Here is a 91,867-nt window from a genome sequence, read left to right as displayed (position 1 = left end):
GTTAAGTTGATTGAACCGCCGTGTACCGAACGGTACGCACGGTGGTGTGAGAGGTCGGAATTTCTCATTTATGAGAAATTCCTCCTACTCGATTGCTAATCTTAAGAATTTTCGTCAGTAAAAATGTAAATGAAAGAAGATGAGTATATAAAATCAGGGACAAAAGCTCGTAATCTACTGCGGAATTGCTTTTCTACATAAACAGCTGAGAGGGTCTTTGTGCTCGTCGGTACTTGCGCCACGTTTTTTGTGGCGTTAGTACCGCTACGAAGCACAAGAAGCGAAAGCGTCCCCGAAATGTTTATGTAAAAAGCAATTCTTCACAGCATAACCTGCTTTTGTCCCTGATTTTCTTATATTTTCTTAACTTGTCTTTCTGACTTTTTCTTCGACTTTTTTCTGAGCGGTGGAGAGCATCAGCTTGATACGATTGAGCTGATTTACTTCTGAAGCGCCGGGATCGTAGTCTATCGCAACAATGTTGCAGCCGGGATAGAGGTGTCGCATCTGCTTGATTACACCCTTACCGACAACGTGGTTTGGAAGACATCCGAAAGGCTGTGTACATACAATGTTGCTTGCGCCATTCTTGATAAGTTCAACCATCTCACCTGTAAGGAACCATCCCTCACCTGTCTGATTTCCGATATCTACGATAGGTTTAGCGTACTCGACAGTCTCATAGATGTCTGTAGGCGGATCGAAGTGAACACTCTTTTCAAATGCCTTAGAAGCGCTGCTTCGAAGCTTCTCTAATCCCCATATTCCAAATCTGCAGAAGAGTGCGGTCTTCTTGGAAGTTCCGATGTTTTCTGCCTTGTAGATCTGGTTGTAGAAGCAGTAGAGCATGAAGTCCATAAGATCCGGAACAACGGCTTCTGCGCCTTCATCCTCAAGGAGTTTAACAAGGTGGTTATTTGCTGCGGGAGCAAACTTAACCAGAATTTCTCCGACAATACCTACGCGAGGTTTAACTTCGTCTGTGATCTCGATTCTGTCAAAGTCTTCAACGATAGCTTTACACATCTTTTCAAATTTGAAAAGGCTTGGATGCTTTGATGTCACGAATTTCTTGCACTTTTCAAGCCATTTCTCGTGGCATGCGTTTACAGAACCCGGAATTCTCTCATAAGGTCTCATTCTGTAGACACATCTCATGAATATATCACCGAAAATAACCGCATAAGCAGCCTTGATAAACATCTTGGCATCTAAATGGAACCCCGGATTTGCTTCAAGCTTACTTAAGTTAAGAGAAACAACAGGAATCTGTTCCATTCCGGCTTTCTTAAGAGCACGTCTGATAAAGCTTACATAGTTTGTAGCTCTGCATCCGCCACCTGTCTGTGACATCATGACTGCAACTTTGTTGAGGTCATATTTGCCTGATAAGAGTTCATCCATTATCTGACCAACAACCCAGAGTGAAGGGTAGCAGGCATCGTTATTTACATATTTAAGTCCGACTTCGACTGCGTGCCTGTTATCGTTTTGCATTACGACAAAATTGTAACCGCAGGATGCGAAGGCGGGTTCAAGGATGTCAAAGTGGATGGGAGACATCTGAGGAACGAGAATTGTATAATTCTTTCTCATGTTCTCATCAAAGATCACCCTGTTGTATGCACTTGACCTGATTGTTCTTTCTTTATTATGTTGCTTACGAACTCTGATAGCGGCAAGAAGAGATCTTACTCTGATCCTTGCGCTTCCGAGGTTATTTACTTCGTCGATCTTAAGGCATGTATAGATCTTGTCTGAGCCTGCGAGAATGTCATTTACCTGGTCCGTTGTAACGGCGTCAAGTCCGCACCCGAAGGAGTTTAGCTGAATAAGATCAATGTCATCCCTTGTCTTTACAAAGCTTGCAGCGGCGTAAAGTCTTGAGTGGTACATCCACTGGTCGGAAACGATAAGAGGTCTCTCGGGTTTTCCAAGGTGCGAAACACTGTCTTCCGTAAGAACCGCAACACCGTAAGAGCAGATCATATCAGGGATTCCGTGATTGATCTCCGGATCCACGTGGTAAGGTCTTCCGGCAAGAACGATACCATGCTTGTTGTTTTCCTCCATCCACTTAAGGGTTTCTTCACCTTTTTTGCGGATGTCGTTTCTTGCATTTTCCATTTCATCCCAGCCAAGTTTAGCGGCTTTGATGATCTCACCTGCAGGAATCTCAGAAAACTCTTTTACAAGAGCATCTGTAGCAATCTCAAGGCTTGTGAATGCCATGAAAGGATTTCTTATCTTAACTTCGCCGTTTGTAATTGCCTCAACGTTGTTCTTTATGTTCTCGGAATATGAAGTGACAATAGGGCAGTTATAGTGGTTGGTTGCACCCTCAACCTCTTTTCTCTCATAGAAAAGACCGGGATAGAAGATAAAGTCAACCTTCTGCTTAATAAGCCACTCGATATGTCCGTGCGAGAGCTTTGCAGGATAGCATTCCGATTCACTCGGGATTGATTCGATTCCGAGCTCGTAAATCCGGTGAGTCGATCTTGGTGAAAGAACAACTCTGTAACCGAGATTTGTAAAGAACGTAAACCAGAAAGGATAGTTCTCGTAGAAATTAAGGACTCTCGGAATACCTACGGTTCCTCTTGTTGCCTTGTCGGCGGTAAGAGGCTCGTATCTGAAAATTCTCTTATATTTATAGTCAAAAAGATTAGGGATATTGTCGGCATTTTTCACCTTGCCGATTCCGCGCTCACATCTGTTTCCTGAGATGTGCTGGCGACCGCCTGTAAACTTGTTGATAGTAAGTCGGCAGTGGTTGGTGCATCCCTGACATGTTGTCATGCTCGTTGTGTACTCGAGTTTGTTGATCTGATCGATCGTGAGCATGGTTGTCTTGTAATCATCTGTTTCAAAAAATCTGTCTCTTGCGATAAGAGCAGCACCGAAAGCGCCCATAATCCCGGCAATGTCGGGACGGATTGCTTCTGCGCCTGAAATAATCTCAAATGCGCGAAGAACCGCATCATTGTAGAAAGTTCCACCCTGAACAACGATGTGTGAGCCAAGATCCTTGGCATCAGATACCTTGATAACCTTAAACAAGGCGTTCTTAATAACAGAGTATGCAAGACCTGAAGAAATATCGGCAACATCGGCGCCTTCCTTCTGAGCCTGCTTAACTCTTGAATTCATAAATACAGTACATCTTGTTCCGAGATCTACGGGAGACTTCGCAAACAAAGCAACCTTAGCAAAGTCCTGAACGCTGTAAGACAGAGATTTTGCAAAAGTTTCAATGAAAGAGCCGCATCCTGATGAGCAAGCTTCGTTGAGCTGTACAGAATCAACGGACTGGTTCTTTATATGAATACACTTCATGTCCTGACCGCCGATATCAAGGATACAGTCAACCTTGGGATCAAAGAAAGCAGCGGCGTTGTAGTGAGCGATTGTCTCAACTTCGCCATCATCAAGAAGAAGCGCAGATTTAAGAAGCGCCTCGCCGTAACCTGTTGAACATGCTCTTGAGATCTTAACGCCTTCGGGCATGAGCTTATATATTTCCTGAATGGAAGAAATCGCTGTTTTAAGCGGACTTCCGTTATTGCTTGAATAGAAAGAATAAAGAAGATCGCCGTCTTCACTTATAAGTGCGCATTTTGTTGTAGTAGAGCCCGCGTCGATTCCAAGAAATGCATTTCCTTTGTAATCATCGAGCTTTCTTGTCTTTACTTTGTACTGATCCTGACGTGCTCTGAATTTTTTGTATTCATCTTCATTCTCAAAAAGAGGGTCAAGACGTGATACTTCAGCATCCATGACAATCTTGTGAGACAGTTTTTTTACCATCTCATCCATCTCATAGCAGACTTTCTCATCAGCGTTAAGGGCAGAGCCGATTGCTGCAAAAAGATGAGAGTTGTCTGTCTCTATAGTATGTTCCTCATCGAGATTAAGAGTCCTGATAAATGCAGCCTTGAGCTGGTCAAGGAAGTGCAGAGGACCGCCGAGGAAAGCAACGTGTCCACGAATAGGCTTTCCACATGCAAGACCTGAGATTGTCTGGTTGACAACGGCCTGGAAAATAGAAGCTGCAAGGTCTTCCTTGGTTGCACCTTCATTGATTAATGGCTGAATGTCGGACTTAGCGAAAACGCCGCATCTGGCCGCAATTGTATACAGTGAATTGTAATTTTTGGCATACTTATTAAGCCCTGAGGCATCTGTCTGTAAAAGCGACGCCATCTGGTCGATAAAAGAACCTGTACCACCGGCACAGATTCCATTCATACGCTGTTCTACATTTCCGTCTTCGAAATAAATAATCTTCGCATCTTCACCGCCGAGCTCAATCGCTACGTCAGTCTTGGGAGCGAGAGTCTTGAGCGAAGTTGATACTGCAATAACTTCCTGAACAAAAGGTACATCAAGGTGTTTGGCAAGTGTAAGTCCGCCCGAACCTGTGATAACGGGGTGAAGCAGGACATTACCCGACTTCTTACTTGCTTCTACAAGAAGTTCAGCCAAAGTTTCCTGAATGTTTGCAAAGTGCCTTTTATAGTCGGAAAAGATTATATTTCTTTCTTTATCCAAGAGAGCCACCTTGACTGTGGTGGATCCGATGTCAATACCTAAAGTATAGTCTTTAGAAATCATTGTTAACCTCTTCTTATTAATATGCATAATTATATTGATTATAATGCACGAGTGATTAAAAATCAATTTACTGAATACGATATACGCTGCCAAACTCTGTTTAAGATAAAACACTTTATGGTATACTTAAGCATCAGTTTTGGAGATGTTATATGGAAACAGAAATAGATAAGATATTAAAGAAAGAACAAATAAAACAAAGAAAAGAGCAGGAAAAAAATCTCGAAAAAGAAAAAGATCGTGCAAGAGAGTGGTGGGAAGATGTGACCAAACTTTTCTACGAACTTTCAATAGATTCAAATAATAAAAATTATAAAGTATCGCTCGGAACGGTGATAGTAACGGAGGAAATCAAGACACAGGCTATTGAGAAATATGAATCGGATAAAAAGAAAAAGACAATAATGTACTTCATATATCTCGTAGCATGTATGATCTTTTTGTTGCTTCTGACATTATCAGTTTACTTTGGAAGTGTCGCAGGAATATTCTGGGCGCCGCTTTCAATGATCGCAGTTTTTTTTATTATAAAAGCATTTGAAAACAAGCATAAACTGGGGCTTAGAAAATATTTCGACGATAAAGATTCAAATAAGGAAAAACTATATAAGGCAATAGCTCTTTTGGCCAAGGCAAAAGGGTGTACAAAGGATGACCTAAACATCTATTTTCTTGGCGGATTTTTTAAGAAAAGGCACAGTATTTTGAGCCTTCATCACGAACAGATAATCGGAATAATATTTGCGGCGATGCTCATTCCAAGCGTAGCGCAGCTTGTCGATTCAAAGTTTGAGCAGATGATGATTGCGTTTTTTTCGCTCCCCGGACTTTATGATAAGGGAATGATACTTGCAAATAATGTGCCGCTTCTTGGGATTTCATTGTACGGAGTTGTGTTCTGGTTTACGACGCTTACGATATGCGTTCTGATCCAGATTCCGGCAAATATTCTTATTAATGAAATAACTAAGATGCGCACGACTGACCAACTTTTTTATTTCTTTAAAGACTGCATTTTTGAAGACAGACTGAAAAAAGCAAACAAACTTGAAAATGAACAATAAATATAACCTATAATATAAGTAAGCGGCTTGTTTACAATAAATTCTCACAATGATAAAATCAAAAAATATCAAATAAAAAAACAGAGGCTTAGTGAATGAACAAATTTTTGAATGATCTTGAGAGAAAAATCGGTAAATACGCGATCGTAAATCTTACAAAGTACATTGTTATGCTGTATGCCGTGGGTTATGTGCTGCAGCTTGCGCCGCAGAGCGTGAATATAACACGTTTTCTTACGCTCGATCCGTATCTGATCTTGCATGGGCAGATCTGGAGACTTGTTTCATGGGTTCTGATACCGCCCGGAAGCTTCAGTCTTCTTATTATCATAACTTTGATGTTCTATTATTTTGTCGGAACCGGAATGGAGAGGACACTTGGGACATTCAGATATAATGTGTTTATTTTTGGCGGAATGATCCTTATGATCCTCGCTTCTTTTGCGACAATGCTTGTGTATCACGTATTTTTCGGCATTACAGGTGATGCGCTCGGAATGGTGATGTTCAGGGCGTCCGGTTCGTTTAGCACATATTTTATCCAGATGATGGTATTTCTTGCTTTTTCTGTTATGTACCCGGATATTCAGGTGCTTTTGATGTTCCTCATTCCGATCAAGGTGAGATGGATTGCGATCGCATACGGGCTTATCCTTGCATATCAGTGCATCGGAGCGCTTATAAATAAGGATTTTGCGACATTTTTTGCGATAGCTTCCCAGTTTATCAACTTGCTACTCTTTTATATGAGTACAGGTAATCTCAACCAGTTCAGACCGGGTGAGATCAAGAGAAAAAGAGAATTTAAATCAAGCGTTAAGATGCAGCCTAAGGGAATAACAAGGCATAAATGCGCGGTTTGCGGAAGAACGGAACTTGACGATCCCAATCTCGAATTCAGATTCTGCTCAAAATGTAACGGAAACTACGAGTATTGTCAGGATCATTTGTTTAATCATGTACATGTAAAGTGAGGCTTAAATGGGAAATATAGACAACAAGGAAAAAGAATTTGCAGAGACACTTAAACTCGTCACAAGAACAGCGAGAGAGAACAGAAATATCATTTCCAAGGAAGAGGTAAAAGAGGCATTTGCAGACCTTGACCTTTCTTCCGAGCAGTTCGAGATGGTATTTGAATATTTAAGAAATCACAAGATCGGCGTAGATGAGCCGGCTCCCGAGACCGAAGAGTATTTTACCGAGGAGGAAAAGAACTATCTCGATGATTATATCAGCAGCTTAGAGCAACTTCCAAAATTCTCCGATGGGGAAAAAGAAGCTATCAAGATCGGCGCGCTTGCAGGCGAGAGCGATGCCAAGCTTAAACTTATTGATATGTATCTTCCTCTCGTAGTCGACGTTGCCAAGATGTATGCCGATCAGGGCGTATATATTGAGGATCTTATCGGTGAAGGAAACTATGCGCTTACAAGAGGCGTAAATATGCTCGATGCCGTCGGTGAACCTCAGGAAATTGAAAGTTTTTTGTACAAGCTCATGCTTGATGCGATGGAGAACATCATCGAACAGGACCTCGAAGAAGCCGCAGGCGGCCAGAAGGTAGTGAAACTCGTTCAGGAAGTTGCGGATAAGGCAAAAGAGCTTGCTGACGACCTCAGAAGAAAAGTAACCGTTAAGGAACTTATGGACGAGACCGGATGGGATGAGGATAAGATCAGAACAGCCATCAAGTTCAGCGGTGATAATATCGAAGATCTCGACAGCGGAGAGAAAAAAGAGTCATGAATAACATTGTAAACGATGATGATTTTAAATACTGCATGCAAGATCTTGAGAGGAACTATTTTGGTGCAAGATACAGCTATGATGAGCTTCTTAAGAACGAGATGGTTCCGTTTAAATTCAAAACAATCATCACGAAATATATAAAAGATGATGTGGATCTTGATGTAACTTTGGAAAGTCACTTTTATCACATGACCAAAGAGACTTATGACTACAGAGTCTATAAGCAGCTCCGAAGCAGAATAAGAGTTTCGCAGTACAAGGATATGAATAAACCGGAAAAAGGATTTAAGGAGAAGGTTTATACGATTGAGAGCCTTGTGAAGATTCCCGCGGATGAGAAAGAGAAGATGGGGATTATTGTGAGAGAGCTTATTTTGTCGAAATTGGCGCTTTTTGGTTTTAGCGTATAAAAAACTGATTTATAAAAAGTTTATATTACTTTCTGAACACGGAATCTCAATTCCTTCAGTAGTATGAGACTAATAAACTGTTTTAATTATACGGACAGCTCCGGATGTATGAGGGGGCTGTTCTTTTTATATTAAAAATCTACAACAAAAAACCACCCATCAGGGTGGTTTAATTTTTGATCTTATTAAGCTCTTTCAACCTTGTTAGATCTAAGGCAGCTAGCGCATACGTGGATTCTCTTTGTGCCGCCGTTAACTTTAACAGCAACGCGGTGAACATTTGAATTCCAAACTCTGTTAGATCTTCTATGAGAATGGCTTACATTGTTACCGAAATGAACGCCTTTGCCACAAATATCACATTTAGCCATTTTGACACCTCCTTATAAGCCATGTTCGTTCAATAGCATATTATTGCAAATATCCGCAACATTGATATATTAGCAGAAGAAAAACAGAATTGCAAGCAAAATATACGAAAAAATATGTCGCTAAAAATTATATGGTTTATTTTTCGATAAATTGCTATTATAATACATGTGTATGCTAAAACGGAGCTCTATGAGAATTAAAGAGCTTCGGGTATTAAGGAGGGTAAATATGAAGGCTTCTTCTATGAATACTCACATGGGTAGTATATCTATTGACAACGAAGTAATCGCTCAGTACGCAGGAGCTGTAGCAATGGAGTGCTTCGGTATTGTTGGGATGGCAAATGTTAATGTAAAAGACGGACTTGTGAGTCTTCTTAAGATTGATTCGATGACAAGAGGAATCAACGTTTCTCTTGATGCAAATAACAAACTGATACTTGACTTCCATGTAATTGTTGCTTATGGAGTTAGCATTTCAGCTGTTTCAGACAATTTGATCGACAATGTAAAATATAAAGTAGAGGAATTTACGGGGCTTGAAATCGAGAAGATCAACATCTACATCGAAGGTGTCCGCGTGATTGATTAAGCCAAGAGATCAAGTTCTAGGAGGAATTTTGTTTTGAGTAATAATATAATTGACGCTAAACTGCTGGCTAAGATGTTTTTAAGCGGCGCCAAGAATCTGGAAGCGAAAAAAGAATGGATAAATGAACTCAATGTTTTCCCCGTTCCGGACGGTGATACAGGTACCAACATGACAATGACAATCATGTCTGCGGCAAAAGAAGTATCAAATCTGGGCGACAACGCTTCAATGGAAGCAATTTGTAAAGCTATTTCTTCAGGTTCTTTGAGAGGAGCAAGAGGAAACTCTGGTGTTATCCTTTCACAGCTCCTTAGAGGATTTACCAAAGTTGTTAAGCAGCATGATGAAGTTGACGTTGCAATTCTTGCAGAAGCTTTTGACAAGGCTGTTGAGACTGCATATAAGGCAGTTATGAAGCCGAAGGAAGGAACAATACTTACGGTTGCCAAGGGTGCCGGAGAGAAGGCTCACGAACTCGCTGTAGAAGGCACAACAGATATAACTTATTTTTGCGATGAAGTTATTAAATATGCCGAGGAAGTTCTTGCAAAGACTCCTGAGATGCTTCCTGTTCTCAAACAGGCCGGCGTTGTAGATTCAGGCGGACAGGGACTTGTTCAGGTGCTCAAGGGAGCATTTGACGGATTCCTTGGAAAAGAGATAGATCTTTCTATCACTGAAGAGCAGGTTACCCCCGGTGCAAGGGCAAAAGAATCTGCTCAGGAAGAGGTTGATATCAAATTCGGTTACTGTACCGAGTTTATAGTTCTTTTGAACAAGCCTCTTAATGTAAAACAGGAAATTGACTTCAAGGGATTCCTTGAGTCTATCGGTGACAGTATCGTTCTTGTTGCCGATGATGAGATCTGCAAAGTTCACGTTCATTCAAACGATCCCGGACTTGCGATCCAGAGAGCTCTCATGTACGGTCAGCTTTCCAATATGAAGATCGACAACATGAGAATGGAACACAGAGAGAAGCTCTTCCATGAAAACAAAGACGGTTCATGGGCAGAGATCGAGACAGAGATAAACGGAGCAGCTGAGCTCACTCCTACATATGAACCTAATGATGAGAATATTCCTCTTGCAGGAAAAGTAGATTCATCGGCTGTTTCTGAGAATAAGTCTGACGCTAAGGCTGAGACTGTGACAGAGACAAAAGAAAATGCTAAGGTTGATACTGCGGCTGCAAAAGAGCCTAAGACAAAGGCTGAAGCGCCTGCTCCTAAAGAAGAGCCCAAGATGCCTCGTAAGGATGTAGGATTTGTTACTGTATGCGCAGGTGCAGGTCTTGCCGAGATCTTCAGAGGTCTTGGCGTTGACTACGTTATCGAGGGCGGACAGACAATGAACCCCAGTACCGCAGATATTCTTGATGCGGTTGAGAAGGTTAATGCAGATACAGTAATCGTTCTTCCCAACAATAAGAACATTATCCTTGCTGCAAATCAGGCTGCAATCATGTCTGAGGATGATGATTCGGATAAGAAGATAATTGTTGTTCCTTCAAAGACTGTACCTCAGGGTGTTACTGCGATCATAAACTATGTTCCTGACATTCCGATTGATGACAATGTAGCTGCAATGACAGAAGCTATCACAACAGTTAAGACCGGTGAAGTTACTTACGCCGTAAGAGATACTGTTATTGATGATGTTCAGATCAAACAGGGTGACTTCATGGGAATCGGCGATTCCGGAATTCTTTCTGTTGGTACTGACATGTCCGATGTTACTTTTGACATGCTCAACAAGATGATGAATGACGATCTCGAGCTTATCAGTATTTATTATGGTGATGAGATCAAAGAAAGTGATGCTCAGGATCTTAAGGATAGGATTACCTTGAAATATCCTCAGTGCGACGTTGAGCTTCAAAACGGTGGACAGCCTATTTATTACTACGTTATTTCAGCTGAGTAATTATTGTATATACCGGCCGGGCAATAAAGCCCGGCTTTTTCATTATATTTACTTTACATAAGACATAATTTTTATCTAAAACGAGGACCGGTATGGGAGAAAGAGAACTTACAGAATCTGTTGAAAATCTAAAAGGAATCGGAGAAAAGACGGCGAAACTCTTTAATAAGTGCGGTGTCTTCACGTGCAGAGACCTTATATACTATTTTCCCAGAACTTATGATGAGTTCAAAGCTCCCATTCGCGCATCAGAACTTGTGGAAGGTGAAGTCTGCGCCGTTTCTCTTACAATTATCGGAAGCATTATGAAAAGAAGGATAAGAAATCTTTCTATCATTTCTTTTGAAGGCGGAGATCAGACAGGCAGAGTTAAGATGACTTATTTTAATGCGCCTTACCTTGCAAGCTCCCTAAAATCCGGAACGACACATATTTTCAGAGGAGTAGTCAGGAAAAAAGGTAACTTCTTTACCATAGACCAGCCTAAGATGTATAAACCTGAAGAATATGCGGCTCTATGCGGCAAACTTATGCCAAGATATCCTCTTGTAAAGAGTCTTAGCAACAATACCGTGACAAAGGCTGTTCAGAAGGCGTTTAATAACGCGGGCAGATTCGAAGAATTTGTTCCTGAAGATATCATCAAAAGACTTGGACTTATGAGCTTTTTTGATGCCATCTACGGTATCCACTTTCCAAAAGACAAAGCTTCTTTGGAGCAGGCAAGAAGAAGGCTTGCTTATAACGAATTTTTCATATTTGTATTAAAACTTCGCCTTTTAAAAAAGCTTCAAGAAGAAAACAAAAATACATTTCCCATGATGGAAGTTGCAGAGGCAAAGCGTTTTTTGGAAAAACTTCCGTATAAACTTACAAATGCGCAGCTTAATGCGTATAACGATATCATAAACGACATCTCCGGTCCGTATGTCATGAACAGGCTTATTCAGGGAGATGTGGGATCGGGAAAGACCGTGGTTGCTTTTCTTACTCTTTTAACTGCTGCCGCAAACGGCTATCAAGGAGCAATAATGGCGCCTACGGAGGTACTTGCGGCCCAGCATTTTGAGAGTTTCAAGGAAATGATCGAGAAATACGGACTTACAAGCCTTAAACCGGTTCTTTTGACCGGAGCTCTTTCTGCAAAAGATAAGAGAGAAGCGCAGAGGATGATAAAAGAAGGCGAAGTAAACTGCATCATCGGAACAAATGCGCTTATACAGGATAAAGTCGAGTACAAGAACCTTGCTCTTGTCGTAACCGATGAGCAGCACAGATTCGGCGTTCGCCAAAGAGAAGCTCTTGCAGGCAAGGGAGAAAACGTCCATGTTCTGGCAATGAGTGCGACACCTATACCGAGGACACTTGCCATTATTTTGTATGGAGACCTTCATATTTCCATAATCGATGAGCTTCCGGGCGGCCGAATTCCGATCAAAAACTGCGTTGTAGGAACTGATTACAGAAATACCGCGTATAAATTTATCTGCGACCAGGTAAAAGCGGGACATCAGGCGTATGTGATATGTCCAATGGTCGAAGAAGGCGAGCTTGACGGCGTTGAGAATGTTACGGACTATACGGATAAGCTTAAATCCATGCTTCCGACAGACATTTCCATTGCTATGATTCACGGTAAGATGAAACCTTCGATGAAGGATGATATAATGGAAGCCTTCGCGCGTAAGGATATAGATGTTCTTGTTTCAACGACGGTAATCGAGGTCGGAATCAATGTTCCGAACGCGACGGTTATGATGATAGAAAATGCCGAGAGATTTGGGCTTTCGCAGCTTCATCAGCTCAGAGGACGCGTGGGAAGAGGGAATGCGCAGTCATATTGCATCTTTTTGAACACATCAAAGTCTGATGATGCCAAAAATCGCCTTGATATAATGAACAAGTCAAATGACGGATTTAAGATTGCGGAGGAAGATTTAAGGCAGAGAGGCCCCGGAGAATTGTTCGGACTAAGGCAGAGCGGAGAACTTAATTTCAGGATCGGAGATATTTATCATGACAGCGACCTTTTGAAGGAGGCGTCGATGGACGCGGACAGAATTTTAGCCGAAGATCCGAATCTTGACGATATACAATATAGTGTACTTAGAAGTACGTTAAGTACTAAATCGGCAAATTTTGTTGACTTTACTACTTTATAAAAGTAATATTATTTTAGTTGATTAGGTTGAAAATAGGAGGAATATCGGCTTTTTACCGATGAATATTTATGGCAAAAATAGCGATATTAACAGACAGTAACAGCGGAATAACGCAGGCACAGGCAAAGGAACTTGGCATTCATGTAGTTCCCATGCCTTTTATGATTGACGAAGAAGAGTTCTTTGAAGATATAAATCTTACACAGGAGCAGTTCTATGAGAAGCTTGGCGACAATGCCAACGTTTCTACAAGTCAGCCTACTCCTGATTCTCTTATGAAAATTTGGGACGAGCTTTTGAAATATCATGAAAGCATCGTTTATATTCCCATGAGTTCGGGACTTTCGGGCTCTTGTCAGAGTGCATACATGTTTGCCCAGGAAGAGTATGAGGGCAAGGTATTCGTGGTTGATAACCAGAGAATATCCGTAACACAGAGACAGTCTGCAATTGACGCAAGAGATATGGCTGAAAAAGGCTACTCTGCGGAAGAAATTGTTCAGAAGCTCATGGATACCAAGTTCGAGTCGAGTATCTATATTATGCTCGATACGCTTTATTATCTCAAAAAAGGCGGAAGGATCACACCTGCTGCCGCAGCACTCGGAACACTCCTCAGACTTAAACCCGTCCTTCAGATTCAGGGCGAGAAACTTGATGCTTTTGCCAAAGCAAGAACAAGCAGTCAGGGCAAGAGTATAATGATAAATGCGATAAAGAACGATATCGAGACGCGTTTTGGCGGCGCGGAAGCCAAGGACTACTGGATAGCTGCTGCCTATACAAAGGATATCGACACAGCAAACGAGTGGAAGAAAGAGCTCGAAAAAGAGTTTCCCGGAATGAATATTCACATGGATCCGCTTTCTCTTTCCGTCGCTTGCCACATCGGTCCCGGCGCGCTCGCTGTAACGGTAACGAGAAAATTACATTTTTAAGTACGCGAAACAAAAATATTATTAAAAAATGATTTATACTGTAGTTTTATACAGGCAGATATATATTATATTTTGCGATTTTGTGCCACGGAAATGAGACCATGGGGCTCATTGGAGTGTTTGGCACAATCAGAGCAAAATATAATATATATCTGCCGTCAAAACCACAGCATAAAGATGAAAAGGGGTTTATAATTTATGGCTTCGTATGATTCATATGATGCTTCCAGTATTACTGTCCTTGAAGGTCTTGAGGCGGTAAGAAAACGTCCCGGAATGTACATCGGAAGCGTAACCACAAGAGGCCTTAATCACCTTGTGTATGAGATCGTGGACAATGCGGTAGATGAGCATTTGGCCGGATTTTGTACTTTGATAAAGGTGACTTTGGAAGCGGACGGTTCCGCAACGGTTTCCGATAACGGAAGAGGTATTCCCGTCGGTATGCACGCAAAGGGAGTGACTGCTGAACGTATCGTTCTGACAACACTTCACGCCGGCGGTAAATTTGATAATAATTCATATAAGACAAGCGGTGGACTTCATGGTGTAGGTTCATCGGTTGTTAATGCGCTTTCTTCAAGAATGAGCGTTAAAGTCTTTAAAGATGGCTATATCTATCAGGATACCTATGAGAGAGGTATTCCCACAACACAGCTTAAGAACGGCCTTTTGGAGCCGATCGGCACAACAAAGGAAACGGGAACAACGATCAATTTCCTTCCCGACAATACCATCTTTGAAAAGACAAGATTCAAGGAAGACGATATCAAATCAAGGCTTCACGAGACGTCTTATCTCAATCCTTCACTGACAATAATATTCGAGGATAAAAGACCCGGTGTCGAGGAATATACACAGTTCCATGAGCCGGACGGTATTACAGGCTTTATTCGCGATATGAATAAGTCAAAAGAGGCTGTTCACGATGTTATCGCATTCAGAGGCGAGAGCGAGGGCGTGGAAGTTGAGGTTGCTTTCCAGTATGTAAATGAGTTCCATGAGGACGTACTCGGATTTTGTAACAATATCTATAATGCCGAGGGTGGTACGCACCTTACCGGCTTTAAGACTATGTTTACCAACATAATCAATCAGTACGCCCGTGAACTTAATATATTAAAAGAAAAAGACGTAAACTTTACGGGAACAGATGTTAGAAACGGTATGACTGCCGTTGTTTCCATAAAGCATCCCGATCCGAGATTTGAAGGCCAGACAAAGACTAAGCTTGATAATCAGGATGCGGCAAAGATCGTTTCCAAGATAACAGGCGATGAGATGACAAGATTTTTTGACCGAAATCTTGAGACGCTTAAGTCTATCATCGGCTGCGCGGAAAAGGCTGCAAAGATCAGGAAGACGGAAGAAAAAGCCAAGACAAACATGCTTACAAAGCAGAAGTATTCCTTTGATTCAAACGGAAAACTTGCAAACTGCATAAGTAAGGATGCGTCTAAGTGCGAGATCTTCATCGTAGAGGGAGATTCCGCGGGCGGCAGTGCGAAGATGGCAAGAGACAGAAATTATCAGGCCATCCTTCCTATCAGAGGTAAGATTCTTAACGTTGAGAAAGCAAGTATCGACAAGGTTCTTGCAAATGCTGAGATAAAGACAATGATCAATGCTTTCGGATGCGGATTTTCCGAAGGATACGGCAATGATTTTGATATAAATAAGCTTAAGTATGACAAGATCATAATCATGGCTGATGCCGATGTAGACGGTGAGCATATTGCAACACTGCTTCTTACTCTTTTCTACAGATTCATGCCCGAGCTTATATATCAGGGACATGTCTATATTGCTATGCCTCCGCTTTATAAGGCTATGCCTGCAAGAGGCAAGGAAGAGTATCTCTATGATGACAATGCTCTTGTAAAATACAGAAATACACACAAAGGAAACTTCACTCTTCAGAGGTACAAGGGTCTTGGTGAGATGGATCCCGAGCAGCTTTGGGAAACAACCCTCGATCCCGAGAGAAGACTTCTTAAAGCGGTCGAGATTGAGGATGCCAAGATGGCTTCTCAGATGACCGAGCTTTTGATGGGAGTGGATGTTCCTCCGAGACGTGAATTTATTCATCAGCACGCAACAGATGCTGAGTTAGATATTTAAAGGGGAAAATATGGAAGACAGAATTATAAGGACCGAGTATTCGGATATAATGCAAAAGTCGTTCATAGACTATGCCATGAGCGTAATCGTTGCTCGTGCGCTTCCTGATATAAGAGACGGATTAAAACCTGTTCAGAGAAGAACTTTATACGATATGTATGAACTCGGTATCAGATATGACAGACCGTACAGAAAAAGTGCGAGAATTGTCGGCGATACCATGGGTAAATATCACCCTCACGGCGATAGCTCAATTTACGACTGTCTCGTCGTTATGACTCAGGATTTTAAAAAGATTGTTCCTCTTGTTGACGGTCACGGTAACTTTGGAAATATTGAAGGCGACGGCGCAGCTGCAATGCGTTACACCGAGGCAAGACTTTCAAAGCTTACTCAGGAGAATTTCCTTGAAGATCTCGACAAGAACGTGGTTGATTTTGTTCCAAACTTTGATGAGACCGAGAGAGAACCTTCGGTTCTTCCCGTTAAGATACCGAACTTTCTTATAAACGGTTCGGAAGGTATCGCGGTAGGTATGGCAACAAGCACGCCTCCGCACAATCTTGCTGAAGTAATAGACGCCGAGATTGCATATATACAGAATGATTCTCTTACGACAAAAGAGCTCATGAAGTATATTAAGGGGCCTGATTTCCCGACAGGCGGCGTTGTTATCAACAAGGACGAGCTTCTTAATATCTACGAGACAGGTACCGGTAAGATCAGGTTAAGAGGTAAGGTCGAAACTGAAAAGGGCAAGAACGGACATATCAATCTTGTCATCACAGAGATTCCTTACACTATGATCGGTATGGGAATCGGTAAGTTCATGGCTGATGTTGCCGAGCTTGCCGAAAAGAAGATTACCAACGACATCATCGATATCTCAAACCAGTCTTCAAAAGAAGGTGTGAGAATCGTTATTGAACTTAAGAAAGATACAGATGTCGAGAACTTCACAAATCTTCTTTACAAGAAGACTAAGCTCGAAGATACATTCGGCGTTAATATGCTTGCTATCGATAACGGACGTCCCGAGACAATGTCTCTTAAGGATATCATGAGGGCGTGCGCAGACTTCCAGTTTGAGATAGCAACAAGAAAGTATACAACCCTTCTTAAGAAGGAACAGGAGAAAAAAGAGATTCAGGAAGGTCTTATCAAGGCTTGCAATGTGATCGATCTTGTAATCGAGGTTCTCCGTGGTTCAAAAGACAGGGCTATGGCTAAGAACTGCCTTGTAAACGGCGTTACCGAAGGCATTAACTTTAAATCAAGAGAATCAAAAGCAATGGCTGCGCAGCTTCTTTTTACCGAAAGACAGGCTGATGCCATTCTTGAGATGCGTTTATACAAGCTCATAGGACTTGAGCTCGAGGCTCTTATCAAGGAACACGAGCAAACGGTCGCAAACATATACAGATACGAGGATATTCTTGAAAGTCACGAGTCAATGTCCATGGTTATCCAGGATGAACTTGGAAAGATCAAGAAAGAGTATCAGGCAAAGAGAAAAACTGTTATCGATAACAGGGAAAATGCCGTATATGAAGAAAAGCCCGTTGAGGAGATCGATGTTGCATTTATCATGGACAGATTCGGATATGCAAAGACAATCGATGCTTCAACATATGAGAGAAACAAAGAGACTATCGAAGCCGAGTTCAAGTATTCGTTTGTGATGAAGAACACGGGAAAAGTATGTCTTTTCACAAGTGCAGGTAACCTGCATACCATAAAGGCTATGGACCTTCCTCAGGGAAAAATGAGGGATAAGGGCGTTCCGATCGATAATGTGAGCAATTACAACGCTTCCGAAGAAAGTGTCGTTCTTGTCGCAAGCCAGTCTGAGCTTAATCTCTACAGACTTATCTTTACCACAAAGTCATCTATGATGAAGACGGTAAACGGCGGCGAATTCGATGTTTCCAAGAGAACCGTTGCAGCGACAAAACTTACGGACGGCGATGAACTTGTAAGTGTAGAAGTGCTTAAAGAGCAAAAGACTGTTATACTTAGAACAGAGGATGGTTATTTCTTAAGATTCCCGGTTGATACGATTCCCGAGAAAAAGAAGACGGCTGTCGGCGTTCGCGGAATGAGACTTGGAAAAAATGATTTTGTAAGAGACGTTTATTATCTGAATGACCTTGAAGAAATGACTGTTGAGCACAACAGTAAAAAGCTGGAGCTTGCCCATCTTAAGATAACAAGCAGAGATACTAAGGGAACAAAGGTAAGGATATGAGAGTAATTGCGGGAACTGCAAGAAGGCTGAGGCTCGTTACCCCTGAAGGAAACGATACCAGACCGACTCAGGACAGGATAAAAGAAACACTTTTTAATATGATCCAGAACGAAGTACCGGGCGCTGTATTTCTCGATCTTTTTGCGGGAAGCGGCGGAATTGGTATCGAAGCGCTTTCAAGAGGCGCGTCCAAAGCGTATTTTATCGAAAACGCCGCGGCGGCTTATAAGTGCATTTTGCAGAATTTAAAGACGACGCATTTTGAAGAAGATGCCACAGTCCTTAAGCAGGACGTTGTTATCGGGCTTAGGAATATTCACGAGGAAGAAGTTGATATTATTTTCCTCGATCCTCCTTATCATGAAGGGCTCTACGAGAGAACGCTTGCCCAGCTTGGAACGATGAAATATGTGACCGAACATACAATGATAATTGTTGAGAGTTCGGCTGATATGGATTTTTCATTCGCTGAAGATTACGGTTTTGAAGTCAGACGCGAAAAAGAATATAAAACAAATAAGCATGTCTTTTTGTATAGAAAGGAAGCGCTATGAAAACAGCGGTTTATCCGGGCAGTTTCGATCCCATAACATACGGACATTTGGACATTATAAAACGTGCGGCTTCAATGTTTGACAAAGTTATTGTTGCCGTAATGTGTAATTCAGCGAAAACTCCATTGTTCACACTGGATGAACGTGTTAAAATGATTAAAGAATCCGTAATCGGAATTGATAATGTAGTTGTCGAATCATTCAGCGGACTTTTGATCGATTATTGCAAAAAAGAAGACATTCATATTGTTATAAGAGGATTAAGAGCGATAACCGATTTCGAATATGAACTCCAGATCGCGCAGACCAATAAGGAACTGTCGCACGATGAGGTCGATACGGTTTTCCTCACAACTAATATCAAATACTCATATCTTAGCAGCTCTGTGGTAAAAGAGGTCGCAAGTTATAAAGGTGATATATCACCTTGTGTTTCAGATTTTGTCGCAAAAGCTCTATACCAAAAGTTTGAAAAACAGAAAGATCAGGGGGATGTATAAATGACCAGCAAAATCGAGCAGTTAATTGATGAGATAGAGACTTATATCGATAATTGTAAGCCTCAGCCTTTGTCACAGACAAAGATTATTGTCAATAAAGAGGAGATTGACGAGCTCTTACGTGAACTTCGCTCAAAAACTCCCGAAGAGATAAAGAAATATCAGAAAATCATCAGCAACAAAGAAGCCATCTTAAACGATGCGCGCAGAAAAGCCGAAGATATCGTAAATCAGGCTACAATAAAAACAAATGAACTTATAAATGAGCATGAGATTATGCAGCAAGCTTATGCTCAGGCCAATGAAGTCGTTTCACAGGCCGCTGTTCAGGCAAAAGAAATCCTGGACAACGCTATGACTGAAGCTAACAGCATGAAATCGGCAGCTGTACAGTATACAGACCAGCTCCTTGCAGGAGTTGAGGACATCATCACTCAGTCAATCGATGTCACAAGTAAGAGCACCGATGATATTGTTGAGACTATAAAGCAGAACAGCATCAATATGGTAAAAGAGATCTCACAGAGTACAGACAGTGTGTTGTCAGCTCTTACCCAGTACGGTGAGGTTATCAAATCCAACAGGGCCGATCTCAGACCGCCTGAGGCTGTTCCGGCAAGCACAGTTCCTGCAGAAGGAGCTGCCACCGAAGAGCAACAGGTTCAGGGTATAACGGAACAGGAAGCCATTAACCTTGATATGCTAAACGGATAAACGGAATATCTAAGCTGCCGCTTATTTGCGACAGCTTTTTACATTTTTTTGGCAGGAACCACAGTTAGTTTTAGAAAGAAAGAGGAGAGTAGTATGAGAAGATGTATCGCAACAATTGCTACAGCTGTTTTATTGTCGGTTAGCGGCATATTGCCGGCAACCACAGTTACTTCAAACGCAGCTGACAAGCCGGTAGTTATCGTTATCGATCCCGGTCACGGCGCGGACAACCGTGGTGCGGAGTATAACGGTCTTATTGAAAAAAATATCAACCTTACGGTTGCTAATTCAATGAAGGCAGAACTTGAGAAGTACGACAATGTAACTGTATATTTGACAAGAAGTGCGGATCAGGGGCTTTCACTTGAGGACAGAGCTGCTTTTGCACAGAGCGTAAATGCTGATTTCTTGTTCAGTCTTCATTTCAATGCATCCAAGGATCATAATTTCTACGGATGTGAAGTTTGGACATCGGCATTCGGTAATCAGTACCAGAAGGGACAGGATTTTGGTAAAATCGAGCTTGCAGAGCTCGGAAGCCTCGGAGTATATCAGAAGGGCGTAAAGACCAAAATCGGTTCTAAGGGCGTAGATTACTATGGCGTTATCAGAGCATGTACGGCAAGAAATATTCCCGGTGTAATCATCGAGCACGCTTACATCGATCACGGTTATGATGTTCAGAAGGTTAAGTCACCTAACTTCTATGCTCAGCTCGGTGTAAAGGATGCAACGGCTGTTGCAAAGTATTTCAAGCTTAAGTCTTCAAAGACAGGTGCTGATTTCTCAGGATTTAAGTATGATCCCACACCCGCACCCGCAGGCCCTGTTCGTCAGGATGAGACAGGTCCCGATGTTTGTGAGATAAAGGTTCTTGCATCCAGCAAGAAGGACGGAAACGTTCTTGTTCAGATGACTACAAAGGATAACCAAAGTCCTGTTGCTTATTTTGCATACAGTTATGACGGTGGTAAGACTTTCAGTCCTTTCCAGATGTGGGACAGATCTAAGGAGACACAGTCCTATAATGTAAAGGTTCCCGCAGGTTATGAGAATCCCGTTATCGTATGCCGTTCATACAATATCTATGAACTTGGCAAGGAAAGTAACGCTGTTCCTGTAAAGGATTATTGATCTTGAGACTCGATAAATATCTGGGTGACCACAATTTAGGAACCCGTAAACAGATAAAAGAATATTTGAAAAACGGTCGTTGTACGGTTAACGGCGTTGTTGTCGTTAAACCTGATGTACACATTGATGAAAATTCCGATGAGATTGCTTTCGATGGGAAAGTGCTTTCTTATGCACGTTTTCACTACTTCATGCTGTATAAACCGGCAGGAGTAGTGTCTGCGACAAATGATAAGAGAAACACAACGGTACTTGACCTTCTGAAGGAAGAAAATATAAGGGATCTAAGTCCCTGCGGAAGACTCGATATTGACACCGAAGGGCTTCTTTTGATAACAGATGACGGCGTTTTGATACATAAGCTGTTATCTCCCAAAAAGCACGTAGATAAGGTCTATGAAGTTCATATTGACCATGAGCTTTCTGAGAATGATATCAAAAGACTTTCTGACGGAGTTGATATCGGTGATAAAAACGATGACGGTTCCGTTAAGGCTACGCTTCCTGCGCGTGTTTGCGCAAAGGAAGCAGACCTTGACGGGCATCCCGTTATCGAACTTACTATTCATGAAGGCCGTTTTCATCAGGTTAAAAGAATGCTTGAAGCGGTCGGAAATGAAGTTCTTTTTCTCAAAAGACTTTCAATGGGGCCGCTTTTTCTTGATGAAAAACTTGAGCCCGGAGAATACAGAGCTCTTACGAATGAAGAGATGAAGAAATTAGGGCTTTAAAATAAGAGGGTGAATAAATTGAATCTGCACAGAGTATATAAGGGCGAATTTGGTTATATCAAATACAGGAAAAATGCTGCGATTATCAGGACGGTGATAAGTCTTGCAATTACCGTCGGGATATACGTGGCTGGTCTTTGGAAATACGGCTCTCAAAAGAATGTAATGAGTATTATCGCGGCCCTCGGCTGTCTTCCTACGGGCTGGAGCGCAGTAAATATGATAATGTTCATTAAAGCAAAGGGCTGCATAGAGAGCGACAAAAATAAGATTGAAGCCTGCAGAGGCGGCCTTCTTATACACTACGATCATGTTATAACTTCTTATGACAAAAACTTCTATGTATCGGCATCAACTGTTCTTGATAAGAATATTTGTTGCTATTCATCTGATGAAGATATTGATGAGATTGACTGTGAGAAGCACATCAAGAAGATGATCGCTCAGAGCGGTTATTCAAACCACAGCATAAAGATATTTACAGATATTGATAAATTCTGTGACAGACTTATTCAGCTCGAGAAACTGCGCGCAGATAAGGGTATCGATCCTGTAGCTATTGAAGAGAGCTGGATTCCCGGAACAACACAAACTCCGGCATCAATTCTTTTGTCCATTTCATTATAAGGATAATCATGAAAGAAATTAAAATCGGAAATAATGCGGCTGGAAAGCGCCTGGACAGCTTCTTAAAAGGTTATCTTCCCGGAGCTGGCAGCGGATTTATCTATAAGATGCTGCGTAAAAAGAATATAACTCTTAACGGCAAGAAAGCCGATGGAACAGAGAAACTCAGAGAAAACGATCTTATTAAGATCTTTTTTTCTGATGAAACATTCGCGAAATTCAAAGGAAATTCTGACGCTATTAAGAGCTCTAAGAATTCTGAAAAAGAGATAGATCTTTCTAAATACGGGGATGTAAAGGTTGTCTATGAAGATGACAATATTCTTCTTGCTTCAAAGCCTGTAGGGCTCCTTTCGCAAAAGAGTTCTCCTAAAGATATCAGTTTAAATGACTGGCTTATTGATTATCTTTTGTCCATGAACAGCGAAGCGACAAAAGAGCTTGATATCTACAAGCCGTCCATATGCAACAGGCTTGACCGAAATACAGGCGGAATCGTCATTTGCGCAAAGTCGCTTTCGGGCGCAAGGATAATGAATGCGCTTCTAAAGACCAGAAACCTTGATAAATATTATAGGACAATAGTTTCGGGTAATCTTTTTGAGAATATTTATCTGAAGGGATTTCTTTATAAAGACGAGAAGAAAAACAAGGTCTTTATAAAAAAGGACGATCCTCATGATGACAGATATTCTTATATAGAAACGGAAATTGTTCCGGTTAAATATAACAAAGATGTGGATCTTACAATGCTTGAAGTTAAGCTTGTTACAGGAAAACCACATCAGATAAGGGCGCATTTATCGAGTATAGGACATCCGCTTATAGGCGATGTGAAATACGGAGGAAAGACGTACAAAGGAGTTAATCATCAGCTTCTTTTTTGCTACAGGGTATGTTTTCCGGATGATATGCCTGATGAATTTGAAAATATCAGGGGAAGAGAGTTTAAGACTGATCTTCCCGATGTTTACGATAAATTTTTTGACTGATAAAAAGGCACTGCTGCGCAGATTCTTTGAATAAAAGGGGAAAAATATGCCTACATGGAAATCGAGGGGACTTCGAGGCTCGACTTTGGAAGAACTTATAAACAGGACTAACGAAAGATACAATGAGCTTTCGCTTGCGCTTATCCAGAAGATTCCGACTCCGATCACGCCTATAAAGATTGATAAGAGTACGAGGCATATCACGCTTGCTTATTTTGAGCAAAAGAGTACCGTCGATTATATAGGTGTTGTGCAGGGAATTCCCGTTTGTTTTGATGCAAAAGAGTGCGCGGCTGAGACGTTTGCTCTTGAAAATATCCATCCTCATCAGGTTGAATTCATGAAAACCTTTGAAAAGCAGGAAGGAGTAGCTTTTTTTCTCGTATATTACACAGGACTTAATGAATTTTATTATCTCCCGTTCAGAAAGCTGTATGAATTCTGGGAGAGAGCGGAGAACGGCGGAAGAAAAAGTTTCAGGCACGAGGAACTTGACGAAGATTATGTGATCAGATCTCCGGGCGAAAATGGTCTCCTTATTCCTTATCTGGAAGCACTCCAAAAAGACTTGGATGCCAGATAACAAAAGTGATTGACAGCTTTATAAAATTGATGTTAAACTCTGTAGTATAGTAATTAATTAGCACTGCGCAATACTAAAGTGAAAATTTTTTTACTGCGCGTCGCTAAAGTATATATAAAAATTTTTATTTAAAATGACATTTAAATTAAGCGAGGTTTTTATGAATAAAGTTCTTCTACATACTCCCGACGGAGTACGTGATATTTACGGTAGTGAATATAGCGACAGACTTATCGTTGAAAATAAGATTCATAACGTTATAAAGAGCTATGGTTACAGCGATATCGACACACCTACATTCGAGTTTTTTGATGTTTTTGCAGAGGAGATAAATGCTTCCGACGCACGTGAACTCTACAAGTTCTTTGATAAAGACGGAAATACATTGGTTTTAAGACCCGACTTCACACCTGCGATTGCAAGATGTGCATCAAAGGTGATGCTTGAAGATTCAAAGCCTGTGAGAGTTTGCTACAACGGCAAGACTTTCCTTAATACTTCAAGTCTTCAGGGTAAGCTTAAAGAGAATAACAATATCGGTGTTGAGCTTATGAATGATTCATCAGTTTATGCCGATGCCGAGAATATAGCTCTTTTGATAGAGGCTCTTAAGAGCACGGGACTTACAAACTTCCAGATCAGTATCGGTGATGCGGACTATTACAAGGGAATCTGCGAAGAAGCCGGAATTGATGCAGAGACAGAGGAAGAGATCAGAGAGCAGATCATTGACAAGAATATTTTCGCTGTTGAAGGAATTTTGAGTGAAAGAAACGTTCCGGAGAAGTATCGCGGTCTTATCGGTAAGGTCGCTGAATTTATCGGAACCGACAAGGCTCTTGATAAGGCACAGAGCGAAGTGAGCAATAAGCGTTCACTTGATGCGATAAAGAGACTTAAGGATCTCTACAGGGTTCTTACCAATTATGGTGTTGAAAAATATGTCTCTTTTGACCTTGGAATCCTCAGCAGATTCAATTATTACACAGGAGTGATCTTCCTTGCGTATACATACGGCGTGGGAGATGCTATTGCAAAAGGCGGAAGATACGACAATCTTCTCGGAAAGTACGGAGCAGATGCTCCTTCAATCGGATTCTCGATCATAATCGACGATCTTATGTCTGCGCTTTACAGACAGAATGCTACAGTTGAGCATGAATCTGAGCGCGTTGTAATCACATATAACGAGGATAATTTTGAAGAAATGCTCAGCAAAGCAAAAGAACTTAGACAAAATGGCACTAACGTTGCTTTGGAGGCAGAATGATCGGAGGAGACATGAGATACTTAACTTTTGCACTTGGAAAAGGCAGACTTGTAAAAGATACAATGGAACTTTTGAATAAATGCGGGATTGAATGCGAGGAAGTTCTTGATAAGAAGACAAGAAAACTTATTTTTACAAACGAGGAACTCGGTCTTAAGTTCTTTCTTGCAAAGGGACCCGATGTGCCGACTTATGTGGAATACGGAGCCGCCGATATCGGAATTGTCGGCGCGGATACAATCCTTGAAGAGAACAGACGCGTATATGAAGTCCTCGATCTCGGATTCGGAAAGTGCAGGATGTGTGTGTGCGGACCGCATGATGCAAAAAGCCTTTTGGAACATCGCGAGATGATCCGCGTTGCAAGCAAATATCCCAATATTGCAAAAGATTACTTTTTTAATAAAAAGCATCAGACCGTAGATATCATAAAGCTTAACGGATCTGTTGAGCTCGGACCTATTGTTAATCTCTCGGATGTTATCGTTGATATAGTTGAGACGGGTTCCACACTGAGAGAGAACGGACTTGAAGTTCTTGAGGAAATCTGTCCGTTGTCCGCAAGGGTAATCGTCAATCAGGTTAGCATGCAGATGGAAACAGAGCGAATCAGAAAGCTCATCAATGCCATGAAGGAGAATTTATAAGATATGCGCACATTAAAACTTACAGAAGAGACTCAGAGTGAACTTCTCGGAAATCTTTTAAACAGAAATCCCGGAAGCTACACAGAGTATGAGAATATTGTAAACGATATAATCGATAATGTCAGGAAGAACGGCGATAAGGCTGTTTTCGAATACACTCTTAAATTTGACAAGAGCGAGCTTAACGCTTCAAACATAAGAGTTACAGAGGATGAGATCAAGGAAGCTTATAAAGAACTTGATCCCAAGTTTGTTGAAGTTATGAAAAAGAGCGCTGAGAACATCCGCGTATTTCATGAGAAGCAGAAGAGAAACTCATGGATTGATACAAGAGAAGACGGAAGCATTCTCGGACAGCGTATCCTTCCCATCGAGATCTCGGGCGTTTATGTGCCGGGCGGAAAGGCAGCTTATCCTTCAAGCGTTCTTATGAACGTTGTTCCTGCCAAGGTTGCGGGTGTTGAGCGAATTGTTATGTGTACACCTCCCGGAAAAGACGGAAAGGTAAATCCCGGAACTTTGGTTGCAGCAGATATCGCAGGTGTTACGGAAGTTTACAAGGTCGGCGGAGCTCAGGCTATTGCTGCCATGGCCTTTGGAACAGAGAGTATTCCCAAGGTTGATAAGATTACAGGCCCCGGAAATATCTTTGTTGCTCTTGCAAAGAAAGCTTGCTTTGGGCACGTTTCAATCGATTCCATCGCAGGCCCCAGTGAGATCCTGGTTGTTGCGGATGAGACCGCAAATGCAAGATATGTTGCCGCAGATCTTCTTTCACAGGCAGAGCACGATGAACTTGCAAGCGCTATTCTTGTTACAACTTCAGAGAAGCTTGCAAATGACGTTTCTGCTGAGATCGAGGGATTTTTAAAAGAGCTTTCAAGAACGGATATTATCAAGAAATCTCTTGATAACTACGGATATATTTTCATTGCGGATGATATGGATGCCGCTGTGGATGCCGCAAATGCAATTGCATCCGAGCACCTTGAGATTATTACAAAGGATCCGTATGAGGTTATGACTAAGATCAAGAATGCCGGCGCGATTTTCTTGGGCGCTTATTCTTCAGAGCCTCTCGGAGATTATTTTGCAGGTCCCAATCACATTCTTCCGACAAACAGAACTGCAAGATTTTTCTCACCTTTAAATGTTGACGATTTTATGAAGAAAACAAGTATCATTTCATATTCGAGAGATGCTCTCTGCAAGGTTCACGAAGATATCGAACTCTTTGCAAAAGAAGAAGGACTTACAGCACATGCAAACTCTATAGCTGTCAGATTTGAGTGATTTATTGCGGCTGTTATTATATTGCACGATATCGTAAATATCGATAATACATATTTGCAATTGTATATAATTGTTTTAAAATTGCAAGTGTACTTTCTAAAAAGTCCATAAAATGCAAGTTTACGGTTTTCCGTACTCAAAAAACAACAACATTTTGTACTTAACTATAAGGAGACACAAGCTATGGATAACAGAATTGCAAGTGTTACCCGAAACACAAAAGAGACTCAGATTACTGTTACCATCAATATTGACGGAACAGGTACGAGTGATATTTCAACAGGAATCGGTTTTTTTGACCACATGCTCGAAGGATTTGCAAGACACGGTCTTTTTGACCTTACGGTGAAGGTTAAAGGCGACCTTGATGTCGACGGACACCACACGGTTGAGGATACCGGAATTGTGCTTGGACAGGCGATTCTTGAAGCTATCGGTGATAAAAAAGGCATAAAGAGATACGGAAGCAAGATCCTTCCTATGGATGAGACACTTGTAATGAGTGCTGTGGATCTTTGCGGAAGACCTTATTTTGTTATGGATGCCGAGTTTAATGCACCTATGGTCGGAGATTTCGATACACAGCTTGTAAGTGAGTTTTTCTATGCGGTTTCTTATGCTGCGATGATGAACATTCACCTCAGAGTGATAACAGGATATAACGAACACCACAAGATTGAAGCTATGTTCAAGGCTTTTGCCAAGTCGCTTGATGAAGCCACATGTTTCGATCCCAGAATAAAAGATGTACTTAGTACAAAAGGAGCCCTCTAATATTATGAATGACAATAAGAAATTTATTCCCTGCATTTATCTGTGTGAAAATAAGGCTTGGTCGGATTTTAAGAAATCAGATGTTATCAGCGAAGACCCTGCAGCCCTTGCTGAGGCTTATTCAGACGCGGGCGCGGATGAGATCATAGTCTTTGATCTTTCACCTGAGGGAGACGATAAACTCCATGAAGATTCACTTCATATGCTTCAGAAGATATGCAAAGCTGTAGACGTTGAAGTAATGGGTGCCGGAAACGTTAAGCGCATGGAGGATATCAAGAAGCTCATATACGCCGGATGCAAGAAAGCATTTCTTAATTATTCAAAAGAGGGCAACAGAGAAATCCTTAAAGAAGTTTCAAGCAAATTCGGAAAAGACAAGATAGGCATTTGCTACAGCAATCCTCAGGACATTACAGATGATATCGAGAATGTGGATGAGCTTGCTTCAGAGCTTATATTTATCGGAGATGAAGGTAAGTTTAAGACGAATTCTCTTTTACCCGTTGTATTATTCCTTGAAACTTGCGATGACAACGGCCTTGTAGAAAGTCTTAAGAATGAAAAAGTTCAGGGCGTTACAGGAACTTATGTAAATAAGAACTACGCAAAGATAAATGATTGGAAGGATGTCTGCAAGAGCGAGGGAATTCCGGTATTCAGACTTGAAGCCGCATTTTCATGGGATCAGCTCAAGAAGAATTCAGACGGAATGGTTCCGGTTGTTGTTCAGGATTACCGTACCGATCAGGTGCTTATGGTTGCCTATATGAACGAGGAAGCTTATAACACAACGATCAAGACAGGTAAGATGACATATTACAGCCGTAGCCGCAATGAGCTCTGGATAAAAGGCGAGACGAGCTCACATTATCAGTATGTGAAATCTCTTTACACAGATTGTGATTACGATACGATTCTTGCAAAGGTTAAGCAGATCGGAGCTGCATGTCATACAGGAAAGTACTCTTGTTTCTTTAATGAGATTGCAAGCAAGAACTATACGGAGAAGAATCCTCAGAAGGTTCTCGACAGCGTTTACGATGTTATTAAAGACAGAAAAGTCAATCCCAGAGAGGGCTCTTATACAAATTACCTGTTTAACAAGGGCGTGGACAAGATTCTTAAGAAGCTCGGAGAAGAAGCTACAGAGATTGTTATTGCTTCAAAGAATCCCGAGGAAAAAGAAATAGTTTACGAAATTTCTGATTTCCTGTATCATATGATGGTCCTTATGGCTGAAAAAAATGTCAGCTGGGAGGATATTACCGACGAACTGTCAAGACGATAAGGGAAAAATATGAATTACAATTTAGCACTGTCAGATGACATACTTTTAAGTATCGAAAAACCTGAGAGATACATAGGAAACGAGGTCAACAGCATTACAAAGGATAAAAAAGCGGTTGATATTCGTTTCGCCATGTGTTTTCCTGATGTTTACGAGATTGGTATGTCACATCTGGGAATACAGATTTTATACGGAATGTTCAATTCTTTTGAGGACGTCTGGTGTGAGCGCGTTTATTCGCCGTGGCTCGACATGGATGAGGTTCTCAGAAAAGAGGACATTCCTCTTTTTGCGTTGGAATCTCAGGATCCTATCAAGGATTTTGACTTCCTTGGATTTACTTTGCAATATGAGATGTGTTACACAAATATTCTGCAGATTCTGGATCTTTCAAAGATTCCGCTCCTTGCAAAGGACAGGACATGGGACGATCCGATTGTCATAGGCGGAGGCCCGTGCACATACAATCCCGAGCCTATCGCAGACTTTTTTGACATATTCTATATAGGCGAAGGCGAGACAAGATACAGAGAGATCTTTGATTTTTATAAAAAGTGTAAGGCCGACGGAACTTCAAGGGAAGATTTCCTTCATGCGTGCGCAAAGATGCCCGGTATCTATGTTCCGGGGCTCTATAATGTTGAATATAAGGAAGATGGCACGATAAAGTCCATGCTTCCGATATACGATGATATTCCAAAAACCATTAAAAAAGAAATGTGTTTAGAAATATCAAATGTTTTTTACCCAACAAAGCCCGTTGTTCCTTATATCAAGATAACTCAGGACAGAGTTGTGCTCGAGATCATGAGAGGCTGTATCAGAGGCTGCAGATTCTGCCAGGCGGGACAGCTTTACAAGCCACTTAGGGAAAAAGATGTTGAGCACCTCAAGAAACTTGCGATAGAGTCATTAAAAAATACCGGTTATGAAGAAATTTCACTTAGTTCATTAAGTTCAAGTGATTATACCAAGCTCCCGGAGCTCATTGATTTCCTGATAAAGAGCTGTAATGAGAGAAAGGTAAACATTTCACTTCCGTCTCTTCGAATCGATGCGTTTTCTCTTGATGTAATGAGTAAGGTTCAGGATGTAAAAAAGAGCAGTCTTACATTTGCGCCCGAGGCCGGAACTCAGAGGATGAGAGACGTTATCAATAAAGGTCTTACAGAAGAAGATATCTTAAGAGGCTCACACGAAGCGTTTCTCGGAGGTTGGAACAAAGTTAAGCTCTATTTCATGCTTGGACTTCCGACAGAAACCGATGAAGATATACTCGGAATCGGCGAGATAGCCAATAAAGTCGCTGCCGAGTATTTTGATACCGTTCCTAAGGAAAAAAGAAACGGAAGGACCATTGATATTGTTGCAAGTACGTCTTTCTTTGTTCCAAAGCCGTTTACTCCGTTCCAGTGGGCTCCTATGAACACCAAGGAAGAATTCCTTGAAAAGGCAAATAAGACAAGAAAAGGCATTATGTCCCAGCTTAACCAGAAGCATATTAAGTACAACTGGCACGAAGCTGATGCGAGTATGATGGAAGGTGTTCTTGCAAGAGGAGACAGAAAGCTTTGCGACGTTATTCTTAAAGCTTATCAAAAAGGCTGTATTTTTGATGCATGGGGAGAATATTTCAAATTCGACGTATGGATGGATACATTTAAGGAACGCGGAGTTGATCCTATGTTCTATACAGTCAGGGAAAGAGGCGACGACGAGGTTTTTCCTTGGGATATATTAAACTGCGGAGTCACTAAAGATTTCCTTCTTCGCGAATGGAAAAATGCGCTTGCCGGCAATAAATCAAGCAATTGCAGAAACGGCTGTCTTGGCTGCGGAGCCGCATCATACGGTGTCGGAGTCTGCTTTGAGAACAAAAAGGGATAATAAGTTTAAATGAATAAATTACGTCTTAAATTTTCCAAAAACGGTCCGATCAAATTTATCGGCCATCTTGATGTTATGAGATACTTTCAGAAGGCTATCAGAAGAGCTGAGGTTGATATCAAGTATTCTGAAGGTTTCAGCCCGCATCAGATCATATCTTTTGCCCAGCCTCTCAGTGTAGGCGCGACAAGCGACGGTGAATACATGGATATTTCCGTAAATAGCATGGTTAGCGCCGAAGATATCATGAACAGATTAAACTCTGTCATGAACGAGGGAATCGAAATCATCGCTATAAGAGAGCTTTCGGATAACGATGAGAAGGCGATGACCGCTGCATATGCCGCAAAATACAGGATCTCTTTCAGAGAAAAATTCATGCCTACATATGACTGGATTGAGAAATTCAGAGAATATCTGGCGCTTGATAAACTTCCTGCCATGAAGAAGACCAAAAAGGGCGAAAAAGAAATTGATATGAAGCCCTTGATATTTGATTTTTCTTTTAACAAGGAAGAAAGATACATTGAGCTCTTGCTCAGCATGAGCAGTAGTGCAACTTTAAAGCCTGCGCTTTTGTTACAGGGCTTTTTTGACCATATCAAAGAGGAACTTGCTCCTCACGCCATGGCTATACACAGGCTCGATATCTACAGATATGTTGAGAATGACGGAAAACCTTATATTGAGCCATTTATAACAGATGATATCCAAAAGAGGTTTTATTTAAATGTCTGAGATCATAGTTTCCGAATATTTAAATACGCCGGTCGTTACTGCGTTTATAGGCAACAAGATGGAGTTTCTTTCTTTTGTAAGAGAGAACGAACTTGGAAACATATATGTCGCAAAAGTCGATCATATAGTTAAAAATATCGGCGCAGCATTTGTCAGGTACGATAAGGACAAGACCGGATATCTGCCGCTCAAAAACATAACAGGCGCTTGCGTTATAGGCCGCGCATTTGGAAGCGATGATACTCTGAAAAACGGTGACGACGTTATTGTTCAGGTTGAATCTGAGGCTGTAAAGACCAAGAAGACCAAGCTTACGACAAATCTTTCTGTTTCGGATGATTATGTTGCCGTGACCCTCGGAAAATACGGCGTCGGTTCATCAATAAAGTTATCCGACAATATCAGAGCGCTTCTTTCCGATAAGATAAAGGCTGATTATGAAAACATAATGGATGAGTACCGCGAGAAGCTTTCGGATACGACGGCAGGGATCATCATAAGAACGAAGTCTTCCGAAATAGCAGATGAAGAAGCGTGTGATGTGATCGAAGCTTCATTTAAAACTTGTCTTGATAAACTTGCGGATATTCTTTCAGAAGGAAGAAACAGAACGCTATACAGTTGCATTCACAGATCCGATAGCGGAAGTACCGGGCAGCTCATAGAAAATGCCGAAGCTTTCCTTAAGATCAGAGGCGAAACGGAATTCTCTGTTATAGAAGATACGGGCATTCATGGGATAAAGTCGGCGATTGAAGATTTGAAACACCGCAAAGTCTGGCTTAAGAGCGGAGCATATATCATAATTGAGCAGCTTGAGAGCTTTAATGCGATTGATGTAAATACAGGTAAGGCCATTAAGGGAAAAGATGACATAGCCTTTAAGGTAAACCTTGAAGCGGTAAATGAGATATTCAGGCAAATTCGCCTTAGGAATCTCACAGGAATGATCCTCATCGATTTTATCAATATGAACGACGAGGAAAAATACGAAGAATTGATACATAAAGTTAAAGCCTTTTGCAAATATGAACAGGTACATACGGTTTTCATAGATGTGACGGGGCTTGGCATTATGGAGCTTACTCGAAACAAAAACGATAAAACGTTAAAAGAAATATTGAAGGATGTCGAAAAAGCTGTTGACAACAGTATTTATCAGTGATATTATATCTTGGTATGCCGCATAACTAGGCTTAAGTGGTTTTATCCCGCCAAAGTTAGCGAGTTTTTTGAAGAAGGAGGTAACTTATGTACGCAATTATTGTAACTGGTGGAAAGCAGTACAAAGTTTCCGAGGGCGATGAGATCAAAGTAGAGAAGCTTGATGTAGAGCCCGGAAAAGAAGTAACATTTGACAATGTTATTGCAGTAAATGATGACAAGGCACTTAAGGTTGCCGGCGATGTTAGCGGAGCTAAGGTTAGCGGAACAGTTGTTGAGCAGGGCCGTGCTAAGAAGGTTGTTGTTTACAAGTACAAGAGAAAGACTGGCTATCACAAGAAGAATGGTCACAGACAGCCTTTCACACTTGTTAAGATTAACAAGATCACTATGTAATTTATTTACAAAGCGGAATAATGACTACTATTACAATTACCAAATCTATGGCAGATTCATATAAGAGAATTGAGTGTAGCGGACATGCAGGTTTTGCCGACAGCGGCGAAGATATTGTATGTGCTGCGATATCTGTTCTTACGATAAATCTTATCAATTCGCTTGAAAGATTTACCGAGGATAGATTTACTTGTGATCAGAATGAAGATGACGGGTACATTTCAATCTCCTTTGAACAAGAGCCTTCAAAGGACGCGGATTTACTTCTAAAATCCTATGAACTTGGTGTTAATAGTATATTCCGAGAGTACGGTAAGAGATTTTTGAACATTAAATTTAGGAGGGAATAAGTCATGTTGAATATGAACCTTCAATTTTTTGCTCATAAGAAGGGTGTAGGATCAACCAAGAACGGTAGAGATTCAGAATCCAAGAGACTTGGAGCAAAAAGAGCTGACGGACAGTTCGTTAAGGCCGGTAATATTTTATACAGACAGCGTGGAACACACATTCATCCCGGTGTAAATGTTGGAATCGGTAGCGATGACACATTATACGCACTTGTTGATGGTGTTCTTAGATTTGAGCGCAAGGGCAGAGATAAAAAGCAGGCTAGCGTTCATCCTGTAGAGAATAAGTAATTTAACTAAACGGGCTTCAAACTAAAATGTTTGAAGCCCATATTTTTAATCTTAGGAAATTTATCCGAAAGGAATTTGATTATGCCGGTATTTGTAGATAAAGCAAAAATCTTTATACAAAGCGGAAAAGGCGGAGACGGACACGTTTCGTTTCGAAGAGAGAAATATGTGCCTAACGGCGGCCCCGATGGCGGTGACGGCGGAAAAGGCGGCGATATAATTTTTGTCGTAGATGAAGGAATCAATACACTTGCAGACTTTCATTACGGCGGTAAATATAAAGCACAAAACGGTCAGGACGGAAACAAGAGACGTTGCCACGGTAAAAATGGCGAGGATTTATATATAAAAGTTCCTGAAGGAACAGTTATTAAAGAGGCAAATACCGGAAAGGTAATTGCCGATATGAGCGGAGAAAACAAGAAGGTTGTTGTATTAAAAGGCGGAAGAGGCGGAAACGGTAATATGCACTATGCAACTTCCACCATGCAGGCACCAAAATACGCTCAGCCCGGTCAGCCGGCACTTATGCTTGAAGTTATGCTCGAGCTTAAGGTCATTGCTGACGTAGGACTTGTAGGATTCCCAAATGTTGGAAAATCAACTTTTTTGTCCAAGGTATCCAATGCAAAGCCCAAGATTGCGAATTATCACTTCACCACATTGTCACCAATGCTCGGTGTTGTCGATCTTTCTGATGCAAGAGGTTTTGTTGTTGCGGATATTCCGGGACTTATTGAGGGAGCTTCAGAAGGACTGGGACTTGGACACGAGTTTTTGAGACATATTGAGCGAACCCGAATGATGATCCATGTTGTAGATGCGGCATCTACTGAAGGCCGCGATCCAATGGAAGATATTGAAGCGATCAATGCGGAGCTTAAGAACTACAATGCAGATATATCAAGCAAACCTCAGGTAATCGCAGCAAATAAGATCGATATGCTTCCCGATGGCGAAGATTCGGACATCATTAAGAAGATAAGAGAGAAGTACGAGCCTCTCGGAGTAAAGGTTTTTGCCACATCGACACTAACTGGAAAAGGCATTAAGGAACTGCTATACTATGTAAGTAGGACCCTTGATGAACTTCCAAAAGATGCTGTTGTATTCAAGCAGGAATTCTTCCCAGAGACTATGGCCCGTGATACTGATGAAGCATTTACGGTAACATATGATAGCGATGAGAAAGAATTTGTCATTGAAGGACCTAAGATTGAGAAGATGCTTGGTTACACCAACCTTGAATCCGAAAAGGGATTTGCATTCTTCCAGAACTTCCTCAAGGACAACGGAATTCTTGACGAGCTCGAGAAACTCCATATTAACGAAGGTGATACCGTCAGAATGTACGGATACAGCTTTGAATACTATCGCAATGCGGATACTGTTCCTGCTAACGATACAGATGAATATGACGATGAAGAGGATGAAACATAATGACTTTGACAAGTAAACAAAGAGCATATTTAAAGAGCCTTGCGGCTGACCTTGATCCTGTTTTTCAGATAGGGAAGTCAACTGTGACTCCCGAAATAATAGATGCTATTGCTGAAACATTCAATACACACGAGCTTGTAAAGATTACAGTTTTGAAGAACTGCATGGATGACGTGTCAAATGTTGCGATAATGGTTTCAGAAAGAACACGTTCGGATCTTGTACAGGTTATCGGAAGAAAATTTGTTTTATACAAGCCTTTCAAGGATGAACCAAAGATTGTTTTACCTAGAACCAAGAAGGCTATAAATTGATATTTTTTATCATTACGGAGGCACTCTTATGGCTGGCAGAAAGATCGGTATTCTTATTGGAAATTTTGATCCCATTCACTACGGACATCTTCTTTTGGGAGAAGCCGCAAGGGAGCAATATGGTTTGGACAGAGTAATTTTTATTCCCGAAAAACTTGCTCATCTTATGAAGGGCAATAATTTATCATCAGGCGATATCAGATATAACATGGTCAAGATGGCAATTAAAGACAATCCGTATTTTACATGTTCAAGAATTGAGATTGATAAGCCCAAAGGAACCTATACATACGATGTGATCAAGGACTTAAAGGGAATGTATCCCGGCGATGAATTGTATCTGATACTTGGCGGAGACGCCGTCGTCGATATAGAGACCTGGTATAATTCAAAAGAGCTTTTGCAGTCATGCACCATTTTAGCTGCCGTAAGAGATAATCATGATGTGGCTGCACTTGATAATGTGAGAAGAAAGCTGCTTAAACAGTACGATGTTGATATTCAGCTACTTACTTTTAACAGAGTGGACATTTCGTCTCAGGAGATCAGAAAAAGAGTGCGAACGGGCAGAAGCATTAAATATATGGTTCCAAAAGAGTGTATAGAGTTTATTTGTTTAAAAGGATTATATAAATGAAGACCTTGGAAATTACTCAGAAGCTTAGAAAAGAACTCGAAAAGGAATTAAAGCCCGACAGATACGATCACACATTGGGAGTTGCCTATACAAGCGCATCTCTTGCGATGGTACACGGTGCAAATGTTGATAAAGCACTTATAGCAGGCTTCTTGCACGATTGCGCCAAATGCTTGTCTCACGATGAACAGCTTAGTATATGTGAAAAAAACAATATAGAAGTCACCGATGTAGAAAGAAGAAACCATTCACTTCTTCATGCAAAGGCAGGAATCTATATAGCAAGCACCAAATATGAAGTTCGCGATCCCGAGATATTAAATGCAATAAGATATCACACAACAGGAAGGGAAAATATGTCTCTTCTTGAAAAAATCGTATATATCGCGGATTTCATAGAGCCGAACAGAAAGCCTTTAGATGATATGAATATAATCAGAAAAGAAGCTTTTGAAGACTTAGACAAGTGTCTTGCGCATATATTGCATAATTCGATCATTTATTTAAGGACCATAGGTAAAGAGTGCGATGATACCACCATGAAAGCTTATGAGTTCTATAAGAAATACTATAATTAAGAACGAGGTGAATATGTCAGATATTGAGAACTCAAAGAAAATGGCTTTGATGGCGATGGAAGCATTGGAAGACAGAAAAGGAATTGATGTTCACGCCATTGATATAAGCGAAATTTCTACACTTGCAGATTACTTTATCATTGCAAACGGAACCAACTCCAGTCAGGTTCAGGCAATGGCAGACAGCGTTCAGGATGCTCTCGGAAGAGCCGGATTCCTCACAAAGAACGTTGAGGGCTATGAATCAGCCAATTGGATTCTTCTTGATTTCGGCGATATTATTGTTCATGTTTTTGACAGCGAGAACAGAGTATTTTACGATCTTGAGAGAATATGGCGCGATGGAAAGCCGATAGAGAAAGACAGTCTTAACTGATCATTCTAATTTAACAGCGAAATAAAACGGTCGGACTGATTCTGATATGAATCAATCCGACCGTTATCTATATACTTTTCTTGTTTTATCTGTAAAATCTCATTACACCGAATACTTTCCCAAGAATCTTGCAGTCATCAACGATTATAGGATCCATAGTATCGTTTTCAGGCTGAAGTCTGATGCGATTGTTCTCTTTATAAAAAGTCTTAACGGTAGCGGAATCATCGATAAGAGCTACAACCTGGTCGCCGTTCTTGGCAGTATTGCAGACCTCAACAAAGATCTGATCTCCATTATATATTCCGGCGTTGATCATTGAATCGCCTTTTACATTCAGTATAAATGCATCAGAGCCCTTAGGGCACATTGAAGCTGGAATCGGAATGTAAGAATCGATATTTTCTTCCGCAAGGATAGGAGTACCTGCAGCAACCTGGCCTACGACAGGAATACTGACAATTTCCGTCCTTATCATATTGAAACTGTCATCACAGATAGTGATAGCACGCGGCTTGGTGGGGTCGCGCTTTATATATCCCTTTTTCTCCAGATTACCGAGATGTGTGAAAACAGAAGATGTTGATTTAAGATTGACCGCAGCGCAAATATCGCGAACTGACGGAGGAAAGCCTTTTGTTAATGTCTCTTCCTTGATATAATCGAGGATCTTTTCCTGAATTGGTGTAAGTTTGCTCTTGTCCATAATAACCTCCTAATCTAATCCAAGTATATCATAGAGAAATTCAAAACACAAATATTTGTTCGCGAAAATATGTTCTGATTTTTCTTGACAAGCGAATGTTTGTTCGATATCATGATAACAGAACGGTTGTTCGCAAATATTTGTTCGTATTATACTGAGAGGTGAAAATTATGAGCGAAGCAATGAGGATAGCAGCAAGTTTATACAATGATCCGAGATATTTCAGTAAGAGTGAGATCAGAATCAGGAATAATAAGATACGACGTAAAAATATTGTCAGAAGGCAGTTTGTTATGCTTATGGCTGTCGTATCTGCATTGATTTTCATCATAATGTTTAATTTGTCAACTTTTAATTCAGATGCGCAGTCAGATACATATACACCCGAATATAAATATTATAAGTCAATAACCGTCAATTACGGTGACAGCCTTTGGACAATAGCCGGAGACATGTATTCATCCGAGCACTACAATGATATGAATGATTATATTGATGAAGTTTGCAATATTAACAATCTTGCGGATGCATCGGAATTAATTGCCGGAGATTCATTGATAGTTCCGTATTATTCAACAGAATTTAAGTAAAATTTACCAAATTTACAGAAAAATCGTCCATAAAATTCAAGTTTTATCTGCATGTAAGTTTTTTTTGCATTATTTTGTAGCTTTTTCCACTTGAACAAATAGATAAAAAAATGATAACATTTAGTTGTTGTATTTTTTTATAGGGTGGATTTAGTAATTTGAGAAATAGCAGAAAAAGAAGACGTTCTTTAGGGAGAAGAACTTACAGAAAAAGAAACGGTCAAAGACTGTCCGTTAGAGAATATAAATTAAGAAGAAGAAAAGAAATACTTGTACATACAGTTTCACTGGCAGCCGGAGTTGCAATACTCGTAACAGTTTTTGTATTTATCATGAGCAAGGTCCATATAACCTTACCAAAGGACGGACCGTTTGATACTTTCACCGAGCAAGGGGACGATGATGAGGCATCACATGATATTGTTGATACAGAAATAAAAGAAGTCGAATTAAATCCTTTCTTGGAAAAATCCGAGGATGCACGTGCCTTCTTTAAGGGCTATAAAGTTGATTATATGGAGACTAATGTTGCCCATCTAAACAGCAATAACAAAGATAAAGAAGACTATGTAGACAGTTCGTATGCCGTTCTTCTTGATCTTGATACAGGAAAAGTAATTGCCGGAAGAGGCGCCAAGACAAGAATGTTCCCGGCATCGATGACCAAGATATTAACTCTTTTGGTTGCTGCCGAACACATAAAAAGTCTTGATGACGAGTATGAAATAAATGAAGGCATAGTACAATATGTCTTAGAAAACGACTGTAGTAACGTTGGTCTTGAAGCCGGTGACAAACAGACCGTTCGCGATCTTATGTACGGTACGATTCTTAAATCCGGTGCTGATGCAGCGATTGGACTTGCCGAATATGTTGCAGGATCTCAAGAGGCTTTTGTAGAGCTTATGAACCAGAAAGTTGCAGAGCTCGGCCTTTCAAGTTCGGCACATTTCACTAACTGTGTCGGTATTTTTGATGAAGACCTCTATTGTACACCTTTAGATATAGCAATTATTCTTAAGGCTGCTGAAGAGAACAAGCTTTGTAATGAAGTTCTACACACAAAAACCTATACTACTTCGCCTACAAAAGCTGCTCCGAACGGAATAAGCATTAGTAACTTGTTTATCAGAAGAATAGAAGATAAAGATACCTTGGGTACTGTACTTGGTGCAAAGACCGGATATGTACACCAGGCCGGATCATGTGCGGCCAGTTATGAAGTGTCTGCGCAGGGAAAACACTATATATGTGTTACTGCGAAAGCATATAGTTCATGGAGATGCATATATGATCATGTAGCTATTTACACTACTTTTGTAGACAAAACTCCCGAAGAAATCGCCAACGAAAACAAAGATAATATTGAAGCAAGTAATGAAGCATTAAAATAAATAAAACAAAACTGCTTGGGGAAAATTTCTCAAGCAGTTTTTCTTACATAACTTCATACCTTAAAACAAATATATAAATATCATCGCAATCCCTGTAGCAATGAACGCGATTCCTTCATGGCTGTATCAGAGGCTTTTGCATATATATTTGTCGTCTGAATGCTCTTATGGTTCATTTTTTTCTTAAGAAGCAGAATATCATTGTCACTTGCAGCATAAAAGCTCATCGCAAAGCTAGATCTTAATTTGTGCGGAGATATAATCCTTGCTTTTTCCGGCAGGCACACAGAAACATATTTCTTTACAAGAATCTCTACCGCACGCACTCCCAGTCTGTTGCCGGAAGTAGTAGTGAAAGCAGGAAATTTAAGATTCTTGGAGGTCAATCCAAATTTGGCCTTCTGTGAAGTAAAGTAAATCTCCAGATAATCGCGACATTCATCGGAATAGTAGATTACCTGCGTATTGCCGCCTTTTCTTGTGACAACAACACTGCATTCTTCAAGATTAAAGTCGATAATATCCGTATCAAGCATCTCGGAAACACGAAGGCCGGTATCCAGAAGTAATATGAACATGGCCGAATCTCTGTCAGCATAGATATAATGGACCTTTGCGACAGAATCATGAAGATTCGTCCCGTGCCTTACAGTATCAAGAAGAACGCGTTGTTCGTTGTTTGTTAAATAAATAACATCCTTGTTTGGAATTTTTATTGTCTTCGTAGCTGCAATCGGATTACGGGACATTTTGCCCGTAGCTACAAAGAAGCCATACATACTGGATAATGAAGCACGTTTTCTTTTTACGGTTGATTCCTTGTGATTTCCGGAAAGCGTTGTCAGGAATCTGTTTATATCAAGAATTTCTATGTTGGCCACGTCATCTATTGACAGATCCTTAATGTTTTTATCACAATGCTTTGGAAGGAAACTTACAATAAATTCAAGATAGACCTTTATGTCACGACAATATTCGAGTTTTGTCGCATAATTTTCGACACGCCCGAAGTTGTATATGAAATCAGAAACAAACTCAGGCATTTCACTTAAAAGCTCATTGATTTTATCAGAGTATTGTTTTTTGTTATCAGGCATATTATATTTCCCCCAAAAAAAAGATTTTTATTCGCATAAAAATAGATATATAGGCATAGAATACCCATATATCTATTATAACACGTTATATGTTTTTCGTAAAACTAGAATTTTGCGAAAAAGTATATTTTACATCCCTATTATGGGAATATTATGGGAAGATCTTTGAATAATCTTATATACGCTTGCTAATAACTGTTTGTAAGTTAGCTATACTTTTCTCTTTTATTGAGAACTACTAACAATACTATGAATGCAATCAATCCGAAGATACAGTCGGGAATTGCATCTTTTATTCCTTGCATTATTGTTGAATCTACTGCAGGAATACCAATTCCTTCCGCCTGACTTACAAAGCATGACCAAATACTGGCTAAGTAATCATAGAGTCCGTGCAAGACCACAACCAGCCAAAAATTGTCTGTAATATAATAAATACATGCAAAAAGGACTCCACCTGCAGTCGCATATACAACCTGAGAAGTAATCCATACTACATGATTTGGATAGAAAATAAGATTAAGAAAATGAGTAAGTCCAAAAGGAATCGCAGATAAAATTACCGCCAAAATTATTCTCCCCTTGCTTTCGCCCAAACAATTTCTTAATGTATTAAAGAGTACACCTCTATAGATAGCCTCTTCAAATACACCTACTGACATCATAAGCAGAAACATGAATATTGCATTTGGAAGTCCCTCTTTGAAACCAATATCAGTGGGAATCCTCATAGCTAATAAATTATGTATGCAGCAAGCTACTCCAACCAAGCCTATAACACTAAAAAGTCCCTTAAAAAAACCTTTAATTTTAAATTCCACTCCATATATATTTGCCATAAAAACAACGCTGACAGTACCTATAACATAACGAGCAATCATTCCCGGTAGTGCAAAATTTCCCTCACCTAAAAGCGTCAATCCTACTGTCGATATTAAAAACATAATGATAAAAAGCACCAATCCCGGTGCAAATTTTCTTTTTTCCATTTTTTCTCTCTCTTTCATCAAAAACACTATTAAATATTTCAGCTGCCGTACTATTATAGACATAGTATAAAAAAACAAAGCTTCTGTACACATACCATTGGTATAATAAACAAGCAAAAAGTCGCCCTAACCGTACAATTAGGACGACTTTTTTAGCTTTTCATGACCTTATAGAGAAGAAAAAAAGAAAATTATGGAATATATTTATTCACTTACAGAATTAATGCCAGATAACTTCAAGCGTCGGACCCTGCGTAGGAACTGTAAAATCTTTATTTCCTGAAACTTCCTTAAATTCACGATTAACAGATATATCTCGCATAAATACAGGAATTCCCTCGTTGTTCATAAAAGCATTGATATATTCGCTTATAGATTTTATCTTATGATCAAAGCACATGCCACCCATATCCGGTTGACCGGGATTATGAATATCGGAACCTGCAGACATTCTGAACCCCTTCTGGACGGCATACTGATAACCGAGTGAATTTTGATAATCAAGATTGCAAGCGTTGTATGCCTCGACCCCGTCACAAACAGACGGTGTAAGATTTATCTCGCTGAGATACCCTCTTTCCCTGTATGGATGAGCCTGAATCATGATTCCGCCGTAGTCATGAACAGATTTATAAACTTCATATCTGTCTTTTTCAAGAATGTCGGGATTGTCAAGAAGCCACTTTTTATCAACTCCGTAAAGAAGAAATTCGTCTCCGTGAAAATTATATTCTATACCGAACATAACGGTAAGATCCGAGCCGGTTTTCTGAGCCTCTACCAGAGCGTGCTCATAGCCGCTGCAGTACATCTCTACCCTCTTCTCCCAGGGCAGATCTTTCGGGACACAGCTGTTCCCGTTAAAAAAATGGTCTGTAATAATTATTCCGCTGTAACCAAGTTCAGACATGTATTTTATAAACTCGCGGGCCTCTGTTCCGGAACATGCGCTCGCTTCCTTGGTGTGCATGTGAGTTTCATAAATGTACTTCATAATGTTGTCTTTTTGTGCTCCTTTAGTCAGTCGTATATGCTATCAAAAGGCGAAGGGTGTTTTCTGCGCCATCTTTATGACTTCTCTCATACCCGTGAGAAGCATAGACACCGGCACCTATAAGTCCATGCCTAAGATCGTTGCCGGCGCGAAGCGAAGCCTCTGCATCACTTCCGTAGAACGGATAAACGTCAACGGCATAATCTATGTCATTATCTTTTGCAATCTCAATAAGAGCTCTTACAATATTGTAGTTGTAAGGCCCGCCACTGTCTTTTGCGCAAATTGAAACCTGTTTTTCGCTACAATCAAGGTTTTCACCGACGCATCCCATATCAACTGATATCACCTCTGTACAGCCTTTTGGAACACTTCCGCATCCTCCGTGGCCAACTTCTTCAAAAACCGTTATATGGGCATATATCGCTCTTTCAGGGGTGATATTATTATCTTTTAGATATTTTGCATAAGCAAATAAAATTCCGACGCTAAGCTTATCATCAAGGAATCTGGATTTGATATATCCGCTCTTTGTCACTCTGAAATTCGGATCAAAACATACTATATCACCGATAGAGATACCAAGCTTCTTTACATCGTCTGCATCTTTTACATCTTCATCAAGAACAACTTCGCAGCTGTCCCAGTCTCTTTTTTGCTCGTTATATTTCCCGTTTACATGAATTGATGCATCATTTAACTGGAAAGTACCTTCGTATTCACCGTTAAACTTGGTTATGACCTTTACGTTTTCAGTCTCGGCATTGTTTGGATTCATGCCGCCAAGATTGGTAAGCTCCAGTCTTCCGTTTGACTTGATCCTTGAGACCATTCCGCCAAGCGTATCTACATGAGCTTCGAGAAGGAGCCCGTTATCTTTATCTTTGCCGCCAAACTCAACAATAATACCGCCTTTAACCGTGTAGTAAGCATTAAAACCAAGCGCTTCAAACTCTTTTTTTACAAAAGAAGCTGCTTCTTCGGTATAACCTGTGGGAGAATCGATGTTTACGATTTCTTCAGTTTTCTTTACAAGATAATCGACATATTTTTTTTCAAGTTTTCTCTTCATATTTACTTCGCTCCTCAACAAAACATTCTACTCTTGGAAAATGCAATATTCCAGCAAAAAAGGATAAAATCTTTATTTAAAAAAATTGAATCCCCCGATAATGCAGAAAAAAGCCTGTATCCATAAGATACAGACCTATTGATAAAATTTATTACAGCAAAGATTTTACAGCATTATCCATTGCAGATTTAACCTTTGTATTCATGTCATCGGAAATCTGCACATGAAGCATATTTATAACCCTGTTATCTATAGAATAGCCCAGTCTTGATGCATGCTCGCTCAGATCGTCGGTATGAGTATTCTCATAGCTTGAACGAAGATTAGCGCTCAAGAGTTTCATTGATGTCATTGACTCATATACTTCGGCAAAATCAGCCCCGAATTTCTTCTTATCTTCTTCGCTCAAAGAAGAGATTGCAGTCTGATTAAGATATTTGTTTGTAATACTGTCAACCGATGCCATAAAATTAAAATCCATAAATGAAATATCTCCCTGGAATTATTCAGATACAAATTATATATCGGAAGACACGAATTTTAGTTAAGTCATTTTACAAAAAATTCAAAATATACCATATTTTGTTTAATAACGTAAAAAGAGCAAAACAGACTTAAAATCTGCCTTGCTCGTGATTTCCCGGCTATCAGCCATTCTTTGCGGCTTCGTAGTCTTCAATATACTGAATTATCAGCTTTACAGTGCCCTCAATTCCAAGGATGCTTGAATTGATGCAAAGATCGTAGCTGTCTGCTCTTCCCCATTTCTTGGAAGAATAATAGTTGTAATAACTCTGGCGCTGTTTATCTTTCTTTATCATCATCTCACGTGCTTTTTCGTTTGATGTGATATCGGAAAATCTCTCACGGATTCTCTTAATCTTACATTCTTCATCACCGTAAATAAAGAGATTTAGAACATTCGGAAGGTCACTCAACGCATAGTCTGCGCATCTTCCGACGATGATACATGGTTCTTCCTTCGCAATCTTCTTGATTGTATCAAACTGTGCAAGGAAAACCTTGTGACTGATCGGCATATCTACAAAGCTTGAAGAATTATATCCAAAAGAATATGTATCCATTACAAGATTATACAAAAAAGAATTTGTAGGCCTCTCATCGTGATTCTGGATCATTTCCTCGCAGAATCCGCTTTCTTTTGCGGCTCTTGATAAAAGTTCCTTGTCATAACATTTTATTCCAAAATGATTGGCCACCATCTCTCCGATTTCTCTTCCGCCCGATCCAAACTGTCTACCGATAGTAATTATCGTATTCATACAGATCACCCCTTTTTATAAAAAAGCTTTACTCTCATTTATATCTTACCTTATTTGAGAATATCAAGCAAATGCTGAAAATATGCAGGTAAAGGGGCGTCTGTCTCGATATATTCAGAACTTTTCGGATGAACAAAAGAAAGAGTTTTTGCATGAAGACACTGACCTTCCGTCTTAAATTTGCTCTTTCTTCCGGAAGCATAGACCTCATCTCCCAAAAGAGGATGCCCGATATGCGCCATATGAACCCTAATCTGGTGCGTTCTTCCTGTTTTTAACTTACACTCTATATAAGTCATATTATCCTGCTCAAAACGCTTTAAAACGCGATAATGTGTAAACGCATCTTTTCCGCCTTTTGAAACGACAGCCATTTTCTTTCTGTCAGAAGGGCTTCTTCCGATCGGCGCATCAATATCGCCTTCATCTTCTTTGATTATTCCATAGCAGATGGCATGATAAATGCGGTCTATGGAATGCTCCTTAAGTTGAGCCGCTATATCCCTGTGAGAGGCGTCATTTTTGCAGATAATAACGGAACCTGTCGTATCTTTGTCGATCCTGTGCACGATTCCGGGTCTTAAAACGCCATTTATACCCGACAGATTCTTGCAATGAAACATAACGGCATTTACGAGCGTATCGGAATAATGGCCGGGAGCCGGATGCACCACCATGTTTTTTGGCTTATTTACAACAAGCACATCTTCATCCTCATAAATGATATCAAGAGGGATATCCTGCGGTACAATCTCGGGAACTTTAAGCGGCGGAATCTCCATCTTTATCACATCATTCTCAGATACAACATAACTTGCCTTTACATTCTTATCATTGCAAAAAACCTTTTTATCATCGATAAGTTTTTTTATATAAGAACGCGAAAAAGAATCGATAAGTTCACTTATAAGCTTATCGATTCTGTATCCTTCATATTCATCGGTAACTACACATTCAAAGAGATTAGTTTCATCCATTCTCAAAATACCTTATTTGAACTCCTTGAATTTCTTCTGCTGCTTGAAGCTCAAAAATTCAAAATCGTTATCCTTGTAGTAAAAAAGAAGAAGTACCGCAAAGATAAATGTTGCAACCGTAACATAAATATCGGCCACATTAAAAATAGGAAAATTGATGATAACAAAATAAATGAAATCAATAACATAATCATTATGTATTCTGTCGATCATGTTTCCTGCGGCACCGCTTGCAACAAGTGCCAGAACAATATGCAAAATATTATATTTCTTGTCATCGGGCATTCTGAAAAGAACGTAAGCGATAACCACAAGCATAATTGCGGCAATAAGTACGAAAAAAACCTTCTGATTCTGAAGCATTCCAAACGCAGCTCCGCTGTTTTTCAAAAAATTAAGCTCAAGAACCCCGTTGATTATCTTGATCGCGGGCTTATCCTGAAGATGTACAAATGCAAGGTGCTTTGTGAGCTGATCGAAAAATATCAGCAAGACAATAAGTACAAGATCGGAAAGTAAAAAAAGTTTTTTCTTTTTAGATAAATTTGTGTTCATAATAAATCCTCGTAAAACCTCTATTTATTCATTGGCCTTTTTTGACCAATCAATTTCTTCGAGAGCGGCTCTCATCTCATCATCCGTAACCGTAGTATCGATAACGGCTCTGCCTATCTTCTTGATAAGGATAAACTTGATCTTATCCGCATCCGCTTTCTTGTCGGATTTTGCAAGTTTTATAACCTCATCCGCGTCAATACTCTCAAGAGAAATAGGAAGATTAAACGGAACAAGCATATCTCTTACTTCGTAATATTCTTCCATCGAAAGAAGTCCCTTCTTCCAAGAGATAAATGCTGCCGCAACAAAACCGAGCGAAATACACTCTCCGTGCATAAGCTCAAAGTTTTTGTACTTCTCAATTGCATGTCCGAGTGTATGACCAAAGTTAAGAAGTACTCTTTCACCCTTCTCTGTGGGATCCTTCTCAACAACAGCTTTCTTCACAAGACAGCTTCTGTATACCATCTCCAAAAGAGTATCAATATCCCTGTTATCAATCTCATACATATTGTCAATGAGCCAGGTGTAGAATTCGCTGTCCTTGATGATTCCATGCTTCATAACCTCGGCAAAACCTGAAGCAAACTGTCTTTCGTCAAGTGTCTTAAGAGTTGATATATTCATATAAACAAGTTTCGGCATATAAAATGCTCCGACCATGTTCTTATATCCTTTGTAATCAACGCCTGTCTTTCCGCCGATACTGCTGTCCGACTGAGCCAGAAGCGTCGTAGGAATCTGGATAAAAGCAATCCCTCTTAAATAAGTTGCAGCCGTAAAACCTGACATATCGCCTACAACTCCGCCGCCGAGAGCAACGATAAGATCATGCCTGTCAAACCGGTTCAAAATAAGCTGTTCATATATCTTATTTATCTCATCGAGGTTCTTATTTGCCTCTCCTGCGGGTATTACACACTTTATAACAGTTTTTGCAACTTTATTTAGTATATCACATACTTCACTTGAGTAAAGCCCATCCACATTAGAATCTGTGATAAGGCAGATTTTTCTGTTCTCAAAACCGATTTTCTTTACTTCGTCAGCAAGGTCAGAAAAGTCTTTGCTATATACGATGTCATAGCAAGGTTTCTCCTGATAGCATACGTTTAATGTCTTTTCCATAACATTCTCCTCAAAAAAAGACTGTTGACCTTATTATCTGTGTCAACAGCCTCGATCTTTTTAATCTATCTGCTGTGGTCCTTCTGTAATTCCACCACCGAATGTCCCGCTCAAAATACTCTGGAAATCACCTGAAATATCTACAGATGCAGGTGTAATAATAAATATATATCTGGAAATTTTCTGAAGATTACCTGATATTGCAAATGTCGAACCCGAAGTAAAATCAATGATTCGCTGTGCGATATCAACATCAAGACCTTCCAGATTAAGCACAACAGTCCTGTTAGCCAAAAGTGTTTCCGTTATCTCCCTTGCATCCTCGACAGATGTAGGTTTAATCACGCAAACCTCCATGCCTGCCGCAGATAAAGCCTTCCTTGATCTGGTAGGAACAACTTTGGGAGTTGTCTTCTTCTTTTCCTCGGAAAGATCTATTGCAGGAACATCCTTTCCAATAGGAGTCGTATTGCTAAATATATCGTTTTTGGAACTGCTATCATAGTAGACATCATCAGAATCGTAATATCCGCTTTCATCATCTCCCGTAAGCTGTATTGCTTTTAAAAACTTATCCATTACGCTCATTATCTATATGCTCCTCATAATAATAATCCCAACAAAAATCTACTTTAATATTATCGTAGATTTGTACCGTATGTCAAATCGCTGTTGAGACAAACGGGCTCTTTGCTCGGGTTTTGGTCAAGGATTTGCGGTCGAACCGCCATCTGCCGATTCATCAATTGTCGCTTGAGAATCTTCTGAATTCAGTGAATCACCTGAAGATGCGCTCTCCGCCTCATCCGCCGATCCTTGTGAAGCCGAAGTTTCTTCACTATCCTGTGAATCTTGCGGTTCGTCTTTGGATCTGAGATTTTTATCATATGATTCGGCATCCAGAATAATATAGTCATAAACTCTAAGGCCGTATCTGGTTTTAGACTTAACTATAGAGTATTCCTCGTTATTGTAAAGGACTTCAATCTGCTTGAAGTCGGCATAGCCTTTATTATAATTATATACGCCTTTAAGCGTACCCGTTTTGCCTACTGTAAATGTCGCGTTCGAATCCGGCTTTATAAGCACATCTCCGGCTCTTAGCGAATCCGTATCTATATAGCAGTCGGAATCATCCTCATTATAAATTGATATATTGACCGATTCAACAGTCTTATTTCCCTGCTCATCATATTTATCCCTAAGAACGCTCGTCGTTTCATCATTGTTCTCAGAAATAAAATCCTGCGGAACGGTAAAAAAGCTCTTTTCTACAATTGCGGAATTAGGTATCTTAAGACCGTTATTGCTGTCTGTCATAATCTCCACACTTAAGAATCTGTCCCTGCAGAAAGTGATCATGGAATTGGTAAAAGACAACATGAAAAATTTATCACCGTTTCCGTTGGTAAACGAAGACACCTTTGCCGAGGAAATATCCTGATTCTTGATAAATTTAACATCAACATACTGATGACTTTCAAGTTCCTTGGCCTGCTCTTCATCTTTTACATTTATTATAATGGACCAGTCTTCACTGTCGCAGATCTTATAAACCGGATCACCCTTTTTTACAAGTGAATTATTTATAAGCTGATGCTTTTCATATTTTGACTGATCAAAATTTTCAAGAGTAATACTATCGGGAGTAAGATTTTCATAGCCGTCGGTTGAATAAATTACTATGCCCGGATCCTGTGCACTGACTCTGGCAATGGAATTATTCAGATTAAGAGATTGAATGTCGTTAAGAAGACTACTGTTTGAGAGCTTCTGCACTGTGCCGTCAAGTCCGCTCTTAAAATCATAAACAGTATAAAAATTTTTCTCATCAAAAGATGAAGTGAACGACATGATCTGAGAACGAAGTTCCGACATGCTCTCATCATTCAGCTCCACTTCTTCCGACCCCTGTGATTTTAAATATTCAATAAGTTTTCCCGATTCATCTATAGTATAAACAAGATCTCCGACCGCTGCCCTGGTACCTTCGGATGCAATATAATACACATAGCCTGCGCGGTCAGCAGGAACGATCTTTTCGCTTCTGATAGCGATGGCTTCATAAATATTATTGGTCGAAAGAGATCCGTCCATAACCTGATAAGGAATAACGCGGTCTTTTCCAAGGTAAATGACAACACTGATGATTATATATATTGCCACGGCAACAAAGAAAACCACTCCGATATTTAGATTATTTATGTTTTTGGGATACTTTGTAATTTTTCGGCTATTCTGGCCGGCCATATTATTAACCTTCTTCATACATTGAGCCGCGGTGATCCGCGGCTCAAATATCTCATACTTAAAATTTAAAGTGAAATAACAACCTTTGATTTTACGCTTTCGGGGAGTTCTGACTCATCCATTGAAAGACTGAGAACAAAATCAATATTAAACTTTTCGCCAAGCTTTTCGAGCTTGTCGATAGTTCCGGAAATATCTTTTCCTTCAAGACAGGATATTTTCAAAAAACTGTCAAAATACATTTGCTGGAGATCATGGTCCTGAGAAATAATACCACTGACGAAACCAATGAATTCATCGGAATTTTCTATCATAAACTCCGAGACGACTATCAGACGAATCTTATTGTTAAGTTCATACATGTGCTTGGTACTCTTATCAAGAAAGGCTACGGAACCGAGAACATTTTTTACCTCGGTGTTCACCTTGTCCAATAAGCATTTGGTCTTACCTTTTCCTTTTTTCCCAACAATTAACTGAACCATCGGCATACCCTCCCGCAAGTAAGTATTTTATCGATATATTAATTATAGGATATTAGGTGCTAAAAGACAACATCATTTAACGATTTCGTTAAGCATATTAGTCATGTCTGAATACAATGTATCACCGTCTGTATCGCGCATAATTACTGCGATGTACGGATTACCGCTTCCATCTTTCGCAAGCAGGATAAGGCAATGTCCGGCAGCATTTGTGGTACCGGTTTTACCACCGATAACAGTGACTCCGCTCGGTGCTGCCACATCTCCTCTGAGATATCCGTTTGTATTATCAATTGTCCTTGATTGGCCTTCACCGTTTTCATCGGTCCACTTTACATCATAAGAATTCATGCTGATTATCTCTGAAAACTTATCATATTTCATAGCGGCACTGAAGATCAGATACATATCATATGCGGTAACAAGGTGATCTTCAACATTAAGACCGTTTGGATTCTTGAAATTAGACTGAGTCGCACCAAGTTTTAAGGCTTCGGCATTCATCATATCGGCAAAAGCCTCAATGGAGCCCGCAAGATTAGTCGCAATAAGATTTGCCACGTCATTTGCGGAATAAATAAGAAGCGCACAAAGTGCTTCGTTCAGCGTCATCGAGCAGCCTTCTTTAAGTCCGAGTGCCTGGGCTCCGCTCTCATTTGCATATACGGATGAATCCGCAACAAGCACCTTATCGAGCTGATCTCCATAATATTTAAGTGCAATATAAGCAGTCATGACTTTCGTCAGACTGGCGGGTTTAAGTCTTTCATGTACATTTTTGGCATAAAGTGTTCGTCTTCTGTTAATGTCAAAAAGACCGGCACTTACTTTGTCATTGACCTGCATGTCCTGGCTTGTAATATCCTCTACATCAGCAACACACTTATCTGCCGCAAAAGGTTCACATCTATTACTTGTCGCAGCTCTGTCAATAGAATACTTTGCTTCGTATGGAATTGAAGAACATCCGCTCACAAAAACAGATGACAACATCAACACTATAGCAAAAAAAGAACAAGGCTTACTTATACATTTCACGCCACTCAAGATCTCCTCTATCCAAAGATTTAATAAGCAGTTCTGCTGAAGCAAGATTAGTTGCAACCGGGATGTTATGCATATCGCAAAGTGTCATGACATTGCTGATGTCAGGCTCATGTGATTTAACAGTGAGCGGATCTCTCAAAAAAATAACAAGATCGATCTCATTATGTTCAATAGCTGCTCCAAGTTGCTGTGCACCTCCGAGGTGTCCCGCAAGATACTTATGAATACTAAGATTTGTAACTTCTTCTATAAGTCTGCCCGTTGTTCCCGTGGCGAAAAGATCGTTTTTACTCAATATACCCCTATATGCTATACAGAAATTCTGCATAAGCTTCTTCTTTGCATCATGTGCAATAAGCGCAATATTCATTTCTATCTGTAACCCTCCCTAGATATACTTGTTGCTTTGCAATCTGACATTAAGGACAATTCCCATGCCCGCATACATGCTTAAAAGTGCCGAGCTTCCGGCACTGATAAACGGAAGCGGAAGTCCCGTATTGGGAAAAAGGCCGGTAACAACGGATATATTGATGAATCCCTGAAAGCCGATCCATGCTCCGATTCCCGCAGCGAGTAGCTGTCCTGCTTTGTCTTTAGCCCTAAAGGAGATCAAAAAACATCTGACCGAAATTATTAAGATCAGAATAATGACCGCGCATCCCCCGATGAAGCCAAATTCTTCTCCTATAACCGCAAAAACAAAGTCTGACTGAGGCTCCGAAATAAATCCCGCGTTAAGTACCGTAACATCATCCGTGTTATATCCTTTTCCGCGAATTCCGCCGGAACCTATTGCCATAAGCGAATGTAACGTCTGATAAGCTTTATCTGTTGTGAAATCTTCCGGATGCAGCCATGCAAGTATTCGGTCACCCTGATAATCATGCAATATCTTGCCAAAAACAATCCCCCAGCCGTTTACCGCATCACTGATAACAAATAATACAAGCGGAACCGCCACAGCAAGCGCTATTGCAACAAGTTTCCAGTCCATTCCGGCAACAAACAACATGCATGCAAAAGTAACAAAGATCATAATGCACGTTGAAAGATCCGGCTGCAAAATAATAAGTAAAACAGGAAGACTCAGTAAAGCAAAACAAACAAAGATAAAGCGTATATCTTTAACTTTATCTTTATATTTCATAATAAACTGAGCAAAAAATAAAATCAATAATATTTTGGCTACCTCGCAGGGCTGTATTCTGACACCGGGTACAAGCTGTAACCACCTTCTTGCACCATTAATTCTCTTTCCCATACTAGTAAAGATAAGTGCCAAAATGACAAGATTTGCAATATAATAGAGCCAATTAAACTTCAGTAAAAAGTTATAATCCACAAGTGACAAAAAGACCATAACCAAAAAACTAAATATTGAGCCGCCAATAACAGATGTTTTCAAGCTCGGAAAAGAGGACGTGACGGCAAGGATACCAAAGATATTTGTTATTAAGATCATTGTCACAAGGAAAAAATCATATTCAGTTATCTTATATTTTTTCAGCATTTCACGCATTTAATTTCTCCAAACTTTAGTCCTCGCGTCCGCCTCCGACAAGAGCTTCTCCTCCACCGAGAATTTCATCAAGTGTCTTATATTCAAAATAGTATTCAAGAACCTTTTCAGTAATCTGGGCCGCATAACTTGATGTATATCCGTTTGCAACTCTGGTAGCAACCGCAATTTTAGGCTGCTCGTTCTTATCACTGTACGGTGCATAACAGACAAACAGCGAATGGTTGGGATTCCATCCTTCTTCCGCCGTTCCGGTCTTACCCGCAACAGGGCAACCTTTATTTGAAAGCTCGCTGTAATAAGGCTTATCCATTACTACTTCTCTCATTCCATGATGAATGAAATCCCAATAAGCCTGCGGCATATTTATCTGATTTCTGACCTTAGCGCTGTTATCTTTCATTTTGCCGTAGGAATCAAGCGCAATTTTGTCAACCAATGTAAGATCAAAGCATTTTCCACGGTTTGCAACAGCTGTAATATATCTTGCAAGACCTACAGTTGAATATTCGTTAGTATCCTGACCGATAGCGCCACGAACAGCATCTTTGGTTGCAACTTTTGGTTCCGCTTCGGCAATCTCAATTCCGGATTTATCTGTAAGTCCATATTCTCCGGCATATTTAGCAAGTTTTGCACAGCCAAGATCGCTGTCATATTTATTGCCACTTGTTCCCAATCGATAACCGACTTCATAGAAAAAACAGTTACATGAATTTCTGATACCACCGACAACATTGAGTGAACCATGTCCGCCTGCTTTCCAACATTTTGCAGGATGATCGAGTTTATTGAAAATTCCGCTACAACTTATAGTCGAAGTTGTAGTTATAACATTCTCCATAAGTCCCGCAGTAGCTGTTACCATCTTAAATGTCGATCCGGGAGCGGTCTTCTCAAGAGTGGCATGATTGTACATAGGTTTAGCATTGGATTTATCCGTCAAAAGACTTGTAAGATAATCCGGATCGCCATTACTAAGACGATTGTTGTCATAACCGGGATATGATACAAGCGCCAGAACATCACCGGTCTGTACATCGGTAATTACCATGGAACCGGTACAAGGATACAAGCCAAGCTGTGCAGGTGTAATATCAAGTTTTTCCAACCTGTTACGCAAAAATACGTAAGGCGAAATCCCACCATTTTTCCAGATTGTAAGTTCATCGGGATCAATATTTTCTGCTTTTATGATTCCCTGCTCCAAGAGGACATTGCATACCTGCCTCGGAGATATTGTATCGGAATAAAGCATGTGCTTATAAAGATATGTATCAAATACATGATCGTTATTAAGGCCGTATTGCTTTGTGGCACCCTTACCTTCTTTTCCCGCTACAATATAATTTACGATCTCTGCGTAAGTTTCATCCGAATCGGCATAGAGATTTTCAATATCAAGCTTAGATGCATCAACCCATTCATTTATTATCGCTCTGTCAATATATTGGGAAAGAGAAATGGTTCCCGCTTTCCATTCCTTATTTATCTTAACGAAATCTTCGTCATCCTTATCGGCTGAAATGATCGGATAATTCGTATCCTTTAAGATATCCAAAATATGATCCATATATTCCTGATATTCTTCCGGAAGCTGACTTTTAGGAGTTTTCTTATTCAGGAGTTCATCCTTGATTGCAGCGATTGTTTCTTTTTTCTTGGGAACAAAAGCTGCATACAAAGCCTTTTCGTTTTCCTGTGCATCAGCATTTTTAAATTTTGAAATATCTATAATATCATTCACAAAAAGATTTATATATGCGTCATATATAGGGAGCCACATCTGGTTCGCACTGGGCTTCTCATCAAAAACGGGACCGCGTTTTGAATCTTTAAGTTTATCCAGAAGAATGGTTGCAAGATTTTTTTCAAGAATCTTATAGCATCCCTTGGTAAGTTCCTTATCAATAGTAAGATACACATCATGACCGGCAACAGGCGCCACACTGTCACTAATTTCAAGAATATGTCCTGTTTTGTCAACGTGAATGGTATCTTTTCCTTTTGTTCCCTGAAGTTCACTTTCAAGTGACTTTTCAATACCTGATTTTCCGACAATATCATTCATATCATATTTTTGTTCTTTATCATCGTCGGAACCGGCTTTTGCAAATAAGCCTTTTTTATTGTCTTCCGTTTCGTCGCCTGCTTCTTTATTAAATTCATCAAGCTCTGAGACAGATATTTTTCCCGTATAACCAAGAATGGGCGAAAAGCAGAAGAAATCATCATCATACATTCTCACATAGCTGCTTGTAATATCAACGCCCTCAAGCTGATCTTTGCTCTCCAAAATTGCAGCGGCAGTTTCTTCCGAAACTCTAGAAGAAATAGTGGTCGCAAGATAATTCTGAAAGCCCTGTTTAGCCATTTTGTATCTGATAACCAGTATCTTAAATCCCATTTCGGGCGAATAGCCCTTCATGGCCTCAAATGTTTCTCTGCTCTCATTTTGAGGATCCGTATAATCTCCAATACTGAAGCTATAGCAAAGATCTTCAACTACCTGTTTGGCTGTCTTTACTTTTTCTTCGGTTTTAAGCTCCTTTACGGAAGCTCTTCCGTAAGCATCCCTAAGGAACTTAAGAATATCCGATTCATTCTCCGGCTTAAAAATATATTTTCCCGAAACATCTCTCACGATATCAAAATCAAAATCTATTTCATCGTTGTTAGCCTCGATGATCTCAATAGTCTTCTTGAGTGTTTCATTGATCATACGATTTTTATCACTCATTTTCATATCTGCATATACATCTTCTATCGTTACGGAATCTGCACGTTCATCGTGAGCAAGAAGGTTTTTGTTTCTGTCATAGATACATCCACGGGGTGCAGGTATATACTTGTCCTTAATTGTTTCGTTGGTTGCCGTTTCTTTGTAATAATCTCCCATAATTATCTGCAAATAAAACAAACGCGCAAGCAAAACACAGGCAAAAGCCACAACTACGCCGGCAAGCATTACTGATCTTGAAGTTATGAACTTTATAAATTTCTCTTTGATCTCGTTAAACAAATTTTTTCTCGCTCCTTTGTTCCTTCTCAAGAATTCGCTCATGTATCTTTAAGACAAGCGGATAATAGAAAATTGCAACAAGCGCAGTATAGACAACTCCGGGTATTATCGTGTTCATCATATAATAACCGATATCAAATCGCTTTCTGAACAAGAGTAGCAAAACATAACAAACAAAATTGTAGATAAAATCAGAAACAGATATTATCGTGATGGGGATTGCAATATTCTGAGAATAAAAGACCTCGTTCAGTTTTCCCACAAGGAACCCGAGATACATATAGATAAGCGCATAAAAACCGAGGTGACCAAAAAATATATCAATCAATAAACCACCAAAAAAACCTGTCAAAAGTCCCGGCTTTTCTCCACGTAAAAAAGCAACCGTGGTCACGAAAACTAGCATAAGATCCGGTGTAACACCACCAAAATCCAATACTCTGTTAAAAACTGAAATCTGCAATGTAAACGTCAATATCGCCAATAAAAAATTTACTAATACTCTTCTTATACTCATATTATTTTTCTTTTGGTTTAAAGGGTTTGGGGTCCTTTACAACAAGCACTATATCCAAATGCTCAAAATCAACCACCGGAGTAATCGTTCCCTTTTTCGTATTATCAGGCTCATTTTCAATGCCTGAGATACTTCCGATCAAAACATTGGGAATATATTTTTCACTGATGGTGGACGTCACTACGGAATCTCCAAGCGCAACCTTGTCGTCTTTCAGTCTTGAAAAAGTAATATTTCCGCTGTAGTCATACTCTTTAAGACTACCCGAAATATTAAGGTTTTTCTTTAAGCTCAAAATTGTTCCGGTACAATTATTGTCATCCGAAATAATTGTACGAACCTGAGCCCAGTCAGGTCCAAGCTTGACAATACGTCCAACAAGGCCTCCGTCGGCAAGAACATTCATGTCAACTTCAAGTCCGTCGTCTTCTCCCTTGTTAATGGTAAATGAGTCGTACCATTTGCCGGGCTCTTTTGCCACAACCCTTGCGCCAACAGTAACAAACTTATGTTGATCGTCGAGTTCTTTAAGCTCACGAAGTTCTATAAGTTCGTATTTATCCTGCTGTAACTGGCTGTTTTCAATTGTAAGTTCATCTACTTTTGCTTTAAGTCTTTCGTTCTCGTCAAGAAGCCTTGAGATTTCTGCCAATCTGTCCGTCTTATTTTTTATCTTGGTACCGACAGTCGTGATGCCTCTTTGAAGCGGCATCATAAAGACACTTGCAAAAGCATTTATCGGTCCTTCAAGCGGACCTGTATTAATCTTGTCTGCATTAAACGTTATGATCATAAGAACAATACATAATGCAGTTAAAATAGAGAGAAGATATTTACTGGGGACAGTAAACTCTTCTCCGTTTCTCCTAATAACAGGGCTCATTATTTATCCTCTTCGATTCCATAAGCAAGAACCTTGTACTGGTCATCTTTAATAATCTTAGAAAGACCAAGGGCAACAGAACCAATCGGGTTCTCGGCAAGATTAACATTAAGGCCTACACCGTTTGAAAGTCTCTGTGCAAGGTGGCAGATCTGAGATGCACCACCTGTAAGGTAAAGTCCGTGCTTGAAGATATCTGCAGCAAGCTCCGGAGGAGTTCTCTCAAGTGTAGCTTTAATATTATCAAGGATTGCGTCAAAGCTTTCGATAAGAGCCTGATTGAGAAGATCTGTAGGGATCATTCTCTCTACGGGAAGACCTGTTACGATATCTCTTCCATAAACGACTGCATCCTTACCCTCTTTTTCAAGATCCTTAAGTGACATTTTTACAGTTTCCGATGTTTTTTCACCAATAAGAAGACCAAATTCCTTACGGATAACGGTTCTTATCGCCTCGTCGAACTTCTTTCCGCCGACTTTGATAAGTTTGCTGACAACGATTCCTCTGAGTGAAAGAATTGAGATCTCTGTTGTGTCATATCCGACGTCAACAACAAGCACACCCTGTGAATTCATAACGTCAACATTCATTCCGAGACCGTCAGCCAGAGGTTTCTTAACCATCATGATCTTCTTGGCTTTAATTCCGGCATCATTTATAAGATCGTGGAAAGCACGCCTTTCTACTTCCGTAACATCCTTGGGAACTGCAATATAAACTTCGCAAGGCTTAACCGAACCCTTCATCTGATCTGTCAAAAAAAGCTTTACAAGAGCTTCCATGTGTTCGATATCAGCAATAACACCACTGCTAAGAGGATATGTGATCTGAATCTTATCGGGAGCTTTCTCGTACATCTCGTATGCAGAATTACCATAAGCAAAAACTCTTGTCTTGTTTTCGATGGCAATCATGTTCTTCTCAACGAAAAGTCCATCCTCATCTCTGTTATAAATCTTAATGTTGCTGGTTCCAAGATCGATTCCAAATATGTTACTCAAAACGTCCTCCTTATTGCCATAACAGCCCTTTTTCTTCAAAGCTGTAATATGAGCGATCTCCTATAATAATATGATCCCTTAAAATGATATCAAGCATTGCCCCCGATTCTCTGATCTTATTGGTTATCAAAACATCCGATCTGCTCGGAGACGGATCTCCTCCCGGATGATTGTGCACCAATATCAGATTTGAAGCTCCCGTTCTAAGAGCGTGAATAAAAACATCTCTCGGTGATAATGAGGCTGAATTGACAGTCCCCATGGACAAAAGAACTTCTTGGACAAGCTTTAATCTGTTGTTAAGACAAAGCAAAAAGACCCTCTCGGATTCTTCATGCCTTAGCTTTTCCATAAAATAATTTGCAACCATAGACGGATCGTTGCATAAAAGGCCGATATCCGCTTTCTGGCAAGACATTCTCTTTGCAAGCTCAGCAATACATTTAAGTTTGACCGCCTTGACTTCCCCTATGCCATGAACTTTCATAAGTTCTTCAACAGAAACACAGAAAAGACTGTTAAGTCCTTTCTCCTTTCCTCTACCCATTGCCATAACTTTCTTTGCTATATCAACCGGAGATGCACTGCTGCTTCCTGTTCGAATTATAATTGCAAGAAGTTCGGCATCGGTCAGACTTTCCGGACCTGACTTTAAAAAGCGCTCATAGGGAAGCTGGTCCTCATATGTTCTGTGCTCTTTAAAAGAGATATCTGATTGCTTCATGTGATTCCTCCTGATACAAGCTTTCCGGGCGATCAGAATGAATCAAAATCATACAGCTATTAGTTTAGCACAAGATAAGGCCTGCATCTACAAGATTTTGCAAAGTCTTTAGTATGCCAATCTTGGCGTGCGGCCATGTAAGGCCTCCCTGGAAGAATACAGAGTAAGGTTCCTTGATGGGACCGTCAGCCGAAAGCTCTATTGAAGAGCCCGAAACAAAGGCACCTGCAGCCATTATTACCTGTGAATCATATCCCGGCATATCCCATGGCTCGGGAGTTACAAATGAATCAACGGGAGCCGCAGCCTGAACACCTTTACAAAATTCTATAACACCCTCAGGCTTTCCGAATGTGACAGCCTGTATGATGTCATGTCTTTCTTCCTTGCTGTCCGGACAAACGGAAAATCCGAATTTTTCATAAATATTGGCAGCAAATATTGCACCTTTAAGCGCACTTGCAGTTACTGTAGGTGCAAGGAAAAGTCCCTGATAGAAAGAAGGAAGTATTCCGAGTGAAGCGCCAACTTCTTTTCCAAGTCCGGGGGAAGTGAGCCTGAATGCCGCATTCTCGACGCATTCTTTTTTGCCCGCAATATAACCACCGATCGGAGCAAGTCCGCCTCCGGGATTCTTTATGAGAGATCCGACAACCATATCGGCGCCTACATCTGTAGGTTCGATTCTCTCGACGAATTCTCCGTAGCAGTTATCTACCATGCATATAACATCACTCTTTATGCCCTTAATAAATGCAATAAGCTCTCCTATTCTCGATACGGAAAGAGTCGGTCTTGTCTGATATCCCTTTGACCTCTGTATGGTAACAAGTTTTATGTTCTCGTTCTCTTCAAGAACCTTTTTGATATTGTCATAATCAAAACTTCCGTCAGAAAGAAGATCCACCTGTGAATATGTGATTCCATACTCTGCAAGAGAGCCCTTTGATTCTCTTATTCCGATAACTTCTTCAAGTGTATCGTAAGGCTTTCCTACAGGAGAAAAAAGCATGTCACCGGGTCTTAAATTACTCATAAGAGCAAGTGCAAGCGCATGAGTTCCGCATGTTATCTGCGGACGAACAAGCGCATCCTCGGTGTGAAACACTGATGCATAAACAGCTTCCAGCTTTTCCCTTCCGATATCGTTGTATCCGTAGCCCGTTGTTCCCATAAGACATGCTTCACTTACCTTATTGTCCTGCATAGCTTTAAGAACCTTGAGCTGATTATACTCAGCAGTCTCGTCAATCTTCTTAAATCTCTCGGAAAGCTCCTCGATTATTATCTCTCCGAATCTGTGCACCTTCTCGGAGATACCGAACTCATCATATAACTTGTCTATTGTCTGATTTAATTCACTCATTTTCATATATCCTTAGTATTTCTTCCAAAACGAGATTATCGTCTCTGTTAAATGCCGATTTGTCTATCCAGCTAACTTCCTTTTCTCTTCGAAACCATGTGAGCTGCCTCTTCGCAAAATGCCTTGTGTTTCTCTTTATCAGATATATCGCTCTTTCAAGGTCGTATTCGCCGTCAAGATAGCCGAATATCTCTCTGTATCCAAGGCTTTGCATTGAAGTTGCGGTCTTTGGAATATCCATTTTTCGAAGTTCTTTAACTTCATCGACAAGACCTTCTTCTATCATGGCATCAACTCTTTTATCAATTCTTGAATAAAGAACTTCCCTGTCATCCGTAAGCACAAAGTAGTAAAAATCATAAGGCGAAACTTTTTCGCTCTGCTCCTTGTTGTGCTCGGATATCTTCCTGCCGGTCTTTTTATAATATTCAAGAGCACGTATAACCCTCTTTGAATTATTTTCATGTATCAAAAGAGCTGACTCGGGATCGACACTTTTTAGTTCCTCATAAATACCGGAAGTGCCTTCTTTTCTGACTCTTTCTTCAAGTTCATGTCTTATGGTATTATCTTCATCCGTCTCGGTAAAATCAATATCATAAAGAACCGCCTGAATATAAAAGCCTGTTCCGCCGACAAGTATCGGCACTTTTCCTCTTGATGAAATATCTGTAATGGCATCTTTCACAAGTTTCTGAAACATAAAGACGTTAAAGTCCTCTTTCGGGTCAAGAAAGTCGATCAGATGATGAGGGATACCACCCATTTTTTCTTTGGAAATCTTGTCCGTGCCGATATTCATATATTTATAGACCTGCATAGAATCAGCGGAGATTATCTCTCCGCCTATCTTTCCGGCAAGCTCTATTGATAATTTGGATTTTCCCACCGCAGTGGGCCCCGTTAAAACAATCAGCTTTTGTTTATTCATTCCACAACTCGTTTAAACTTTTTATCAATTTCATACTTTGTCATCGATATGATCGTAGGTCTTCCGTGAGGGCAATTATAAGGATTATCAAGTGTAAGAAGTTCGTCCAAAAGAGCTTCCATCTCTTCCTTGGTCATCTTGGTATTTCCCTTAACAGAAGCCTTGCAGGCCATGCTCGCGATCTTATAATTTATCACATCCGGTGTCCTGTCAAGATTTGTCTCGTGCGACAGTTCATCAAGGATTTTGATAAAAAGATCCTTCTCATCATCACATCCAAAAAGATCCACCGGAATAGCTCTCATCGCATATTCATGTCCGCCAAAGTTCTCGATGTTAAAGCCTATCTTTTCAAAATACTGCCTGTAGCGAAGGAAAAGTTCCTCCTCAGCAGAAGCCAAAGTTACGATAACAGGCGGATTTACCATCTGTGAAAGCATTTCGCCCGATTTGTATCTCTTTATCATGCGCTCGTAGTTTACTTTCTCATGCGCAGCATGCTGATCCACAAGAAGCATCTTATCTTTGTAACCGATGATCCAGTATGTTCCGAATATCTGACCAAGAATCTCATACTCTTTGACATTCTCTTTGCTCAGAACTTTCTCTTCAAAGAGATCCAGCTGTACGGGCTTTTCAACTATAATAGCTTCCGAAGGCTTAATTATAGGTGAAGGATGTTCTGTTTTTTCAGCCTGTTTTCCTTCAAGATCTCCGAAAATCCTTGTCCATACGGCAGATTTATTATTATCACTTATTCTGACCGTATCTCCGCTTGCATCTTTCGAATAAACAGGAATATCTTCTTTTACCAGATTTTCCTCTAATCTTTGCTTTTCAAACGGTTCCGGAGCGATTTTCTTTTTCGTAGCCTCATTCTCTTTTACGGCAGGAGCGGCTTTTTTAACTTTATCTTCCGCTTCATCATCGAAGAATACATCAACGCTCTTTGGCTCGGGAGCAATTTCATTGTCGGCCTTAATTATATTCACGGGCTCGACTGCATTAGTCTCCGGCTTTTTCTTCTTGTTATCGTCAAGAACCGCATCGGGAATCATCTCACGATTTCTGAGTGTATTCTCAACATTTGAACGGATTAGCTCATAAAGCGCAGTCTGATTGTCGAATCTGACTTCAAGTTTTGCGGGATGCACGTTTACATCTACCATCGCGGGATCCATTCTAATGTGTAGAACGGCAAACGGGAACTTGTGCATCATAAGATACTGCTTGTATCCCTCTTCCAGCGCCTTAGAAATAATCTTATCTTTTACATATCTTCCGTTTACAAAAAAGATCTCAAAATTCCTGTTTGACCTGTTTATGGAAGGCTCACCAAGATACCCCTCAATAGTCACGCCTTTTTCCGTGATATTAATGGGAACGAGGTTAAGTGAAACATCTCTTCCGTAAATCCTGTAGATGATCTCTTTAAGATCTCCGTTTCCGGAAGTATTGAATTTATCATCCCTGTTGTTTATGTAGTGGAATGATATTGTAGGATTATCAAGAGCAAGATGCTCCATGACATCACCTATATAACTTGCCTCAGTCTGAGGAGTCTTAAGAAACTTTTTTCTCGCAGGAGTATTGAAAAAGAGATTTCTTACGATAAGAGAAGTTCCGTCAGGAGCTCCAATCTCTTCAAAGCATACTTCCTCACCGCCGCTTATACTGTATCTGATTCCGACAAGATCGTCTCTTGTCTTTGTGATCAGATCAACCTGGGCAACGGAAGAAATACTTGATAAAGCCTCTCCTCTGAATCCAAGCGAATGAATCGTAAAAAGATCCTCGATAGACTTAAGCTTACTTGTAGCATGTCTTTTAAACGCTTTCCTTATCTCGGTCTTTTCAATTCCGGAACCGTTATCGGTGACACGTATCATATCTATACCGCCACCTTTTATCTCAACAGTGATTGCGGTAGCACCTGAATCGATCGCGTTTTCAACAAGTTCTTTTACGACACTCGCAGGTCTCTCAACAACTTCTCCTGCAGCAATCTGGTCTATGGTATTTTTGTCGAGTTCGTTAATGAATGCCATTTAGTTTTTCCACCTGTTTTTCAAATCACTCTGAAGCTTGTACAAAGTATTCAGAGCGTCCATGGGCGTAAGAGTTGTAATATCGATTTCCTGCAATCTCTTAAGCACATCTTCATCGGTTACAGTATCAAACAGTGACATCTGATCCATATCAACGTCGTCATAATGCTTAACTTTGACCTTTTTATCACTCTTATTGTCCTTTGCAATACTCTGGACTTTATCTGTAATATCATTGTCGGTAAGTTCAGCAACAATCTCCTTGGCCCTGTCGATGACCATATCGGGAACGCCCGCAAGCTTAGCAACCTGAATACCATAGCTCTTGTCTGCGCCTCCCTTTACGATTTTCCTTAGAAAAACAATATCATCACCGTTTTCTTTAACGGCAATACAGTAGTTATTTACATTGTCCATCTTGCCCTCAAGCTCTGTAAGCTCGTGATAATGCGTAGCAAACAAAGTCTTGGCGCCAAGTATCTTTCTGTTACTGATATGCTCCGTAACAGCCCAGGCAATGGCAAGACCGTCATATGTCGATGTTCCTCTTCCTATCTCATCCAGTATCAAAAGAGAATTTGGAGTCGCATTCCTTAATATATTAGCAACTTCATTCATCTCAACCATGAATGTAGACTGACCGCTGCCAAGGTCATCGGAAGCACCGACTCTTGTAAATATCCTGTCAACAACGCATATATCGGCTTTTTCCGCAGGAACGAAACTTCCGATCTGCATCATAAGTGATATAAGCGCCGTCTGTCTCATATATGTGGATTTACCCGCCATATTGGGACCTGTGATAATTGAGATGCAATGCTTTTTGTTATCAAGATATGTATCGTTCGAAATAAACATATCGGAAGAATCAAGCATAAGCTCAACAACCGGATGTCTTCCGTTCTTTATGTTAAATACGCCCTTTTCGTTTATTGAGGGCTTAACATAATGATTTTTTTCGGCAACATAAGCAAGCGAAGCATATACATCAAGAAGCGCAAGTGCTTTAGCCGTGCCCTGTATTCTGTCTATCTCAAGAGCAATGGAATCTCTTATCTTGCAGAACATCTCATACTCAAGATTATTGAGCTTATCCTGAGCGTTTAAAATTGTATCTTCAAGCTCTTTCAACTTGGGAGTCGTATATCTCTCGCAGTTTGTAAGAGTCTGTTTTCTGATGAAATAATCGGGGACTTTGTCTTTGAATGAATTGGTAACCTCAAAGGAATAACCAAACACATTGCTGTATTTGATCTTAAGATTTTTTATCCCCGTCTTTTCCTTTTCTTCATCCTCAAGCTGTGCAAGCCAACTTTTTCCGTTGGTTCCGGCTTCTCTGAATGTATCGATATCTTTGTCGAAACCATCCTTTATGATTCCGCTTTCTTTTATCGTAAGCGGAGGCTCCTCAACGATAGCCATATCGATAAGGTCATAAATATCTCTCAAAGGATCGAGTCTCTCCTCAAGTGAAGAAAGCTCCGGATCATCCTTAACATCAATAAGAGATGTCTTTATCGCCGGAATCATCCTGATTGAATTCCTGAAAGCAAGAAGATCCCTTGGATTTGCAGTCTTAAACACGATCTTTGACATAAGTCTTTCAAGATCGTATACGGGATTAAGATACTCACGTATTTCTTCCCTTGTGACCACATTCTTTACAAGCTTTTCGACCGCACCCTGTCTTAAAAGAATATCATCTTTCTCGATCAGAGGTTGTTCTATAAAGCTTCGAAGCGTTCTCGCACCCATAGCTGTTTTGGTCTTATCAAGAACCCACAGGAGCGTTCCTCTCTTCTGCTTATCCCTCATCGTCTCAACAAGTTCAAGATTTCGCCTTGTAGATGAATCAAGAAGCATGAACTTACTTGTAAGATAAGGGTAAATATGAGTGATATTCGCTATCTCTGTCTTCTGCATATCGATGAGATACTGCAAAAGAGCTCCGGCAGCCACTATTCCGTTTCCGAAATCATCAAGTCCGAGACCTATTAGCGACTTGACTTTAAAGTGCGTTATCAGTGTCTTTTTACAATTTTCCTCATCGTAATATCTTGCATCAAGAGGATTTATATATACTCCGAGCCTGTTCTTAAGATCATCGGTTGAAACACCTGAAAAAGTAAAAGCCTCATTGCAGATAAGCTCAGAAGGCATGTACTTTCCAATCTCGTCGCAAGCTTCCTTGATGCTTGAAACTTCCGTGAGATAATAATCACCCGTAGTAACATCCGCAACAGAGATTCCAATGCATTCCGAATCATAAAACACGCACATGAGGTAGTTGTTTTTGGTTTCCTCAAGGGCCTGCATATTGAGATTCGTTCCGGGTGTAACTATCCTTGTCACATCTCTTTTTACGATGCCTTTTGCCTGCTTTGGATCCTCGGTCTGTTCACATATTGCAACCTTGTATCCCTTTGAAACAAGTCTTGTAAGATAAGTATCAACCGCATGAAAAGGAACTCCGCACATAGGTGCTCTCTCTTCAAGTCCGCACGCTTTTCCCGTAAGGGTAAGTTCAAGCTCTTTTGAAACAGTCTTCGCATCGTCAAAAAACAGTTCGTAAAAATCCCCAAGTCTGTAAAACAAGACGCAGTCTTTGTACTCATTCTTTGTCTGAAGATAGTGCTGCATCATGGGTGATACTTTTTCTATGTCTACATTCTCATACGTCGTGGTACTCTCCACGTATAATTCCTCCGTTATTATGCTTTCTCCCCAAAGAAATAAAAGCCGTGACAATCAGTAATCTTTACTTTGACCATTTGACCGATAAGTTCCTCGCTACCGGGGAAATGTACAAGTGTATTGTTTGACATTCTTCCCGTCATAAGAGAATCATCATGATCGTTTACGCTTTCAACAAGCACTTCCTGAACCTGCCCCTTGTATTTAAGAGACTGCTCTTTTGCCGTATCCTGAACGACTTTAAGAAGCCTGTCGAAATTTTCTTTAACAACGTCTTCCGGTACCTGATCTTCAAAAGTTGCGGCAGGTGTTCCGGACCTCTTTGAATAGATAAAGGTAAATGCGTTGTCAAAAGCTGATTTCTTCACAACATCGATAGTATCATCAACGTCCTCTTTTGTTTCACCGGGGAAACCTACGATAATATCCGTTGTGATCGCAACATCGGGAAGTTTAGCCCTTATCTTATTTACAAGATTAAGGAAATCTTCCTTGGTATATTTTCTGTTCATTCTCCTCAAAATCTCGGTATTTCCCGACTGAAGAGGAAGATGAATATGTCTTGCTATTTTTTTATTATTTGCAATAACATCTATAAGCTCATCTGAAAAGTCCTTAGGATGAGGAGTCATAAACCTTACTCTCTCTATACCTTCAACCTTAGTGACTTCGTCAATCAGCTCCGCAAAAGAAATCTTATCCGGATTTCCGTCCTCAAAATCATTTCCGTATGAGTTGACGTTCTGTCCTAGAAGCATGATCTCTTTAACACCGTCTTTTGCAAGCTTTTCGCACTCTCTGATTATGTCCTTGGGGCTTCTGCTTCTCTCTCGTCCTCTGACGTAAGGAACAATACAATAAGTGCAGAAATTATTGCAGCCAAACATAATATTTACGCCCGACTTAAATGAATACTTACGAAGAACCGGAAGATCCTCGACAATCTTGTCAGTCTCTTTCCAGATATCGATTATCATCTTGTCGGAGTTAAGTGATTGGTACAAAAGCTCCGCAAATTTATAAATGTTATGTGTTCCGAAAATAAGATCGACGAATCTGTAGCTCTTTTTAATCTTATCAACGGCTGTTTTCTCCTGCATCATGCATCCGCAGATCGCAATCTTCATATAAGGATTGCTCTTCTTAAAATTACTGCACTGACCGAGTCTTCCAAGAACTCTCTGGTCGGCGTTATCGCGAACGGTACATGTGTTATAGATTACAAAATCGGCATCTTCCGATTCTGTTTCTTCATATCCTACAAGCTTAAGTGTCGCAAGAAGTTTCTCGGAATCCCTCGCGTTCATCTGACATCCAAAAGTAACAACACATGCCTTAAGCTTTCTTCCAAGCTCTTTTTCCATAAAAGAAACCTGAGCTTTGGCTTTTTCAATATATTCAAGCTGTCTGACGCTCTCCTCATCGGCAACGTCCTGCCTGTTGGCGTTTAATATACTGATATTATTTGCTTTTTCACTAGCCATTAAAAATCTTCTCCGTATACTTTTACAATTCCCAAAAGGATATCTACAACCTTGCGCATCTCCTGTATAGAAGCATACTCATACTTGCCATGATAGTTGTAGCCACCCGTGCAAAGGTTCGGGCAGGGAAGTCCCTTATATGAAAGCGAAGCACCGTCTGTACCGCCTCTTATAGGTGAGTCGATCGGTGTGATCGCAAGTCCGATCATTACCTTCTTAGCATTTTCGACAAGATGCATGTGCGGACGGATCTTCTCGAGCATATTGAAGTACTGGTCTCTTATATTAACTTCAACCGTTCCAATACCGTACTTCTTGTTAAGATACTCCGCAGCATCGTAAAAGAGCTTTTTCTTGCTGTTAAAAAGCTTCTCATTGTGATCTCTTATGATATATGTTGCCTCTGCACTCTCTGTTCCGCCGTTTACGTTTGTAAGGTGGAAAAATCCCTCTCTTTTCTCCGTATACATGGGATTCTGGAATACAGGAAGCATTGAATGGAACTCATAGCAGATAAGAGCCGCATTTATCATCTTATTCTTGGCATCACCCGGATGAACGCTTCTTCCGTGAACCTTTATAGTTCCTTCCGCAGCATTAAAGTTCTCGTATTCGAGCTCTCCGAGCTTTCCGCCGTCAACGGTATATGCAAAGTCTGCACCAAATCTCTTCAGATCAAAATGAGCTGTTCCCTCGCCGATCTCTTCATCGGGAGTAAACGCGATCCTAATATCACCGTGCTTAATTTCGGGATTGGACAAAAGAGTTTCCGCCATTGTCATAATTTCCGAAACACCGGCCTTATCATCTGCTCCGAGAAGTGTCGTTCCGTCTGTAACAATAAGATCTTCACCGACATGATTTAAAAGCTCGGGGAAATCCTTTGGTGAAAGAATAACCTTCCCGTCCTTTGAAAGGCATATGTCCGTACCCTCGTAATTATCTATTATTCTGGGCTTTACATCTTTTCCGCTAACTTCATCGGAAGTATCCATGTGAGCAACAAAGCCCATCTTGTATCTCTTTTTTCCATCATCGATATTCGAAGGAATAGACGCATAAACATAGCAATGATCTTCATCATAATATACGTCGGAAGCTCCGATCTCGATAAGTTCATCTCTTAAGATTTTCGCAAGGTCATGCTGCTTCATGGTAGAGGGAGACGTACCCGAATCAGGATCTGACTGGGTATCAACCTTTACATATCTTAAAAATTTTTCAATAACGTCCGGTTTGTTCATTTCTTTTTACTACTTTTCCTTTTATTATCTTTTTTATCTTTAAAGCTCTGATATATTCTGACAGAACGCTCTGTAAGCGTCACTTTGTCATTATCCAAGGCTTTTTTATCTGACTCATTTTTATTTTTTACGACATAATTGTTATCGGAATCAGTGTTCACTTCCGCACATGCGGTATCTGATATAAGCTTCCACGAATTTCCGTCCGGAAGTTTCGGAAGAGCTATTTCCGATTTATTCCAGCACATATTGTAACACACATATACAAATGGCTTATCTTCCGCTTTTTTATCATAAAGCCCGCAATAAAGAAGTCCCAAAACATGACTCTGCGCCGTAAAATCAGGTCTCCATGCATCTCTCCCGTGACAAGAAAAATCAGGATAACCGCATGAAATATAATCCATCAGCTTAAACGGAGCCGGCTCTCTGAACATAATATGCTCTCTTCTCATATTTACGAGAAATTTGACATATTCAAGAAGATCCTCGTTCTTATCAAGCGCCTTCCAGTCAACCCATCCGATATCATTGTCCTGACAATACGGATTGTTGTTGCCGCCCTGAGAGTTACCAAACTCATCTCCGCTGAATATCATGGGAGTTCCCTGTGCCAAAAAGAGCATGGATAAAATATTCTTTATCTGCCTGTTTCTAAGATCAAGAATGCCTTTTTTTCTGGTTCTTCCCTCTATTCCGCAGTTCCAGCTGTAGTTCTCGTCTGTACCGTCTTTATTATTTTCGCCGTTTTCTTCATTTCTTTTGTGTTCAAAAGAAACAAGATCGGCGAGCCTGAATCCTTCGTAGTTGCAAATATAATTGATCACACCGTGGTCGCATCCGTTGGCGATCATTACCTTAAGGAAATCTCCCGCGGTATTGTCATCACTTTTTAAGAATTTTCTCGAAGAATTCAAAAATGTATTGTTATATTCGGCAAGAAAGCGCTTTTTAACAGGCTTTCCGCCGTATATATCACCATAGTCAAACCACTCATGCCAGATCTTTACATCGGCAAAAAGCGGATCTTTTGTGATGTTCCGCATAGGAAGACGGGCTCCTTTGACATGGAAACCATCCACTCTGTACGTACATCTCCAGTACCTGAGCGCATCAATTATTATACTCTCGCTCTCATCCTCTTCAAAATAAAACTGAAGAACTACTTCAATGCCGTTCTCATGCATAGTCTTGATAAAGTTCTTCACTTCATCCTCGGCATTTGCGGGATCCACACAATAAGAAGTCCTGGGAGCAAAGTAATAACCTTTTTTGTATCCCCAGAAATTAACCTTATGATCAAAGTTTCCCTTATTTGTAATACTTCCGTTTCTGGAAAAAATAACATCGCTTCCCTTAAGTGCTTTCGAGCCCTTGATGGCACTGCGAACTTTGCCTCTCTTCTCGGAATCCTGAAGTTCATTCATCTCGTATATAGGCATAAGCTCAATGCAAGTCACGCCAAGAGATTTAAGATAATCAAGCTTTGCGATTATTCCCGAAAACGTACCTCTGATATCAGCCGGAAGCCCACTCGAAGAACTCTTCGTAAAGCCTCTTACATGCATCAGATAAACGAAGCTGTCCTCATACGGGGTCTGCGGAGAAGAACTACCTTCCCAGTCAAAGCAAGTAGATGAATCGGATCTGAGTGATTTATTGTCAAGTTTGGCTCTGATAGCGGAATCTTCGACTTCCTCGCCAAATTTATCAAGTCCTATGACAAGCTTTGCATACGGATCGCAAAAATAATCCTCATCTTCAAAAAGATTGTACTGCGTATATCCGTCCACATCCTTTATTCCGGAAATTCTCGCAGAATAAATATTCCCGCGCTTACATTCCGTAGGGAGCTCAATGACAAAACCATCGTCCTCGCCTTTTTCGCCTCGGTAAAGCGTGATACCACGCTTAGAACCACCGTCAAATACAGCTCTGACAACCAGACTCTTATCGTAGTCAATATAGCAGCCCAATGGATAAGGCTTTTCATCGGTAATCTTGTACGCTGAAGTCATAATCTCTCCGAAATTTGTGCTCAAAGTTACTGTTTATTGTATCAAACAACATAAGCCCTAATATTTTAACACATAATGTCTTTATGTGCACGAAGTATGCTATAATCATGATAACCATTGAAAAAGATTTTCAGGAGGATTTTTATGGAATTTTCCAAAGTAGCAACAGAAATGAATACCAGAATTGAAAATGACGAGCAGATGACCGTTGACATCGAACTTGATGACAACAAAGTTGTTACCTGTGCGATCATCATAGTTCTTACAGTTAATTCAAAAGATTACATTGTTCTTCTTCCGCTTGATAAAAACGGTCAGAACAACGACGGAAACGTATGGTTCTACGAATTCATCTACAAAGGTGAGGATGAAGAGCCTGAACTTGGCTATATCGAAGACGACGCCGAGTACGATGCCGTTGCCGAGGCTTTCAACCTCTATCTCGACGATGTTGAATTTGATGAAATTGTTGAGATTCCTGAGGAAGATGCTGAAGATCTGTAAGAGAATCGGTATCAGAATTGATATGAATGTTAACCCTTTTAAAGACAGCAGATTTTTACATAATCTGCTGTTTTTATACCCCAAATATCCTTATTCTTGAAGCAACTTGGCTATAACATCACGTTCTTTTTTATCCGAAACTCCCATATTGTCCAATGTTTCCTCTAATGTCCATTTCATATTCTTCATAAGATTAAGAGTTGTCATTGCCTTATCTTCGATTTTACACTCTTCTGCATATTTCTTCACTGCTTCACACATAATAATACGACCTTTCCTTGTTTCCTTGAAATGATGAACGCTATCAGCCAATTCTTTATAATGCATCTCATTAGAGTTGCTCGAATTAAAATCTTGCATCAATTTCCCGATATCATCATTTCCTCTGTACTTTCCGTTGACATATATAATATGCGAGCCATCATTTAATGGTTCTCCTGTTTCCAAAACAGTTCTATCGGCTCTGTATACAGGCAATCCTTTTCTGAATTTATCATGCTTATAAATAAATATCACATAAGAATCTTTAATTTTATTAAATGCATCTTTTTCCCTAAGCATCCTAGAATCCATCATAGCACTGTGAAATCGGGCCCGTCTGACATGTGCTCCTTCAGAATTTCCTTGTACTTCAATGTCAATCTCTTCCCCATCAATATCAATTGCATGAATATCAAGAGTAATGTCTCTTCCACCGACAAGTGGATTCTTATATTCTTCTTGTCCTTCAACGCTTTTTACTATAATATCACGTTTTAATATAATCCTTAGTACAAGCTCTGTTGCAGGTATATTCTTATCAAACACCAATGACATCATGTCATCATCAAAAAGTGTAAGATTATCGATAATCCTACTTACTTCATAACTGTTTTGCCGCTTATTTAAATGATTTCCGTCATCTATTTTTTCATTTTTTATCATTTATATTCTCCTTAAATAATATCACTTTTTAGGTTCCTTTTCCCAGAGTTTTCTAATTGGTCGAAGGAACCTCGAAGGAAGCATGGCATTTTCTTTTGTGCCACATACATAAGACATTATCAAAGCCTCTTTAGCTCTGGTCATTCCCACATAGAGCATGCGTCGTTCTTCCTCTTTTCCTGATTCGGATACGGCGCTTCGCGATGGGATTATTCCTTCGTTAAGATCAGGAATCCAAACACATTTATACTCAAGACCTTTTGAGCTATGTAGCGTAATTATATTTACCGTATCTTCTGTTTTACTATGCTTTGAATTTCTTTTATTTTGAACAGCATAATTTTCTTTTTCTTCGTCAAAAGACTTTATAAAAGCTTTTGTATCTGCATATTTTTTGGCCATATCTTCAAACAAATCCAATTTCTTTTTACTGTTTGGATAAAGCTTATCTAACCCGATCTCTTTCCTGATAAACCTGACAGACAACGCCGGTCGCATCTTTGATATCATCGAAATCTCATGAAACAGCTTATTTACAACCTTACTTCTGTCCCTGTTTCCTTGATAAAAAGCTAAGACATCTACTTTCCTGACTATTTCCTTCATAGCGCTTTCTCTTGATATATAGCGAAGAGGCTTGTTCATAATCTTATAAAAGAGCGCCCTCGAGCTTTCGATGCACGCAAAAGAAAGATAACAGACACACAGAATAACTCCCTCATCGTCATAGAGTGCCATATCATCCGTGTTTTCGATGTTGCTCTTTATGCCTTTTTGTTTTAAAAATGACGCAATCGTCTTACACTCCGAATTGGTCCTGCATAAGATACCGATGTCATTTAATTTACTCTGTCCGCTAAGAAACACGCTCATCGCTTCATATTGTTCTTCTTTTGTCCTGTATCTTCTTGCTATAACATATCCGTTTGTTCCTGTTCCGGATACGATTTTCTTCTTAAATCGCATCTTATTTTCAGCTATGACCAAACTCGCATTATCCAAAATAGACTTGCCACACCTGTAATTTACGGAAAGATTTACTATATGAACCTCTCTTTTCATGCGCTTTTCAAACTCCATCATTATTCCGGGTTTTGCGCCTCGAAATCCGTATATTGCCTGATCGTCATCCCCTACAACAAAAAGATTTTGATCCCCGTTCAGAATCGACTCGATATTTTTTTGCTGCATCTCATTGATATCCTGATATTCATCAATAAGGATGTACTTATATCTTTCTTTATAAAGTTGTGCAATTTCTTTTCTGCTCTCAAAAATCTGCGCACATATAAGAGACATATCGTCGAAATCGATTTTCCCAAAGGATTTTAGACTGTTATTATATTTTTCAAATATCACCTTGAAATAATCTTTATACGGAACAGAATCCGAGACGAAATCAGGCGAGAGTCCCGCGTTTTTTATCCTTGAAATCTCAGACGTAATATCTTTTACAATCTCATTTTCATCAAGGATTGAAAGCTTATTCATATTCTCCCTGCTGTTTTTGAGCGCATTAATGAGAATATCTTTTACCAGCTTGTATTTAAAAAGCTCGTCTGCTATCTCAATTTTGTTGTAGAAGCCGGCCGCTTTACTGTTTTCTCTTAATATGTTGTAAAAAAGTGAATGGAAGGTTCCGAACGAAACCTCAGGATATGAACTATCCGTGATTTTTAAAAATCTTTGCTGCATCTCAATGGCAGCAGCTTTGGTAAACGTTATAACAAGAATCGAAGAAGGAGGAACATCGTATTCTTCGATTAAAAACTTAAGCCTTTGAACTATCACAAAAGTTTTGCCGCTTCCCGGCCCCGCAAGTACCATTGCAGGGCCGTCTTTATGAGTTATTGCTTCCTCTTGAGCGGCATTTACTTTAACGTCAACCAAAGATGGGTAAACGTTATTATTTCTCAAGTAATTCAATTCCTTTTTTAATTCTGCTGATTGTCTCTTCTTTGCCTATGACCTCCATAAGCTCGGTAGCTCCGCAAGGAGTCATCTCTTTTCCCGAAACAGCGATTCTTACAGGCCAGAGAACAAAACCGTTCTTGTACTCATTAGCCTTGATGTAATCGGAAAGAAGTGCGTAAAGAGCATCATTTGTATAATCATCGTGTGCTTCAAGAATGGGAAGCACCTCTTTTAACACCTTAAGTGATGTCTCTTCGTTGGTCTTCATCTTCTTGTGAGTATAGATAGCCGTATCATACTCGGGAAGCTTTGCAAAGAACTTGACCATATCGGCAATGTCAGGCCAGATCTCAATACGAGTCTTTACCATATTCGAAATCTTCTTAAGCTTGTCATCATCGGAAGAAATCACGCTGTCGCCCTCTTCCTTAAGAGCATCGACGATATAGGACTTGGCTGTCTCAAAGAACTTGTCCTCGTCCATCTTCTTAAGATACTCGCCATTCATCCATTTCAGCTTGGTATAGTCAAATACGGCGGGCGACTTATTGATGCGCTTGTAATCAAACTTCTCGATAAGCTCCTGAAGGCTCATGATCTCGTTGTTATCATCGGGAGACCATCCAAGGAGTGCAACAAAGTTAACAACAGCCTCAGGCAGGAATCCCTGCTCGATAAGATCTTCAAATGAAGAATGTCCGCTTCTCTTAGAGAGCTTTTTGTGTTCCTCATCAGTGATAAGAGGACAATGTATGTACTTGGGAATCTCCCATCCAAATGCATCATAAAGTCTGTTGTACTTGGGTGATGATGAAATATACTCATTACCTCTTACAACATGAGTGATTCCCATGAGATGATCGTCAACAACGTTAGCAAAATTGTAAGTCGGATATCCGTCAGACTTAATAAGGATCATATCATCAAGCTCTTTATTCTCAACTGTTACATCTCCGTAGAGCTCGTCATGGAAAGTTGTTGTTCCTTCTGTCGGATTGTTCTGTCTTATAACAAAAGGCTTTCCCTCAGCAAGATTCTTCTCAACTTCTTCCTTTGAAAGAGAAAGACAATGCTTGTCATAAACACTGATCTCTTTACCTTCAACAACCTGAACAAGTGAAGCAAGTCTCTCCTGATCGCAGAAGCAATAATATGCTTCGCCTTTTTCTACAAGCTCTTTTGCATAAGTCATGTAGATTCCGGCTTTCTGTCTCTCACTCTGAACGTAAGGGCCTACTTCTCCGCCCACATCCGGACCTTCATCATGGATAAGTCCCGTTTCCTTGAGAGTTCTATAGATAATCTCCGTAGCGCCTTCAACAAAACGCTCCTGGTCTGTATCTTCAATTCTTAGAATATAATCGCCGCCCTCATGCTTTGTGATAAGATAAGCATAAAGAGCTGTTCTTAAGTTTCCGACGTGCATACGGCCTGTCGGGCTCGGTGCATATCTTGTACGAATCTTTGCCATATTTAACCTCGATATTCTTTATGAATTATTTTATTGTATTCTCTGGTCAAATACATTTAAAAAAGTGTATTTGCGCATCCAAACGATTTATTATTGTAGCATACAATATCTTTTTTTCAATAGATGGCGAAAATAAAGCCTTAATGAAAAAAAACAGATTGTTTATATTATTTTTTACCTGTTGATCCAAATCCGCCTCTGTCTGCACCTTCAAGATGCTCACACTCATCAAATACGATCGCAGGCTGGTTCTCCATTATTCTAAACTGACAGATTCTGTCATTGAATCCAATATGTGTATCTCTCATTGCAATTACAGGCATAAACCACTGATCGTTATCCCCGCAGTATGAATGATCGATAACACCCATGTGATTGGTCTGCACAACACCAAAGTTCTTGAAAGTAGAACTTCTCGGAACGATATGCGCTTCATAGCCTTCAGGAATCTCCATCGCAACCCCGAGTGGCACAAGATGGAACTCGCCTTCCTTAAGGTCCACATCTTCGGCGCTCCTAAGATCGATCCAATCTGACTTTCCATCGATATATGTAAGCTTTTCAAGCTTATCATTAAAGTATTTTATCTTAATATTTTTTCCCACTTATCTATCATCCTCTCCAATAATTTGTTCAACGAATTTTATTATAATTGATTTATCATGATTATCCAATCTTGAATCATCAAGTTTTGGAAAAGCTAACAATTTTCTCTTGCAATCCAATCTTCTATTTCGCCATTTATTACGACATCTATTATGGCATTTTGCAAGCAAAAAGAGGGTGCAACATCACGTTGCACCCGCACAAACACTACATATTTTACCCATTCAAATATCCATTATTTTATCTCAATAACCTTATAATCTTTCTCTTCAACTGCCTTCTTGAGTATATCATCCGAAACCTCAAGATTAAGTGTTACGACCGCTGTATTTTTCTCGTGACTTACAACCGCTTCGGTAACACCTTCAACAGCTTCAAGAGCCGCCTTAACAGTATTCTCGCAGTGACCGCACATCATACCTTCAATACTAAGTGTCTTTGTCATATTGATTTCCTCCGTTTTTGAAAGTGACGAAACAATTATCTCATTATCAGAATCATCATCCTCATCATCAGTTTTATGTTTTTTAATCTTGTTGTACATCTTCTTATCCTTTGACGCATCACGAATATCAAAGAGATTAAGCCCGAGAGCATTCGTAACAACAAAGAAGCTTGATAAACTCATTGCGGCAGCTCCGAACATAGGACTTAATTTAAGACCGAAAAGTTCGATAAAGCAGCCAGCTGCGATCGGTATACCTATCACGTTGTAAATAAATGCCCAGAAAAGATTCCTGCGTATATTTGCAAGAGTTCCTTTTGACAATCTTATCGCACCGGAAACATCAAGAAGACTGTTTCTCATAAGAACGATATCTGCCGCATCTACAGCAACATCAGTTCCCGCGCCGATGGCAATTCCGACATCTGCAGCCGTAAGTGCCGGAGCGTCGTTAATTCCGTCGCCGACCATAACAACTTTTCCCTGTTTCATGAGTTCATCGGCAATATCTTTTTTGCCACCCGGAAGGACGCCTGCGTAAACCTCGTTGATACCTGCTTTTGCAGCGATTGCTCGCGCAGTATTTTCATTGTCACCCGTCATCATGACAACTCGTATGCCCATATTCTTGAGCTCTTCGATTGCCTGAGCCGAATCATCTTTGATTGTATCCGCAACTGCAATGATTCCAACAAAAATATTATCTTTTGCAAAAAACAGCGGTGTCTTTCCTCTGATGGACAATCCGTATGCTCTCTTTGAAACTTCCTCGGGAATGTTCGCATATTTGGAAATAAAATCAAGATTACCGCATCTGATTACGGCACCTTCAATAGTTCCCTCAAGTCCGTTACCCGAGATCTCGCTGAAATCATCCACGGGAACATCCATATCCGCGCAGAGATTTACAGCATGAGTTGCCACCGCCCTTGCAAGAGGGTGATTGCTTTTTGCCTCAAGTATTCCTGCAAGTCTGACAAACTCAAGCTCAGCGTTAAGATTTTCTTCTGCTGAGTAACCGCTCTCAGTGATCGCTTCAGCCAGAAATACATCGGTAACAACAGGTTCACCCTTTGTGATGGTTCCTGTTTTATCAAGGATCACGATATTACATTTACCTGCATTTTCAAGTGTTGCGGCAGTTTTAAAAAGAATGCCGTTCTTTGCTCCGACACCGTTTCCGACCATTACCGCAACCGGAGTCGCAAGACCAAGTGCACACGGGCAGCTTATTACAAGTACCGCAACTCCTCTGGCAAGCGCATAACCAAAACTTGCTCCCACTATAAGCCATGACATTATTGTAACCAGGGCTATACACATAACTACAGGAACAAAAACGCCGGATACTTTGTCCGCAAGCTTTGCAATAGGAGCTTTCGTTGCGGCCGCATCACTTACCATTGTGATGATCTGTGAAAGAGTTGTATCTTTTCCTACTCTTGTAGCCTTACATTTAAGATAACCGGATGAATTTATTGTTGCAGCAAATACATCTTCTCCGACATTCTTATCAACCGGAATACTTTCTCCCGTAAGAGATGATTCATCAATCGCGCTGCTACCTTCGACAATAACACCGTCGACAGGGATCCTCTCCCCTGCCTTAACAACAAATATATCTTCAACTTTGACCTGCTCGATCGGAACTTCTTTTTCAGCTCCGTTTTCATCTATCACAGTCGCCGTCTTTGATACAAGCTTCATAAGACTCTTAATGGCTGTTGTCGTTTTACCCTTGCTTCTTGCTTCGAGCATCTTACCGACTGTTATAAAAGTAAGTATCATGGCAGCCGACTCAAAATAAAGCTCATCATAGAACAGATTTGTTTTTTCGGGAGCTCCGTTAGCTTTTGAGATCATCATAATAGCCAGCGCAAACGCACTGTACACAAAAGAAGCCGAACTTCCGAGGGCCACAAGAGTGTCCATATTGGGCGACTTATGCATCAGCCCTCTGAATCCGCTTATAAAGAAATTTCTGTTTATGATCATTATGACAATGCATAAGATCATCTGAATTATTCCGATTGCAATAACATTTCCGTCCAAAAACGGCGGAAGCGGGAACCCAAAAATCTTATGTCCCATGGAGAAATATATAAGAACGAGCAGAAATCCGACCGAATAAAGCAGTCTTCGTTTAAGAATAGGAGTTTCTTTGTCTTTAAGTGCCTCTTCCTCCTCGTTTTTTTGACTCTCTTCATCAAGTAGCGTTGCGCCGTATCCGGCATCCTCAACAGCCTTGATAATGTCTGAGGTAAGAACATTTCCCTCAACCGTCATTGAATTGGTAAGAAGATTAACAGTACACTCCGTCACTCCTTTGAGAGAATTAACTGCTTTCTCCACACGCACCTGGCATGCAGCACAACTCATTCCGGTAATTACATACTTTTCCATAACATTCCCTTTTTCATACTCCGCAATTTCTGTCGGATTTTTCCCCTGACAGCTTGTGAGCATCAAGATTTATTCTGACGTTCAACAAGATGTTCTCCGCAGTATATTTCACGGAGCTTCGGTTTGTCAATTTTTCCCGTAGGATTCCTTAATACGTCGGCAAAAATAATCTTTCTCGGCCTCTTGTATCTCGGAAGATCCATACAAAAACGATCGACATCATCCTCAGTTAAAGTCATTCCCTCTTTTACCTGGATAATGGCAGCTGCGATCTCGCCGAGTCTGTCATCCTGAAGTCCTATAACTGCAGCATCATGTATCTTGTCATTTTTCATTAAGAAACTCTCTATCTGAACCGGATAAAGATTTTCTCCACCTGAAATTATAACATCTTTTTTTCTATCTACAAGAAATATGAATCCATCTTCGTCCTGACGAGCCATATCTCCGGTAAATAACCAGCCGTCTTTTAATATTTCGGCCGTCGCCTCGGGGTTCTTGTAATACTCGACCATTACTCCCGGGCCTTTTACGCAGAGTTCCCCAATTTCGCCCTGATCAACGGCCTTGCCGTTTTCATCGACAATCTTTGTCTTCCAGCCGTATCCGGGAATTCCGATGGCGCCGACTTTCTCAACATTCTCAAGTCCCAGATGCACGCAGCCGGGGCCCGTTGACTCCGAAAGGCCGTAGTTTGTGTCATACTTGTGATGCGGGAAATATTTAAGCCATCTCTTTATGAGACTCGGCGGAATCGGCTGAGCACCGATATGCATAAGTCTCCACTGTTTTAAATGATAGTCTTCTATCTTGAGTTTTCCCGAATCAAGCGCTGCCAGAATATCCTGCGCCCACGGAACAAGAAGCCATACTATCGTACATCTTTCTTCCGAAACGGCTCTGAATATCGATTCAGGTGAATTTCCTTTCAAAAGAACCGCTCTGCTACCTGTATAAAGAGATCCAAACCAGTGCATCTTGGCTCCCGTGTGATACAAAGGAGGAATGCAAAGGAAATTGTCCTCATGTGTAGTTTCGTGATGAATTGCCTCCATCTTGGCAGACTGCATAAGTGCCGTGTGAATATGTAAAATAGCTTTGGGAAATCCGGTTGTTCCCGATGAAAAATAGATTGCCGCATCATCCTTATCCTCAATAAGAACTCTCGGTGCAACCGAAGAACTGTTGGAAACCTGTCTGTAGTAGTCTTCCGCATAAGAAGGACACTGGTCTCCCACAAAGAAAAGAAGTGTCTCCTTCTTTATCTTCTCTGCGATATCCTCAATACGTCCGATAAACTCAGGTCCGTAGAATAAAACATCCGAATCGGATGCGTTAAGACAATAATCAATTTCTTCAGCATCAAATCTGAAGTTAAGAGGAACCGCTATAGCTCCCGCTTTTAAAATTCCGAAATAAATAGGTAACCATTCAAGGCAGTTCATAAGAAGAATCGCACACTTCTGGCCTTTTTTTATACCCCTTTCGATGAGCATGTTTGCAACTCTGTTTGCTTTCTCATCAAAAACCGACCATGTGATTTGTCTTCTGTAATATGCTGTGGAAGTCGGCTGAATAAGCTCATATTCTCTCCACGTAACCCTCTGCTCTTCTTTAATCTCCGGATTGATCTCAACAAGAGCAACTTCATCCCCATACAATTTGCTGTTTCGTTCCAATAAATCCGTAATTGGCATAAGAAATCCTCCGCTTTAAAGTGCTAAAGTAAAGTATAAACGTATTCTATTTAAAGGTCAAATATGATATATTAACTTTATCGCGCTAAATTGATTACTGTTCGCTCGCATACTGCTCGCTCCAGTAATGCATTCGCACATTCATTAAAATTCGCTTCGCGAGGAATGTGCTTACTCTTGAATCATATTCTCACGAAATGCGCAGTATATGCGCATTTCTGATTGAACAGTAATTATGAGCCATCTAAAATTCTGTAGGAGGTTTTTTACCATGGATCAAAAAAACAATGGGCAGCTCATGCTGGGCAACAAAGCTGTTGCTCGTGGTCTTTATGAGGCCGGAGTCTGCTTTATTTCCAGCTATCCCGGAACTCCCAGTACGGAAGTAACCGAAGAAGCTGCCAAATATGATGAAATATATTGCGAATGGGCTCCAAACGAGAAGGTTGCTATGGAATCTGCTTTTGGTGCATCACTCGCCGGTCGCAGATCGTTTTGTGCTCAGAAACACGTTGGACTTAATGTAGCTGCTGACCCTCTTTATACAATGTCTTATACCGGAGTTAACGCCGGTCTTGTTATAGTTGTTGCCGATGATGCAGGAATGCATTCTTCCCAGAACGAGCAAGATTCACGTCATCACGCTATCGCTGCTAAGGTTCCCATGCTCGAGCCTTCGGATTCTAAGGAAGCTCTTGAATACACAAAGCTTGCTTACGAGATTTCTGAGAAATTCGACACACCCGTGCTTCTTAAGATGTGCACAAGAGTAGCTCACTCTCAGTCAATTGTTGAGACAGGCGAGCGTGTTGTTCCCGATAAGCCGTATGAAAAAAATATCGCTAAGTACGTTATGATGCCGGGCAATGCCAAAAAGCGTCACCCCATCGTTGAGCAGCGTACTCAGGATCTTATCAAATTTGCCGAAGAAAATCCCATCAACAGAGTTGAAATGGGCGGCACAGAGATCGGTATCATCACATGCTCAACTTCTTATCAGTATGTAAAAGAAGTATTCGGTGACTCCGTAAGCGTTCTCAAGCTTGGAATGACCAATCCTCTTCCATGCGATCTTATAAAGAGCTTTGCGGCAAAGGTTGATAAACTCTTTGTTGTCGAAGAACTTGACCCCATCATCGAAAATCACGTTAAGGCTCTTGGAATAGAAGTTACAGGAAAAGAGCTTCTTCCCATTATTGATGAATTTTCTCAGAATCTTCTCGCAAAAGCTTTCGGAAAAGATGTAAATGAAGGCTTTGCCATCGATGAGCAGATTCCCGCAAGACCACCCGTTATGTGTGCAGGTTGCCCTCACAGAGGACTCTTTTACACTCTTAAAAAGAATAACTGCACGGTTCTTGGTGATATCGGATGCTATACACTCGGTGCCGTTCCGCCCCTTGGTGCAATCGAGATGACACTTTGCATGGGTGCTTCAATCGGTGCCGTTCACGGATTTAATAAAGTTCGCGGCGCTGAGAGCGAGAAAAAGACTGTTGCCGTAATCGGTGATTCAACATTCATGCACTCAGGTATGACAGGACTTGCAAACGTTGCTTACAACCAGTCAAACTCAACTATCGTCATCGTTGATAACTCAATCACAGGAATGACAGGTCACCAGCAGAATCCCACAACAGGTTACAACATCAAGGGAGACCCGGCAGGAAAGATCGACCTCGAAGCACTTTGCAAAGCTATGGGCTTTGAGCGCGTAAGAGTCGTAGACCCTTATAACTTAAAGCAGTGCGACGAAGTCCTCAAGGAAGAGCTTAACGTAGAAGCTCCTTCTGTAATCATCTCAAGAAGACCTTGCGCACTTCTTAAATATGTAAAGCATAACGCACCTCTTAAGGTTAACACCGATAAGTGCGTAGGCTGTAAATCATGTATGAAGATCGGATGTCCTGCCATCTCAATGAAGAACGGCAAGGCAACTATTGATAACACATTATGTGTAGGCTGCAATGTATGTTCACAGATGTGCCCTGTTGGTGCATTTGAAAGCACAGCAGAAAGTGAGGCATGATAATGGAAACTAAGAATATTATGATTGTCGGAGTAGGCGGACAGGGATCACTTCTTGCCAGCAAATTATTGGGACACCTCCTCCTTTCACAGGGCTATGATGTAAAAGTGTCCGAAGTACACGGAATGTCTCAGAGAGGCGGTAGCGTTGTTACTTACGTAAGATACGGTGATAAGGTTTACTCTCCCGTTATCGATAAGGGCGAAGCTGATTACATTGTTTCTTTCGAGATTCTCGAAGCTGCAAGATGGCTTCCTTTCCTAAAAAAAGACGGACAGATTGTTACGAATACACAGCAGATCGATCCCATGCCTGTAATTACAGGTGCTGCCGAGTATCCCGAAGATCTTGTTTCCAAGTTAAAAGAAACAGGTGCTAAAGTTGATGCTCTTGATTGCCTCTCACTCGCTGAGAAGGCAGGATCTGCAAAAGCCGTTAACATCGTTCTTCTCGGAAGACTCTCACACTACTTTGATCTTCCCGAAGAAGCATGGATGAAGTCACTTGAAGCAAATGTGCCTCCTAAGTTCCTTGAAATGAACAAGAAGGCATTTGAGCTTGGAAAAAACATGAAGTGATATTGCTATCATAAGCTTTTTATCACCTATCTACAAACACACGGAGGAATTATACATGGAGCGATATTATCAAAAGGACATTGAGTGTGCGCCCTATGAGGAAATTCGCAAGATTCAATCAGAAAAACTAGTTAAGCAAGTAAAACACGTATGGGACAATGTTCCTTACTACCGTAAAAAAATGGAAGAAAAAGGTGTTACACCTGATGATATCAAGTCGGTTGACGACCTCCATAAACTTCCTTTTTTATCCAAAAAAGATTTAAGAGACGCTTATCCTTACGGACTTCTCGGAAAACCGTTAAAGGAATGTGTTCGTATCCACTCCACATCCGGAACAACCGGAAAAAGAGTTGTTGCCTACTACACGCAGCATGACATCGACCTCTGGGAAGATTGCTGTGCACGTGCCATCATGGCTGCCGGCGGAACAAATGAGGACGTCGTTCATGTTGCATACGGCTACGGTCTCTTCACAGGTGGAGCCGGAATTCACGGCGGTTCACACAAAGTAGGATCTCTTACTGTTCCCATCAGCTCAGGAAATACAGACAGACAGATCATGTTCATCAACGATCTTGGTGCCACTATCCTCTGCTGTACTCCCAGCTATGCTGCTTACCTCGGTGAGCGTTTCAAAGAGATGGGCTACGGCCCCGATGATATTCCGCTTAAAGCCGGTATCTTCGGAGCAGAAGCCTGGAGTGAAGAAATGCGTGCAGATATCGAGAAGACTCTCGGAATCAAAGCATATGACATCTACGGACTTACAGAGCTCTCAGGTCCCGGTGTTGCATTTGAATGTTCTGCACAGAACGGAATGCACATCAACGAGGATCACTTCATAGCCGAGATCATCGATCCCGACACAGAAGAAGTTCTTCCCGAAGGTTCACAGGGTGAGCTGGTATTCACGGCCGTAGATAAAGAAGCTTTCCCGATGATCCGTTATCGTACAAGAGATATCTGCAAACTCACAAGAGAAAAATGCTCTTGCGGAAGAACTCATGTCCGCATGGCTAAGCCTATGGGACGTTCAGATGACATGCTTATCATCCGCGGCGTAAATGTATTCCCGAGCCAGATTGAAACTGTTCTTATGAACAACGGCTATGCAGCAAACTACCAGATTGTCGTAGACAGAGTAAACAACACAGATACTCTCGACGTTCAGGTTGAAATGACTCCCGAAATGTTCACGGATAACGTCGGTGAAGTTGAAGAACGTCAGAAAAAACTTGTTGAAGGCCTTAAGTCCATGCTTGGAATCAAGGCTAAGGTTTCTCTCCTTGCTCCCAAGTCTATTGCAAGAAGCGAAGGAAAAGCTGTTCGTGTAATCGACAAGAGAAAAATCTAATCGTATAATGAAAATATAAGATGAAAAGGGGGATACAGCTATGAGCGTAATGCAGATTTCAGTATTTCTTGAGAATAAACCCGGTACCTTGAAGAAAATGACAAGTGTACTTGCAGCGAACAAGATTGACATGCGCGCTACTTCTCTTGCCGAAACCAAAGACTTCGGTATTGCAAGACTTGTAGTTGACGATGCTCTCGCAGCTGTTAACACTCTTAAAGAAAATAATTTTGTAGCAAGCCTCACTCCGGTTCTTGCCATCGAGATTCCGGATGAAATGGGCGGACTCGATAACCTGCTCACCGTTTTCGATGAAGCAAAAGTCAATATCGAGTACATGTACGCTTTCTCCGGCGGTTCAAACAAAGATCACGCTTACATGATCTTCAGAGTTTCAGATACAAAGAACGCCGAAGCAAGACTTGCCGCAAACAAATCTCTCAAGATGCTAACTCAGGAAGATCTTGCACAGATTTGATGTAAAAAATAAAGCTGTGAACCGATGACTTTCATTAGTTCACAGCTTTTATTTTATCTCTTTATCCAAATATATCTGACAAGTTTATGCTCACCATTGTCATAAGTATCTTTACTTTCCAAAGTGCATTTTTCAAGCTCTGTAAAATCATCATCAGTAAGTAAATCTCTGACCGAAATATTCGGATTATTTCCGGGGATTTCGCGAAAGCCGTTAACCCAGAGAACACCATTTTCTTTAAGATGATTTTTCAGCTCAGGAAACAAGCTCTTATCAAGTCTAAAATGATTTATGATGATCAGATCATATTCATCAAACTTAGCAAATGCAGCTTTATCAGAAAGGTCTACCTGTGTTGTTCTAATGCTTTGTCCTTCTGTCTTTGCAAAATGCTTAAGTCTATCCAAAGCAACTTTACTAAAATCAATCGCATCAACGACATATCCCTGCTTACTTAAAAATATTGAATTCCTCCCGTCTCCACAAGCAACATCCAGAACATTCCCTTTTACAGGAAAGTAATTCATATCTTCTTCCAACTTGACATCATGCATCATTAGTTTTGCACCACGTGCATCAAATCTGTTATCCCACCAGCCGGCATTTCCCATATATATCATCTAAACATTTACTCCTTCAACTTATAATCGATAAGCATACATCCCTCAAAAAAGGAAAAAACTCTACGGAACTAATTGTACATCAACCGTTCCGTAGAGTCATATTTTTATGCTACATTCTGTTCATTTCCCTGCTCAGATTCAGGCTTATCTTTTTTTTCCTTATAGATTGGCGCAAAAATAAAGACAATGAGTACGCTTGCTCCCAATATAATGAATGGTAAATCCGAAGCCAAAACTGTCTGATTCTGAAACAAATCTGTATCCCCATTAGCAAATAACAAGGCAAAATTATTATTGATATAATGCATCCATGTTACTACCCATATGTTTTTGGTTTTCATGTATGCATATCCAAAAAATATAGCCAAGGCAATACAGTTAATAATCTGATTTACAAAATACATTGGTCCGGAATTAACCGCATAATACATAAAATCCAATCCAATATGCCAAATTCCCCATACAACCCCCAAAATCAAAACACCGCGTCGTAACCCAAACTTTTTTTGCAGAATTGGCTGTAAATAATATCTCCATCCATATTCTTCTCCCAAAAACAATGTAAATGACAAAGGAAAAGTAATAAGAATTGAAAAAGCTATATATGCACTCTGAGGCGAAAATAACACTTTTGCCATTTCACCTACAGCATTTGTTCCATCATTTACAAAGACCTGCTTCAAAGCAGTCCAAATAAAAAGTCTTACAAAATATAAAACAATGAAAACAGCAACTAAAAGTATGCTTTTACCAACCGCATTCCTACTAAGTCCGACATTTTTTCTCTTTTCCTTGCCACATACCCAGAAAAGGACGTAACATACAACACTTGCTATAACAATCACAGTCTGAGCGTATGATGACCAGTTTGTACCCTCTCCTGTCACGGTCTGAATCTTTTTCTGCGTTGTAAATATAGAAGCTAAACTCATAACCAACAAAACTACCATGGTAATAATCATCACAAAAAATCCTGCTTTCGGAACCTTTTTTTCCTTATCTCCAAACAATAAAGTTCCAATTATAACTCCGCATGCAGGAAAAAGCATATGTGCAAGCGGAAAGACTGAAAGATCTTTTCCGGCTTTTAAGCCGATATACATAAAGATACACATTAGAGCTACAGCACCGTACGCAACGGCAATAAAGGTTATAAATCGTTTCTTGTTAGTACTTTCCATTTCAAGTCTCCTTTTTATTTTATTTTTGTACTACATAACAAGCTTCTTTATTACCCTTTCCTTATTGTTACAATTTCCCCATATAACTTTAAATCAAATACAAATCAGTAAATTCCGTCGCCAACTTCTTCGCCACGTTCAGGCACCTCAAGCGAGAAAATTCTAAACTTAAATAACATTGGATATACAGCAAGCGAAACAAAAATAGCGATCATATATCTTCCGCTTCTTACAAGATGAGCAACCATAGTTCCCGAATTTAGGAACTCCTTGCCAAAAGGAATTTTAAAAATCTCATCAAGTGCAAAAAATACTACCGCACCGCCAACAAGTCTTAAAATGCTTGAAACAGGATTTCTTGTAGATTCAAAATTTACGAATTTCTTCTCAAAAGGTATTGAAAGCCATAGACCAAAAAGTATACCATATGCACTAAAAAAATCGCTTGTCTTGCAATAAAAAACTCCTATAGTCCCGATTACTGCAACCATCGCAAATATGACATTTTGATTCTTTATCTTTTTATACAAAAAAGAAATAACAAAAACCATAGCTAAACCAAGTGTCCATCCGCAGAGCACGTCTGTAGGATAATGACATCCGACTACAACTCTCGAAAAACCTACAAGCAGCATCAATATAATTGATAACACCAATTTGAGCCTGTTCTTATTTTTTCCAAAAATAACAATTCCGGGATAGACTGTTGCCGCATTGGTCGAATGTCCGCTTGGAAATGAATACCCTTGCGCATCCACATCCATAAGATCCGCATCAGGCTCTACGGGACGCAGGCATTTTATGCTGCTATGCTCCATATAGGGACGAATCCTGAAAACAATGTTTTTTATCATAGGAAATAAAATTAGTGAAGAACATACAAGTAATCCTATTTTTCGTCCAAATTCTTTATCATGGCACCAATAAACAAAGCCCATGACCGCAACAAGCGCAAACTCCTCTCCAAAAGCAGAAAACTGCGAAATAAGCAAAATAAGCGGTCCCGGAATATTGGCCTGTAGCCACTCCATCAATTGCACTTCCCAACTCATATTATGTCTCCTCCATGTTGTAATTTATGTATTTAGTCAAAAGTCAAAGGCATGACATTAGAACCGTCCCAATGTCATTTATACCCTTTTCTTTCATATCGATAAACTGATACTTGATGCCGCGCTCTTTGAAGAAGCGTTCCGCCTTCTTAGTATCATTGCATTTCTTCGTACCAAAAATCTGTATGTTCATTTTTTTCCTTTCCTGCCTCGCATATATTTCTATACACGAGACAGGAATATAATAGCAATAAAATCTCAGATCATCAATTCCAGTGAATTGTATAATTTCCACCTTCTGAAGGAACCGTGTAGCTGTGATTGTTGCCGGATTCCCAAGTCACATTTCCGCTTTCATCCTTCATTATGGCCTTAAATTCGATATTTTTACCGATAGGAAGCTTTACAGAAAATGTCCACTTCGGATAATCGGGGCATGATGCCGGTCCGGCTGCAAGAGCAGGATCCCAATTTCCAAGTGCTTCGCAGTCTCCTGAAAGATATACACTCTGTCCCCAGTATGTTGTCGCATTCTTCATTTTGTAAATATCGCCGCCCGCCTCTGTGAGGAATCTGTTCCTGTCATGGTTATCGATAAATGTAACCATCTGATTGACATGGTCACCATACATACCGTCCTGATTGAATATAGTCTTTAATGAGATCTCATCAGTGTTATCAAAGTTACGGCCATGTGCAAAATCATTTACGATTGCCTGAAACAGCGGGAAGTCAAGCATTCCGCTCACTCCGTTATCGCCAACCCACTTGCTGACAAAATCAACATCCATGTCAAAATTCTCACCGAATGTAGGTACTCCTATATACTCCTCAAGTTCATGTATTGTCTTCGGAGACATGCACTTTGCGGCATCAACGCGTGCTCCGTCGGCACCTGTATAATCAATCCAAAACCCACGATCGTAGATATCAACGTCTACGACATGGGCCTGCAGGCTGCTGACATGATAATCAGAAAAATAGACAATCCGGCGCTGATGAGACAAAGCTATACCACGCTACCGGTGGTTATTGAATAGCCGTTATTTCCCTGCGGTTAAAAAAATTTCCCGATAATTAACACCTGTTCAATAGTATTTTCTGCGGCGTTCCGATATCATAATCTCAGAACCGGTTACAATAGATTATTGGAGGGCACGAAGATGGATATAGGAAATACTATTAGAAAATATCGAAAAGAACTTGGATTTACGCAGGAAGAAATGGCAACGCGTCTCGGTGTTACTACACCCGCAGTCAACAAATGGGAAAACGGGAATACTCTTCCCGACATAAGCCTGCTTGCCCCGATTGCAAGGCTTCTTAGAATAACCACAGATGAACTCCTTGCGTATAAAGATGAACTGACGGATGACGAGATTAGTTTTTTTGTAAAAGATCTGAGTATGAAGATTTACGGCAACGCGCCTTTTGAAGACATGTTCAATCTTGCAAAAGAAAAAGTCGAGCAATATCCGAACTGTGAAAATCTCAAGTGGAAAGTAGCGATAACGCTCAATTCAGCTCTTATAATGAAGAGCATTCTCAATGAGGATAAGTATTGTGACACAATAGCTCTGTGGTATTCGCAGTTAATCAACGCCAAAGATCCGAAAATAAGAAAGACTGCGGCAGAATCTCTTTTCCACCTTAAAATGAGCAAAAAAGAATATGAGAAAGCACATGAATATCTTAAATACTTCTCTGACGAGAATCCCGATAAGAAGCTTTTCACCGCAAATATTCTCGCCAAAACAGGTAAGGATACCGAAGCTTATAGGACTTATGAGTCGTTGATGTTCGAGCAACTGAGCAGGCTACGGATGATCGTGGATGCTCTGCACGTATTCTGTCTGGAAAAAAATGATATGAAACTTGCGAAGCGTACTTCAGAGCTTAACTGTAACCTTGCGAAATGCTTTGACCTCGGTCCTTATCAGGAAAATGCATTCAAATTGCAGCTTGCCACTCATGAAAAAGATGTTGATGCAACCGCGAAGATAATGAAAAAACTCATTGATAACACCGATACTATCCTTGATTATGCAAAGTCGGATTTCTTTTCACATGTTGAAACAGGAAATGTAAGCGACGAATTCTATGAAAATTTCAAAGCGAAACTTATAAAAAGATTTGTTGAAGACGAATGTTTTGATTACATGCATGATAATGACTATTGGAAGTCTTTGGCATAATTTTGGCAGAACAGAGAAGCGCATCTCTGTTCTGCTTTTTTAACACTAGCATGTATTTACTTAGTTGTATCTTTAATTCCAAGAAAGACAGCTTAGTAATCCAGATAGCCTCTGTGGCCTCCCCTACGTGGCTCAGATTCAATTGCAAACTTTATACCCGTAAAATCTTTATCATATTCGTTTATTTCTACGGGTACAAATCGATTTCTGGATTCCATGCCCGTAAAGCCGTTCCTACATTCACTTATTTCTACGGGTACAAATCAATTTCCCAGATTTAATGTACGTAAAAAATCAGACACCACTCCCAAATAGGAATGATGTCTGAGAATTATAATTTATTTTTTGTAACCCGTATATTGAACGGCAATTCTGTTCTCAGGGTGGACATCGGTTGAATACAGGACGATAAGGAATATCCATTCCAGTGGTTTCATTAAAAAGTAGACAATATCCGCTGACCACTTATGTCTGATAAGTTTGGCGACAGGGAAGCCGTATTTGTCATAGAAACCACGTATCAGCCTATGCGCACGGGGCGTTTTTTCTTGCAGGACTTCCTCGAAGGCGTTGGCAATGCAGAGCTGTCTATTTACGATAACTTCGTGTCCATGCCGTATTCCTTTTCGGATTGGCTTAACTATTTTTCTATGTCCTCCTGCGGCAACTGTACATAGATAATGCTCGTCAACATGCAGGTTGGGCGGGCTCTGCTTTGTTGATAATGCCCATTCACTTGTTTCTGTCCAGGCTTTTATGATAGAATCCGGCGCTTGTCCAAACAAAATGAGAATCATAATAAGTATTCCAAGAAGGGGGAACATTAATAAAAATGCCAGTACAGGCCATAGATCTGCCTTTCTCAATATTTTGTCAGCGACACGTAATATTTTGTTTTCCA

At 40.4% G+C, this 91,867-nt stretch carries 83 protein-coding genes and 1 pseudogene (1 of these 84 running past the window's edge); 42 read left to right on the top strand and 42 right to left on the bottom strand.

What is annotated here, in order from left to right:
• Positions 1-363 precede the first annotated feature (363 nt).
• Positions 364-4,617: a 2-hydroxyacyl-CoA dehydratase gene (locus G628_RS0102740; RefSeq protein ID WP_034500523.1), complete on the bottom strand. Its 4,254-nt coding sequence runs from the start codon at positions 4,615-4,617 to the stop codon at positions 364-366.
• Between the two features lie 152 nt (positions 4,618-4,769).
• On the opposite strand from G628_RS0102740, the gene G628_RS0102735 reads away from it, so the two are divergent.
• The 4 genes from G628_RS0102735 (at position 4,770) to G628_RS0102720 (ending at position 7,843) form a co-directional block, all read left to right on the top strand.
• Complete coding sequence (locus G628_RS0102735; protein WP_027208391.1) at positions 4,770-5,681, top strand: hypothetical protein; 912 nt, start codon at positions 4,770-4,772, stop codon at positions 5,679-5,681.
• A 95-nt stretch (positions 5,682-5,776) separates the two neighbouring features.
• Positions 5,777-6,655, top strand: coding sequence for a membrane protein (locus G628_RS0102730; protein ID WP_026666820.1), 879 nt, complete (start codon positions 5,777-5,779; stop codon positions 6,653-6,655).
• 7 nt (positions 6,656-6,662) lie between these two features.
• Positions 6,663-7,430: an RNA polymerase sigma factor region1.1 domain-containing protein gene (locus G628_RS0102725; RefSeq protein WP_027208390.1), complete on the top strand. Its 768-nt coding sequence runs from the start codon at positions 6,663-6,665 to the stop codon at positions 7,428-7,430.
• Positions 7,427-7,843 (top strand): hypothetical protein, encoded by a 417-nt coding sequence (locus tag G628_RS0102720; protein ID WP_026666818.1) that lies wholly within the window; start codon positions 7,427-7,429, stop codon positions 7,841-7,843. The genes G628_RS0102725 and G628_RS0102720 overlap by 4 nt, the downstream gene beginning before the upstream one ends.
• 185 nt (positions 7,844-8,028) lie before the next feature.
• On the opposite strand, the gene rpmB is transcribed toward G628_RS0102720, so the two are convergent.
• Complete coding sequence (rpmB, locus tag G628_RS0102715) at positions 8,029-8,214, bottom strand: 50S ribosomal protein L28 (RefSeq protein ID WP_026512990.1); 186 nt, start codon at positions 8,212-8,214, stop codon at positions 8,029-8,031.
• Between the two features lie 229 nt (positions 8,215-8,443).
• Between rpmB and G628_RS0102710 the strand changes: the two genes are divergently transcribed.
• From G628_RS0102710 to rsfS, 30 genes are all read left to right on the top strand, one after another.
• The gene (locus tag G628_RS0102710) at positions 8,444-8,806 is read left to right on the top strand and encodes an Asp23/Gls24 family envelope stress response protein (RefSeq protein ID WP_026654842.1); all 363 of its coding nucleotides are present in this window, start codon (positions 8,444-8,446) and stop codon (positions 8,804-8,806) included.
• Positions 8,807-8,839: 33 nt separating this feature from the next.
• Complete coding sequence (locus G628_RS0102705; RefSeq protein ID WP_027208389.1) at positions 8,840-10,732, top strand: DAK2 domain-containing protein; 1,893 nt, start codon at positions 8,840-8,842, stop codon at positions 10,730-10,732.
• Between the two features lie 92 nt (positions 10,733-10,824).
• The gene (gene recG, locus G628_RS0102700) at positions 10,825-12,894 is read left to right on the top strand and encodes an ATP-dependent DNA helicase RecG (RefSeq protein WP_027208388.1); all 2,070 of its coding nucleotides are present in this window, start codon (positions 10,825-10,827) and stop codon (positions 12,892-12,894) included.
• A 68-nt stretch (positions 12,895-12,962) separates the two neighbouring features.
• Positions 12,963-13,832 (top strand): DegV family protein, encoded by an 870-nt coding sequence (locus G628_RS0102695; protein ID WP_027208387.1) that lies wholly within the window; start codon positions 12,963-12,965, stop codon positions 13,830-13,832.
• Positions 13,833-14,030: 198 nt separating this feature from the next.
• Positions 14,031-15,953, top strand: coding sequence for a DNA gyrase/topoisomerase IV subunit B (locus G628_RS0102690; RefSeq protein WP_027208386.1), 1,923 nt, complete (start codon positions 14,031-14,033; stop codon positions 15,951-15,953).
• A 10-nt stretch (positions 15,954-15,963) separates the two neighbouring features.
• Complete coding sequence (locus G628_RS0102685; protein WP_027208385.1) at positions 15,964-18,201, top strand: DNA gyrase/topoisomerase IV subunit A; 2,238 nt, start codon at positions 15,964-15,966, stop codon at positions 18,199-18,201.
• On the top strand, positions 18,198-18,755 hold the full coding sequence (rsmD, locus tag G628_RS0102680) for a 16S rRNA (guanine(966)-N(2))-methyltransferase RsmD (RefSeq protein WP_027208384.1): 558 nt from the start codon (positions 18,198-18,200) through the stop codon (positions 18,753-18,755). The genes G628_RS0102685 and rsmD overlap by 4 nt, the downstream gene beginning before the upstream one ends.
• A complete protein-coding gene (coaD, locus tag G628_RS0102675; protein ID WP_026654850.1) occupies positions 18,752-19,255 on the top strand; it encodes a pantetheine-phosphate adenylyltransferase in 504 nt (167 codons plus the stop codon). The genes rsmD and coaD overlap by 4 nt, the downstream gene beginning before the upstream one ends.
• Positions 19,256-19,969 carry a hypothetical protein gene (locus tag G628_RS0102670; RefSeq protein ID WP_026654851.1) on the top strand — a complete coding sequence of 238 codons (714 nt, stop codon included), beginning with the start codon at positions 19,256-19,258 and terminating at the stop codon, positions 19,967-19,969.
• A gap of 93 nt (positions 19,970-20,062) precedes the next feature.
• A complete protein-coding gene (locus G628_RS0102665) occupies positions 20,063-21,103 on the top strand; it encodes an N-acetylmuramoyl-L-alanine amidase family protein (protein ID WP_027208383.1) in 1,041 nt (346 codons plus the stop codon).
• A complete protein-coding gene (locus G628_RS0102660; protein ID WP_026654854.1) occupies positions 21,103-21,834 on the top strand; it encodes a pseudouridine synthase in 732 nt (243 codons plus the stop codon). The genes G628_RS0102665 and G628_RS0102660 overlap by 1 nt, the downstream gene beginning before the upstream one ends.
• Before the next feature lie 9 nt (positions 21,835-21,843).
• Positions 21,844-22,461 (top strand): hypothetical protein, encoded by a 618-nt coding sequence (locus tag G628_RS0102655; RefSeq protein WP_196803691.1) that lies wholly within the window; start codon positions 21,844-21,846, stop codon positions 22,459-22,461.
• Positions 22,462-22,469: 8 nt separating this feature from the next.
• Positions 22,470-23,453, top strand: a complete 984-nt coding sequence (locus tag G628_RS0102650; RefSeq protein ID WP_027208381.1) for an RluA family pseudouridine synthase — start codon at positions 22,470-22,472, stop codon at positions 23,451-23,453.
• 46 nt (positions 23,454-23,499) lie between these two features.
• Positions 23,500-24,036, top strand: coding sequence for a Holliday junction resolvase RecU (locus G628_RS0102645; protein ID WP_027208380.1), 537 nt, complete (start codon positions 23,500-23,502; stop codon positions 24,034-24,036).
• A 160-nt stretch (positions 24,037-24,196) separates the two neighbouring features.
• Positions 24,197-25,306 carry an ATP phosphoribosyltransferase regulatory subunit gene (hisZ, locus tag G628_RS0102640; protein ID WP_026654857.1) on the top strand — a complete coding sequence of 370 codons (1,110 nt, stop codon included), beginning with the start codon at positions 24,197-24,199 and terminating at the stop codon, positions 25,304-25,306.
• Between the two features lie 11 nt (positions 25,307-25,317).
• Positions 25,318-25,953 carry an ATP phosphoribosyltransferase gene (gene hisG / locus G628_RS18830; RefSeq protein WP_026512974.1) on the top strand — a complete coding sequence of 212 codons (636 nt, stop codon included), beginning with the start codon at positions 25,318-25,320 and terminating at the stop codon, positions 25,951-25,953.
• 3 nt (positions 25,954-25,956) lie between these two features.
• Positions 25,957-27,246 (top strand): histidinol dehydrogenase, encoded by a 1,290-nt coding sequence (gene hisD / locus G628_RS0102630; protein WP_027208379.1) that lies wholly within the window; start codon positions 25,957-25,959, stop codon positions 27,244-27,246.
• 183 nt (positions 27,247-27,429) lie between these two features.
• Positions 27,430-28,020 carry an imidazoleglycerol-phosphate dehydratase HisB gene (hisB, locus tag G628_RS0102625; protein ID WP_026654861.1) on the top strand — a complete coding sequence of 197 codons (591 nt, stop codon included), beginning with the start codon at positions 27,430-27,432 and terminating at the stop codon, positions 28,018-28,020.
• Positions 28,021-28,024: 4 nt separating this feature from the next.
• Positions 28,025-29,311, top strand: a complete 1,287-nt coding sequence (hisIE, locus tag G628_RS18375) for a bifunctional phosphoribosyl-AMP cyclohydrolase/phosphoribosyl-ATP diphosphatase HisIE (RefSeq protein ID WP_027208378.1) — start codon at positions 28,025-28,027, stop codon at positions 29,309-29,311.
• A gap of 9 nt (positions 29,312-29,320) precedes the next feature.
• Complete coding sequence (locus G628_RS0102615) at positions 29,321-31,198, top strand: TIGR03960 family B12-binding radical SAM protein (RefSeq protein ID WP_027208377.1); 1,878 nt, start codon at positions 29,321-29,323, stop codon at positions 31,196-31,198.
• A gap of 9 nt (positions 31,199-31,207) precedes the next feature.
• Positions 31,208-31,936 carry a TIGR03936 family radical SAM-associated protein gene (locus G628_RS0102610; RefSeq protein WP_026654864.1) on the top strand — a complete coding sequence of 243 codons (729 nt, stop codon included), beginning with the start codon at positions 31,208-31,210 and terminating at the stop codon, positions 31,934-31,936.
• Positions 31,929-33,101: a ribonuclease E/G gene (locus G628_RS0102605; protein WP_026654865.1), complete on the top strand. Its 1,173-nt coding sequence runs from the start codon at positions 31,929-31,931 to the stop codon at positions 33,099-33,101. The genes G628_RS0102610 and G628_RS0102605 overlap by 8 nt, the downstream gene beginning before the upstream one ends.
• Before the next feature lie 86 nt (positions 33,102-33,187).
• The gene (gene rplU / locus G628_RS0102600; RefSeq protein WP_026654866.1) at positions 33,188-33,496 is read left to right on the top strand and encodes a 50S ribosomal protein L21; all 309 of its coding nucleotides are present in this window, start codon (positions 33,188-33,190) and stop codon (positions 33,494-33,496) included.
• 20 nt (positions 33,497-33,516) lie between these two features.
• Positions 33,517-33,846: a ribosomal-processing cysteine protease Prp gene (locus tag G628_RS0102595; RefSeq protein WP_026654867.1), complete on the top strand. Its 330-nt coding sequence runs from the start codon at positions 33,517-33,519 to the stop codon at positions 33,844-33,846.
• A gap of 3 nt (positions 33,847-33,849) precedes the next feature.
• Positions 33,850-34,137 (top strand): 50S ribosomal protein L27, encoded by a 288-nt coding sequence (rpmA, locus tag G628_RS0102590; protein ID WP_026654869.1) that lies wholly within the window; start codon positions 33,850-33,852, stop codon positions 34,135-34,137.
• A gap of 81 nt (positions 34,138-34,218) precedes the next feature.
• Positions 34,219-35,577, top strand: coding sequence for a GTPase ObgE (gene obgE, locus G628_RS0102585; protein WP_027208376.1), 1,359 nt, complete (start codon positions 34,219-34,221; stop codon positions 35,575-35,577).
• 5 nt (positions 35,578-35,582) lie between these two features.
• Complete coding sequence (gene yhbY, locus G628_RS0102580) at positions 35,583-35,891, top strand: ribosome assembly RNA-binding protein YhbY (RefSeq protein WP_026654870.1); 309 nt, start codon at positions 35,583-35,585, stop codon at positions 35,889-35,891.
• A 28-nt stretch (positions 35,892-35,919) separates the two neighbouring features.
• A complete protein-coding gene (gene nadD, locus G628_RS0102575) occupies positions 35,920-36,528 on the top strand; it encodes a nicotinate-nucleotide adenylyltransferase (RefSeq protein WP_026654871.1) in 609 nt (202 codons plus the stop codon).
• Complete coding sequence (gene yqeK / locus G628_RS0102570) at positions 36,525-37,106, top strand: bis(5'-nucleosyl)-tetraphosphatase (symmetrical) YqeK (RefSeq protein ID WP_026654872.1); 582 nt, start codon at positions 36,525-36,527, stop codon at positions 37,104-37,106. Before nadD ends, yqeK begins: the two co-directional genes overlap by 4 nt.
• A gap of 13 nt (positions 37,107-37,119) precedes the next feature.
• Positions 37,120-37,482: a ribosome silencing factor gene (rsfS, locus tag G628_RS0102565; protein WP_175531788.1), complete on the top strand. Its 363-nt coding sequence runs from the start codon at positions 37,120-37,122 to the stop codon at positions 37,480-37,482.
• 85 nt (positions 37,483-37,567) lie between these two features.
• Here rsfS and lexA read toward each other — a convergent pair whose 3' ends face one another.
• Positions 37,568-38,188 carry a transcriptional repressor LexA gene (gene lexA, locus G628_RS0102560; RefSeq protein ID WP_026654874.1) on the bottom strand — a complete coding sequence of 207 codons (621 nt, stop codon included), beginning with the start codon at positions 38,186-38,188 and terminating at the stop codon, positions 37,568-37,570.
• Between the two features lie 170 nt (positions 38,189-38,358).
• Between lexA and G628_RS17900 the strand changes: the two genes are divergently transcribed.
• Positions 38,359-38,778, top strand: coding sequence for a LysM peptidoglycan-binding domain-containing protein (locus tag G628_RS17900; RefSeq protein WP_051198970.1), 420 nt, complete (start codon positions 38,359-38,361; stop codon positions 38,776-38,778).
• A 158-nt stretch (positions 38,779-38,936) separates the two neighbouring features.
• Positions 38,937-40,172 (top strand): D-alanyl-D-alanine carboxypeptidase family protein, encoded by a 1,236-nt coding sequence (locus tag G628_RS17895; protein ID WP_051198968.1) that lies wholly within the window; start codon positions 38,937-38,939, stop codon positions 40,170-40,172.
• 80 nt (positions 40,173-40,252) lie between these two features.
• Here the strand turns inward: G628_RS17895 and G628_RS0102545 are convergent, their stop codons facing one another.
• The 27 genes from G628_RS0102545 to G628_RS0102415 form a co-directional block, all read right to left on the bottom strand.
• On the bottom strand, positions 40,253-41,269 hold the full coding sequence (locus G628_RS0102545; protein ID WP_027208375.1) for a tyrosine-type recombinase/integrase: 1,017 nt from the start codon (positions 41,267-41,269) through the stop codon (positions 40,253-40,255).
• Positions 41,270-41,475: 206 nt separating this feature from the next.
• A complete protein-coding gene (locus G628_RS17890; protein WP_027208374.1) occupies positions 41,476-42,258 on the bottom strand; it encodes a CPBP family intramembrane glutamic endopeptidase in 783 nt (260 codons plus the stop codon).
• Positions 42,259-42,478: 220 nt separating this feature from the next.
• Entirely contained in the window at positions 42,479-43,252 is a 774-nt protein-coding gene (locus G628_RS16180; RefSeq protein WP_034500520.1) for a PHP domain-containing protein, read from the bottom strand.
• Positions 43,253-43,274: 22 nt separating this feature from the next.
• Positions 43,275-44,324, bottom strand: a complete 1,050-nt coding sequence (locus G628_RS0102530; protein WP_027208373.1) for a M42 family metallopeptidase — start codon at positions 44,322-44,324, stop codon at positions 43,275-43,277.
• A gap of 151 nt (positions 44,325-44,475) precedes the next feature.
• On the bottom strand, positions 44,476-44,805 hold the full coding sequence (locus G628_RS0102525) for a hypothetical protein (RefSeq protein ID WP_026654879.1): 330 nt from the start codon (positions 44,803-44,805) through the stop codon (positions 44,476-44,478).
• A 166-nt stretch (positions 44,806-44,971) separates the two neighbouring features.
• Positions 44,972-45,607 (bottom strand): AAA family ATPase, encoded by a 636-nt coding sequence (locus G628_RS0102520; RefSeq protein WP_027208372.1) that lies wholly within the window; start codon positions 45,605-45,607, stop codon positions 44,972-44,974.
• Positions 45,608-45,657: 50 nt separating this feature from the next.
• Positions 45,658-46,584 (bottom strand): RluA family pseudouridine synthase, encoded by a 927-nt coding sequence (locus G628_RS0102515; RefSeq protein ID WP_026666774.1) that lies wholly within the window; start codon positions 46,582-46,584, stop codon positions 45,658-45,660.
• Between the two features lie 12 nt (positions 46,585-46,596).
• A complete protein-coding gene (gene lspA, locus G628_RS0102510; RefSeq protein ID WP_026666773.1) occupies positions 46,597-47,139 on the bottom strand; it encodes a signal peptidase II in 543 nt (180 codons plus the stop codon).
• Positions 47,140-47,163: 24 nt separating this feature from the next.
• A complete protein-coding gene (gene aroB, locus G628_RS0102505; RefSeq protein ID WP_027208371.1) occupies positions 47,164-48,270 on the bottom strand; it encodes a 3-dehydroquinate synthase in 1,107 nt (368 codons plus the stop codon).
• Positions 48,271-48,330: 60 nt separating this feature from the next.
• Positions 48,331-48,858 carry a cell division protein SepF gene (locus tag G628_RS0102500; protein WP_026654882.1) on the bottom strand — a complete coding sequence of 176 codons (528 nt, stop codon included), beginning with the start codon at positions 48,856-48,858 and terminating at the stop codon, positions 48,331-48,333.
• A 117-nt stretch (positions 48,859-48,975) separates the two neighbouring features.
• Positions 48,976-50,538, bottom strand: coding sequence for an HlyD family efflux transporter periplasmic adaptor subunit (locus G628_RS16175; RefSeq protein WP_242827151.1), 1,563 nt, complete (start codon positions 50,536-50,538; stop codon positions 48,976-48,978).
• 47 nt (positions 50,539-50,585) lie between these two features.
• Positions 50,586-51,005 (bottom strand): hypothetical protein, encoded by a 420-nt coding sequence (locus tag G628_RS0102490; protein ID WP_026666771.1) that lies wholly within the window; start codon positions 51,003-51,005, stop codon positions 50,586-50,588.
• 72 nt (positions 51,006-51,077) lie between these two features.
• Complete coding sequence (locus tag G628_RS0102485) at positions 51,078-52,043, bottom strand: D-alanyl-D-alanine carboxypeptidase family protein (protein ID WP_027208370.1); 966 nt, start codon at positions 52,041-52,043, stop codon at positions 51,078-51,080.
• Complete coding sequence (mgsA, locus tag G628_RS0102480) at positions 52,027-52,422, bottom strand: methylglyoxal synthase (protein WP_026654885.1); 396 nt, start codon at positions 52,420-52,422, stop codon at positions 52,027-52,029. Before mgsA ends, G628_RS0102485 begins: the two co-directional genes overlap by 17 nt.
• A gap of 18 nt (positions 52,423-52,440) precedes the next feature.
• The gene (locus G628_RS0102475) at positions 52,441-53,565 is read right to left on the bottom strand and encodes an FtsW/RodA/SpoVE family cell cycle protein (RefSeq protein ID WP_027208369.1); all 1,125 of its coding nucleotides are present in this window, start codon (positions 53,563-53,565) and stop codon (positions 52,441-52,443) included.
• 25 nt (positions 53,566-53,590) lie between these two features.
• Positions 53,591-56,596 (bottom strand): penicillin-binding transpeptidase domain-containing protein, encoded by a 3,006-nt coding sequence (locus G628_RS0102470; RefSeq protein ID WP_027208368.1) that lies wholly within the window; start codon positions 56,594-56,596, stop codon positions 53,591-53,593.
• Complete coding sequence (mreD, locus tag G628_RS0102465; protein ID WP_051198966.1) at positions 56,589-57,113, bottom strand: rod shape-determining protein MreD; 525 nt, start codon at positions 57,111-57,113, stop codon at positions 56,589-56,591. Before mreD ends, G628_RS0102470 begins: the two co-directional genes overlap by 8 nt.
• Position 57,114: 1 nt before the next feature.
• A complete protein-coding gene (mreC, locus tag G628_RS0102460; RefSeq protein ID WP_027208366.1) occupies positions 57,115-57,996 on the bottom strand; it encodes a rod shape-determining protein MreC in 882 nt (293 codons plus the stop codon).
• A complete protein-coding gene (locus tag G628_RS0102455) occupies positions 57,996-59,000 on the bottom strand; it encodes a rod shape-determining protein (protein ID WP_026666766.1) in 1,005 nt (334 codons plus the stop codon). Before G628_RS0102455 ends, mreC begins: the two co-directional genes overlap by 1 nt.
• 10 nt (positions 59,001-59,010) lie before the next feature.
• Entirely contained in the window at positions 59,011-59,724 is a 714-nt protein-coding gene (radC, locus tag G628_RS0102450; RefSeq protein WP_027208365.1) for a RadC family protein, read from the bottom strand.
• Positions 59,725-59,788: 64 nt separating this feature from the next.
• Entirely contained in the window at positions 59,789-61,090 is a 1,302-nt protein-coding gene (locus G628_RS0102445; protein ID WP_026666764.1) for an aminotransferase class I/II-fold pyridoxal phosphate-dependent enzyme, read from the bottom strand.
• Positions 61,083-62,021 carry a tRNA (adenosine(37)-N6)-dimethylallyltransferase MiaA gene (miaA, locus tag G628_RS0102440; protein WP_026666763.1) on the bottom strand — a complete coding sequence of 313 codons (939 nt, stop codon included), beginning with the start codon at positions 62,019-62,021 and terminating at the stop codon, positions 61,083-61,085. The genes G628_RS0102445 and miaA overlap by 8 nt, the downstream gene beginning before the upstream one ends.
• Positions 62,018-64,069 (bottom strand): DNA mismatch repair endonuclease MutL, encoded by a 2,052-nt coding sequence (mutL, locus tag G628_RS0102435; RefSeq protein ID WP_027208364.1) that lies wholly within the window; start codon positions 64,067-64,069, stop codon positions 62,018-62,020. Before mutL ends, miaA begins: the two co-directional genes overlap by 4 nt.
• Complete coding sequence (gene mutS / locus G628_RS0102430) at positions 64,070-66,712, bottom strand: DNA mismatch repair protein MutS (RefSeq protein WP_034500578.1); 2,643 nt, start codon at positions 66,710-66,712, stop codon at positions 64,070-64,072. It lies immediately after the preceding gene.
• 68 nt (positions 66,713-66,780) lie between these two features.
• A complete protein-coding gene (gene miaB, locus G628_RS0102425) occupies positions 66,781-68,247 on the bottom strand; it encodes a tRNA (N6-isopentenyl adenosine(37)-C2)-methylthiotransferase MiaB (protein ID WP_026666761.1) in 1,467 nt (488 codons plus the stop codon).
• The gene (gene pepT / locus G628_RS0102420) at positions 68,247-69,491 is read right to left on the bottom strand and encodes a peptidase T (protein WP_026654896.1); all 1,245 of its coding nucleotides are present in this window, start codon (positions 69,489-69,491) and stop codon (positions 68,247-68,249) included. Before pepT ends, miaB begins: the two co-directional genes overlap by 1 nt.
• The gene (locus G628_RS0102415; RefSeq protein ID WP_027208362.1) at positions 69,488-71,509 is read right to left on the bottom strand and encodes an alpha-amylase family glycosyl hydrolase; all 2,022 of its coding nucleotides are present in this window, start codon (positions 71,507-71,509) and stop codon (positions 69,488-69,490) included. Before G628_RS0102415 ends, pepT begins: the two co-directional genes overlap by 4 nt.
• Positions 71,510-71,653: 144 nt before the next feature.
• Here G628_RS0102415 and G628_RS0102410 point away from each other — a divergent pair, with 144 nt between their 5' ends.
• Positions 71,654-72,013, top strand: coding sequence for a DUF1292 domain-containing protein (locus G628_RS0102410; protein ID WP_051198964.1), 360 nt, complete (start codon positions 71,654-71,656; stop codon positions 72,011-72,013).
• 90 nt (positions 72,014-72,103) lie between these two features.
• Here G628_RS0102410 and G628_RS16170 read toward each other — a convergent pair whose 3' ends face one another.
• From G628_RS16170 to G628_RS0102375, 6 genes are all read right to left on the bottom strand, one after another.
• Positions 72,104-72,937 (bottom strand): PD-(D/E)XK nuclease family transposase, encoded by an 834-nt coding sequence (locus G628_RS16170; protein WP_081670524.1) that lies wholly within the window; start codon positions 72,935-72,937, stop codon positions 72,104-72,106.
• 21 nt (positions 72,938-72,958) lie between these two features.
• Positions 72,959-74,827, bottom strand: coding sequence for an ATP-dependent helicase (locus G628_RS0102395; RefSeq protein ID WP_196803690.1), 1,869 nt, complete (start codon positions 74,825-74,827; stop codon positions 72,959-72,961).
• 16 nt (positions 74,828-74,843) lie between these two features.
• Positions 74,844-76,322, bottom strand: a complete 1,479-nt coding sequence (gene gltX, locus G628_RS0102390; protein ID WP_027208360.1) for a glutamate--tRNA ligase — start codon at positions 76,320-76,322, stop codon at positions 74,844-74,846.
• Between the two features lie 167 nt (positions 76,323-76,489).
• On the bottom strand, positions 76,490-76,927 hold the full coding sequence (locus G628_RS0102385) for a dUTP diphosphatase (RefSeq protein ID WP_027208359.1): 438 nt from the start codon (positions 76,925-76,927) through the stop codon (positions 76,490-76,492).
• Between the two features lie 236 nt (positions 76,928-77,163).
• On the bottom strand, positions 77,164-79,776 hold the full coding sequence (locus G628_RS0102380) for a heavy metal translocating P-type ATPase (protein ID WP_027208358.1): 2,613 nt from the start codon (positions 79,774-79,776) through the stop codon (positions 77,164-77,166).
• A gap of 62 nt (positions 79,777-79,838) precedes the next feature.
• Complete coding sequence (locus G628_RS0102375) at positions 79,839-81,473, bottom strand: class I adenylate-forming enzyme family protein (RefSeq protein WP_027208357.1); 1,635 nt, start codon at positions 81,471-81,473, stop codon at positions 79,839-79,841.
• 271 nt (positions 81,474-81,744) lie between these two features.
• Here G628_RS0102375 and iorA point away from each other — a divergent pair, with 271 nt between their 5' ends.
• From iorA to G628_RS0102355, 4 genes are read left to right on the top strand one after another with little or no spacing between them, the layout of a single operon-like run.
• Positions 81,745-83,502: an indolepyruvate ferredoxin oxidoreductase subunit alpha gene (gene iorA / locus G628_RS0102370; protein WP_027208356.1), complete on the top strand. Its 1,758-nt coding sequence runs from the start codon at positions 81,745-81,747 to the stop codon at positions 83,500-83,502.
• Between the two features lie 2 nt (positions 83,503-83,504).
• On the top strand, positions 83,505-84,080 hold the full coding sequence (locus G628_RS0102365) for an indolepyruvate oxidoreductase subunit beta (RefSeq protein WP_027208355.1): 576 nt from the start codon (positions 83,505-83,507) through the stop codon (positions 84,078-84,080).
• 55 nt (positions 84,081-84,135) lie between these two features.
• Positions 84,136-85,437 (top strand): phenylacetate--CoA ligase family protein, encoded by a 1,302-nt coding sequence (locus G628_RS0102360; protein WP_026654908.1) that lies wholly within the window; start codon positions 84,136-84,138, stop codon positions 85,435-85,437.
• Positions 85,438-85,477: 40 nt separating this feature from the next.
• Positions 85,478-85,915, top strand: coding sequence for an acetolactate synthase (locus tag G628_RS0102355; protein WP_027208354.1), 438 nt, complete (start codon positions 85,478-85,480; stop codon positions 85,913-85,915).
• Positions 85,916-85,968: 53 nt separating this feature from the next.
• Here the strand turns inward: G628_RS0102355 and G628_RS0102350 are convergent, their stop codons facing one another.
• From G628_RS0102350 to G628_RS0102330, 5 genes and pseudogenes are all read right to left on the bottom strand, one after another.
• Entirely contained in the window at positions 85,969-86,535 is a 567-nt protein-coding gene (locus G628_RS0102350) for a class I SAM-dependent methyltransferase (RefSeq protein WP_027208353.1), read from the bottom strand.
• Between the two features lie 107 nt (positions 86,536-86,642).
• The gene (locus tag G628_RS0102345) at positions 86,643-87,548 is read right to left on the bottom strand and encodes a CPBP family intramembrane glutamic endopeptidase (RefSeq protein ID WP_196803689.1); all 906 of its coding nucleotides are present in this window, start codon (positions 87,546-87,548) and stop codon (positions 86,643-86,645) included.
• Between the two features lie 275 nt (positions 87,549-87,823).
• Positions 87,824-88,771: a phosphatase PAP2 family protein gene (locus tag G628_RS0102340; RefSeq protein ID WP_081670523.1), complete on the bottom strand. Its 948-nt coding sequence runs from the start codon at positions 88,769-88,771 to the stop codon at positions 87,824-87,826.
• A gap of 76 nt (positions 88,772-88,847) precedes the next feature.
• Positions 88,848-88,964, bottom strand: a pseudogene (locus G628_RS16165) (arsenate reductase family protein); the annotation flags it as partial.
• Between the two features lie 73 nt (positions 88,965-89,037).
• Positions 89,038-89,778 (bottom strand): carbohydrate-binding module family 20 domain-containing protein, encoded by a 741-nt coding sequence (locus G628_RS0102330; RefSeq protein ID WP_026654912.1) that lies wholly within the window; start codon positions 89,776-89,778, stop codon positions 89,038-89,040.
• Between the two features lie 156 nt (positions 89,779-89,934).
• Here G628_RS0102330 and G628_RS0102325 point away from each other — a divergent pair, with 156 nt between their 5' ends.
• Positions 89,935-90,966: a helix-turn-helix domain-containing protein gene (locus G628_RS0102325; protein ID WP_027208350.1), complete on the top strand. Its 1,032-nt coding sequence runs from the start codon at positions 89,935-89,937 to the stop codon at positions 90,964-90,966.
• A 338-nt stretch (positions 90,967-91,304) separates the two neighbouring features.
• On the opposite strand, the gene G628_RS0102320 is transcribed toward G628_RS0102325, so the two are convergent.
• On the bottom strand, positions 91,305-91,867 hold the 3' portion of the coding sequence (locus G628_RS0102320) for a DUF6688 domain-containing protein (protein ID WP_034500514.1). It continues 526 nt past the right edge of the window; 563 of the gene's 1,089 nt are visible here — the last part of the coding sequence; its start codon lies off the right edge, out of view; the stop codon is at positions 91,305-91,307.

It is taken from the genome of Butyrivibrio hungatei NK4A153 (assembly GCF_000424465.1).
Taxonomy (GTDB): domain Bacteria; phylum Bacillota; class Clostridia; order Lachnospirales; family Lachnospiraceae; genus Butyrivibrio; species Butyrivibrio hungatei_A.
The sequence above is the reverse complement of the archived record's forward strand: the minus strand, read 5'-3'. Positions and strand labels throughout refer to the sequence as shown.

Coding starts and splice junctions, on each gene's coding strand:
- G628_RS0102740 (WP_034500523.1), bottom strand. CDS start 4,617: ATGATTTCTAAAGACTATACTTTAGGTATTGACATCGGATCCACCACA.
- G628_RS0102735 (WP_027208391.1), top strand. CDS start 4,770: ATGGAAACAGAAATAGATAAGATATTAAAGAAAGAACAAATAAAACAA.
- G628_RS0102730 (WP_026666820.1), top strand. CDS start 5,777: ATGAACAAATTTTTGAATGATCTTGAGAGAAAAATCGGTAAATACGCG.
- G628_RS0102725 (WP_027208390.1), top strand. CDS start 6,663: ATGGGAAATATAGACAACAAGGAAAAAGAATTTGCAGAGACACTTAAA.
- G628_RS0102720 (WP_026666818.1), top strand. CDS start 7,427: ATGAATAACATTGTAAACGATGATGATTTTAAATACTGCATGCAAGAT.
- rpmB (WP_026512990.1), bottom strand. CDS start 8,214: ATGGCTAAATGTGATATTTGTGGCAAAGGCGTTCATTTCGGTAACAAT.
- G628_RS0102710 (WP_026654842.1), top strand. CDS start 8,444: ATGAAGGCTTCTTCTATGAATACTCACATGGGTAGTATATCTATTGAC.
- recG (WP_027208388.1), top strand. CDS start 10,825: ATGGGAGAAAGAGAACTTACAGAATCTGTTGAAAATCTAAAAGGAATC.
- G628_RS0102695 (WP_027208387.1), top strand. CDS start 12,963: ATGGCAAAAATAGCGATATTAACAGACAGTAACAGCGGAATAACGCAG.
- G628_RS0102690 (WP_027208386.1), top strand. CDS start 14,031: ATGGCTTCGTATGATTCATATGATGCTTCCAGTATTACTGTCCTTGAA.
- G628_RS0102685 (WP_027208385.1), top strand. CDS start 15,964: ATGGAAGACAGAATTATAAGGACCGAGTATTCGGATATAATGCAAAAG.
- rsmD (WP_027208384.1), top strand. CDS start 18,198: ATGAGAGTAATTGCGGGAACTGCAAGAAGGCTGAGGCTCGTTACCCCT.
- coaD (WP_026654850.1), top strand. CDS start 18,752: ATGAAAACAGCGGTTTATCCGGGCAGTTTCGATCCCATAACATACGGA.
- G628_RS0102670 (WP_026654851.1), top strand. CDS start 19,256: ATGACCAGCAAAATCGAGCAGTTAATTGATGAGATAGAGACTTATATC.
- G628_RS0102665 (WP_027208383.1), top strand. CDS start 20,063: ATGAGAAGATGTATCGCAACAATTGCTACAGCTGTTTTATTGTCGGTT.
- G628_RS0102650 (WP_027208381.1), top strand. CDS start 22,470: ATGAAAGAAATTAAAATCGGAAATAATGCGGCTGGAAAGCGCCTGGAC.
- G628_RS0102645 (WP_027208380.1), top strand. CDS start 23,500: ATGCCTACATGGAAATCGAGGGGACTTCGAGGCTCGACTTTGGAAGAA.
- hisZ (WP_026654857.1), top strand. CDS start 24,197: ATGAATAAAGTTCTTCTACATACTCCCGACGGAGTACGTGATATTTAC.
- hisG (WP_026512974.1), top strand. CDS start 25,318: ATGAGATACTTAACTTTTGCACTTGGAAAAGGCAGACTTGTAAAAGAT.
- hisD (WP_027208379.1), top strand. CDS start 25,957: ATGCGCACATTAAAACTTACAGAAGAGACTCAGAGTGAACTTCTCGGA.
- hisB (WP_026654861.1), top strand. CDS start 27,430: ATGGATAACAGAATTGCAAGTGTTACCCGAAACACAAAAGAGACTCAG.
- hisIE (WP_027208378.1), top strand. CDS start 28,025: ATGAATGACAATAAGAAATTTATTCCCTGCATTTATCTGTGTGAAAAT.
- G628_RS0102615 (WP_027208377.1), top strand. CDS start 29,321: ATGAATTACAATTTAGCACTGTCAGATGACATACTTTTAAGTATCGAA.
- G628_RS0102610 (WP_026654864.1), top strand. CDS start 31,208: ATGAATAAATTACGTCTTAAATTTTCCAAAAACGGTCCGATCAAATTT.
- G628_RS0102605 (WP_026654865.1), top strand. CDS start 31,929: ATGTCTGAGATCATAGTTTCCGAATATTTAAATACGCCGGTCGTTACT.
- rplU (WP_026654866.1), top strand. CDS start 33,188: ATGTACGCAATTATTGTAACTGGTGGAAAGCAGTACAAAGTTTCCGAG.
- G628_RS0102595 (WP_026654867.1), top strand. CDS start 33,517: ATGACTACTATTACAATTACCAAATCTATGGCAGATTCATATAAGAGA.
- rpmA (WP_026654869.1), top strand. CDS start 33,850: ATGTTGAATATGAACCTTCAATTTTTTGCTCATAAGAAGGGTGTAGGA.
- obgE (WP_027208376.1), top strand. CDS start 34,219: ATGCCGGTATTTGTAGATAAAGCAAAAATCTTTATACAAAGCGGAAAA.
- nadD (WP_026654871.1), top strand. CDS start 35,920: ATGGCTGGCAGAAAGATCGGTATTCTTATTGGAAATTTTGATCCCATT.
- yqeK (WP_026654872.1), top strand. CDS start 36,525: ATGAAGACCTTGGAAATTACTCAGAAGCTTAGAAAAGAACTCGAAAAG.
- rsfS (WP_175531788.1), top strand. CDS start 37,120: ATGTCAGATATTGAGAACTCAAAGAAAATGGCTTTGATGGCGATGGAA.
- lexA (WP_026654874.1), bottom strand. CDS start 38,188: ATGGACAAGAGCAAACTTACACCAATTCAGGAAAAGATCCTCGATTAT.
- G628_RS17900 (WP_051198970.1), top strand. CDS start 38,359: ATGAGCGAAGCAATGAGGATAGCAGCAAGTTTATACAATGATCCGAGA.
- G628_RS0102545 (WP_027208375.1), bottom strand. CDS start 41,269: ATGCCTGATAACAAAAAACAATACTCTGATAAAATCAATGAGCTTTTA.
- G628_RS17890 (WP_027208374.1), bottom strand. CDS start 42,258: ATGGAAAAAAGAAAATTTGCACCGGGATTGGTGCTTTTTATCATTATG.
- G628_RS16180 (WP_034500520.1), bottom strand. CDS start 43,252: ATGAAGTACATTTATGAAACTCACATGCACACCAAGGAAGCGAGCGCA.
- G628_RS0102530 (WP_027208373.1), bottom strand. CDS start 44,324: ATGAAGAGAAAACTTGAAAAAAAATATGTCGATTATCTTGTAAAGAAA.
- G628_RS0102525 (WP_026654879.1), bottom strand. CDS start 44,805: ATGGATTTTAATTTTATGGCATCGGTTGACAGTATTACAAACAAATAT.
- G628_RS0102520 (WP_027208372.1), bottom strand. CDS start 45,607: ATGAATACGATAATTACTATCGGTAGACAGTTTGGATCGGGCGGAAGA.
- G628_RS0102515 (WP_026666774.1), bottom strand. CDS start 46,584: ATGGATGAAACTAATCTCTTTGAATGTGTAGTTACCGATGAATATGAA.
- lspA (WP_026666773.1), bottom strand. CDS start 47,139: ATGAACACAAATTTATCTAAAAAGAAAAAACTTTTTTTACTTTCCGAT.
- aroB (WP_027208371.1), bottom strand. CDS start 48,270: ATGGAAAAGACATTAAACGTATGCTATCAGGAGAAACCTTGCTATGAC.
- G628_RS0102500 (WP_026654882.1), bottom strand. CDS start 48,858: ATGAGCGTAATGGATAAGTTTTTAAAAGCAATACAGCTTACGGGAGAT.
- G628_RS16175 (WP_242827151.1), bottom strand. CDS start 50,538: ATGAAGAAGGTTAATAATATGGCCGGCCAGAATAGCCGAAAAATTACA.
- G628_RS0102490 (WP_026666771.1), bottom strand. CDS start 51,005: ATGGTTCAGTTAATTGTTGGGAAAAAAGGAAAAGGTAAGACCAAATGC.
- mgsA (WP_026654885.1), bottom strand. CDS start 52,422: ATGAATATTGCGCTTATTGCACATGATGCAAAGAAGAAGCTTATGCAG.
- G628_RS0102475 (WP_027208369.1), bottom strand. CDS start 53,565: ATGCTGAAAAAATATAAGATAACTGAATATGATTTTTTCCTTGTGACA.
- mreD (WP_051198966.1), bottom strand. CDS start 57,113: ATGAGTATAAGAAGAGTATTAGTAAATTTTTTATTGGCGATATTGACG.
- mreC (WP_027208366.1), bottom strand. CDS start 57,996: ATGAGCCCTGTTATTAGGAGAAACGGAGAAGAGTTTACTGTCCCCAGT.
- radC (WP_027208365.1), bottom strand. CDS start 59,724: ATGAAGCAATCAGATATCTCTTTTAAAGAGCACAGAACATATGAGGAC.
- G628_RS0102445 (WP_026666764.1), bottom strand. CDS start 61,090: ATGAGTGAATTAAATCAGACAATAGACAAGTTATATGATGAGTTCGGT.
- miaA (WP_026666763.1), bottom strand. CDS start 62,021: ATGAATAAACAAAAGCTGATTGTTTTAACGGGGCCCACTGCGGTGGGA.
- mutL (WP_027208364.1), bottom strand. CDS start 64,069: ATGGCATTCATTAACGAACTCGACAAAAATACCATAGACCAGATTGCT.
- mutS (WP_034500578.1), bottom strand. CDS start 66,712: ATGATGCAGCACTATCTTCAGACAAAGAATGAGTACAAAGACTGCGTC.
- miaB (WP_026666761.1), bottom strand. CDS start 68,247: ATGGCTAGTGAAAAAGCAAATAATATCAGTATATTAAACGCCAACAGG.
- pepT (WP_026654896.1), bottom strand. CDS start 69,491: ATGAACAAACCGGACGTTATTGAAAAATTTTTAAGATATGTAAAGGTT.
- G628_RS0102415 (WP_027208362.1), bottom strand. CDS start 71,509: ATGACTTCAGCGTACAAGATTACCGATGAAAAGCCTTATCCATTGGGC.
- G628_RS0102410 (WP_051198964.1), top strand. CDS start 71,654: ATGGAATTTTCCAAAGTAGCAACAGAAATGAATACCAGAATTGAAAAT.
- G628_RS16170 (WP_081670524.1), bottom strand. CDS start 72,937: ATGATAAAAAATGAAAAAATAGATGACGGAAATCATTTAAATAAGCGG.
- gltX (WP_027208360.1), bottom strand. CDS start 76,322: ATGGCAAAGATTCGTACAAGATATGCACCGAGCCCGACAGGCCGTATG.
- G628_RS0102380 (WP_027208358.1), bottom strand. CDS start 79,776: ATGGAAAAGTATGTAATTACCGGAATGAGTTGTGCTGCATGCCAGGTG.
- G628_RS0102375 (WP_027208357.1), bottom strand. CDS start 81,473: ATGCCAATTACGGATTTATTGGAACGAAACAGCAAATTGTATGGGGAT.
- iorA (WP_027208356.1), top strand. CDS start 81,745: ATGGATCAAAAAAACAATGGGCAGCTCATGCTGGGCAACAAAGCTGTT.
- G628_RS0102365 (WP_027208355.1), top strand. CDS start 83,505: ATGGAAACTAAGAATATTATGATTGTCGGAGTAGGCGGACAGGGATCA.
- G628_RS0102360 (WP_026654908.1), top strand. CDS start 84,136: ATGGAGCGATATTATCAAAAGGACATTGAGTGTGCGCCCTATGAGGAA.
- G628_RS0102355 (WP_027208354.1), top strand. CDS start 85,478: ATGAGCGTAATGCAGATTTCAGTATTTCTTGAGAATAAACCCGGTACC.
- G628_RS0102350 (WP_027208353.1), bottom strand. CDS start 86,535: ATGATATATATGGGAAATGCCGGCTGGTGGGATAACAGATTTGATGCA.
- G628_RS0102340 (WP_081670523.1), bottom strand. CDS start 88,771: ATGAGTTGGGAAGTGCAATTGATGGAGTGGCTACAGGCCAATATTCCG.
- G628_RS0102325 (WP_027208350.1), top strand. CDS start 89,935: ATGGATATAGGAAATACTATTAGAAAATATCGAAAAGAACTTGGATTT.